The sequence below is a fragment of the Hymenobacter koreensis genome (genome assembly GCF_039541855.1).
Classification (GTDB): Bacteria; Bacteroidota; Bacteroidia; order Cytophagales; family Hymenobacteraceae; genus Solirubrum; species Solirubrum koreensis.
Genome location: NZ_BAABHA010000004.1, coordinates 401,738 through 515,257 on the forward strand (window position 1 = coordinate 401,738; position 113,520 = coordinate 515,257).

General features: G+C 58.9%; 107 protein-coding genes and 1 tRNA gene (2 of these 108 only partly in view). 46 read left to right on the plus strand and 62 right to left on the minus strand.

From position 1 onward, the window contains the following. The 6 genes from ABD903_RS10525 to ABD903_RS10550 form a co-directional block, all read left to right on the plus strand. Window positions 1–522, plus strand: partial view of a T9SS type A sorting domain-containing protein gene (locus ABD903_RS10525; RefSeq protein ID WP_345223978.1) — the end only. The gene continues 1,953 nt to the left of window position 1, outside the view; 522 of the gene's 2,475 nt are visible here — the last part of the coding sequence; the start codon falls outside the window, past its left edge; the stop codon is at window positions 520–522. 200 nt (window positions 523–722) lie between these two features. After that, window positions 723–1,400: a DUF4328 domain-containing protein gene (locus ABD903_RS10530; RefSeq protein WP_345223980.1), complete on the plus strand. Its 678-nt coding sequence runs from the start codon at window positions 723–725 to the stop codon at window positions 1,398–1,400. Between the two features lie 25 nt (window positions 1,401–1,425). Continuing rightward, entirely contained in the window at window positions 1,426–2,187 is a 762-nt protein-coding gene (locus ABD903_RS10535) for a hypothetical protein (protein ID WP_345223981.1), read from the plus strand. Between the two features lie 41 nt (window positions 2,188–2,228). Further along, a complete protein-coding gene (gene dctA / locus ABD903_RS10540) occupies window positions 2,229–3,533 on the plus strand; it encodes a C4-dicarboxylate transporter DctA (protein WP_345223983.1) in 1,305 nt (434 codons plus the stop codon). A gap of 124 nt (window positions 3,534–3,657) precedes the next feature. Beyond that, window positions 3,658–4,218 carry a hypothetical protein gene (locus ABD903_RS10545; RefSeq protein WP_345223985.1) on the plus strand — a complete coding sequence of 187 codons (561 nt, stop codon included), beginning with the start codon at window positions 3,658–3,660 and terminating at the stop codon, window positions 4,216–4,218. Between the two features lie 54 nt (window positions 4,219–4,272). Further along, the gene (locus ABD903_RS10550; RefSeq protein WP_345223987.1) at window positions 4,273–4,968 is read left to right on the plus strand and encodes a hypothetical protein; all 696 of its coding nucleotides are present in this window, start codon (window positions 4,273–4,275) and stop codon (window positions 4,966–4,968) included. A gap of 66 nt (window positions 4,969–5,034) precedes the next feature. On the opposite strand, the gene ABD903_RS10555 is transcribed toward ABD903_RS10550, so the two are convergent. Continuing rightward, window positions 5,035–5,502, minus strand: coding sequence for an energy transducer TonB (locus ABD903_RS10555; RefSeq protein WP_345223989.1), 468 nt, complete (start codon window positions 5,500–5,502; stop codon window positions 5,035–5,037). A 199-nt stretch (window positions 5,503–5,701) separates the two neighbouring features. Between ABD903_RS10555 and ABD903_RS10560 the strand changes: the two genes are divergently transcribed. The 7 genes from ABD903_RS10560 to ABD903_RS10590 all read left to right on the plus strand — a co-directional run bounded on the left by ABD903_RS10560 (window position 5,702) and on the right by ABD903_RS10590 (window position 10,678). Further along, window positions 5,702–6,001 carry a sll1863 family stress response protein gene (locus tag ABD903_RS10560; RefSeq protein WP_345223991.1) on the plus strand — a complete coding sequence of 100 codons (300 nt, stop codon included), beginning with the start codon at window positions 5,702–5,704 and terminating at the stop codon, window positions 5,999–6,001. Between the two features lie 9 nt (window positions 6,002–6,010). Next, complete coding sequence (locus ABD903_RS10565) at window positions 6,011–6,349, plus strand: outer membrane protein assembly factor BamE (RefSeq protein WP_345223993.1); 339 nt, start codon at window positions 6,011–6,013, stop codon at window positions 6,347–6,349. 191 nt (window positions 6,350–6,540) lie between these two features. Further along, window positions 6,541–7,479: an alpha/beta fold hydrolase gene (locus ABD903_RS10570; protein WP_345223995.1), complete on the plus strand. Its 939-nt coding sequence runs from the start codon at window positions 6,541–6,543 to the stop codon at window positions 7,477–7,479. 107 nt (window positions 7,480–7,586) lie between these two features. After that, window positions 7,587–8,171, plus strand: coding sequence for a DUF7010 family protein (locus tag ABD903_RS10575; RefSeq protein ID WP_345223997.1), 585 nt, complete (start codon window positions 7,587–7,589; stop codon window positions 8,169–8,171). A gap of 30 nt (window positions 8,172–8,201) precedes the next feature. Next, window positions 8,202–9,317: a sensor histidine kinase gene (locus tag ABD903_RS10580; protein ID WP_345223999.1), complete on the plus strand. Its 1,116-nt coding sequence runs from the start codon at window positions 8,202–8,204 to the stop codon at window positions 9,315–9,317. A 100-nt stretch (window positions 9,318–9,417) separates the two neighbouring features. Then, on the plus strand, window positions 9,418–10,149 hold the full coding sequence (locus ABD903_RS10585) for a LytR/AlgR family response regulator transcription factor (RefSeq protein WP_345224001.1): 732 nt from the start codon (window positions 9,418–9,420) through the stop codon (window positions 10,147–10,149). A 247-nt stretch (window positions 10,150–10,396) separates the two neighbouring features. Continuing rightward, complete coding sequence (locus tag ABD903_RS10590) at window positions 10,397–10,678, plus strand: hypothetical protein (protein WP_345224003.1); 282 nt, start codon at window positions 10,397–10,399, stop codon at window positions 10,676–10,678. Window positions 10,679–10,755: 77 nt separating this feature from the next. On the opposite strand, the gene paaN is transcribed toward ABD903_RS10590, so the two are convergent. Further along, window positions 10,756–12,432, minus strand: a complete 1,677-nt coding sequence (gene paaN / locus ABD903_RS10595) for a phenylacetic acid degradation protein PaaN (RefSeq protein ID WP_345224005.1) — start codon at window positions 12,430–12,432, stop codon at window positions 10,756–10,758. 125 nt (window positions 12,433–12,557) lie between these two features. Here paaN and ABD903_RS10600 point away from each other — a divergent pair, with 125 nt between their 5' ends. Next, window positions 12,558–15,368 (plus strand): S8/S53 family peptidase, encoded by a 2,811-nt coding sequence (locus ABD903_RS10600; RefSeq protein WP_345224007.1) that lies wholly within the window; start codon window positions 12,558–12,560, stop codon window positions 15,366–15,368. Between the two features lie 52 nt (window positions 15,369–15,420). Here ABD903_RS10600 and ABD903_RS10605 read toward each other — a convergent pair whose 3' ends face one another. Next, entirely contained in the window at window positions 15,421–16,719 is a 1,299-nt protein-coding gene (locus ABD903_RS10605) for a Y-family DNA polymerase (protein WP_345224009.1), read from the minus strand. 11 nt (window positions 16,720–16,730) lie between these two features. Further along, window positions 16,731–17,210: a LexA family protein gene (locus ABD903_RS10610; protein WP_345224011.1), complete on the minus strand. Its 480-nt coding sequence runs from the start codon at window positions 17,208–17,210 to the stop codon at window positions 16,731–16,733. 259 nt (window positions 17,211–17,469) lie between these two features. On the opposite strand from ABD903_RS10610, the gene ABD903_RS10615 reads away from it, so the two are divergent. Continuing rightward, window positions 17,470–17,697, plus strand: a complete 228-nt coding sequence (locus ABD903_RS10615; RefSeq protein ID WP_345224013.1) for a hypothetical protein — start codon at window positions 17,470–17,472, stop codon at window positions 17,695–17,697. Between the two features lie 78 nt (window positions 17,698–17,775). Here the strand turns inward: ABD903_RS10615 and ABD903_RS10620 are convergent, their stop codons facing one another. The 3 genes from ABD903_RS10620 to ABD903_RS10630 all read right to left on the minus strand — a co-directional run bounded on the left by ABD903_RS10620 (window position 17,776) and on the right by ABD903_RS10630 (window position 22,024). Beyond that, complete coding sequence (locus tag ABD903_RS10620) at window positions 17,776–18,315, minus strand: metal-dependent hydrolase (RefSeq protein ID WP_345224015.1); 540 nt, start codon at window positions 18,313–18,315, stop codon at window positions 17,776–17,778. A 71-nt stretch (window positions 18,316–18,386) separates the two neighbouring features. Then, the gene (locus tag ABD903_RS10625; RefSeq protein ID WP_345224017.1) at window positions 18,387–19,073 is read right to left on the minus strand and encodes a TIGR02117 family protein; all 687 of its coding nucleotides are present in this window, start codon (window positions 19,071–19,073) and stop codon (window positions 18,387–18,389) included. A 119-nt stretch (window positions 19,074–19,192) separates the two neighbouring features. Further along, window positions 19,193–22,024, minus strand: a complete 2,832-nt coding sequence (locus ABD903_RS10630; protein ID WP_345224018.1) for an MSEP-CTERM sorting domain-containing protein — start codon at window positions 22,022–22,024, stop codon at window positions 19,193–19,195. Between the two features lie 163 nt (window positions 22,025–22,187). On the opposite strand from ABD903_RS10630, the gene ABD903_RS10635 reads away from it, so the two are divergent. Further along, window positions 22,188–22,601: a hypothetical protein gene (locus tag ABD903_RS10635; protein WP_345224020.1), complete on the plus strand. Its 414-nt coding sequence runs from the start codon at window positions 22,188–22,190 to the stop codon at window positions 22,599–22,601. A gap of 87 nt (window positions 22,602–22,688) precedes the next feature. On the opposite strand, the gene ABD903_RS10640 is transcribed toward ABD903_RS10635, so the two are convergent. The 4 genes from ABD903_RS10640 to ABD903_RS10655 form a co-directional block, all read right to left on the minus strand. Next, window positions 22,689–22,928 carry a hypothetical protein gene (locus ABD903_RS10640; RefSeq protein ID WP_345224021.1) on the minus strand — a complete coding sequence of 80 codons (240 nt, stop codon included), beginning with the start codon at window positions 22,926–22,928 and terminating at the stop codon, window positions 22,689–22,691. 348 nt (window positions 22,929–23,276) lie between these two features. Then, window positions 23,277–24,257, minus strand: coding sequence for an ABC transporter ATP-binding protein (locus ABD903_RS10645; protein WP_345224022.1), 981 nt, complete (start codon window positions 24,255–24,257; stop codon window positions 23,277–23,279). A 37-nt stretch (window positions 24,258–24,294) separates the two neighbouring features. Then, entirely contained in the window at window positions 24,295–25,260 is a 966-nt protein-coding gene (locus ABD903_RS10650; RefSeq protein ID WP_345224024.1) for a toxin-antitoxin system YwqK family antitoxin, read from the minus strand. A gap of 68 nt (window positions 25,261–25,328) precedes the next feature. Next, window positions 25,329–26,636 (minus strand): amidohydrolase, encoded by a 1,308-nt coding sequence (locus ABD903_RS10655; RefSeq protein ID WP_345224025.1) that lies wholly within the window; start codon window positions 26,634–26,636, stop codon window positions 25,329–25,331. 96 nt (window positions 26,637–26,732) lie between these two features. On the opposite strand from ABD903_RS10655, the gene ABD903_RS10660 reads away from it, so the two are divergent. Then, window positions 26,733–27,107: a hypothetical protein gene (locus ABD903_RS10660; protein WP_345224026.1), complete on the plus strand. Its 375-nt coding sequence runs from the start codon at window positions 26,733–26,735 to the stop codon at window positions 27,105–27,107. 436 nt (window positions 27,108–27,543) lie between these two features. Here the strand turns inward: ABD903_RS10660 and ABD903_RS10665 are convergent, their stop codons facing one another. Next, window positions 27,544–29,838 carry an aconitate hydratase gene (locus ABD903_RS10665; protein WP_345224027.1) on the minus strand — a complete coding sequence of 765 codons (2,295 nt, stop codon included), beginning with the start codon at window positions 29,836–29,838 and terminating at the stop codon, window positions 27,544–27,546. Between the two features lie 214 nt (window positions 29,839–30,052). Here ABD903_RS10665 and ABD903_RS10670 point away from each other — a divergent pair, with 214 nt between their 5' ends. Then, a complete protein-coding gene (locus tag ABD903_RS10670; protein WP_345224029.1) occupies window positions 30,053–31,339 on the plus strand; it encodes a peroxiredoxin family protein in 1,287 nt (428 codons plus the stop codon). A gap of 240 nt (window positions 31,340–31,579) precedes the next feature. On the opposite strand, the gene ABD903_RS10675 is transcribed toward ABD903_RS10670, so the two are convergent. Further along, window positions 31,580–32,188, minus strand: a complete 609-nt coding sequence (locus tag ABD903_RS10675; RefSeq protein ID WP_345224031.1) for a GNAT family N-acetyltransferase — start codon at window positions 32,186–32,188, stop codon at window positions 31,580–31,582. A gap of 113 nt (window positions 32,189–32,301) precedes the next feature. On the opposite strand from ABD903_RS10675, the gene ABD903_RS10680 reads away from it, so the two are divergent. After that, window positions 32,302–33,426 carry an MBL fold metallo-hydrolase gene (locus ABD903_RS10680; protein ID WP_345224033.1) on the plus strand — a complete coding sequence of 375 codons (1,125 nt, stop codon included), beginning with the start codon at window positions 32,302–32,304 and terminating at the stop codon, window positions 33,424–33,426. 178 nt (window positions 33,427–33,604) lie between these two features. On the opposite strand, the gene ABD903_RS10685 is transcribed toward ABD903_RS10680, so the two are convergent. Both ABD903_RS10685 and ABD903_RS10690 read right to left on the minus strand, forming a co-directional pair. Beyond that, window positions 33,605–35,527 carry an ATP-binding protein gene (locus ABD903_RS10685; protein ID WP_345224035.1) on the minus strand — a complete coding sequence of 641 codons (1,923 nt, stop codon included), beginning with the start codon at window positions 35,525–35,527 and terminating at the stop codon, window positions 33,605–33,607. Between the two features lie 124 nt (window positions 35,528–35,651). After that, window positions 35,652–37,037 (minus strand): cytochrome P450, encoded by a 1,386-nt coding sequence (locus ABD903_RS10690; RefSeq protein ID WP_345224036.1) that lies wholly within the window; start codon window positions 37,035–37,037, stop codon window positions 35,652–35,654. 213 nt (window positions 37,038–37,250) lie between these two features. On the opposite strand from ABD903_RS10690, the gene ABD903_RS10695 reads away from it, so the two are divergent. Further along, complete coding sequence (locus tag ABD903_RS10695; RefSeq protein WP_345224038.1) at window positions 37,251–37,565, plus strand: hypothetical protein; 315 nt, start codon at window positions 37,251–37,253, stop codon at window positions 37,563–37,565. 126 nt (window positions 37,566–37,691) lie between these two features. Here the strand turns inward: ABD903_RS10695 and ABD903_RS10700 are convergent, their stop codons facing one another. Further along, on the minus strand, window positions 37,692–38,681 hold the full coding sequence (locus ABD903_RS10700) for a polyprenyl synthetase family protein (RefSeq protein ID WP_345224040.1): 990 nt from the start codon (window positions 38,679–38,681) through the stop codon (window positions 37,692–37,694). A 273-nt stretch (window positions 38,682–38,954) separates the two neighbouring features. On the opposite strand from ABD903_RS10700, the gene ABD903_RS10705 reads away from it, so the two are divergent. After that, on the plus strand, window positions 38,955–39,830 hold the full coding sequence (locus tag ABD903_RS10705; RefSeq protein ID WP_345224042.1) for an alpha/beta hydrolase family protein: 876 nt from the start codon (window positions 38,955–38,957) through the stop codon (window positions 39,828–39,830). A gap of 1 nt (window position 39,831) precedes the next feature. Further along, the gene (gene folK / locus ABD903_RS10710; RefSeq protein WP_345224044.1) at window positions 39,832–40,326 is read left to right on the plus strand and encodes a 2-amino-4-hydroxy-6-hydroxymethyldihydropteridine diphosphokinase; all 495 of its coding nucleotides are present in this window, start codon (window positions 39,832–39,834) and stop codon (window positions 40,324–40,326) included. A 71-nt stretch (window positions 40,327–40,397) separates the two neighbouring features. On the opposite strand, the gene fabD is transcribed toward folK, so the two are convergent. Together fabD and ABD903_RS10720 are read right to left on the minus strand one after the other, a co-directional pair. Continuing rightward, on the minus strand, window positions 40,398–41,282 hold the full coding sequence (gene fabD / locus ABD903_RS10715) for an ACP S-malonyltransferase (RefSeq protein ID WP_345224046.1): 885 nt from the start codon (window positions 41,280–41,282) through the stop codon (window positions 40,398–40,400). A gap of 262 nt (window positions 41,283–41,544) precedes the next feature. Further along, complete coding sequence (locus ABD903_RS10720; protein WP_345224048.1) at window positions 41,545–44,433, minus strand: T9SS type B sorting domain-containing protein; 2,889 nt, start codon at window positions 44,431–44,433, stop codon at window positions 41,545–41,547. 217 nt (window positions 44,434–44,650) lie between these two features. Here ABD903_RS10720 and ABD903_RS10725 point away from each other — a divergent pair, with 217 nt between their 5' ends. The 8 genes from ABD903_RS10725 to ABD903_RS10760 all read left to right on the plus strand — a co-directional run bounded on the left by ABD903_RS10725 (window position 44,651) and on the right by ABD903_RS10760 (window position 53,150). Continuing rightward, window positions 44,651–45,325: a succinate dehydrogenase cytochrome b subunit gene (locus ABD903_RS10725; protein WP_345224050.1), complete on the plus strand. Its 675-nt coding sequence runs from the start codon at window positions 44,651–44,653 to the stop codon at window positions 45,323–45,325. A 21-nt stretch (window positions 45,326–45,346) separates the two neighbouring features. After that, window positions 45,347–47,281: a fumarate reductase/succinate dehydrogenase flavoprotein subunit gene (locus ABD903_RS10730; RefSeq protein WP_345224052.1), complete on the plus strand. Its 1,935-nt coding sequence runs from the start codon at window positions 45,347–45,349 to the stop codon at window positions 47,279–47,281. 90 nt (window positions 47,282–47,371) lie between these two features. Continuing rightward, entirely contained in the window at window positions 47,372–48,127 is a 756-nt protein-coding gene (locus tag ABD903_RS10735) for a succinate dehydrogenase/fumarate reductase iron-sulfur subunit (protein ID WP_345224185.1), read from the plus strand. A 155-nt stretch (window positions 48,128–48,282) separates the two neighbouring features. Beyond that, a complete protein-coding gene (locus ABD903_RS10740) occupies window positions 48,283–48,810 on the plus strand; it encodes an NADPH-dependent FMN reductase (RefSeq protein WP_345224054.1) in 528 nt (175 codons plus the stop codon). 85 nt (window positions 48,811–48,895) lie between these two features. Continuing rightward, complete coding sequence (locus ABD903_RS10745) at window positions 48,896–49,675, plus strand: MbnP family protein (protein ID WP_345224055.1); 780 nt, start codon at window positions 48,896–48,898, stop codon at window positions 49,673–49,675. 14 nt (window positions 49,676–49,689) lie between these two features. Then, the gene (locus tag ABD903_RS10750) at window positions 49,690–50,745 is read left to right on the plus strand and encodes a cytochrome-c peroxidase (protein WP_345224057.1); all 1,056 of its coding nucleotides are present in this window, start codon (window positions 49,690–49,692) and stop codon (window positions 50,743–50,745) included. A gap of 126 nt (window positions 50,746–50,871) precedes the next feature. After that, window positions 50,872–51,993, plus strand: a complete 1,122-nt coding sequence (locus tag ABD903_RS10755) for a cytochrome-c peroxidase (RefSeq protein WP_345224059.1) — start codon at window positions 50,872–50,874, stop codon at window positions 51,991–51,993. Window positions 51,994–52,052: 59 nt separating this feature from the next. Beyond that, window positions 52,053–53,150, plus strand: a complete 1,098-nt coding sequence (locus tag ABD903_RS10760) for an acyltransferase family protein (RefSeq protein WP_345224061.1) — start codon at window positions 52,053–52,055, stop codon at window positions 53,148–53,150. Between the two features lie 136 nt (window positions 53,151–53,286). On the opposite strand, the gene ftsZ is transcribed toward ABD903_RS10760, so the two are convergent. The 14 genes from ftsZ to mraZ form a co-directional block, all read right to left on the minus strand. After that, on the minus strand, window positions 53,287–54,837 hold the full coding sequence (ftsZ, locus tag ABD903_RS10765; RefSeq protein ID WP_345224063.1) for a cell division protein FtsZ: 1,551 nt from the start codon (window positions 54,835–54,837) through the stop codon (window positions 53,287–53,289). A gap of 122 nt (window positions 54,838–54,959) precedes the next feature. Continuing rightward, a complete protein-coding gene (gene ftsA, locus ABD903_RS10770) occupies window positions 54,960–56,321 on the minus strand; it encodes a cell division protein FtsA (protein WP_345224065.1) in 1,362 nt (453 codons plus the stop codon). Window positions 56,322–56,415: 94 nt separating this feature from the next. Beyond that, the gene (locus tag ABD903_RS10775; protein WP_345224067.1) at window positions 56,416–57,126 is read right to left on the minus strand and encodes a cell division protein FtsQ/DivIB; all 711 of its coding nucleotides are present in this window, start codon (window positions 57,124–57,126) and stop codon (window positions 56,416–56,418) included. 37 nt (window positions 57,127–57,163) lie between these two features. Beyond that, window positions 57,164–58,624 (minus strand): UDP-N-acetylmuramate--L-alanine ligase, encoded by a 1,461-nt coding sequence (gene murC / locus ABD903_RS10780; protein WP_345224069.1) that lies wholly within the window; start codon window positions 58,622–58,624, stop codon window positions 57,164–57,166. Continuing rightward, on the minus strand, window positions 58,621–59,775 hold the full coding sequence (murG, locus tag ABD903_RS10785) for an undecaprenyldiphospho-muramoylpentapeptide beta-N-acetylglucosaminyltransferase (protein WP_345224071.1): 1,155 nt from the start codon (window positions 59,773–59,775) through the stop codon (window positions 58,621–58,623). Before murG ends, murC begins: the two co-directional genes overlap by 4 nt. Window positions 59,776–59,823: 48 nt before the next feature. After that, window positions 59,824–61,005: an FtsW/RodA/SpoVE family cell cycle protein gene (locus tag ABD903_RS10790; RefSeq protein ID WP_345224073.1), complete on the minus strand. Its 1,182-nt coding sequence runs from the start codon at window positions 61,003–61,005 to the stop codon at window positions 59,824–59,826. Window positions 61,006–61,032: 27 nt separating this feature from the next. Further along, the gene (locus ABD903_RS10795; protein ID WP_345224075.1) at window positions 61,033–61,350 is read right to left on the minus strand and encodes a hypothetical protein; all 318 of its coding nucleotides are present in this window, start codon (window positions 61,348–61,350) and stop codon (window positions 61,033–61,035) included. A gap of 27 nt (window positions 61,351–61,377) precedes the next feature. Beyond that, window positions 61,378–62,754: a UDP-N-acetylmuramoyl-L-alanine--D-glutamate ligase gene (gene murD / locus ABD903_RS10800; protein WP_345224077.1), complete on the minus strand. Its 1,377-nt coding sequence runs from the start codon at window positions 62,752–62,754 to the stop codon at window positions 61,378–61,380. A gap of 3 nt (window positions 62,755–62,757) precedes the next feature. After that, window positions 62,758–63,978 carry a phospho-N-acetylmuramoyl-pentapeptide-transferase gene (gene mraY / locus ABD903_RS10805; protein WP_345224078.1) on the minus strand — a complete coding sequence of 407 codons (1,221 nt, stop codon included), beginning with the start codon at window positions 63,976–63,978 and terminating at the stop codon, window positions 62,758–62,760. Between the two features lie 99 nt (window positions 63,979–64,077). After that, a complete protein-coding gene (locus ABD903_RS10810) occupies window positions 64,078–65,568 on the minus strand; it encodes a UDP-N-acetylmuramoyl-L-alanyl-D-glutamate--2,6-diaminopimelate ligase (protein ID WP_425555454.1) in 1,491 nt (496 codons plus the stop codon). Window positions 65,569–65,603: 35 nt separating this feature from the next. Beyond that, window positions 65,604–67,937: a penicillin-binding transpeptidase domain-containing protein gene (locus tag ABD903_RS10815; protein ID WP_345224080.1), complete on the minus strand. Its 2,334-nt coding sequence runs from the start codon at window positions 67,935–67,937 to the stop codon at window positions 65,604–65,606. A gap of 3 nt (window positions 67,938–67,940) precedes the next feature. Further along, window positions 67,941–68,690, minus strand: a complete 750-nt coding sequence (locus tag ABD903_RS10820; protein WP_345224082.1) for an FtsL-like putative cell division protein — start codon at window positions 68,688–68,690, stop codon at window positions 67,941–67,943. Next, window positions 68,680–69,636, minus strand: coding sequence for a 16S rRNA (cytosine(1402)-N(4))-methyltransferase RsmH (rsmH, locus tag ABD903_RS10825; RefSeq protein ID WP_345224084.1), 957 nt, complete (start codon window positions 69,634–69,636; stop codon window positions 68,680–68,682). The genes ABD903_RS10820 and rsmH overlap by 11 nt, the downstream gene beginning before the upstream one ends. A gap of 2 nt (window positions 69,637–69,638) precedes the next feature. Then, window positions 69,639–70,115, minus strand: a complete 477-nt coding sequence (mraZ, locus tag ABD903_RS10830) for a division/cell wall cluster transcriptional repressor MraZ (RefSeq protein ID WP_345224086.1) — start codon at window positions 70,113–70,115, stop codon at window positions 69,639–69,641. A gap of 297 nt (window positions 70,116–70,412) precedes the next feature. On the opposite strand from mraZ, the gene ABD903_RS10835 reads away from it, so the two are divergent. The 3 genes from ABD903_RS10835 (at window position 70,413) to ABD903_RS10845 (ending at window position 73,751) form a co-directional block, all read left to right on the plus strand. Further along, window positions 70,413–70,868, plus strand: a complete 456-nt coding sequence (locus ABD903_RS10835) for an HYC_CC_PP family protein (RefSeq protein WP_345224087.1) — start codon at window positions 70,413–70,415, stop codon at window positions 70,866–70,868. A gap of 112 nt (window positions 70,869–70,980) precedes the next feature. Then, a complete protein-coding gene (locus tag ABD903_RS10840; protein WP_345224089.1) occupies window positions 70,981–73,317 on the plus strand; it encodes a TonB-dependent receptor in 2,337 nt (778 codons plus the stop codon). Between the two features lie 56 nt (window positions 73,318–73,373). Beyond that, window positions 73,374–73,751, plus strand: coding sequence for a heavy-metal-associated domain-containing protein (locus tag ABD903_RS10845; protein WP_345224090.1), 378 nt, complete (start codon window positions 73,374–73,376; stop codon window positions 73,749–73,751). A 72-nt stretch (window positions 73,752–73,823) separates the two neighbouring features. Here the strand turns inward: ABD903_RS10845 and ABD903_RS10850 are convergent, their stop codons facing one another. Continuing rightward, the gene (locus tag ABD903_RS10850; protein WP_345224092.1) at window positions 73,824–74,381 is read right to left on the minus strand and encodes a hypothetical protein; all 558 of its coding nucleotides are present in this window, start codon (window positions 74,379–74,381) and stop codon (window positions 73,824–73,826) included. A gap of 265 nt (window positions 74,382–74,646) precedes the next feature. Between ABD903_RS10850 and ABD903_RS10855 the strand changes: the two genes are divergently transcribed. Continuing rightward, window positions 74,647–75,375 (plus strand): LytR/AlgR family response regulator transcription factor, encoded by a 729-nt coding sequence (locus ABD903_RS10855; protein WP_345224094.1) that lies wholly within the window; start codon window positions 74,647–74,649, stop codon window positions 75,373–75,375. Here ABD903_RS10855 and ABD903_RS10860 read toward each other — a convergent pair. The 13 genes from ABD903_RS10860 to ABD903_RS10920 form a co-directional block, all read right to left on the minus strand. Then, entirely contained in the window at window positions 75,356–77,467 is a 2,112-nt protein-coding gene (locus ABD903_RS10860) for a tetratricopeptide repeat-containing sensor histidine kinase (protein WP_345224096.1), read from the minus strand. The two genes, ABD903_RS10855 and ABD903_RS10860, sit on opposite strands and share 20 nt — an antisense overlap. Before the next feature lie 120 nt (window positions 77,468–77,587). Continuing rightward, a complete protein-coding gene (locus tag ABD903_RS10865; RefSeq protein WP_345224098.1) occupies window positions 77,588–78,325 on the minus strand; it encodes a fatty acid desaturase in 738 nt (245 codons plus the stop codon). Between the two features lie 46 nt (window positions 78,326–78,371). Further along, window positions 78,372–79,220, minus strand: coding sequence for a 4-hydroxy-3-methylbut-2-enyl diphosphate reductase (locus ABD903_RS10870; protein WP_345224101.1), 849 nt, complete (start codon window positions 79,218–79,220; stop codon window positions 78,372–78,374). Window positions 79,221–79,423: 203 nt separating this feature from the next. Next, window positions 79,424–79,909, minus strand: coding sequence for a hypothetical protein (locus ABD903_RS10875; protein WP_345224102.1), 486 nt, complete (start codon window positions 79,907–79,909; stop codon window positions 79,424–79,426). Between the two features lie 54 nt (window positions 79,910–79,963). Next, complete coding sequence (locus tag ABD903_RS10880; protein WP_345224104.1) at window positions 79,964–80,851, minus strand: phytoene/squalene synthase family protein; 888 nt, start codon at window positions 80,849–80,851, stop codon at window positions 79,964–79,966. Window positions 80,852–80,950: 99 nt separating this feature from the next. After that, entirely contained in the window at window positions 80,951–82,453 is a 1,503-nt protein-coding gene (locus ABD903_RS10885; RefSeq protein WP_345224106.1) for a phytoene desaturase family protein, read from the minus strand. A 178-nt stretch (window positions 82,454–82,631) separates the two neighbouring features. Continuing rightward, the gene (locus ABD903_RS10890; protein WP_345224107.1) at window positions 82,632–83,147 is read right to left on the minus strand and encodes an RNA polymerase sigma factor; all 516 of its coding nucleotides are present in this window, start codon (window positions 83,145–83,147) and stop codon (window positions 82,632–82,634) included. Window positions 83,148–83,399: 252 nt separating this feature from the next. After that, a complete protein-coding gene (locus tag ABD903_RS10895) occupies window positions 83,400–84,314 on the minus strand; it encodes a MerR family transcriptional regulator (protein WP_345224108.1) in 915 nt (304 codons plus the stop codon). A 29-nt stretch (window positions 84,315–84,343) separates the two neighbouring features. Beyond that, window positions 84,344–84,838 (minus strand): sterol desaturase family protein, encoded by a 495-nt coding sequence (locus ABD903_RS10900; RefSeq protein WP_345224110.1) that lies wholly within the window; start codon window positions 84,836–84,838, stop codon window positions 84,344–84,346. 56 nt (window positions 84,839–84,894) lie between these two features. Next, window positions 84,895–85,704, minus strand: coding sequence for an enoyl-CoA hydratase/isomerase family protein (locus ABD903_RS10905; protein ID WP_345224112.1), 810 nt, complete (start codon window positions 85,702–85,704; stop codon window positions 84,895–84,897). 234 nt (window positions 85,705–85,938) lie between these two features. Further along, on the minus strand, window positions 85,939–88,200 hold the full coding sequence (locus tag ABD903_RS10910; protein ID WP_345224114.1) for a ComEC/Rec2 family competence protein: 2,262 nt from the start codon (window positions 88,198–88,200) through the stop codon (window positions 85,939–85,941). A 109-nt stretch (window positions 88,201–88,309) separates the two neighbouring features. After that, window positions 88,310–88,762: a GNAT family N-acetyltransferase gene (locus ABD903_RS10915; protein ID WP_345224116.1), complete on the minus strand. Its 453-nt coding sequence runs from the start codon at window positions 88,760–88,762 to the stop codon at window positions 88,310–88,312. Window positions 88,763–88,845: 83 nt separating this feature from the next. After that, entirely contained in the window at window positions 88,846–89,919 is a 1,074-nt protein-coding gene (locus ABD903_RS10920) for a PhoH family protein (RefSeq protein WP_345224188.1), read from the minus strand. Window positions 89,920–90,065: 146 nt separating this feature from the next. On the opposite strand from ABD903_RS10920, the gene ABD903_RS10925 reads away from it, so the two are divergent. The 5 genes from ABD903_RS10925 to ABD903_RS10945 all read left to right on the plus strand — a co-directional run bounded on the left by ABD903_RS10925 (window position 90,066) and on the right by ABD903_RS10945 (window position 93,476). Next, on the plus strand, window positions 90,066–90,839 hold the full coding sequence (locus ABD903_RS10925) for an SAM hydrolase/SAM-dependent halogenase family protein (RefSeq protein WP_345224118.1): 774 nt from the start codon (window positions 90,066–90,068) through the stop codon (window positions 90,837–90,839). Window positions 90,840–90,930: 91 nt separating this feature from the next. Beyond that, window positions 90,931–91,257 (plus strand): putative quinol monooxygenase, encoded by a 327-nt coding sequence (locus tag ABD903_RS10930; RefSeq protein ID WP_345224120.1) that lies wholly within the window; start codon window positions 90,931–90,933, stop codon window positions 91,255–91,257. Window positions 91,258–91,378: 121 nt separating this feature from the next. Beyond that, window positions 91,379–91,915, plus strand: a complete 537-nt coding sequence (locus tag ABD903_RS10935; protein WP_345224121.1) for an iron-sulfur cluster co-chaperone HscB C-terminal domain-containing protein — start codon at window positions 91,379–91,381, stop codon at window positions 91,913–91,915. Between the two features lie 24 nt (window positions 91,916–91,939). Continuing rightward, window positions 91,940–92,021: transfer RNA gene (locus ABD903_RS10940), tRNA-Leu, on the plus strand. A 138-nt stretch (window positions 92,022–92,159) separates the two neighbouring features. Then, on the plus strand, window positions 92,160–93,476 hold the full coding sequence (locus ABD903_RS10945; RefSeq protein ID WP_345224123.1) for a tyrosine-type recombinase/integrase: 1,317 nt from the start codon (window positions 92,160–92,162) through the stop codon (window positions 93,474–93,476). A gap of 124 nt (window positions 93,477–93,600) precedes the next feature. Here ABD903_RS10945 and ABD903_RS10950 read toward each other — a convergent pair whose 3' ends face one another. Further along, on the minus strand, window positions 93,601–93,792 hold the full coding sequence (locus tag ABD903_RS10950) for a hypothetical protein (RefSeq protein WP_345224124.1): 192 nt from the start codon (window positions 93,790–93,792) through the stop codon (window positions 93,601–93,603). Window positions 93,793–93,935: 143 nt separating this feature from the next. On the opposite strand from ABD903_RS10950, the gene ABD903_RS10955 reads away from it, so the two are divergent. After that, a complete protein-coding gene (locus ABD903_RS10955) occupies window positions 93,936–94,682 on the plus strand; it encodes a hypothetical protein (protein ID WP_345224126.1) in 747 nt (248 codons plus the stop codon). 329 nt (window positions 94,683–95,011) lie between these two features. Here ABD903_RS10955 and ABD903_RS10960 read toward each other — a convergent pair whose 3' ends face one another. The 10 genes from ABD903_RS10960 to ABD903_RS11005 all read right to left on the minus strand — a co-directional run bounded on the left by ABD903_RS10960 (window position 95,012) and on the right by ABD903_RS11005 (window position 101,425). Next, window positions 95,012–96,157 carry a hypothetical protein gene (locus tag ABD903_RS10960; RefSeq protein WP_345224128.1) on the minus strand — a complete coding sequence of 382 codons (1,146 nt, stop codon included), beginning with the start codon at window positions 96,155–96,157 and terminating at the stop codon, window positions 95,012–95,014. Window positions 96,158–96,249: 92 nt separating this feature from the next. Continuing rightward, window positions 96,250–96,885: a transposase gene (locus tag ABD903_RS10965; protein WP_345224130.1), complete on the minus strand. Its 636-nt coding sequence runs from the start codon at window positions 96,883–96,885 to the stop codon at window positions 96,250–96,252. Between the two features lie 942 nt (window positions 96,886–97,827). After that, window positions 97,828–98,148: a YegP family protein gene (locus ABD903_RS10970; protein ID WP_345224132.1), complete on the minus strand. Its 321-nt coding sequence runs from the start codon at window positions 98,146–98,148 to the stop codon at window positions 97,828–97,830. Window positions 98,149–98,186: 38 nt separating this feature from the next. Then, window positions 98,187–98,879 (minus strand): PD-(D/E)XK nuclease-like domain-containing protein, encoded by a 693-nt coding sequence (locus ABD903_RS10975; protein ID WP_345224134.1) that lies wholly within the window; start codon window positions 98,877–98,879, stop codon window positions 98,187–98,189. 51 nt (window positions 98,880–98,930) lie between these two features. After that, window positions 98,931–99,176, minus strand: a complete 246-nt coding sequence (locus ABD903_RS10980; protein WP_345224136.1) for a hypothetical protein — start codon at window positions 99,174–99,176, stop codon at window positions 98,931–98,933. Between the two features lie 51 nt (window positions 99,177–99,227). Continuing rightward, window positions 99,228–99,932: a hypothetical protein gene (locus ABD903_RS10985; protein ID WP_345224138.1), complete on the minus strand. Its 705-nt coding sequence runs from the start codon at window positions 99,930–99,932 to the stop codon at window positions 99,228–99,230. A 67-nt stretch (window positions 99,933–99,999) separates the two neighbouring features. Then, window positions 100,000–100,314, minus strand: coding sequence for a DUF3846 domain-containing protein (locus ABD903_RS10990; protein ID WP_345224140.1), 315 nt, complete (start codon window positions 100,312–100,314; stop codon window positions 100,000–100,002). 52 nt (window positions 100,315–100,366) lie between these two features. Then, a complete protein-coding gene (locus ABD903_RS10995) occupies window positions 100,367–100,552 on the minus strand; it encodes a SymE family type I addiction module toxin (RefSeq protein ID WP_345224142.1) in 186 nt (61 codons plus the stop codon). Between the two features lie 11 nt (window positions 100,553–100,563). Then, window positions 100,564–101,067 carry a hypothetical protein gene (locus tag ABD903_RS11000; RefSeq protein WP_345224144.1) on the minus strand — a complete coding sequence of 168 codons (504 nt, stop codon included), beginning with the start codon at window positions 101,065–101,067 and terminating at the stop codon, window positions 100,564–100,566. Further along, entirely contained in the window at window positions 101,060–101,425 is a 366-nt protein-coding gene (locus ABD903_RS11005; RefSeq protein ID WP_345224146.1) for a hypothetical protein, read from the minus strand. The genes ABD903_RS11000 and ABD903_RS11005 overlap by 8 nt, the downstream gene beginning before the upstream one ends. A gap of 164 nt (window positions 101,426–101,589) precedes the next feature. Here ABD903_RS11005 and ABD903_RS11010 point away from each other — a divergent pair, with 164 nt between their 5' ends. The 6 genes from ABD903_RS11010 to ABD903_RS11035 all read left to right on the plus strand — a co-directional run bounded on the left by ABD903_RS11010 (window position 101,590) and on the right by ABD903_RS11035 (window position 105,759). Continuing rightward, window positions 101,590–101,946 (plus strand): SLOG family protein, encoded by a 357-nt coding sequence (locus tag ABD903_RS11010; RefSeq protein WP_345224148.1) that lies wholly within the window; start codon window positions 101,590–101,592, stop codon window positions 101,944–101,946. Window positions 101,947–102,768: 822 nt separating this feature from the next. Further along, a complete protein-coding gene (locus ABD903_RS11015) occupies window positions 102,769–103,050 on the plus strand; it encodes a hypothetical protein (RefSeq protein ID WP_345224150.1) in 282 nt (93 codons plus the stop codon). Beyond that, window positions 103,031–103,456: a M15 family metallopeptidase gene (locus ABD903_RS11020; protein ID WP_345224151.1), complete on the plus strand. Its 426-nt coding sequence runs from the start codon at window positions 103,031–103,033 to the stop codon at window positions 103,454–103,456. The genes ABD903_RS11015 and ABD903_RS11020 overlap by 20 nt, the downstream gene beginning before the upstream one ends. Window positions 103,457–103,605: 149 nt before the next feature. Continuing rightward, window positions 103,606–104,082 (plus strand): LexA family protein, encoded by a 477-nt coding sequence (locus tag ABD903_RS11025; protein WP_345224153.1) that lies wholly within the window; start codon window positions 103,606–103,608, stop codon window positions 104,080–104,082. After that, the gene (locus ABD903_RS11030; RefSeq protein ID WP_345224154.1) at window positions 104,066–105,361 is read left to right on the plus strand and encodes a Y-family DNA polymerase; all 1,296 of its coding nucleotides are present in this window, start codon (window positions 104,066–104,068) and stop codon (window positions 105,359–105,361) included. Before ABD903_RS11025 ends, ABD903_RS11030 begins: the two co-directional genes overlap by 17 nt. Window positions 105,362–105,450: 89 nt before the next feature. Continuing rightward, a complete protein-coding gene (locus ABD903_RS11035) occupies window positions 105,451–105,759 on the plus strand; it encodes a hypothetical protein (RefSeq protein ID WP_345224155.1) in 309 nt (102 codons plus the stop codon). Window positions 105,760–105,847: 88 nt separating this feature from the next. On the opposite strand, the gene ABD903_RS11040 is transcribed toward ABD903_RS11035, so the two are convergent. The 5 genes from ABD903_RS11040 to brxL form a co-directional block, all read right to left on the minus strand. Continuing rightward, window positions 105,848–106,195 (minus strand): hypothetical protein, encoded by a 348-nt coding sequence (locus ABD903_RS11040; protein WP_345224157.1) that lies wholly within the window; start codon window positions 106,193–106,195, stop codon window positions 105,848–105,850. Between the two features lie 223 nt (window positions 106,196–106,418). Next, window positions 106,419–110,195 carry a hypothetical protein gene (locus ABD903_RS11045; RefSeq protein WP_345224159.1) on the minus strand — a complete coding sequence of 1,259 codons (3,777 nt, stop codon included), beginning with the start codon at window positions 110,193–110,195 and terminating at the stop codon, window positions 106,419–106,421. Window positions 110,196–110,749: 554 nt separating this feature from the next. Beyond that, on the minus strand, window positions 110,750–112,033 hold the full coding sequence (locus ABD903_RS11050) for an SEC-C domain-containing protein (RefSeq protein ID WP_345224161.1): 1,284 nt from the start codon (window positions 112,031–112,033) through the stop codon (window positions 110,750–110,752). A gap of 11 nt (window positions 112,034–112,044) precedes the next feature. Next, window positions 112,045–113,199, minus strand: coding sequence for a cysteine desulfurase family protein (locus ABD903_RS11055; protein ID WP_345224162.1), 1,155 nt, complete (start codon window positions 113,197–113,199; stop codon window positions 112,045–112,047). Beyond that, window positions 113,196–113,520: the 3' portion of a BREX system Lon protease-like protein BrxL gene (gene brxL / locus ABD903_RS11060; protein ID WP_345224163.1), read on the minus strand. The gene runs 1,109 nt beyond the window's last position; the window shows 325 of its 1,434 coding nt (coding positions 1,110–1,434); its start codon lies beyond the right edge, outside the window; it ends in the stop codon at window positions 113,196–113,198. Before brxL ends, ABD903_RS11055 begins: the two co-directional genes overlap by 4 nt.

The window sequence follows — 113,520 nt, forward strand, 5'->3', positions numbered from 1 at the left end:
AACGAAAGCACCTTCAGCGTGACGGTGAACGGCCCGCAGCAAGGCTCTTACACCCTAACCCGGTTGGGGCATTCGCCCATTACGCTCGTGCGGGCGGCCGGGGCTACCGGACCTTTGGTCTTCACTGGCCTCGCCGCCGGATCGGGGTACAGCGTGTCGTTCACTAACCCGAGCGGCTGTACGTCGAACGCCAATGAGTGTGGCAGCGCGGGCAGGTCTGCCGCCGATGTGCAGTCGCAGCTGGTGCCGCAGCCGCAACGCAGCATTGAAACGGAGGCTTTTCCGAACCCAACCACCTCGGATGCCACCATCAACTTCTCGGTTCCCAAAACCGGGCGCGTAATGGTTCAGGTATACGATGCCATGGGGCGACCGGTCACTACGCTGTTCAACGGCGAGGTTCTGGCCGACGAGACCAAATCGGTGGTACTGAAAGGCGCGGCGTTAGGCAGCGGCACGTACTACTACCGGGTTACGGCCGATGGCAAAACCAAAACCAACCGCATCAGCCTGGTGAAGTAGCACTTGGGATGCTCCTTTGGGTAAAACGCCCGGCCACCTTGGTCGGGCGTTTTTTTGTTGAAGCGCTTAATTACCTTACTTCGAGTAGCGGCGGCGCTTCCGTCTGCGGTTTGATTTCCGGTTCTTCAAAAGCCCCGCTTAACCAGACGGGCTTCGTGGCTGGGGCGTAGCTTTACAGGTGCTTTATTGTACGCCCTGCTATGCGCACCCTACTTGATAACCGCCTCTACCACCGCTTTGCAACGAGTACGCAATGGCTGGTGGCAGCCGCCTCGGTTCTGCAATTGCTTGTTTCCGGTTACCAATATTACCTCGTTCAGCATATCGATCAGGTTACGCCCTCGGATGTAACCCTGCTGGACGAATGGCAGCCCGTACTCGGCTACGGGCGCCTGGGCGTTGTTTTGCTGGCCTTTACGGCCTTCATCACGTGGTTTTACCGCGGCTACGATAACCTGCACCGGGTCCGCGAAACTCCCCTTCCGTCACAGGCCTCGGGCTGGGCAATTGGTGGTTGGTTTGTGCCCATCATGAACTTCTGGTATCCGTACCGGCTCATGAAAGAACTGTGGCACCTCACGCAACGGCATGCGCTGGGAGTTCCGGTTTCGCCCGACTACGGACTGGTAAAAGGCTGGTGGACGTTGCGCCTGGCTTCCTTGATCGTGGCCCGGCTTGCTCAGAGTGCCACTGATGCCTCCCCCAGCAACCTCGACCAATTGCACGATGCCACCGTTGTGCTGATAGTGTCCGTGGGTTTGGACCTAGGCTATGCGCTGGTGACCCTCGTGCTGCTGCGCCAGCAAGGCCGGCACGAAACCCAACTAGCCGAGCGTTACGCAGTTAATGGACCCGTGAAAACCCCGGCCTCCGCTTAACATCCGGATTTAGGTAGTATTGCTCATGTACGTTAGCCGCCGACACTCGCGCAAATTGTTTTTCCCGGTTGGGCTGCTATGCCTGCCGTTGGTGCTGCTGCTGGGGTGCCTGACAATTGCATGGGACCCGGTTTGGGGGCCGGCGGGAAGGGTGCTGCAAATATCCATGCCTCTGCTTAACATAGATGAAAACCTCCTAAAAGCCCAAAGTGAACCGGATGAAAGTCACTATTCTCCAACGCAGCTTGAGAAATTTCGCTTGTGGCAAACAGTAGTGTTTACGGGCAATCCGTGGCAAGATTATTACAGTTACCGCACAGCCTCATACTATATCGACCAACTTAGTCAGGCGCCCGAAATGGACGCCGGCCTGCGGGTTTATTTTCAGCCCACGGCAAACTACCGAAGCCTCGTTCAAATGCTCAGCTGGGTTGTAGCCGCCGATGTAAAACGTTACTGGATTGACATACGGCACAGCCCTACTGCCTTTTATGCGGTTACCAGCAAGCCCAAACCGCCGCAACCATCTAATCGGTATACATTCATATGCGGCACCAATGATGCTATGCTGCGCATCTATGCGCCAGAGGAGGCTCACCCCAACGGTTTAATGGACCGGCTGCTTGGAGCACTTACCGACGACCAAACCTATTTTCCGCCGCTGTTCAAACTATTGGTATTGGGCATGGTTCTGGGGATTTTGTACAGCGGCTTCTACCAACTCATGGGTCTTGCTTTCTACCCGAAGCTAGCCCAGCACCTGCAGAGTAGCCCAAGGCACAGCTAGCCGCGTTTCCCTATTTTGCGAGCCTAATTTCCGGCCTCTGCATGAAAAAGCTCGCCCGCAACCTCACGTTTCAGGTTCTTACCGCCATTGCGCTGGGCGTGCTGGTGGGGGCGTTTTTTCCGGCGGTGGGCACGGCCCTAAAACCGGTGGGCGAGGTGTTCATTAGGCTCATCAAAATGCTCATCGCGCCCATCATTTTCCTGACGGTGGTGCTGGGCATCGGCTCCATCGGCAGCCTGAAAAAAGTAGGGCGCGTGGGCGGCAAGGCGCTGCTGTACTTCGAGCTCATTACCACGTTTGCCCTGCTCATTGGGGTGGCGGCGGCCAACCTGGTGAAGCCCGGCGTGGGCGTAGATACCAGCGCGGCCACGGCCAATGCGGCGGCCACCAGCAAGTACATCGAGCGGGCCGAAGGCATGGACTGGGTGGCGTTTTTTACCCACATCGTGCCCGAAAACCTGGTGGGCGCCTTTGCCGAGGGCGACGTGCTGCAGGTGCTGCTGGTGGCGGTGCTCTTTGGGCTGGCCCTAACCCGCATGCCCGATACCGTGGCCCGGCCGCTGCTAAGCACCTTCGAGCGGCTCAGCCACGTGCTGTTTGCGGTGCTGGGTATGGTTATGAAGCTGGCGCCGCTGGGCGCGTTCGGTGGCATGGCCTACACCATTGGCACCTACGGGCTCGATACGCTGGTGCCGCTGGCCAAGCTCATGGCCTCGGTGTACGCCACCATGGCGCTGTTCATTTTTGGCGTGCTGGGGCTGGTGGCGCGGTTGTACAAGTTTAGCTTGTGGGACCTGCTGGGCTACATTAAAGAAGAGCTACTGATTGTGCTCGGCACCTCATCGTCGGAGTCGGCGCTGCCGCGGCTCATCGACAAGCTGGAAACCTACGGCTGCTCCCGCTCGGTGGCGGGGCTGGTTATTCCCACGGGCTATTCCTTTAACCTCGACGGCACCACCATTTACCTATCGATGGCCTGTATTTTTCTGGCGCAGGCTTTTAACGTTCCCCTCTCGCTGGGTCAGCAGCTCACCATCATTGGCATTCTGATGATTACCAGCAAAGGCGCGGCCGGGGTTACGGGCTCGGGGTTTGTGGTGCTGGCCTCCACGCTGGCGGCCACCAAAACCATTCCCGTGGAGGGCATGGCGCTGCTGCTGGGCGTAGATCGGTTCATGTCGGAGGCGCGGGCCATTACCAACATCATCGGCAATGCCGTAGCGGCGGTGGTGGTTGCCAAAAGCGAAAACGAGTTCGACGAGCTGCGCAACAAGCTGGCGCTGAGCGGCGTGGTGCTGCCCGAAAGCGAGCTGGACGAAGAGCAAGCCGAGGACCTGCAAGCGTAATGCTACCCGGGTGCTAATCCGGTGATAAATGGCACTTTTGACAGCCAAAACACGTTTTCTGCGTACCTGTATCTGTTATAATTGACTGCTACCGCGGACTTCCCTCTTCACTTCTCCCGATTTCATGGCTGCACTGCCTCCCGACTTACGCAAAGCCCTCCTTCAGCTTCCCCAAAAGGAAAAAGACCAGCTGCTGGTGCGCCTCGTCTGCCAGGACAAGGTGCTGACCGAACAGCTGCAGTTTCGGCTGCTGGAAGGCGCCGAGGGCCTCGAAACCCGCCGCACGCAGCTGCGCGAGCGGCTCGACGACCCCATTCGCGGCTACCACCAAACCCCGAATGACTTGCTGGTGATTGTGCGGCAGCTGCAGAATATGATCAGCTACCACGCTAAAATTACCGCCGACACCTTTGGGGAAGTGGAGCTAACGGTGCACCTGCTCAACAACGTGTTTCTGGCTCAGCCCGAGGCCGTGGCGCGCCTCACCGGCACCACTCAGTTGCTGCTCAACCACCTCGTGCGCCGCACCGACACCGCCCTGCGCCAAGCCGAAAAGCTGGAAACCGATTACCACGTGGAGCTGGCCGATGCCATTAACGAGCTGCTCAACAACCTCTGGCGCACCGCCGCCGCACCCTTGGCCCGCGACCTGGGCCTGCCCAAGCAGTGGGGCGTGTTTCAGTAAACACTTTCTTACATTGCTTCCTAGCACATTTATTCAAGATAAAAAATCAGCAATATGGTTAATACTTTAAACTGCATAAAATCGATTATTTTATTGTTTGCCCTATTTTCTTGCAATGACAATCGAAATATCACAATAAACCAAGTCAATAAAAAAACCAACAACCAAGAAACCAATATCATCGACAAAGCCGACGTATACAAAGTAGACAACACTTGGTTTATACCCAAAAAATCTTTTGAATTCAACGATTCGGCCAGGATTCAAGGAGACACCTTAACCTTAATTACTTGCGCGAATTTTATATATTATCCCTTCGGCAATATCCAGGAAGAGTCTTTCTTAAAATCGCCTTTACTTAAAGAATTAACGGCGACACAGAAAGTAGCTCATGTTGATGAAAATCAATTTAAATACCACTTACTACAAAAAGACGAAAGCAAGCTTTTATTCCTTTTTAAGGAACAAAAACCTGACGAGTACTGGGGTTCTTACATTGAAAGAGGGATAATAAATAACAGCTCGATAATGTTAAGCAATGGAATAAGAACAGGAATTTCAATTAAAGAATTTTATTCCAAGTTTTTCAAGCAAGTCAACCAAGATCTTCACTCAAGAGTATCTATCATAATATTAGAGCCTTGTATTAGTGGCAACCCGAGACACGTATACAACTTCACCGACCAAAAGCTCAAACAAATCAAGTTTGAGTGCATTGATTCTGGCTGTGGGAAAATACTAGATTATTAAAACTTCAATCTTCTAAGCATAATATACATCCGTTTCCCATATTATGCCCTCACACCATTCACCCACTTATTCCAGCGCCCGAAACACGATGGGCAGCGTGTAAGACACCTTTACCGGCTGCCCGCCCACGAGGCCGGGCGTCCACCAAGGCATGATGCGCACGAGGCGCAGGGCCTCCTGGTCGAGGCCGGCCCCGAGGCCTTTCACCACTTGCGGATCGATGATGTGGCCGCGTTCGTCGACCACAAACCGGACGTAGACTTTACCCGAAAGGCTTTTGCTTAGGGCTTCCTGCGGGTATTGCAGCTTGTCGCGCAGAAACTTACCAAAGGCTTCGGTGCCGCCGGGAAAGGCTGGCATAACCTCGGCTACGTGGTACACGGCCGGCGCGGCAGGCACGCTGGCTTCGGCCGTTTGTGGCGCTGTATCTGAATGGTGGGTGGTAGCAACCAGGGAGCGGGCCTCCTGAGCCCAACAGACCGGACTACTACCTAGCAACAACGCGGCAACAATCAGCAAAACAAGGCGGTGCATGGCGGCTTACTTTGGGTAAGGGAAGCTGCGACAAAGCTAGCCGTGGGCCCTGCGGAGCGTGTAACGGCAGGGTTACGGTTGCGTTGTGCTTGCGTTGGTAACACAAGCTGCGCCATTGAAGCATCCTTTTTCGGCTGGTTTCAGTACAACAGGGAAGCCCGGTTTTACCGCGGCTACTCACCCGCTCCATTCTGCTTCCATGTCGTACACGCCAAATCCCGAAAACATGCGCGCCCCGGTTCACCTGAGCCCGAACGAGCTGCGCCAGGCTCTGGACGAGCTCGATGCCAAAATCAAGACCCTGAACGCCCGCGCCAACGCCACCACGGCCCAGTCGCCGCACCATTACCACGAGCACGCCGCGGCCCTGGAAGCCAAGCGCAGCAAGCTGGCCGCCCAGCTCGGCTCGGCCGATGCTACCGACACCCACGGCAGCGTGTGGACCGACCTCAAGCGCGGCATCGACGCCCTGCGCGACGACATCAGCAAACTCCTTTAGTTCAGTCCCATGCTAGCAAAACGACTCTTGGGTATCATGCTGCTGGGGCTGCTGGGCTGGGTTTTAAATGCCTGCACCGCGCAGGAAAGCTTCCAGAACGCCGAACAGTGTGCGAAAGTAGAAGTGGGCATGACGCAGGAACAAGTGCGCACCCTCATGGGCGCCCCCACCGGCGACGATACCGCTGCCGACGGCGGCCACATGTGGTCGTACCTGTTCGGCAGCGCCACCGATACCCAGCCCATCAAAATCATATTTAGCGCCGATGGCCGCGTGACCAGCAAGCAATGCGCCCCGCAGGCCCAGGGCGATGAACGCCCCGACGCGGATACCAGTCCGGCACAGTAGCCTTTGCCCCGCCAGTTTTTGAAGCGGCTCCTCTGCAGGAGCCGCTTTTTTTATGCCGTGGCGGCAAAAATTCACCCGGCTTTTTTACCGTTCGGCCCGCATCGTTACCGTTCGGCCAGGTTTGCCTTCCGCTCCCGTCTCCGGCGTGCCACTTTTGAATCATCAACCACGACCTAACTCACTTGATGACCATGCAACGCCCCGCTACCTTCCTACGCAATATTGCCGCCGCCCTGCTCCTGACCGCCACGGCCGCTACCGCGCCGGCCGCGGCCGCTACACCCGCAGCCGTTGTGGCCGATAATCCGGCGGCTCACCCCAATTTCACCGTGAAAGTAGTGGGCAAGGGCCAACCGGTGCTGCTGATTCCGGGCCTCACCTGCCCCGGCGCCGTGTGGGACGAAACCGTGGCCCGCTACCAAAAGCAGTACCAGTGCCACGTAGTAACCTTGGCTGGTTTTGGCGGCGCGACGGCCCCGGCCAGCACCAACCAGCTGCTCCAGAACGTGCGCGACCAACTGCTAGCCTACATCAAAACCCAGAAGCTGAACCGGCCTGCCGTTATTGGCCACAGCCTAGGCGGGTTTATGGGCCTTTGGATGAGCACCACCCAACCCGAAGCCGTGGGGCCGCTGGTGATTGTAGATTCGCTGCCGTTCCTGGCCGCCGTGCAAAACTCCAACCTCACCGCCGAAGCCGCCAGGCCCATGGCCGAGGGAATGCGCCAGCAAATGAGCCGGGGCAAAATGAGCATGGCCCAGCAGCGCCAAATGACGGCCGGCATGATGAATGATACGGCGCGCATCAGCCAGGCAGCCCGCTGGGGCCAGCTCTCCGACCCTGCCACCGTGGGCCAGGCCATGTACGACATGTACACCACCGATTTGCGCGCTGAGCTGGGCCGGATTCAGCAACCGGCGCTGGTCCTGGGCGCCTGGGCCGCTTACAAGCCCTACGGCTCGACCAAGGAAAGCACCCGCGCCATTTTCGCGCAGCAATACGCGAAACTGCCCCAGCACCAAATCGAAATGTCGGAGGCCGGCAAGCACTTTTTGATGTGGGACGATACCCAGTGGTTTTTCGCCCAAACCGATGCCTTCCTAAAGCAGCACGCGCTGGCCAAAAAATAGAAATACCTTGCCGGTCGGCTTTATTCGCAGCCTTTGCCGAGCCTTGCGGATGAAGCCGACCGGTTTTTTACCTCCCTTTCCACTACTTTTTTATCTACCTCATCGATATGGTAACGCAACAAGACTTCGACGCCCTCCGGTTGGAGCTGTCGGTAAAAGCCAAAAACGGCGTTGATTTCATTACGGCCGCCAGCCTGCTTTGGGCCAGCATTGCCGGGATATGGGCACTGCCCTACAGCGTGTCGCAAAAGGCGTTGTTCACCTTTATCGTGGGTGGGCTGATGCTGCCGCTGGCGCTGCTGCTTTCCAAGCTCTTTAAAACCACCTGGACGGTGAAAAGCAACCCGCTGCAGCCGTTGGGCCTGTGGCTGAACTTCGCACAGTTGTTCTATTTCCCGTTCCTGATTTTCGTGTACATCAAGGCGCCGCAGTACTTCATCATGAGTTACGGCATCATTACGGGCGCGCACTTCTTTCCCTACGCTTGGTTCTTTAACCAGAAAGCGTACGCCGTGTGGCCCGGCCTCATTGCGTTTGGCTGCATGTTCATCGGTCTGCGGGTTTCCCTCGACCATCTGTATTTGATTCCGGCTTTCGTGGCGGTTTCGCTGCTTACGCTGGCTGTGGTGCTGTTCTTTGCCCATCAGCGCAACAAGGCCAGCTATTCGCCGGTCGCCTTCGGCCTGAGCTAATTTCAGGCACACACTTCTCGGTTTTCGCTCATGACTGATTCTGCCCGGCGCGTGCGCCTATATTGGCGCCTGCAGCTACTCGGCTGGGGCTTGTATGGTGTATTTGGCGTCGCCGTCTACTCCATGTTCAGTCGCAGCTTCTCGCCCAGCATTGTACTCATTCAGGTGGTTGTGGCCGCTACCATGGTGGGCATTTCGCACGGGCTGCGTTACCTCATTCAGCGCTTCGACTGGGTACAATTGCCGCTGCTTTCGGTGCTGTGGCGCCTGCTCATCACCAACCTGCTGCTGGCGGTACTCAGCCAGGTTGTGGTGTGGGCCGTGGTGCTGCTGCTCATCATTCCGCTGCTGCAGCCCAACGGCAAGCCGCAGGGCTGGGGCGAGTTTTTTGGCTACGTGCTCAACGTCAACTTTGTGCTCTGGCTGTGGTCGGCGGTGTACTTTGGGCTGCAATACCTGCGCCGCTACCGCCAGGCCGAGGTAGACAAGTGGAAGCTGGCCGCCGCCGTGCGCGAAGCCGAGATGCAGACGCTCAAGGCGCAAATCAATCCGCACTTTCTGTTTAACGGCCTCAACAACATTCGCGCCCTCATTGGCGAAGACCCTGAGCGGGCCCGCACCATGCTCAGCCACCTCTCGGAGCTGCTGCGCTACGCCATTCAGCTAAACCGCACCGAGCAGGTGCCGCTGCACCGCGAGCTGGCCGTGGTGCGCGACTACCTGCAGCTGGAGTCCTTGCAGCTGGAGGAACGCCTGCAGTACACCGTGGACGTGCCCGACGACTGCCTGCCGGTGATGGTGCCGCCCATGCTGGTGCAGGTGCTGGTGGAAAACGCCATCAAGCACGGTTTGTCGTCCCGCCCCGACGGCGGTATTCTGCGGGTGCAGGCCCGGTGCGAAGCCGGCGCGCTGCTGCTGACTGTGGAAAACACCGGCCAGCTTGCCCAAGAGCCGCCCCGCTCCCGCCCCGACGGCACCGGAACCGGCCTGCGCAACGCCGCCGAGCGCCTGCGCCTGCTCTTTGGCGAGCGGGCCGAACTGCGGCTGGAGCAAACTGCTCCCGATCTGGTAACCGCCTGGGTACGGCTGCCGGTCGAGCAGGCCGCTACGGCGCAGCCCCAGCCCCCGGCGTATCTGCTGGGCTGATAGTTTTGCGGCCTGCTTCGGCGGCATTACCGGCCGAAACGACGTCTAGGCCCGGTCCCATCGGCTGTGCCCGGTTTAGGAAAACGTATTACCCCGACTTATGAAAACCCTTATCGTTGACGACTCGCGCCTGGCCCGCCAGGAGCTGCGCCACCTGCTCCAGCGCCACCCCGATGTGCAGGTAGTAGGCGAAGCCCGCCACGCCGACGAAGCCCAGCAGCTTCTGCCCAACCTGCAGCCCGATCTGCTGCTGCTGGATATTCACATGCCCGGCCGCTCGGGTTTTGAGCTGTTAGCCAGCCTCGACCACGCCCCGCACGTCATCTTCACCACCGCCTTCGACCAGTATGCCATTCAGGCCTTCGAGGTGAATGCGCTGGATTACCTGCTTAAGCCGGTGGACGTGCAGCGCCTGGCTGCCGCGCTGGCCAAGGCGCGTACCGCCCTTTTGGCCGATGCCGAGGCGCCTGAAGAAGCGGCCGCACCTCGGGAAGTGCTGCGCGAAACCGACCAGGTATTTGTAAAAGACGGCGAGCGGTGCTGGTTTGTGCGCCTGGCCGATGTAAAACTGCTGGAAGTGGCCGATAACTACACCCGCGTGCACTTCCACGACGTGCGCCCGCTCATTACCCGCAGCCTGCAGCACCTGGAGGCCCGCCTCGACCCCAAGGTGTTTTTCCGGGCGAACCGTCAGCAAATCATCAACCTAAAATGGGTGGAGAACGTGGAGCCGTGGTTTAGCAACAGCCTTAAAATCAGTCTTCGTGGGGGCCTGGAGGTGGAAGTGTCGCGGCAGCAATCCATCCGGTTTCGCGAGGCCTTGAGTTTGTAGCTGCCGGCTACTGCACCAGTATTACATTTCCGCAAAAGTCAATAAAATGGTGTGCGATTATCGTTTTTACTGTTTCGGCCGGTTGCTGCGCGTGCCTGGGCTTGCGGCATTCCGCCGGTGCTGTATCATTTTGGCGCTTAATGCAGTATAAAGGGACGGTTACCAAAATCAGCCGATTGCAGCCGGCACGGGCCCATCCCGTTGCTGCTTGTGCTTCGGTCGGCGCCCACCCTTGACTTCACTCGCCATGAAATCCATAGTATACTTCATTCCCCTCAGCCTTTTTCTCATCGGCAGTAGTGCCTGTTCCCGCAGCGGCGACGCCACCATGGCCAACCCGCGCAGCTACGGCTCGGTGAAGGTAAAACCCCAACAGCGCGCCAACGACAAGTCGCGCTTCAAGGAACAACGCGAAAAAAACAACGGCACCTTCGGCCTGGGTCTGGCCGATCAGTCGAACAACCCTTACAAGTTTCAGACGGTGAAAGCGCCCAAGAAATACAAATACAGCAAGCCCAAAGGCTACTAGCTAGCTATTAGGCCCTGAAACGCAAACGACCCGTCGGAACTTTCCGGCGGGTCGTTTTGCATTTGACTGGCGGTTGCTTAGCTGGTGGCCGGCTCACGGAAACCTACCCAGGTGAAGCGCTTGAGCACAAACTCGGGGTTGGTGAAGGAGGCGTTGCCGGCCGGGTTGCCGCCGGTCACGTGGAAATCGGAGAAAGCGGCGCTTTGGTTCACGTAAATGCCACCCGTCAGGTTAAAGCTCACGGGCGTTCCGGCGAGGCTCATCTGGTCCATGATTTCCTCTTTCAGCTCGGGGTTGGTGGTGTAGGCCGCGCAGCTGATGGCGCCATGCTTCCGCGCCAGCTCGGCCGCCAACCGGATGCTTTCGTGGGTGTCTTTGGTCTTGATGGCCAGCAGGATGGGGCCGAACAACTCCTGGCTGAAATGCTCCTTTTGGGTAGCGTCCAGCTCGTATAACGACGGCGAACAGGTGCGCGCGTTCTGGAACTGCGGGTTGTCTACCTGGCCGTGGGCCAAGGCGTTGCGGTGTCCGCGCTGGCTCATTTGGACCACCCGCTCCTGCGTGGCGGGGTTCTGAATAGCACCGAGCACGTGCGGTGCGGCCTTGGGGTTAGCGGCCAAACCCTGCACGGCGCTGGCCAGTTTCTGCACCACTTCCTCGTAGGGTACCAGGGTGTCGCCCACCTGCACGCCGGCTTCCGGAATAAAGAAATTTTGCGGGGCCGTGCACATCTGGCCCGAGTACAGGCTCACCGAAAACGCAAGGTTCTGCACCACCTTGTCAAGGTCGCCGCAGCTGTCGAGGATAACCGAGTTAACGCCGGTTTTCTCGGTGAATACCACCTTGCCCTGGCTTTGCAGGCTTTCGATGTAATTACCGAACTCCGTACCGCCGGTGTAGTCGATGAGCTTCACGGCCGGGTTTTCGGCCAGCTCTCTAGTAATCAGACGGTCATCGGCATCCACGCCCAGTTGGCAGATGGTAGCAGGCAAGCCGTGGGCCACCAGCACTTTCTGCACTTCGGCCACTACCAAGGCAATGGGCAGCACGGCTTTGGGGTGCGGCTTTACAATGACGGGGTTGCCGGTTACCAACGAGGCAAACATGCCGGGCACGGTGTTCCAAGTGGGAAACGTAGCGCAGCCAATTACCAGGGCCACGCCCTTGGGCACGGCGCGCCAGGTTTTGCGCAGGCTGATGGTGTATTTGCCTGTGGGCTTATCCCACTGGGCTTGCTCCGGTAAGCGCGTCTGCTCCTCGTAGCCGGCGGCCACGGCTTCCAAGGCCCGGTCGGCGGCGTGCGGGCCCGAGGCCTGGAACGACATCAGGAACGCCTGCCCCGTGGTGTGCATGGTGGCATGAGCAATTTCAAAAAAGCGCGCTTTCATGCCTTCCAGGGCCTCAATGAGGATGGCGGCGCGGTCGGCGGGCTTCAGCTTGCGCCACGGGCCGAATGCCTGCTGGGCGTTGCACACCAGCGTTTCGGGCGCGTAATACGGGTATGTAATGTGCAGCGGCTGCTGCTCGTAAGGCGACTCTTCCTGGCCCACCCAGGCTTCTGGCTCGCCTTGCTGCAACTCGGCGTAGGGCTGGCCGCGGCGGGCGTCGTAGGCAGCGCGGCCTTGCGCGTCGGCGTCGGGGCCGTACACATCGGGCAGTGGGTTTTCGGGGTAATGGGAAAAGTACGTGCGGTTGTGCAGCGCCCGAATGGCCTGCTCCAGGGTGGCTTGGTGCTTTTGCGTGGTGTTAATCATGCCCCGAAGTTGGAGGTTGAGGGGAATATTAGGAGGGGTTGGTCGAAAAGTCGGGGCTCAGCTGCGGCAGAGCGGCTAAATTTACGTAGTTAGAACACCTCGGCCTCGCTCCACCGTTCGCCTCCATGAAACACGCTCTATTCCTGTTACTTGCCGCCTTCAGCTGGCTTTCCATTTCTGATTCCGTTCAGGCGCAAAGCACCGGGCTTGGCGCGGCAACTCCCTCGCCTACCCTGCCCGGTGCCGTGGTGTTCAAACTCAGCCCCGGCCAGCCCTTAAGCAAGGTGGAAACGGCCTTGCAGCAGCTCAGCGCCTCCGGTCTGCGGCAGAAGTTTCCGCGCGCCGTACCACCTTCGCCCGAAAAGCCCGGCAGCGTGGAGCTGCGCACGATTTACCAGTTCAGCTACCCACCGGAAACGCCGCTGAGTAAAGTACGGCAGGCACTGCTGAGCACCGGTGCCGTGGAATACGTGGAGCCGCTCTACCAGCGCCAGCCGCTGTACCAGCCCAACGACCCGTTTGCCGATTCTACCCGCGCTGGCGGGCAGTACTACTTGAAGAACATTCGCGCTTACGGCGGCTGGGACATCAGCAAAGGCGACTCCTCGGTGGTCATTGGCATTACCGATACCGGCACCATGTTCACTCACCAGGATTTGCGGGGCCAGGAAAAGCGCAACTACGCCGACCCCATCAACGGCCTCGACGACGACCAGGACGGCTTCGTGGACAACTTCCGCGGCTGGGACACCGGCGACAACGACAACGACCCCACCACCGCCCGCGGCGGCGCCAACGGCCACGGCGTGCTGGTGGCCGGCTGCTCGTCGGCCCGGCCCGATAACGGCCGCGGCATTGCGGGTGTGGGCTTCAAGTGCCGCTACCTGCCCATTAAAATCTACGGCACACGGCCCGGCGGCGCGTTCGGCGGCTTCGAGGGTATTGTGTATGCCGCCGACCACGGCTGCAAGGTGATTAACGCTTCCTGGGGCGGCCCCGGCGGCAAGTCGAAGTTCGAGCAGGACGCCATCAGCTACGCCGCCATCAACCGCGACGCAGTGGTGGTGGTGGCCGCTGGCAATACCAACGCCGAGCTGGATTTTTACCCTTCGTCTTACGAGAACGTGGTATCGGTGGCGGCGCTGGAACCCAACGACACCAAGGGCCTCTCCAACACCTACAGCTACCACGTTGACCTCTCGGCCCCCGGCCAGCAGATCCTGACCACCGTTTACACCAACGACTCCACTTACACGCCGGTCGGTGGCTCGTCGTTTGCGGCGCCGCTAGTGGCCGGGGCGGCGGGCCTCGTGCGCAGCCAGTACCCGCAGCTAACGGGTGCCCAGGTAGCCGCGCTGCTGCGCCAAACTACCGACGACATCTACAGCATCGGTACCAATGCCACCTACTTGGGCCGCTTGGGAACCGGCCGCTTGAACGTGAAACGGGCGCTGGCGGCTGCCCTTACGGCCCGGGCCGTGCAAGTGCGCAGCCAGCTGAGCGTGGCCCGACTGATACCCGCCAGCTCGGCTCAGCTCACCCTTACGGTGCAAAACCTGCTGCAACCCGTGCAGGGCCTCACGCTCACGGTTACCTCGCTCAGCCCCGCACTCAGCATTACCAGCGGCAGCACCGCTACGCTGGGCAATTTGGCCACTAACGGCACGGCCACTGCTCCGTTACAACTGAGCGTAGCGGCCTCGGCGGCACCTAACAGCCGGGGCGTACTGCGCTGCCGCTTCACCGGCGCCGGCGGGTTTCAGGACGACCAATACATCGTGCTGGAACTGAACCCCGATTACGTGGTGCTGACGGCCAGCGACCTGCACCTTACTGTAACCAGCCGCGGCAACCTGGCCTACGAAGGCCAGGACGCCGACATTGGTGCCGGCATCACCTACCGTAATTCTACCATTTTACTCAGCGAAGGCGGCCTGATGGTAGCCACCGGCCCTGCCCGCGTAGCCGACCGCCTGCGCGGTACTCCCCGCAGCCGCTCCGACGAAGACTTTTTCCGCCTTCAGCCCCTTCGTTTCCTGCCCGCCGTGGGCACCGATCAACGGGCCCAGGGCACATTCCAGGATTCGCTGCCGAGCCTTACAAATGGCCGCAGCATTGGCGTGCGCGTGCGACAACGCGCCCTTGCATGGGCCACTCCCGCCGACCGTGACTACGCCGTGGTGGAATACACCCTGCGCAACCTCACCGCCGACACCCTGCGCCCCCTGCACGCCGGCCTGTTCATGGACTGGGACGTACCCGCCGAATCAGGCCGGAACGTAGCCGCCTGGGACTCCACCCGTGCTCTGGGCTACGTATTCGATGTATTGCGCCCTACTTTGTACACGGGCGTAAAATTGCTGGGGCCATCGGCCACCACGGCGGCCAGCTACTACGCCTTCGATAACAACGCCGCCGTTACCACGCCCGTAGCCCTGCGCGACGGATTTTCCACCGCTGAGAAATTTCTGACCCTGAGTTCCGGTACGCGGCAGCGCACGGCGGGTGGCACTGCCGGCGCCGATGTGTCGCACGTGGTGGGCGCGGTGCTGCGCAAGCTCGCCCCTAACGATTCGGTTACCGTAGCCTTTGCCGTACTGGCCGCCCCTTCACTCTCGCAGCTGCAAGCCGCCGCCGATGCCGCTCAGGTTCGTTACCTGCAGGTGCTGCCCACGCGGACCATGGCCAGTACTGCCGCGGCTTGGCAGGTATACCCGAACCCGGCCAGTACGATCGTACATGTGGCGCCGCCTAGCACTGGCGTGCGCCTTACCCAAGCTCGTTTGCTCGATACCACGGGCCGACTTGTAAAGCAGTGGTCCGGCAGCTCACCGCTTACCTCCCTCGACGTAAGCGGGCTTGCCCCTGGGCTTTACGTGCTGCAACTGGAAAGCGCCGCGGGCATTAGTGCCCATAAACTGTCCTTGCGCCCGTAATTTATTGCGTGCCCGTACTTGTCAAGCCCGCTTCACGGGCCTCTGGGTAAGGCTAAGCCCGAATGTTCCAGAGGTTATACCAATCGGTGGTGTAGCCCGGTGAACATAGTTGCCGCCGACCGGCCCATTGCTCATTGCTCAGGCCCGCAGCGGCGTAGCGTACGGCGTCTTTGCCGAAGCGCCCATTTAGTGCATCTAACCTGCTCATCAATTGCTGATTGCGCAAAAGCTGCTCGGGGGTTTGCGTAAAAAGACCCAGTTGCGCTTGTCCGGCTGGCTCCAGTCCGCTTAGCACCACGCCCGCCCGGTGGTAAGCGGTGCCGGGCCGCAACAACTGCCGCAAGCGGTGCAAAGCGGCTCGTGTTAGCGTGCCGGTGTCATCGGTGGCGGTGGGCAGTGTGGTTACGGCGGTGTAGGTTTTGGGCCCGGCCGTAGGCGCATGTCTGTCGGTGCCTACCAGCACGGTTAGTACGTGTGCCGCCAGGCCGTGGCGGCGCAGTTTTTCGGCGGCGCGGGCCACAAAAGAGGCCACGGCTTCGCTGAGTACAGTAGGTGCGCTTTGCGGGCGCCCAAACGAGCGGGTATGCGCCACACTGTGCCGCCGGCTCGGCCGGTCCGGCTCGTCTTCCAGCGCTTCGGGGTCGAAATCAAGGCAAGGACGGCCGTGCAATTCCTGCCACAGGCGTACGCCCACCACGCCGCCCAAATGGCGGCGCACCCAGCCTTCAGGCATAGCCGCTAAGTCGGCCGCCGTGGTTAGCCCCAGCTCCTGCAGTTTGTGCCCGTAGCGGCGCCCAATGCCCCACACATCGGCTACGGCGGTGGCTTGCAGGGCAGCTTGCTGCTGCTCGGAAGTGCCCAGGGTCAACACCCGCTCGTGTTGTTTCTTGGCCAAACGGTTGGCCATTTTAGCCAGCGTTTTGGTGGGCGCTACCCCCACACACGTTGGAATGCCCACGTGCTCGAGCACCGTTTTCCGAATGCGGGCTGCGTAAGCTGCCAGGTCGGGTTGGTGGTAACGAAAACCGGCCAGGTTCAGAAACGATTCGTCGATGGAGTATACGTCGACCTCGGGCGTGAACTCGCTTAGTACCCGAATTACCCGGCGGCTCAGGTCCCCGTAGAGCGGATAGTTGGAGGAAAACACCCGCACGTTATGCTCGCGCAGCCGGGGCCGGGCCAGGTGGTACGGCTCGCCCATTTGAAAACCGAGGGCCTTGGCTTCGTCGGAACGGGAAATCAGGCAGCCGTCGTTGTTGCTGAGCACCACCACGGGCACTCCTTCCAGCCGGGGCTGGAATACCCGCTCGCACGACACGTAAAAGTTGTTGCAGTCGACCAGCGCAATCATGGCTAAGGCCGTTAGGCGCGTTTGCGGCTGCGGGCAGCCAGCGTGGTACGCAGTTTCTTCGGCTGAAAATCGTGAATGACGTGCGTCACCACCCCGAACACCGTCAGGTTATTGCCTTCCACCAGCTCAATGGGGGCATAGCGCGGGTTATCAGCTTCCAGCCAAGTGCTTTTCCCTTTTTTTCGCAGCCGTTTCAGGGTATGCTCGCCGTCGAGTACGGCCACCACTATGCACCCGTCGGCGGGCGGCAGGGCGCGGTCGACGGCAATGATGTCTTCGGACCGAATGCCGGCTCCCACCATGGAGTCGCCGCTAACGCGGGCGAGAAACGTAGAGGCTGGGTGCGCGAACAGCAACTCGTACAGGTTTAGTGAGGCTTCCAAGTGGTCGTCGGCGGGTGAGGGAAACCCAGCCGGAATGGGGCAAGCAAACAAAGGCAGCGTGAAGCCGGCCCAATCGGTGGTAACGGAGAAAGGCGTAAGGCGCGTCATAGAGCAGGCCGGCCCCCACTTTTCCGTTGGCCGACGCCGCTATTTACTAACTATTTTAGCAATTTGTTTTCAAGTCGAATAGAAATAGTTCCGAACGCTATTACTTTTTTCTCTAACAAGACGAATTAATACACCTTTAATCCTATTATAAAACACTATTTCCCTTACTTTGCTGTGTATTTTTATACCTAACATTTTTAGTTATCAAGTTATATCCGTATTTTTGGATATGCGCAGAACAAAGCACACCAAACTTCCCGTGTCCCTCCCTGTCCAGCAGTACGCCCGTTGCATTGACGCCAGCCGCCGCCCCGTCGACCACATTGGCGACTGGCCCGAAAAAGGCTGTGTGTACCCCATCGAGTACAAGCGCAACGCCCGTACCGGTGAGCCGCAAGTGCACGTGCTGGGCTTTTATGCCGAGCGCCCGTACGGGGCGTTTGCCACCCGTCGTTTCGAGCCGGTGGTTGAGCTTTGGCTTAACTAAACCGCACCCGTTCCACTCTCCGGCCGCCCTCGAGCGGCCGTTTTCTTTTCCGGCAGTTGGGTTTAATTCGAGCGGTTGCTAGTTTGAACGGCTGCCTTGCCGGCGGCGCAGTCCGTTGCCTACCAGCAATAGCAGCACAGGCAACCACAGCCACACGAATTCACTGGCGAGTGTGGCAGCACCGCGCCACGAAAAAAAGCCGCCGCCAATGGGCGACACCCGCACCGGCCGCCAGGGGAAAAAATACCGTTCCCCGCTGAAGGGCGCGAACAGCGCCACGCCCAGACCGCCGTTGGTGAACATGTCCAGCACCGGGTGTGTAGCCGTGGCCAGGGCAAACCAAGCCGCCAACCGCCACCAGTTACGCCCTTGCTCCTGCGGCCAGCCAACCCAAGCCACTACCAAGCCGGTAAGCCCCGCAAATACGAAGGAGTGGGTGAAGCCGCGGTGGCCCCACATGCTCTCGTAAGCAATGCCGAGGCGAAAGGCAATGGCGTCGAAATCGGGCAGAATGGAGCACAACGCCGTGAGCCACCAGAAACGGGCCGGGCGGTGGCCACGTTGTAGTACACGGCCGAGGCCGGCGGCTACAAAAGCGTGCGAGAAAATGGTGGGCATAAACAGCGGCGGCAAAGAGGCGCAAGTAAGCCAAGCCGGCGCAGGTGGCAATACCAAAGCACGATCAGTTGCTAACGGTAGTGCCGAAAAATACCGAAGTCGAAGGGCGTCCAGAGAGCGGCACGTTGGCCAGCGGCTTTCAGGGCTGCGTTAGCCCAGGAGTTACAGGTATAGAACAAGTTGTAAGTGCCGTGCGCCTCGTAAAAGGCATCGTGCAGGCCGTAGCTATGCCCGTTGATGTGGCGCGCATGGCCGGCTGCGTCGCAGTCGAAGCTTTTCTTGATGAAGTGAATGAGGCGGGCGTGCTCGGCGCGGCTCAGGTGCAGGCGCACGCACTCCGGGCCTTCCTCGGGCTGGTGGTGAAAGGTGGTGTGCATGGCCGTGGTGCTCAGCCAAAACATGGCTTCCACGGCGGTACGGGCTTTCAACTCGGCCCAGGTGGGCGTGTTCAAGTAAAAGCCTTTGTCGCCCCACCCAAAGCCCACGTAGCGCATGGAACTGTCGGCGGCCTTGGTGTGGGCGTAGGAAATCAGCTGCAGCCAGTCCATTTGGTCGGTTTGCACGGGCAGCACAATGTCGGTATGCACGCCGTTCGACAGGATATACCCCTCAATGGCATCCGGCTCGGGCCCGCGCCGCCGGCCTACCGGAATACGGCCGAGCACCGCAGCGCTGGTAAAATACAGGGCCAGAGCGCCCAACAGGCCGCCACCCGCGTAGGCAGCGCCTTTCGCAACAGATTTGAGAGTTTTTGTCATGGAATTGCTTGCGGGCTCATCGGGCAAGCTTGGCTTCATACGGGAGTAAACGGGAATTAGCTGTTGGGCTTGATGTTGGTGGCCCCTACAACCCGACGGCTCCAAGGCGGCCGGATTTCCTATTTCCGTTTCCTGGCCGAGCGCTGCCGTAGACGCTGCAGCCCTAATAAGCCACCAGCAGCCAGTAGAAGCGTGGCGCCGCCGTCGATGGGCACGGTTGTGGGCGCGGATGTTTCGCCAGCATCCAGCGCCGCATCAGCGTCTAGCACTTCTTTTTGCTTGCGCCGAAGCGCCGCCTTCTGGGCGTCGTTTTCGAGCGAGAGGTAGGCCGTTAGCGGCGTCATGATACCCGAGCGGAAGCTGGTTTGAATAGCTGGTATCCGCGTGGCTTGGGCGGCAGCCGGATACATTGTCTGCTGCTGCCAGTAGCCTTGCAATAACAGTCCGGTTTGCCAACTCTGCTGGGCGTTGATGGTAGCCGGAAGTGTTACGGCCGATTTGGCCAGCACAACGTTGGGCTGCTCGTCATCGGGCAGAAAGGCAATGGGGCGGCTGGTGGTAGGCCAGGCCCGCACCTGCGGGGCGGCATCTGGCGCGGGGGCATCGGGCCAGGGTTCTTGCGCATGCTTCAGCAGTGACCGGGGCTGTAACAGGCCGTCGGCAGCCAGCACAAAATACGCGGAGCTTTCCGGATAGGCAGCACGGAAATCAGCAAAATCAGCGTCTAAAACGGCTAGCGCAGGTTGGTCGGTTACGAGCACCAGCACTGGGTAGGTCAGCGTTGGTTGCCGTTGCTCGGCGGTTAGTATTTGCCGTATGGCCCCGCCGGCATAAAATCCGCCGGAAAGCGACTGCGCGGTGAGTTCCTGCTGCCAGTCGGCATTAGCGGGAAGCGTGCGGGTGTATGCGTTTACAAGACTAAAGCGGGCCGCGGCGGGCAAGGGCTGTTTTGACAGCACAGACTGTACACGCCGTGCGTAACCGGCCTTGCGGTCCTGCTGGCCGGTGGATACATCGAGCAGAAAATGATAGTACGGCTGGCGCTGTACCAGCGGCAGGGCTTGTTTGGCGTGGCGGCTTATGTACACTACTTCCCGGCCCGTCGTAGCTACTTCGGCCACCACCGGATGCGCGTCGGCACTGCCGAGCTGTACCGATTGGCCGTCGATGACGAGGGCTACGGGCTCTTTGTGCACCAGGCAAATGCCCGTGCGCCGTACTTCCAGCGGCGCAAAAGGAAACACCCGCAAGGCCACCTCATTGCCCGAGAGGTAATGGAGCAAACCGGGGTCTTGGCGGCCCTCGTTCAGAATCTGGGCAAACACCCACGTAGCAGCTTTTTGCTCCGCCAGAATGCCGTGTTCGCGCCGCTTGCCAATGTCGAGGTAGTAATCCTTCACCCAGCATCCTGGGGGCAGCGCCAGCATGGTGGCGTACTCAGCGGTAGAGCCCGTGCCGTTCTTCATTTCAAGCTCCACCCAACTCACCCAGGCGGCCTGCCGAGCGTTGTAGGTACTGCGGCTGGCGAGCTGACTGAGGGAGGCGCGGGGCAATACTTCGGCTGTCTGCTGCCACCGGTTGGCAGGCGGCATTTTGGTGCCAGCAAACACGCGGTGCAGGCGGTCGAGCTTGTCGTTGGAGAGCGTGAGGTTATCGAGGACAATCCAGTTGAAGTAGGACGTCAGATAAGGTAATCGGCTCCCAAACATCGAGCCGTTGTCGGTTTTGTTTTCCTGCACGGCAGCCAGCGTGTTTAAGAGGGCTTTTTCGTCCAGGTTGTATTGCCGGCTGTAATCGGGAGCGTAGAGGTAGGCCAGCGCTGCGTGTAGGGTGCGGCGGTCGTGCAGGTAAGTACCTGTAATGGCCAAGGGCAGCACCAGGGCCCCAGCCGCCACCACCGCCACCAACACCCGTGGCTCAAACTGCCCGCGTAAGCGTTCGAAGTCATTGCTCAGCTCCCACAGGTGCACCAGCAGCAGCAAGAGCGGCGCAAGCAGCAAAAAGCCGAGGCCTATAAGCAACAACGCCAGCACCGAAAGCGGCAGAAACGGCAGAAACACCACGAAGAAGTACAGCGTGAACGGCAGCGTGGCGCCGTGGGCCGCCAGTAAAACCAGCTGTGCCCACTTGTTGCGGGGAGCCGGCAGGCATAGCAGCAAGGCGTTTGCCAGTGCCAACCCGTAAAACCACGGGCTGCCGAAATCCCCGAAAATCCCTTGCCCCCCTCCCATCGAGCCAAACAACAGCCCATTGTTAACTGCCAAGCCCACCAGCGGAAGTACGGCCGCAATCAACACTTTGAATACCAGTTGGTACTCTTCCCACAAACCCGCTTTTTGGCTTAGCAGAATGTATGCTCCACGCGACAAAGCCATTAGAAATGCCAGTGTACCCGCTACAATTACCAGGCTGCTGATTCCTTGCCAGAAGGCGCCACCAGGCAAATGCCCCCACGGTATCATAAACAGCAACACAAAACCCAGCAGTACGGCCGCAGCCACCCCAAAACTGGGCAAAGCACTTATGGGCCGGTCGTCGGGTACGGAATGCACGAGCAGCACCAAGGCCGCGTGCGCTACCGTGGGCATCAGAAACGTAACGGCGTAGAACGACAACTCGCTGGGTACCATCCAACGCGGGACGGGCGGCGGCGTTAGCTCATTCATGAAATAAGCTGCGTACACCATCAGAAACCCAATGTTGACGAGCAGTGCCAGCAAGCCGTACGCCACCGGTAGCGGGCGCCGCCGCCACAGTTGCCACCCTCCGTAGGCGGCGTGCAGTACACCAAGCCCCAGCAACGTCCCACCCAATTGCGCCCACATGGCCCCGTTGCGAGGCGGCAGCAATGAACGAATTACCGAATACTCACCACCAAGCAGCAGCAGTAGCACCACAAGTGGCAAGGTATTAAGTACAAATAACCACTTCGGATTAAGCAAGTTGCGCATGAGAAAACAGAATAGGCGCGATTAACGCTGTAAAGAGCACGGCACAAACATATTTAAAAGAACTTTGCAATTCAAAGCAAACATACAACACCGTGCTCTTATTTTTCTTTGCTGACGCCTAATCTGACACTGTACCTTTAGCGCACCTGCTGCTGCCATAACCATGCAACCTACTGCTACCGAGCCCACCTACGCCATTCCGGCCTCCTTCCGCCGCATGGAAAACCTGCACATCGTGTTCTGGCTGCTCAAGGACGTGAGCTGGTGCATGCTGTGGAAGCCATTGGGACTGAGCATGGTTGTTCCCACGCTGGCCATTGCCGTCATCATTTTTTGGCGCACCCGCCACCTGAAATCCGAGTTGGCCCACAACCTGGCCATACTGCTGTGGATTACGGCCAACTCGTACTGGATGATCAGCGAGTTTTTTCACTTCGATAACGTGCTGGTGTGGCGGGGCGTTACCGGCAAACACTTATCCTTGCTGCCGTTCACGGCGGGCCTGCTGGTGCTGGCCTACTACTACCTGGTGCAAAAGCCCCGGGAAGCGCAGCAGGAACAGGTAGCTACGCTGTAACGGACTTAGCCAAGTTCATAACCAAACAAAAAGAACCGTTTCTCCTTTCGGGAAACGGCCCTTTCAGCATTGTATCCTTTGCCGAGCTTAGGCTTCCTGATCTGTTTTCGGTTGCTCAGCGCCTTCCATACCGTTGGTTTGGTCACTGTCGCCGTAGCCGCCGCGCTGGCCGGCACCGTCGCCCATATGCCCTTGGGTGCTGGTTGGTTGAGTTGGCTCGGGGGTGGCAGCGGTATCGTTGGAAGCAGGCTGCTGGCCGGTACGGCTTTGGGCTTCGTCGGCTTCGTTGGGGGTGCTGTTGGTGGGCTGGTGCTGGTCGGGAGTCATGGCGTGGTGCGTTGAATGAGGTGCGGTACCAGCCGTGGAGCCGGTGCGCTTTAGGCTGTACGCCTATTGCCAGACCGGGTTCCTGAAAAACTCGTTCGGTGTGGCTCCTCAAACTAAAAATACCTACTTGTAGGTATTGCGCAGTGGCCGAACACGGTCGGTACTTTGCAGCGAGCTAACGCACAATAAGTGCTTGGCTATTCGGTCCTTGCATCGGCAGATACTTGGACTCCTCTATCCTGCAACTTCGTGCCTGCCGGTCAGCTGAACACGATTTTAACCGCCACGTAAACAAGAACCTCTGACCATGTACAACGGCCGCTTCCGCAAGGGAGTGGCCGTTGTGCTTTACCAGCACCACACATCCTCGGCACTAAGGGACAAAAACACCGTGTTGCCCGCTCCCACGCTCCTTTCGGTCGTTTTTACCACGATGATGGCCCGGGCTATTGCCACGGTCAGTTCGGTGTAGCTGCCGTAGAAGGTTGTAGCCCGTACGGTGCCCTTTATGCCCTTGCCGGCGTCCGTCAGCCGGAAGTTCTCCGGCCGCACCAGCAGCTTCCCCTTCTGGAGCGGCACTCCGGCCTTTTCGGCAAACAGCTTGGCAATGGCGCCTTTCAGCACGTTGTAATTGCCGAACAGTCCGGCCACGTACTCGCTCACCGGTTGCCGATAAATGTGGGTGGGCGCGCCCCGCTGCACGATTTCGCCGGCTTGCAGCACCAGAATTTCATCGGCCCAGGAAAGGGTATCCGGCGGGTCGTGTGACACGAGGATACAGGTAATGGCCAGTTGCTCGCTGATGGCCGCAATAACCGATTTCAGCGTCTTTTTGTGGGCTGAATCCAGATTGGAAAACGGCTCGTCGAGCAGCAGCAGCTTCGGCGACGACAGCAGCAGCCGGGCCAGGGCAATGCGCTGCCGCTCTCCGCCCGAAAGCTGGTTGGTTTTGCGCGTGAGCAGGTGGTCGATTTGGCAAAGGGCAAACAGGTCGTCGGCTTCGCCGTCGGCGAGCGTGTTGGCGTACTGCAGCGCCTGCTCTACCCGCAGAAACTTCGGCAGTTCGAACTGCTGCGAGAGGTACGCAATGCCCGCGTGGCCCGGCACCAGCTTCTCCTGCGGGCCTTCCACGCGCTGGCCCTCAAAGCGCACTTCACCAGAGCCAGGCTGCACCAGGCCGGCAATGATTTGCAGCAGCGTGCTTTTGCCCGCGCCGGTTTCGCCCGCAATGGCCAGTTTCTGGAACGGCTGCTGAGTGAAGCTGATGTTCTTCAGGCCGAAGTTGCCGGCTTCCTGAAAGGAGATGTTGGTAACCTGGAGTAAACTCATTTGCGGCAGCAAGGTACCTCTGTACACACAACGGTTGTCACTCCCCGAGAGGCTCCACCGTTGTCCTGACGCCCTCACTAAAACCTTGCGCGGTCCTCATGACCTCCCGTTGGGTGGTAATCCTAACTCTGTACTCGCCCGCTTGATTTTCCCCGTTAACAGCAGCGGGGAGCCACTGAGCCGGCACATTGCTCATGGCGCTCAACAGCACTTTTTCATAGCGGTTGGGCGAGGGGTTATCGGCTAGTAGTGGACCGGTTAGCTGCCCGTCGGCCGCCACTGCAAAGACAAACACCGACACATTTTTCTTGCTGATAAAAGCCGACCAAGCCTCGGGGCCCAGGCGGTGGTATATCTCAGCTTTTAATTGCTCCCTCCCTCCCGCATACAGAACGGGGTGGGTTGCGGCAGCGGCGCTGCTAATGGCCAGGGTGTCGTTCTTACGCCAGTAAAGCAGTTGGTTGGTGAAGTGATTTACCTTCTGCACCTCCTGCCCCTGCCTATCATAATAGGTCCAGATGCCAATTCGCTTGCCCAGTGCGCACTGTCCCTGGGCTTGGGGCACGGCCGTGTCATCGGTGATATTAACAGAGTAGCCCGTTTTCTGCACGGTGTCTTTCCCTATGGTAACCGCAGGTTTTGCCGTCCGGGGTGCAATAAGCTGGTAGTAGGTCCACCAGCCATCGGCCTGCCCGGCGCGGTACGTTCCTTTACTCACCAGTTTATTCCAGGGCGGCTGCTCAGAAAACACCTGCCACTCGCCTTCCTTCAGCCCGTTCTCGTAGTTGCCCGATTCCAGGACCCGCACCCCGCCAAGTCCGCTCCCGAAGTACCGCACGTACGCACCCTGCCGAACATCCTTACTACCCACCAGCACATTGTATTCCTCCACCATACCGGCTTTGCCCATCTTTTGCATGGGCGCCGTTTTCACCTGAGCCGTAGCAGGTGCCGCTGAAAACCAAGCAGTAGCAAACGCCAATAGCGTTATAATAAACTTCATGGGGTAGAACTGGATAAGCAAAGTGAAGCAATTTAAACAACTGCTCCGGCCCTAAAAACGGATGCTTTCTACTTCTTCATCGTCAGGTAATCGGCGGCCAGCGTGGCCAGCGTTTTCACGCCCAAAGTGAAGCCACTTTCATCCAGCCGAAACCCGGCGGTGTGGTGGTCGGCGGCGGTGGCGGGGTCCTGGCCCTTGGTCATGCCACCCAGGAATACGAACATGCCGGGCACCTTTTCCTGATACAGCGAGAAATCCTCGGCCCAGGTATTCACCTTGACTTGCTGCACGTTGGCCGCGCCGCCGGCCACGGCTTGGAGCGTGGGCACCATGCGCGCCGTGAGGGGGAGGTCGTTGAAGGTCACGGGCACGTAGGGTTCAATGCTGACTTCGGCTTTGGCCCCGGCGCTTTCGGCAATGCCGGTGGCCGTACGCCGGATGGCAGCCCAGATTTGCTCCTGCGCCTGCGGACTAAAGGCACGGATGGTGCCGCTCATTTCCACATCGGCGGGAATCACGTTGTAGCGCACACCCGCCTTCAAGGTGCCCACCGTCACCACGGCGGCGTCATCGGTGAGGTTCACCTGTCGGCTCACAATGGTTTGCAGGCCCATAATAATTTGGGCGGCCGTTACCACGGGGTCCACGCTGCTCCAGGGGCGGGCGCCGTGGGCGCCCTTGCCCAGTACCTTGATGGTGAAACGGTCGGAGCTGGCCATTTCGCCGCCGGGACGGTAGCTCAGGCGGCCTACTTCGGTTTGGGCGTTGATGTGCAGGCCGAAAACGGCATCTACCTTGGGGTTAGCAAGTACGCCCTCCTTTATCATCAGCTTGGCCCCGCCCTCCACGCCGGGCAACGATCCTTCTTCGGCGGGCTGAAAGATGAACTTCACTGTGCCGGGCAAGTCCTTTTTTACCTTGGTCAGTACCTCGGCCGCGCCCATGAGCATGGCCGTGTGGGCATCGTGGCCGCAGGCATGCATCACGCCCACGGGCTGCCCCAGGTAGGTGGTTTTCACGGTGGACGCGAAGGGCAAGCCGCTGGTTTCGGTTACGGGCAGGGCGTCCATGTCGGCGCGCAGGGCCACCACCGGGCCGGGTTTGCCGCCGCGCAAAATGCCCACTACGCCGGTGCGGCCCACGCCGGTTTGTACTTCCAGGCCCAGGCTTTTCAGGTGCGCCGCCACAATACCTGCCGTGCGCGTTTCCTCGTTGCCCAGCTCAGGGTGTTGGTGGAAGTCGCGCCGCCAAGCTATGACTTTGGCTTCCTCGGCTTGCGCCAGTTGCGCAATACGCGCATTTAGGGCGGCACTCTGCGCTAACGTGCTTGGCGTAGCCGTCAGAAGCAGGGCTGCAGCAATGAGTAATATCTTCATGCGAGAAAGAAGACTGGGGTAAGTAGGGCTGAGCGGATGTGCCATTATAAAATTAGCAAGTGCCTCAGCCCGGTAAGCAGTTGCCAGTTTCTAGAAATGCTGCTGCGTGAAGTTGATGTACTGCAAACCAAAGTTACCGGGCTCTTGATGGTAAAACGGGAAGCTTGCAGCAAGCGAATGGTGCAAAAAAGCGGTGTTGAATGGTTGATGAAAGAACATAATTCCTTTTACAAAAGGACCTCTCCTCAAGCAGGCGAACTGCAGCACGAAAGGAGACGGAACGATCTAATTCTTATACCTAGTCAAGAAAATTCCAAGCAACAGCACGAGGAAAGCCATTGGTATGGCCAAGCTGACCATATACCCCCTGATGCGGCTCTGGGCAGGTGTTTCGTGCTGCCAACTCTCTTTCAACGCGAAGTACTTTCGGTTGTATCGAAAGTGGTTAGCAACAAGCAATACTGCCGTTAGTAGAGCAGCTGTTGTAGCTATTTTCTTCGAATACATAATTAGTACCTGACGGTCCACCACGGTTCTAATCACTGGTAAAACAACGGTTGATACCAGCAGTGCTTGCAGTGCACTTAAAAGCGTCTTCGCCCTTACGGCAGCACTGCCATCTTTTCTAAAGAAGGTTTTGGCAACTCGGTAATAGAAGTAATCAAACCACTTCATCATCCGTTTCTCACCTTTTGGATATTCTCTAATCTCAACTTCAACAGCTGTCTTTGCTTGTATACTCGAGAGTCAACTCCAATGACATCGCAGAAGGATAAAAGCTGTACCGATAAACATGTATCTGTTCAGTGGTCGATATGCCTTCTGTGGTTCAAGAGAATGTTACATATAAAACCGGCCGCTTCCTTCACGGAAAGCGGCCGGTTTTATATGTAGCCGAAGCCGAAAATTACTTCTCCGACAGCACGCTGCCCGAAGCCTGCTGCTGACGAATCAGGTTCAGGGCCGAGCCGGCTTTGAACCACTCGATCTGGCCTTCGTTGTATGTGTGGTTCAACGTAATCAGGTCGGTGTCGCCGTCGGCGTGGTGCAGGCGGGCCTGCAGCGGCTTGCCGGGGGTGAAGTCCGTCAGGCCGAGGATGTCGATGGTGTCGCCTTCCTCAATCAGGTCGTAATCGGCCTTGTTGGCGAAGGTGAGACCCAGCATGCCTTGCTTCTTCAGGTTGGTTTCGTGAATACGGGCAAACGACTTCACGATGATGGCGCGTACGCCCAGGTGGCGCGGCTCCATGGCAGCGTGCTCCCGCGAAGAACCTTCGCCGTAGTTTTCGTCGCCGATAACCACCGTGCCGATGCCCATCGACTTGTAGTTACGAGCAACCTGCGGCACCGAGTTGTACGACTCGCCCTGCACCACGAAGTCACGCACGCGGTTAGCTTCGCCGTTGAAGGCGTTGATGGCCCCGATGAGCATGTTGTTCGAGATGTTGTCGAGGTGGCCGCGGTACTTCAACCAGGGGCCGGCCATCGAAATGTGGTCGGTGGTGCACTTGCCCTGGGCCTTAATGAGCAGGCGCAGACCCATCAGGTCGGTACCTTCCCACGGCTTGAAGGGCTCAAGCAGCTCCAGACGGTCGGAGTTCGGGTCCACAATTACCTGCACGGCCGAGCTATCGGCGGCAGGTGCCTGGTAACCGGCGTCTTCCACGGCGTAGCCCTGCGGAGGCATTTCCACACCGCGCGGCTCGTCGAGCATTACCTGCTCGCCGTTTTTGTTCGTGAGCGTGTCCTTCAGCGGGTTAAAAGTCAGGTCGCCGGCAATGGCGAAGGCCGTCACGATTTCGGGCGAGGCCACGAAGGCGTGCGTGTTCGGGTTGCCGTCGTTGCGCTTGGCGAAGTTGCGGTTGAAGCTCGTGATGATGGAGTTCTTGCGCTTGGGGTCGTCGGTGTGACGGGCCCACTGGCCGATGCACGGACCGCAGGCGTTGGCCAATACCACGCCGCCCATTTCGGCAAACGTATCCAGCAAACCGTCGCGCTGCACGGTGTAGCGCACCAGCTCCGAGCCGGGCGTTACCGTGAATTCGGCGTTAACGGTGAGGCCTTTCGTTACAGCCTGCGAGGCAATGGAAGCGGCGCGGGTGATGTCTTCGTACGATGAGTTCGTGCACGAGCCAATCAAACCTACTTCCAGTTTGGCGGGCCAGCCATGCTCGCGCACGGCGGCGGCGAACTGCGAAATCGGCCAGGCGGCGTCCGGCGTGAAGGGGCCGTTTACGTGCGGCTCCAGCTCGGAAAGGTTGATTTCGATGAGCTGGTCGTAGAAGTTGGCCGGGTTGGCGAATACTTCGTCGTCGGCGCGCAGGTGCTGGGCCACGCCCGAAGCCAGTTGGGCAATTTCCTCGCGGCCGGTGCCGCTCAGGTAGGTAGCCATGCTCTGGTCGAAGGCAAACACCGAGGTGGTAGCCCCGATTTCAGCGCCCATGTTGCAGATGGTGGCTTTGCCGGTGCACGACATGCTTTCGGCGCCTTCGCCGAAGTACTCCACGATAGCGCCGGTGCCGCCTTTCACGGTCAGGATACCAGCTACTTTCAGGATAACGTCTTTGGCCGACGTCCAGCCCGACATTTTGCCGGTCAGCTTCACGCCGATAACCTTCGGGAACTTCAGTTCCCAGGCCATGCCCGCCATTACGTCTACGGCATCGGCACCGCCTACGCCAATGGCCAGCATGCCCAAACCGCCCGCGTTGGGGGTGTGCGAGTCGGTGCCGATCATCATACCGCCGGGGAAGGCGTAGTTCTCGAGCACCACTTGGTGAATGATACCGGCGCCGGGCTTCCAGAAGCCGATGCCGTATTTATTGGAAACGGAAGCCAGGAAGTCGTAGACTTCGCGGTTCTCTTCGTTGGCAATGGCCAAATCCTCTTCGGCGCCTTCTTTGGCCTGAATGAGGTGGTCGCAGTGCACGGTGGAGGGCACGGCGGTTTTGTCGCGGCCGGCCTGCATGAACTGCAGCAACGCCATCTGCGCAGTGGCGTCCTGCATGGCCACGCGGTCCGGAGCGAAGTCAACGTAGGACACGCCGCGCTCAAAGCTTTGCTGGGGCGCGCCGTTGTAAAGGTGGGCGTAGAGGATTTTTTCGGTGAGCGTGAGCGGACGGCCTACCGCACGGCGGGCAGCCTCTACTCGTTCACCCAGACCGTTGTACACGGTCCTGATCATGTCCAGGTCGAACGCCATAGGATATCAGCGGGAAAGAAGTGACAAAAACAAGCCCCCAGAGGGGTTTCTGAAGACAGCGCGCAAATATAGTCCGCACCGCACGGCGGACAAACTTTATATTCGCCGCTTGGTTCTACGCGGGTTTCGGCACCATGTTGGGTTGCCGGGTGTACTCGAGGTACGTTACCCATGCTGCGGCATACGCCGCTGCCTTACTCTACTTAGTAAACACATGACTCTTCGTTTCGTTTCGGGCCGCCTGCTTACGGGCGTGGCTTTGCTGACTGCTACGCTAACCGGCTGCAATTCCGGTGGGGATAAAACCACGGCTTCGGGCACCGAGCAGAATGCTACGGGGGCTTCTGCTTTAACCGCCGGCACCTGGCGCGGCGTACTGCTGACCCAGGGCCAGGAAATACCGTTTTTGTTTGACGTGGCTACCGACGGCGGCAAACCTACCGTTACGCTGCGCAACGGTGAGGAACGCTTGAAACTGGACGAAATAACCACGGCCGGTGACTCCACTACCATTCGGTTGGGTGTGTTCGATGCCGCGCTGGTGGTGCGCGCCGATGGCGCCGACAAGCTCAAAGGCACGTGGGTGAAGTACGATGCCCCGGAGCCGTACCGGGTACCGTTCACAGCCACGAAAGGCGCGCAGAAAGTTTTCCCCGTTACGGGCCAGCCGCAGTCTGTCGACGGTACCTGGAACGTAACTTTCAAGGACGATGAAGGCGAAACCTACCCGGCCGTGGGCGTTTTCAAGCAAACCGGTTCCGATGTGGCGGGCACATTCCTGACTACCACCGGCGACTACCGCTACCTCGATGGCCAGGTTGAGGGCAACACGGTTAAAATGACCACCTTCGACGGCAGTCATGGTTTTCTGTTCACCGCCACTAAGCAGCCCGATGGCACGCTGAAAGGCGACTTTTACAGCGGCAAACGCGGCCACGAAACCTGGACCGCCAAGCCCGACCCGAACGCCAAACTCGCCAACGCTGATGCCATTGTGGGCATGAAACCCGGTCAGAAACGCCTCGATTTCAAGTTCCCGAACGTGTACGAGGGCGGCGCCATCTCCCCCACCGACCCCAAGTACCAAGGCAAAGTGGTGGTGCTGCAAATTTTGGGCTCGTGGTGCCCGAACTGTATGGACGAAACCAACTTCCTGGCGCCGTGGTACGAGCAAAACAAGCAGCGCGGCGTGGAAATCATTGGCCTGGGCTACGAGCGCAGCCCCGACTACAAAGTAGCCGCGCAGAAGCTGCTGAAAATGAAGGAACGCATGAACGTGGGCTACGACCTGGCCGTGGCCGGCATTTCCAACAAAGATTCGGTAGCCGCTTCCCTGCCGCAACTCGCCGCCTTCAAGGCCTTCCCCACCACCATTTTCCTCGACAAGAAGGGCAACGTGCGCAAGATTCACACGGGCTTTTCGGGTCCCGGCACGGGCAAATACTACGAGCAGGAAAAGGCCGATTTCAACAAAACCATCGACCAGCTGCTGGCGGAGTAGGAGCCTCACCCCCGGCCCCCTCTCCAAAGGGAGAGGGGGAGCCAGACATCAGCAACCTCAGCAACGACGGCGGGGCCGGCAAGCTTAGCTTGCCGGCCCCGCTGCGGTTCCGCGCCATTCGTGCCGTTGTGTTTCCGTTTTCAACATCAGCCACGATGGTGGTCTGGCAACTCCGGGCTGTGATACTGCTCCGGCCCGTGTTGCCGTGGCTTCTTATTCCTTTTAGAGAGCAGGCTTGCCTTAAATCGAAGCTGCCGCCTGGTGCTTCTCAGTGGAAGATGAAGCTGTGGGCTTGAGCCGCTCCAGCAGCAGAATGGGTTCGTCGTGATAGGTTGTACGTGCATACTCCTGAAACCCAAATTTCGCCGCCAGACGCAGGGAGGCCACGTTGTCAGGGTCGATGATGCAGGTAATACGCTCGGCGTTGGTGAAATGGGCATCGGCCCAGGCCAGTGCGGCTTGTAGGGCCTGGCTGGCGTAGCCGCGGCCGTGTACGCGCGGCGCAAACACCCAGCCGGCCTCAGGCACCCCGCTGATGGAAGGCGTAAGGTCGCGTTGTAAGTCGAAGAAACCCACACCGCCAATGTAACGGCCGGTGCTTTTCTCTTCAACCGCCCAGGTACCGTAACCAAGCAAAGCCCAGTGCCCCAAGTGGCCCAAGAGGCGCCGCCACACGCCTTCCTGGTTCTCGGGTTTGTTGCCCAAGAAGCGGTAAAAGGCCGGGTCGTTGTGCATGGAAGTGGCGTCGGTCAGGTCGCTGAGCAGGGGGGCGCGCAGAATCAAATCGGGCGTTTCAAGCACCGGTACAACCGCGGCCGGCGTAGTGAGGAGACTTATCGGGAGGTTCATGGCGGCAAAGTAGCAAAACGGGTCGAGTGGCGTTGGTTTAAGGTATTTGCCACTGTTCCCCGACTACCATTCCAACGGCGCCCGGCATTCGGTTGCCGCTACTGCCTTGCTTTATGCGCAAACCTCTTCGCACCCTTGCCCGGTTAACGGCCAGCCTAATTGCCCTGCTTCTGCTGGCTGGGGTGGCCTTCGCCAACCTCAGCCCGGAACTGGGCGGCAAACCCACCAAAGCGCAACGCGCGGCTTATGCCAAATCGGGCCATTACCAAGACGGTGAATTCCAGAACCTGGTGCCCACCGAAGTAATGACCGGCAGCAATATCCTGGCGGTAATGTGGAAGTTCTTGTTCGGCAAAGTACCCCACCGAGACCCCAACCAACCGCTGCCCATGCAGCCGCTTGATTCGCTCCGCATTACCCAAAAAACGGCTGATGCGCTGCGCGTAACGTGGTTTGGCCACTCCGCCAGCTTGGTGGAAATAGCCGGCCAAAACATTCTCTTCGACCCCATGCTGAGCGTGAACATGGGGCCGATTTCCTGGGTTACGCCCAAGCGCTACAACCCGCAACTGGCCATTACCGCCGAGCAGTTGCCGCCCATTACCGCCGTGCTCATTTCCCACGACCACTACGACCACCTCGACTATCAAACCATACTGCGGCTGAAGGACAAAACCGCGCATTTCTACGTGCCGCTGGGCGTGGGCGCGCACCTGCTGGCCTGGGGCGTCGCGCCCGAACGCATCAGGGAAATGGATTGGAACGACTCGGTACAACTGCCCGGCCTGACGATTATCAGCACGCCCGCCCGTCATTTTTCGGGCCGTGGCCTTACCAACCGCAACTCCACTTCCTGGAGCTCCTGGGTGGTTAAATCGGCTACGAAACGCGTGTTTTACAGTGGCGACGGAGGCTACGGGCCGCACTTCCGAACCATCGGTCAGCAGCACGGCCCATTCGACCTAGCTCTGATGGAATGCGGCCAGTACGACGCCGACTGGAACCAGATTCACATGATGCCCGAGCAAACCGTGCAGGCCGCCGCAGATGTGCGCGGCCGAGTGTTGTTGCCCGTGCATTGGGGCGCCTTCACCGAAGCCAACCATGCCTGGAACGAGCCCGTGAAGCGGGCCGTGGCCGAAGCTGAACGGCAGCAACTGCCCGTTACCACGCCCCAGCTTGGGCAAACCGTAACCATCGGCGGGGGCGCGTTACCGCAGGCGCATTGGTGGCTGTAAGCGGCCCGCCGGGTTTTAAATTTAGGCTCAGTTCCCCTCCTCAGCTGAGCAAGGGTGCCCGCAGGGCGGGGTGGTTGAAAAGCTATTAGCTGACAGCTATCAGCCATTAGCTCAAGAAGTCAACCACCCCTAACCCCTCCTCAGCTGAGGAGGGGAACTAGGTTTTAGCGGCGCTTTCTTACCGCACCAGCGCGGCGAGTTTGCCGTAGAGTTCGGCCTCATCGAAGGGTTTGGCCACGCAGTCGTTCATGCCGGCGGCGAGGTACTGCTCGGTGTCGCTCTGGAAAGCGTTGGCGGTTAGGGCTAGTATGGGCACCTCGGCGCGTTGTGCATCGGGCAAGGCCCGAATGGCTACCGTGGCCTCGAGGCCACTCATGCCGGGCATCTGGATGTCCATCAGCACGGCATCGTAGGCCTTGTCCGTGGCATAAGCCAGGCCACTGGCACCGTCTTCGGCTTCGTCCAGCTGGGCGCCCCACTCTTCCAGCAGCATGCGCGCCACCAAACGGTTAATGTCGTTGTCCTCGACCAGCAGCAGGCGTTTGCCGCGCAAGGCGCCGGTGTCGTAATCGGTTGTAACGGGCGCGGCGGCTACGGGTGTTTCTTTGGCGCGGGGCAGCGTGAGGCAGAAAGAGAAGGTGCTGCCTTTGCCCACCTCGCTCACCACATTGAGTTTGCCGCCCATCCGCTCCACCAGCGCCCGCGAAATGCTCAGCCCGAGGCCAGTACCGCCAAAGTGCCGGGAGGTATCGGCGTAGGCTTGGGTGAAGTTCTCAAAGATGCGTTCCAGCTTGTCGGGCGCAATGCCTACGCCGGTATCGGCGAAGCTGAACTCGATGGTGAGCGTGTCGGGCGTTTCTGCAACCTGGTAGCCACTGGCAGTAATTTGCCCGCCCGGCGGCGTAAACTTAATGGCGTTGGAGAGCAGGTTGAGAATGATCTGGCTGAGGCGTTGCAGGTCGCCGACGACCCGCGGGTTGGGGCAGGAATCCTGCAGGCGGTTGGCCACCACCGTAATGCCTTTTTCCTGGGCCTGCTGCAGAAGCGGCGACGCCGCCTGGAAAAGCATTTCGCAAATATCGAAGGCGTCCTGGGCCAGTTCCAGCTTGCCGGAAGTGATTTTAGCCATGTCCAGCACATCGTTGATAACGCCCAACAAGTGCTTGCCGGAATGCTGAATGATGCCCACCAGCTCCTGTTGCCGCATATTCAGCGGCGTTTTAGCCAGTTGGCCGGCCATGCCCAGCACGCCGTTCAGCGGCGTGCGAATTTCGTGGCTCATGTTCGCCAGGAAATTCTCGCGGGCCTTGGCCGCCGCGGTGGCGGCGTCGGTGGCGCGTTTCAGCTCCGTTACGTCGGTGCTAACGCCCAGCACGTGCGGCTCGCCGTTTTCCCAGCGCAGGAGCTGCTTAATGGTTTGCAGGCAGCGCTTCTCCCCGCTGGGCAAGGTGAGGTTCACTTCCACTACCCGTTGCTCGCCGCTGGCCAGTACTTCGGCATCCGAGGCAGCGTAACCGGCCTGTTCTTTGGCCTGTGTGGCCGCTACTTCGGGCGTAGATGCAGGTTCGGTCATCTGTTCCCACAAGGCACGCGCGGCGGCATTCTTAAATACGTAGCGCCCGTCCGCATCGCGCACGAACACGACCACGGGCGCCGTGTCGAGGACTCGCTCCATGAAGGATTGTTGCGCGGCTTGCTCCTGCTGGGCCAGCACCAGGGCCGTCTGCTCAGTCAGGTACATGTTCACGTACTGCTCCGGCTTAAACGGCACGATGTGGGCCGCGAAGTACCGGTTGCCCACCTGCAGCTGACGCTGTATTTCTTCGCCGGTGGCCAAGGATTCCATGGCCCAGCTAAATACTACTTCCCGACACATATCCTGCTCCACTGGCGCCAGTTGCGTAGCCAGCCGATCCGCCGCGGGGTTGGCAAACAGCCGCTGCTGGTTGGGCCCCAAACGGTAAATTGGGTTGGGGTTCTGCGCCGGAATACGCGCCAGCTTTTGCTGATCGACCAGGGCAGCGCGTAGCGCGGCTATTTCGGCGTGGGCTTCGGTCAGAGTACCGGGCAGCGGTGCCGAAATGGAGGTGTGGTTGGGCATAAAAGAAGATGCAACGCTACCCAGACAGGCAACCCGGGCGAGCCGTGCGGCGCTCAAAGTTCGTCGATTGCACGCAAAACCTCAACCCGCAAAAGGCGAATGGGTTTATCGCGCGGCGAAGCTCTCAGCGCAACCGGAACCGCAGCCGAATGTCGTTGCGGGGCCGCAGGGTAATGAGCGGGCGCAGACCGGGGTGCGCGTCGTCGGTTAATTCCACCTCGAAGCGGCGCAGGGTTTCCAGCAGCACCAGTTGCATTTCGGTAAGCGCAAACTGGTTGCCGATGCACAGGCGCGGCCCGCCGCCAAAGGGAAGGTAGGCATACGCCGGTTGCTCGCGCAGGCGCTCTTTCTCAAACCGTTCGGGCCGGAAAGCTTCGGGCTCGTCCCAGAGCTTGGGCGAGTGGTGTACGCCGTAGATGTAGCCCGAAATGAGCGTGCCTTTGGGCAAGGGCAGGCCGTTGTATTCGTCGTCTTCAAGGGCCACACGGTCCACAATCCAGGCTGGTGGGTACAGGCGCATGGTTTCCTGAATGACTTGCAAGGAGTACGGCAGGTTGGGCAAATCGGTAAACTGCGGGCTTCGGTCGCCCAGAACCGTCTGCATTTCGGTGCGCAGCTTGGCTACCTCGGCGGGGTGGCTGGCCAGCAAATACCACAACCACGACAGGGCATTGGCGGAGGTTTCGTGGCCGGCCACCAGCAGAATGGCAGCTTCGTCGAGCACTTGCTCCTCGGTCATGGGTTCTCCGGTGTCTTCGTAGCGGGCATCGAGCAGCATTTGCAGCAAGTCGTTGGGCGCCTCCTCGGTAGCCGGCGCGGCCTGGCGCTGCCGAATGTAGCGGCGCACGAGGTTGCGCATTTCGGCGGCTAACCCGTCGTGGTGGCGGTATTGCCCGCTCACGTTCAGCCAGGGTTTTAGATACGGCTGGCGCAGGGTACGCACGTAAAAGGCTTGGTTTAGCGTCAGCAGCTCGGCCATTCGCTCCAGCTCGGCTTCGCTCATGCTGGAACTGAACGTGGAGCGCGCCATGATGCGAAACGTCAGCACCGTCATCAGTTCGTGTATTTCCACTTCCGCAGCACCACCCTGCTCCTTCGCCTGGGCAGTTAGCGGCTGCAGGCATTCCTCAATAACGGTGCGCATGAGCTCGGTGAGGCCGGCTACGCGCTGCCTGTGGAAGCCCGGCTGAATAAGACGGCGCTGTTGCAGCCAGTAATTACCCTCCGACGTAAGCAGCCCGTTGCCGAGGTAGCGCGCCAGGCCGTGCGACATTTCCGACTTGGGGTAGTTGCGGTGGTTTTTCTGCAGAATGTGCTGAATCAGGCCGGGGTCGCGGGTGAGCAGCGTGGGCATTACCCCGCCCAGGTGCAGACCAATGGTGTCGCCGTATTCGTTCAGGTATTCATCGATGACCGGAACGGGGTTGCCAGCCATAGCCACTGAGTTTTTGAAGGACCGCAGCCGAGGCACACGGGCTAGTTTGAGGGGGGCAGCAGCGGGGGTAGACATGGCTCAGAGGGTAAGGCAAAGCAGCCGAATTACGTGGCCTGAAAGTACAGCACCACGCCGGGCCGCACAAGGTTTTTGTGCGGTTCCCAGCGCGTCGGAATACAGCCGGGGTTACCTTTTCGGGACGGGGTGCGTATGTGCTAGTACGGGCCGCCGCCGCGTGGCACGTCCATTTCCGACCCATTTCCTTCTCAACCAAACCGCCCCTTCCCTATGTGGATTCAGCAAAAACCGAACTCGCCCACGCCCATCAGTGAACTGCAAGGCCATACCGTGGGCCTCAAGTTTGAATGCAACGAGTGCCAGACCGAAGTATTCACCGACCTGATTGGTATTCCCCCCGCCGACCACCTGGCCAACTCTACCGAAGACGACGGGCAGTTCGAAACCGAAGAAATCAAGTGCCCGGGCTGCGACATGACCCACGAAATAACCATCAAGAGCACCTTTGATGGTGTGACCTTCGCGGTATCGGACGTGGCCCCAGATAAAGTTAGCTACCAAATTCCTCCGGCTGAGCAAGCCTAGCACTCCGCCCCACACCAAAGCAAACGCCCCGAACTCGTTGCAAAGAACGAGTTCGGGGCGTTTGCTTTGGTGTGGGGCGTGGCACGCTCTTGCGTGTTAGCCACAATATCTGCAGTCAACGGCGCCCTATTTCTCCCGCTCGATGGTATAATCGATAAGTTGCTGCAGCGACGTACGCGCCGGCGAAGCCGGGAAGGTGTGCAGAATTTCCAGGGCCTCGTCGCGGTACTGCTTCATGCGCTGAATGGCATAATCCAGCCCGCCCGACTGCTTCACGAACTCGATAACAGCCTGCACGCGGTCGGAGCGGCCGTCGTTGTTTTTCACGTTGTAAATAATGCGGCGCTTGGTCAGCCAGGAGGCCTTGCTCAGGGCGTGAATGAGCGGCAGCGTCATCTTTTTCTCCTTGATGTCGATGCCCACGGGCTTGCCAATTTCGTCGGTGCCGAAATCGAACAAGTCGTCCTTGATCTGGAACGCCATACCCACTTTCTCGCCGAACAGGCGGGCCCGCTCCACCGTGGCTTTGTCGGCCCCGGCCGAAGCGGCGCCCACGGCGGTGCAGGAGGCAATAAGGGAAGCCGTTTTCTGGCGAATAATGTCGAAGTACACGTCCTCGGTGATGTCGAGGCGGCGGGCTTTTTCAATTTGCAGCAGTTCCCCTTCGCTCAGCTCGCGCACGGCGTTGTTCACGATTTTGAGCAGGTCGAAATCGTCGTTTTCCAGCGCCAGCGCCATACCGCGCGACAACAAATAGTCGCCCACAAGTACCGCAATCTTGTTTTTCCAGAGCGCGTTAATGGAAAAAAAGCCGCGCCGGTAGTTGGATTCGTCCACCACGTCGTCGTGCACCAGCGTGGCTGTGTGCAGCAACTCAATGAGGGCCGCACCGCGGAAAGTGGCTTCGGAAAGCTGGGCGCCGGGGTCGGGCGCGGCGGTGTGGGCCGTCAGAAACACGAACATCGGGCGCAGCTGCTTGCCTTTGCGCTTGATGATGTAGCCCATGATTTTATCGAGCAGCAGCACCCGCGTTTGCATGGACTGCCGGAATTTCTGTTCGAATTCCTGCATTTCGGCCGCAATGGGGGCCTGTATGTCGTCCAGCGAAAACTTCATGCGGTGGGGAAGGGCGGCGCAATGATACGCACGCGGCGGCGGTTTTTGTTCGGAGCGGGTACGGCGGCCCGCGCATTCGGCTAGCTTTACGGCCGTCGGCACCGGCTTGAGAACGGTTGCCACGCGCAAAGCAAACGAGCATGAGCCGGCCCGTGTTTTACTCGGAACAGGCCTCTAAAGCAAACAGGCCAACAAATCGTTGGTTTCGCTGCCCTTTACGTATTTATTTCGACTGGCTCCGCCCCCGCTTTTTATTCCCGCCTCCCCTTGCCCATGCCCGCGAACAACTCCCCCACCCGCCTCGATTTTGTGCTGACGCCCGCGCACCATTCTCGCGCTTTTGGCGCCGATGCCCGGTTTGTGCCGGATGGCCAGCCCAAGCCAGTGGTGGTCTTCGTGCACGGCTTCAAGGGCTTCAAGGATTGGGGCCATTTCAACGTACTGGCCGATTACGTGGCCCAACATGGTTACGTGTTCGTGAAGCTTGACCTCTCGCACAACGGCGTGGTGCTGGGCGGCACCGGCGACCTGGAGGACCTCGACGCCTTCGGGCGAAACAACTTCAGCCTGGAGCTCGACGACATCGGCTGTCTGCTGGACGCCCTGCACCAACCCGGTGCCACACCCGTTCCAGCCAGCGAGATGGACCTGTCGCGCCTCTACCTGGTGGGCCACAGCCGCGGTGGCGGTTTGGTTATGCTAAAAGCTGCCGAAGACCCGCGCGTTCGGGCCGTAGCAGCTTGGGCACCCATCACCAACGTAAACCCCGGCTGGCCCGACGATATGATGCAGCACTGGCAGCAAACCGGCGTGTGGCACGTGGAAAACGCCCGTACCAAGCAGCAGCTGCCGCTGTACTACCAAATTGTGGAGGATTTCCACGCCAACCGCCTGCGCCTGGATATTCCGCACAACGTGCGCCGTAAGCTGCGCCAACCGCTGCTGGTAATACACGGCGAACAGGACGAAACCCTGCCCGTGCACAAAGTTCACAGCCTGAAAGAGCTGAAACCCGACACCGAACTGCACATTCTGCCGGCCGCGGGGCATATGTTCGGCGGCGCCCACCCTTGGCCCGAGCCGCACCTGCCCGAGCCCGCCCAAACCCTGGCCGACACCACCTTGGCCTTTTTTGACCGTATAGCCTAGCATGAACCACACTGCCTATTTGCTGCTGGGCTCCAACCTCGGCAACCGGGTTGCGGTACTGCACCGCGCCCTCGTAGCTCTGGCCGAACAGGCCGGCAAAATCGTATCGGTGTCGCCGGTGTACGAAACCGCTGCTTGGGGCCTCGAAGCCCAACCCGCGTTCCTGAACCAAGCCGTACATATCAGCACGGCCCTGGCCCCTGAGGCTTTGCTCGATATCTGCCAGCAGGTGGAGCAGGAAGCCGGCCGCGAGCGGGAAGAAATGTGGGGCCCGCGCACCCTCGATGTCGACATTCTACTCTACGACGATGTGGTGCTGGATTCGCCGCGCCTCGTGCTGCCTCACCCGCGCCTGCACAAGCGCCGCTTCGCCCTGGTACCCCTGGCCGACCTAGCTCCTTCCCTGGTGCATCCCGCGCTGGGCCAAACCGTGCAACAACTGCTGGCCGATTGCCCCGACACGCTGCCCGTAGAAGCTTGGATGGGGGACCTGTAGACCCACAAAATCCTGAAACAAAAAGGCCCACCGAATCACGGCGGGCCTTTTTGCTTGATAAACAGGCTGTACTACACGGCCGATGCAACGTCCACCTGGGACGCGATTTTCTTGACCAAACCTTGCAGCACCTTGCCGGGGCCGCACTCCACAAACTCGGTGGCGCCGTCGGCGGCCATGCGCTGCACGCTTTGGGTCCAGCGCACCGGCGCTGTGAGTTGGCGCACCAGGTTCTGGCGAATCTCGTCGGGGTTGGTGTGAGGCGCGGCGTCTACGTTCTGGTATACGGCGCAGCGGCCGGCGCTGAACGTGGTTTGCTCGATGGCGCGGGCCAGCGCTGCCTCCGCCGACTGCATCAGCGGCGAGTGGAAAGCACCGCCCACGGGTAGTGGCAAAGCGCGCTTGGCGCCGGCGGCTTTCATGGCTTCGCAGGCCTGCTCGATGCCCGCCGTAGAGCCGCTGATAACAAGTTGGCCGGGGCAGTTGTAGTTGGCGGCTACCACCACATTGCCCTGCTGGCTGATTTCCTGGCAAACGCGTTCCACCACGGCATCGTCGAGGCCGAGGATGGCGGCCATGGTGCCGGGCTGTTCCTGGCAGGCGGCCTGCATGGCCTGAGCGCGTTGGGCCACGAGGCGCAGGGCATCATCGAACTGCAGCACGCCGGCAGCTACCAGCGCCGAAAACTCACCGAGCGAGTGACCGGCCACCATGTCGGGGCGCAGGTCGGGCAGAGTACTAAATAGGGCTACCGAGTGCAGGAAAATGGCGGGCTGGGTTACGTCGGTACGGCGCAGGTCGTCCTCGGAGCCGCTGAACATGATATCGGTGAGGGAAAAACCGAGGATATCGTTGGCCTGCATCATAAGGCGCTTGGCCTCGGGGTGCTGCTCGTACAACTCGCGGCCCATGCCGGTAAACTGACTGCCCTGGCCGGGAAATACTACTGCTTTCATGGAGGAAGGGAAACGGTGAAGCCCATACTACGGCTGCCGAAGCTCGGCGGGCCGGAAACGGGCCGCAAAGTGCGCATTCAGGCGCTTATGCGCAAAAAGGTGGCTAGGCAGATAGTATATCTGCTCTAGCAATGCCCGCTACTCCCCGGATTGCTGCGACTTGGTTTTACATCCATATTCGGCCCAGAAGAAGCTCATACAAGCCTAAAAATAAAAAGGGCCATCGTTACCGACGGCCCTTTTCACATGGAAGGATTTGGGTTTAGCGGTTTACTTCCACCCACCCTTTGAACGTCTTCTTGGTTTTGTTGAGGTCGGCGAATTCTACATCCACCAGGTAGTAGTACATGCCGTCGGCTACGCGCGCACCCTTATCGATGCCCTCGTTGCCTTTTGCACCGCCGCCGTCCCATAGCAGGAGCGTAGTGGGGTTGGCCCGGCCTTCGTACACCTTCGCGCCCCAACGGTTGAACACCTGCACCTTGGCACTCAGCACCTGGCTAGCCACTTTGGGTGTGAAGTAGTCATTCACCCGGTCGTCGTTCGGGGTGAAGATGTTGGGTAACAGGAACAGCGGGCAATTATCGTTGCAGGCAGCATTGCTCAGCCCACTGCGCTGGCCCCCCGCATCCACGGCCTGCACGCGGTAGCACTGCGCTGAGGTTTCCAGGTTGCGGTCTTCGTAGGTGGTAATCGAGCCGCTCACCGAATCGATTGCCACAAACCTTCCTTCGGCGTTTTGGCGCAGAATGCGGTAGTAGGCCACGGTGGCGTTGCAGCCGTTGGGCTGGTTGCCGGGCTGCCAGCGCAAGGTGTTGGTGTAGCGGGTGGTACCCGGCAGCACCTTGCCTAGGTTAAAGAGATTGGCGTTCAGACTGTCACAGTTGGTGACCTGTACCCGCAGCACGGGTGTACACGGCACCGGCGTAACGCACAGCTGCTGGCTGAGGTTAATGAGGTTGGTGCGTCGGGGCAGCGCAAGCCGTCCATCGGTGCTTACGTAGTAGCAGTAAGTGCGCCCGGCAACCACGTCGGTATCGGTATACGTGCCGCCACTGGCGCTATCGGTAGGCGCGGTAGCCAAGACAGTGAAGGTACTTGAGCCTTGGGTCTGCCGGTAAATGGTTACGGGTCGCAGGGAGTTGTTCCACGGCACGTTGTACGTCCAGCGGAGAATAATGCGCGGCTGTGTGAGGGTGCGGGTGGTATCGAAAGTCCCGATTAACCGCACGCTGGTGGCCGGCGTGGCTATTTCCCGCGAGTAGGTACTACCCTGCGGCGTGGTAGCGTTAAAGAACACCAGGCGGTACAGGTAGCGGTTGGTCGCGGTGTTCAGGTTGCGGTCCACAAACACGGTATCGTTCAGGTTGGTGGTACTGTCTACGCGTGTAAACACAGTGGCAGCAGCCTGGGTAGCGCGGTACAGCGCATAGCCCGAAGGAGTATTGAACGTAGCTCCGGTAGGTGGCACAGGACGGGTCCAGCGCACCGTAATCTGGCCGGCAGTAGCCGAGGTGGCGTCGACGGTTACATTGCGCAACGCAGCCGGACGGCCATCGAAATTCACACAAGTTTCGGCCGAGGCGATGCTGGCGCCGCCCGCTGGCCGCGGAAACTCAGCGTAAATGCGGTAGCAGTAGGTTTTGCCGCGCTCCATGCCCTGCCCGTTGCGGGTATCCAAGTACGACTGCAGGTCCCCGCGCACGGTGGCAATGCGTACAAAGCCCGTGGAAGCCGGAATGCCCGTTTCGCAGGCACCAGGGCTCCAGTTGGAAGGACCCTCTTTGCGGTAGATGTGCAGCTGCACGTTGGGGTTCAGCTGGCAGGCATACTGGTTCCAGGTCAGAATTACGTTGTTACCGTTGCGCTGGGCCACCACGTTACGCGGCGGCGGGCCCACTACGGTAATGCGCCACGCCCGCTCGTCGATGAGCTGCACGAACGGGCCACTGGTACTCACCGAGTCTTCGGCTTTAAACAGCACCAGCTTGGGCTCCGAACCCACGTCGGCACAAGTGGTTCTCCAGCGGAACTCACCGCGGGCACTGCCGGGCCGGTTGCTGCTCCTGATTTTGCGGAACGTGGCGGGCGGCAGCATGCCCCCGAAGGCCTGCAACCGGATAAAGTTATCGTCGAGGTCGGTGGCGCTTACTTTGCCTACCACCAGGTCGCCGGCCACTACGCAGGTATCCTGCGGCACAAACACGGTAGGCCGCCGGTTAGTAGTGCCTTTTACTCTGATGAGCATGTCGCGCAATACATAGCCAACTTGCTTGCGGCTGCCGTCGGGGTTGCGGCGCCATTCTTCTACAATAAAAGCCGCGTTGTAGTCGCCTTCGCGGCCGGGGGAATTCCACACCAGTTGTCCGGTGCGCGCATCAATAGTGTAAGTAGCCGGAGCGTTTAGCGTGGGAGTGGGCGGTCCGCTGTAGGGCACCTGTACTCCGCCAAAGCGGGGGTTGTTAGGGTAAACATACCCGTCGGTAGGCCGGGGCAATGGTGTGTTAATGGGGGCCGTGGAATTAACAACAGAAACCGGGCCGCGTGCTTGCTGGGAAAATTCCAAACGAAACGCCAGTGAATCACCATCAGCATCGGAAGCGGCGGGGTTGTGCAGAAAGACCTGTCCAACGGCAGCCAAATCGACGGCGGGTGCGTTTAGCACCGCTGATCGGTTCAATCCCAATAATGGGTCAATGGTGATGCGGGTAGAGATAAAAAAAGTTTGCGAAGCCGGGTTGGTTATGTTCACCACACTCGAAAACCGATTCTCCCCCGCATGGCTCACATCGTAAGTTCCTGGGGCGTTGAAAGTGTGCTCGAATAGAAAGGTCCGTTGCAGAATAGAAACAAACCCTGGAAACAGCCTCTCACTCGTGCGTGTAACTTCAAGCCGGGTGCCGTCGCCGAAATAAATCGTTTCCGGGTTGTTTGCTGTAGTAGCTGGTATACCGGCTTCCATATACAGGATCATCTTGAAGAATACCCTGCGCGGATTCCGGGCGGCGGTGGTGTCCGATTTAGCCTGAATGTCGCCCGCTTGAATGTGCGTGGCCCAAGCCGAATCGGGAGCCAAAAGCAGGAAGCAGCCAACCACAAACCAGAGCCACAGCCCCGGCCCGGTTGGGCGGCGAAGTAAAGAAGACAGCATAAGCGTGTGCCGATTAAAAGCTGCGGAGAGAAATTCAGAAAGCAACCTAACAAAAACCCAATACTCCGGGTTGATAACGTGGTCTGCAGAGTGTAACGACAAGCAGACCGGGCTGGTTCAGCCATTTAAAGGCGTTTACGGGTTAATTGTTTCGTAGCGGGTCGGCCCGTACCTTTGACCAGTACAACCGACCTTTCTTTCACCCTTCCGTTCCCCTATGAGTTGGCTCAGTAACGCGCTTTCCTCTAGCATCGGCCGCAAAATCATCATGTCCATTACGGGCTTGTTTTTGTGTTCGTTTCTGGTGATTCACCTGATTGGCAACCTTCAGCTATTTAAGAACGACGGCGGCGTCGCTTTTAATATCTACTCCCACTTCATGGGTACAAATCCCGTCATCCGCACCGTAGAATGGGTGCTCGTGGCGGGTTTTGTGTTTCACATTTACGAATCCATCATGCTTACGCGCCGCAACAAAGCGGCTCGCGGCAGCCAGGGTTACGCCCAGAACCACAACGAGCAGAACAGCCCGTGGCAGTCGCGCAACATGGGCCTGCTGGGCACGGTTATCCTGGTGTTCCTACTAATTCACCTATACAATTTCTTTTACAAAGCGCGCTTCGGCACGCTGGACCCAGACATCAATAACAACGACGACCTTTACACATTGGTGGTTAGCTCGTTCCACCAGTTGTGGTACGTAGTGCTGTACGTGCTGGCCCAAGTGGCTTTGTGCTACCACCTGATCCACGGCTTCAAGAGTGCCTTCCAGACCTTGGGCCTGACCCACCGCAAGTACACGCCTTTCATCACGTACTTCGGTTACGCCTTCTCCATCCTCGTGTGTGCCGGTTTTGCCGCCATGCCGTTGTACTTCTACTTTACCAAGTAACCTCACCACTTCACACCTGCTATGAAGCTGGAAGCCAAAATTCCCGAAGGCCCTTTGGCCGAGAAATGGGAGAAGCACAAGTTCAACGTCAAGCTCGTGAACCCCGCTAACAAGCGGAAGTACGACGTAATTGTGGTAGGCACCGGCCTGGCCGGCGCTTCGGCCGCCGCGTCGCTGGCCGAGCTGGGCTACAACGTGAAGGCGTTTACCTACCACGACTCTCCCCGTCGTGCGCACTCCATTGCCGCGCAGGGTGGTATTAACGCCGCTAAAAACTACCAGAACGACGGCGACTCCGTGTTCCGCCTGTTCTACGATACCATTAAAGGCGGTGACTACCGCGCCCGCGAAGCCAACGTGTACCGTTTGGCCCAGGTGTCGGTAAACATCATCGACCAGTGCGTAGCCCAGGGCGTGCCCTTCGCCCGCGAGTACGGCGGGCTGCTGGCCAACCGTTCGTTCGGTGGCGCACAGGTGTCGCGTACCTTCTACGCCCGCGGCCAAACCGGACAGCAGCTGTTGCTGGGTGCCTACTCGGCCCTGTCGCGTCAGATTGCTTACGGCAAGGTGAAAATGTACACCCGTTCCGAGATGCTGGACGTGGTAATCATCGACGGCCAGGCCCGCGGCATTATCACGCGTAACCTCATTACGGGCGAGATTCAGCAGCACGCGGCCCACGCCGTGGTGCTGGCCACCGGCGGCTACGGCAACGTGTTCTACCTGAGCACCAACGCCATGTACTGCAACGTGACGGCCCCGTGGCGCGCCCACAAGAAAGGCGCCCTGTTTGCTAACCCCTGCTTTACCCAGATTCACCCCACCTGTATTCCGGTGTCGGGCGACTACCAGTCGAAGCTGACGCTGATGTCGGAGTCGCTGCGCAACGACGGCCGCGTGTGGGTACCCAAAACGGTGGAAATGGCCGAGCGCGTGCGCAAAGGCGAAATCAAGCCGCAGGATATTGCCGAGGACGACCGCGACTACTTCCTGGAGCGGAAGTACCCCGCCTTCGGTAACCTGGTTCCGCGCGACGTAGCCTCGCGCAACGCCAAGCAGATGTGCGACGAAGGTCGCGGCGTGGGTACCACCGGCTTGGCCGTGTACCTCGACTTTGCCGACGTTATCAAGCGCATCGGCGCCGACGCGGTGAGCCAGCGCTACGGCAACCTGTTTGCCATGTACGAGAAAATCACCGACGAAAACCCGTACGAGATGCCCATGCGCATCTACCCAGCGGTGCACTACACCATGGGCGGCTTGTGGGTTGACTACAACCTGCAAACCACCGTTCCGGGCCTGTACGCTACCGGCGAGTGTAACTTCTCCGACCATGGCGCCAACCGCCTCGGTGCCTCGGCCCTGATGCAGGGCCTGGCCGATGGCTACTTCGTGATTCCCTACACCATTGGTGATTACCTGGCCAACACGCCGCCCAAGCCCGTTACCACCGAGCACCCGGCCTTCGCCCAAGCCGAAGCCGAAGTACGCCAGCGCGTGCAGAAGCTGCTGAGCATTAATGGTACCCGCACGCCTACCGAATTCCACAAGGCCCTCGGCCTTATTATGTGGGAATACTGCGGCATGGCACGTAACGAAGAGGGTTTGAAGTTTGCCAAGCAAGCCATTCAGCAGCTGCGCAAGGAGTTCTGGAGCGACCTGAAGCTGACCGGCACCGACCAGGAGCTGAACCAGATGCTGGAAAGCGCCGGCCGCGTGGCCGACTTCATCGAACTAGGCGAACTGATGGTTGACGACGCCTTGAACCGCAACGAAAGCTGCGGCGGCCACTTCCGCGAGGAATACGCCACCGAAGAAGGCGAAGCCAAGCGCGACGACGACAACTACGCCTACGTGGCAGCTTGGGAATACCGCGGTGACAACGTACCCGAGGCCCTGCACAAGGAAGAGTTGACGTTCGAGAACGTGAAACTCACCCAGCGTAGCTACAAATAATCAAATCAGATACTGTGCCGTGCGGGCCTCGGTCCGCACGGCCTAAGTCATACAACACCCATGGCTGGAAGTAACCCCAACGCCAAACCGATGAACCTCACGCTGAAGGTGTGGCGGCAGAAAAACCGCAACGCACAAGGCAGCATCGTGGATTACCAGGTGCGCGACATTTCGCCCGAAATGTCGTTCCTGGAAATGCTCGACGTACTGAACGAAGATTTGCTACGTAAAGGCGACGACCCGGTAGCATTCGACCACGACTGCCGCGAAGGCATTTGTGGCTCGTGCAACCTGTTCATCAACGGCCGCGCCCACGGCCCCGAGTCGGGCACGACCACCTGCCAGCTGCACATGCGCAAGTTCTCCGACGGTGACACCATCACCATCGAGCCCTGGCGCGCCGCGGCTTTCCCGGTAAACCGCGACCTGAGCGTGGACCGCTCCGCCTTCGACCGCATTATTCAGGCCGGCGGCTACGTGAGCGTAAACACCGGTGGCGTACCCGACGCCAACGAAATTCCAATTCCGAAGAACATTGCTGACCGCGCCTTCGATGCGGCTACCTGCATTGCCTGTGGCGCCTGCGTGGCCGCCTGCAAAAACGCGTCGGCCATGCTGTTTGTATCGGCCAAGGTGAGCCAGTTGGCTTTGCTACCGCAAGGACAGGTGGAACGCAAAACCCGTGTGGAGAACATGGTGGCCCAAATGGACAAGGAAGGCTTTGGTGCCTGCACCAACATTGGTTCGTGCGCTGCCGAGTGTCCGGTGGGCATCTCGCTCGAAAACATTGCCATTCTGAACCGCGAATTCCTCTCGGCCAAGGTAACCTCGAATAACCTTGCCTAAGGTTTCCCGGTTGAGTCAACAAAAAAGCGAACCAGCTAGCTGGTTCGCTTTTTTGTTGACTCAACCTTTGGTTTACGCACCATCTCAGCCGTGAAGCAACACCACAGCTTTTCGCCAGAGGTTGCTGCTTTTCCCTTTGCTGCATACTTGCCCCGATGATAACCATTATAGCCGGCACCAACCGCCCCGATTCCCGCGCCCGGCGCATTGCCAATCTGTACGCCGCCTTGCTGAGCGAGTACGACGCGGCGCACCAAATTCTGGATTTGGTGGAATTGCCAGCCGATTTTCTTACCGAGGCGCTCTACGAAAACACGGGACGGCACGACGGCTTCAACCGCTTGGCCCGCCAGGCCTCCGATGCGGACAAGCTGGTGTTTGTGGTGCCAGAGTATAATTGTTCGTTTCCTGGGGCCCTAAAAGCATTTATCGATGGCCTGCCCTACCCCGGCGGCATTCGCGGGAAGAAAGCGGCCTTGGTTGGTCTTTCTTCGGGCGGGCAAGGTGGCCTACTGGCTCTAAGTCACTTGTCTGACGTGCTCATGTACCTGGGCACCGCTGTGCTGCCGCAACGCGTCCGACTGCCCTTCATCGACCAATACCTAAGCGAAGATGGCCAGCTGACGCATGCGCTCTACCCGCAGCTGCTGCGCGAGCAGGCGGAGCTGCTGCTGCGGTTCTAAAGCCTGGGCCAGGCTACGTTGCGCGCAATTACTCCTGCAAGATGTAATGTATATTTGGCTACCACCCACCTCGGAACCACCTGCCGTGCAACGTTTTCTGCCTTCGCCCCTTCTCGCAAACGCCTTCGTGCTATTGCTGACGGCTGCCTTGTTTTCAGCCTGTAAAAAAGACCCCACACCTGAAAAAGGCCAACTGGCGTTGGCCTTCGAAAACGTAGTGGGCAATCAGCAGTTAGTACTTGGTTCCCCCACTTACTACACCACTGCCGCCGGCGACCAATTCAAAGTCACGAAGTTCAACTACTTCATCAGCAACATCAAGCTAACCCGAAACGATGGTACCGAATGGGCGGAGCCTGAAAGCTACCATTTAGTTAAACAAGCCGAGCCCGACTCGAAAGCCTTTACGCTGCAGGGAATTCCGGCGGGCGACTACACCAAAATGACCTTCACCATTGGTGTGGATAGTGCCCGCAATACCTCGGGTGCGCAAACGGGGGCGCTGGACCAGCTCAACGACATGTACTGGAGCTGGAGTTCGGGCTATATTTTTCTGAAGCTGGAAGGGAATTCCCCCCAGGCCCCCAATACCGGCGCGCTTCAGTACCACGTGGGCGGGTTTCGCAAACCCAACAATACCATCAGAACCGTGTCTCCGGCGCTTCCGGCCGGGGTTACGCTGCAAATTCGGAGCGAAAAAACCCAGACGGTGCACCTTAAAGCCGATGTGCTAAAGATGTTTGCGGGACCCAATACCATTCGGTTTGCGCAGATGCCCAACACGGGGCACAGCTCCGACCCCCGCTCCATGCTGCTGGCCGATAACTACGCGGCCGCCATGTTCCGCATCGACCAGATACATTAAATTTCTCTTCCCTGATGCGGTACGTGGCGGTTTTCTGGATATGCACTGCGGCACTGCTTGCCGCGGCCTGCCAGCCCGACCGTGACGTGCAACCAGTGGGTGCGGAAATTCCCGGCCTTGCGGTGCCAGCCAACTTCCCCGCCCCGGTTTACAGCACCGGGCAAAACCCGCCAACAGCCGCGGCATTCGCGCTGGGCCGTCAGTTGTTTTACGACGCGCGGCTTTCGGGCAACGGATTGGTCTCTTGCGGTTCCTGCCACAGCCAGGCAGATGCCTTTGCCCAGGCTGGCGTCCGGTTCAGCGCGGGTGTAAACGGGCGCCTGGGGCCACGCAATGCCCCGGCCCTGCAAAACCTGCGTTGGGGCCGCAGCTTTCTGTGGGACGGCGGTGTGTCGAACCTCGAAGTGCTGCCGCTGGCGCCCATCACCAATCCGCTGGAGATGAACGAGACGCTGCCGGGCGTGCTGCGCAAGCTTAACGCTGACCCCAACTACCTCCGGCAATTTGCGGCGGTGTATGGCACGAACGGCCCCATTACCTCGCAGCAGTTTCTGCGGGCCCTAACGCAGTTTACGGCCTCACTCACCTCGGCCAACTCACGCTACGACCACTACGTGCGCCGCGAAACCGGCGGCACCATGGCCAGTGCAGAACTGCGCGGGCTTGCTCTTTTTCAAGGCCGTTGTGCCAGCTGCCACGCTTCGGATTTGTTCACCGACGAATCGTACCGCAACAACGGGTTAGACCGCCGTTTTCCCACTGATTCGGGCCGAATTCACATCACCGGCCGGCCGGCCGAGCGCGGCTTGTTTAAAGTCCCGAGTTTGCGCAACATCGCCCGAACGGCCCCTTACATGCACGACGGCCGCTTTCAGACCTTGGAGCAAGTGCTGGCGCATTACGACCACGGCGTGCAGGATTCTCCCACGCTGGACGCGCAGCTTCGTCAACCCAACGGCCGCTTGGGCATTCCCCTCACGGCGCAGGAACAAGCGGATATCCGGGCTTTTCTGCTGACGTTAACCGACCCCGGCTTTTTAACTGATAAACGCTTAGCCGCACCTCAGTAAAGACTGAGCTAGGCAGTTCGTCACCCCAACCGAAGCCGCCCTGAACTACCAATCGGTGGGCTTACGTTGTTACAGCTGAACTGCTTATCTTCAAGCTCGCTCCCACACCTCTACCTGTTTTTGTCTGTGTTTCACTTCCGTTGGTTTCGCCGAGGAAATCTTACCTGGCTAGTAGCCGGTGTATGCCTACTAACCGCCTGCAAGCCTGACAAAGACGTAGAAGCGGAAGGCCCGGTACCCCCCACAACGCCTTATGCGTTAGTGCGACCAAACCGCTTTTTTCCAGCTATTCCCGACACACCCGACAATCCGCTAACGGTAGAAGGTGTAGAGTTGGGCCGTCACTTGTTCTACGAGAAGCAGCTTTCGGGCAACGGCACGCAATCGTGCGGCTCTTGCCACCAGCAAAGCAAAGCCTTTACCGACGGTCGGGCCCGTGCCTTGGGGGCCGACGGCAGACAGCCGCACCCCCGCAATACCATGGGGCTGGCCAACATCATTTGGGACACCCACTTTACCTGGGACGGCGCCGATACCCGCTTGGAGCAACAAGCCCGTACGCCCATCGAGAATCCGCTGGAAATGCACCAGTCCCTTGCCGCGGGCGTGCGCAAGCTGCAGCAACTGGCCAAATACCCCCCGATGTTCCGCAAGGCCTTCGGCTCATCTACCATCACCGAGGACAATGTGCTGAAAGCCTTGGCGCAATTTGAGCGCACCATGGTGTCGGGCAACTCGCGTTACGACCAGTACCTGCTGAACCGCACCGGCATTCTTCCCGGCTCTGATGAAGAAAAGGGCATGATCCTGTTTAACACCCATGCGGTGCCGGGCGTGCGCGGGGCCGAGTGCTTTCATTGCCACGTAACCCCCACCCTAAGCAGCCCGCGTGGCCAGTTCTTCAATAACGGCCTCGATCTTACGTTTACCGATGCGGGCCGGGGCCGGGTTACGGGGCTGGCGTCGGACATGGGGAAATTTAAAGCGCCGAGCTTGCGCAATGTGGCTCTGACCGCTCCTTACATGCACGACGGCCGTTTCCAGACCCTAGAGCAAGTGCTAGACCACTACAGCGACAACCTGCAGCTGCAAAGCCCCAACCTGGATGTTTCGCTCGCGTCGAGCCCCAACCACCCCAGCGGCCGCATGCGGCTCACGCCCGACGAGAAGCGCCAGATTATTGCGTTCCTGCGCACCCTCACCGATTCCACCTTCGTCAACGACCCGCGTTTTGCGGCGCCAAACTAAGGTAGCGCTATCTTCGGCGCGTGTTTGCGGCTCCCTCCTCTGCCCTATCTGTTTGTGTTGTGCAGCCAACCGCTGCTTTTTACCAGCCTGCCCTTACCGGCCTGCGGGCCTTGGCGGCGTGGCTGGTTTTCAGTTATCATTTTAAGCCTTTTAGCGGCCCCCGTTTCGGTACGGTTATACCCGCACTGGCCAACGAAAACTATACTGGGCAAACCATTTTCTTCGTGCTGAGCGGCTTGCTCATTGGCATGCAATACGCCCCGGCAGTTGCGGCGCTGCCACGGCCGGGTTGGCCCAAAGGCTTTCTGCGCAAACGCTTTGCCCGCATTTACCCGCTCTATTTCCTGCTGACTACCGCGGCACTGCTGTTGCAAGCCACCCAAACCGGCGGTTTCAGCTGGACCGAATACCTGCTAAATATTTCGCTGCTACGAGGTTTTTCCGATAAGTACCTCCTCAGTGGGCTTTCCCAGGGATGGGCGCTAACGGTTGAGGCTTGCTTTTACTTGCTCATGCCGTGGTTAATTCTGCGACGCCCTGCGTTTGGGCCACGCTGGTGGTGGTTGCCGGTATTGCTGGGCTGTGGCGCTGTAGCAGTACTTGCCGCTCGCTTGCTACCTCTGGAGCCGGGTTTAATACTTGGGAACTTCGGATTTGTGTGGCAAGCCACCATTTTCGGCCGGTGCTTTGAGCTACTGCTGGGCTTGCAACTCGCTGCGTGGTACCGAAGCCGTGACAATGCTGTTTCCACTCAGAAACACTGGCCGGCGGCTACCCTAATGGGCGTTATAGGGCTGGTGGCTGTTTTGGCCTTGCTTGCAAGTGCGCGCCATGCGCAATTGGGCGGCTACGAGGCCTATCTCGGAACAGTGCTGCACAACGGCTTACGGCCTATTGGCGCAGCACTGTTGATATGGGGGCTTCTCACAGAAAAGTCGCTGCTGCAGAAGCTGCTGGGAACCCGCATACTTCAGCTTCTGGGCCGAACTGCTTACGTTTTCCTGCTCATCCACATGGGTCCGGTTCATCACTGGCTACGCTTACATGTAACTACGAACCTGTTGGTGTGCTTTCTGCTACTGCAGTTGCTAGCCATTGCCATCCATTTTGCCGTAGAAAAGCCTTTGGTAAGGCAAATGGGCTACGCGTACCGCTAAGTTCGAAAGCTGTGCTTTAGTAACGCTTGCCTTTCACTGATTCCCTAACATAGTAAGCGGTACTCAACCTAGAAAAAAGAAAAGACCCCATCTGCACATGCAGACGGGGTCTTTGCTTAATCGGCAGACGAGCTGCTTAGTCCACGTTATCGTGCAGGAAGCGGTTGTCGCCGAGCAGTTCGTTGTCATCTGAGAGGTTAAAGCGCGAGATGTTGCGCTCCGACGAAGGCTGCACGTTTTCCAGTTTCACCTGGCGGCGCAGGTAAGCCGGCACTTCCAGCTGCTCTTTCACCGCATCGTTCGACAAACCATTACTCAGGTCCATCAACCGACGGCGGCGCTCCTCAGCACGGGCATCCAGTGCCTGGCGCGACTGCGTAGGCGCGATGGGAGCCTGGTGCACTACCTGCGGCTCCGGTGCGGGCGACGGGGGGAATACAGTTGGCGGTACGAACGGCGAAGCCGACTGCTCCAGCTCGTACGTGACTTTGGGTGCTTCGGGCATCGGCGCCGGCGTTACCACCGGGCCAGCCACCACGGGCGGATACTCAACCGCAGCCACGGGAGCAGCTACCACCACCGGACCGGCCACTACCGGCTGCGGCGTAACTGGGCCCTGACGGTCTTTGTCGAACAGATTGATCTGCGGATCGGCCGTTACTACCGGTGCAGCTTCGGGTTCCTGGTCTTTCAGCACGAAGGGCTGCGTGATGCTGTGACCTTCGTGGGCGAAACCCGTGGCAATAACCGTTACCCGAATGCTCTGGCCCAGCGTGGGGTCGATGCCGTGACCGAAAATCACTTCGGCGTCCTGACCGGCTTTGTCCTGGATGTACTCCGTAATTTCCGTGAGTTCGTCCATTTCCAGCTCGGCTTGGTCACCCGACATGATGGAGAGCAGAATTTTCTGCGCGCCGTGAATATCGGTGTTGTTGAGCAACGGCGAAGCCAAGGACTCTTCGGCAGCGCGGCGGGCGCGGCTTTCGCCCTCGGTAATGGCCGAGCCCATAACGGCGGCACCCGAGTCCTTCATGACGGTTTTCACGTCTTCAAAGTCCACGTTCACATCGGCAGTCACGGTAATGATTTCGGCGATGGATTTGGCGGCGGTGCTCAGCACGTTGTCGGCCTTGGCGAAAGCCGAGCGGATGGGCAGGTTGCCGTACATCTCGCGCAGCTTGTCGTTGAGGATAACCAGCACCGTATCGCAGTTCTCGCTCAGGTCACGAATGCCCTGCTCGGCCTGCTGGCGCTTGCGGCGGCCCTCAAACATGAACGGCGCCGTTACAATACCCACGGTAAGAATACCGAGTTCCTTGGCCACTTTGGCAATAACCGGTGCTGCACCGGTGCCCGTACCACCGCCCATACCGGCTGTGATGAACACCATCTTAGTACCGTTGCTGAGCAGCTCGCGAATTTGCTCGCGGCTCTCGATAGCGGCCTGCTTGCCCCGTTCGGGGTTTGCTCCGGCCCCGAGGCCCTCGGTAAGGTCCACTCCTATCTGCAGCCGGTTAGGCACGGTGCTGCTTTGCAACGCCTGCTTGTCGGTGTTGCAAATGATGAACTCCACGTCCTTGATGCCTTGGGCGAACATGTGGTTCACGGCGTTGGAGCCGCCGCCGCCCACGCCAATCACCTTGATGATGGACTTGCCCTGGGGCGTAATATCGAATTTGAAATCCATGTGGTCGAGCTGTTAGCTGTTGGCTGTTAGCGGTTAGCTTCTTGTGCTGGCTTTTAACTATCGGCCGTTTGTTTCGCTAAGTTCCGAAACTAACAGCTAATAGCTAAAAGCTAACAGCTTGCCTAGTACTGTTTGTCGTCGAAATCGTCAATGAGCAGGCCCTTCGTACGCGTCAGGATGTCGCGGAAGAAGTTGCCGGCCGCCGAGGGCTTCTTGGGTTGCGCCGGCTGCTGTTGGGCCGGGCCAGAAGTGGTTTGCGTGGAACGAGCCGGAGCTTCGTTGGCACGTACCGAGGGTTGCTCGTCGTGATGCAGGCGCATGCCCCGCTCGTCGAGGGAGCGGTAGCCGGCCAGCACGAGGCCCACCGTGGTAGCGTACATGGGCGACTTAACCGCCTCGATGCGCGACTTACCCAAGTGCTCGTTCGGGTAACCAATGCGCGTGTCCATGCCCATGATGTACTCGGTGAGCTGCACCAGGTTCTGAAGCTGCGCGCCACCGCCCGTCAGCACAATCCCGGCGGCCAGGCTCTTGTCGTAGCCCGTGCGCTGAATCTCGGCGTACACCAGCTCCAGGATTTCCTCCATCCGGGCCTCAATGATGTAGGCCAGGTTTTTCAGGCTGATTTCCTTGGGAGCCCGGTCGCGCAGGCCCGGAATGCTCACGATTTCGTATTCCGAGGCCTCTTCGGCTATGGCTTTGCCGAACTTGGTCTTCAGTTGCTCGGCCTGGTTTTGCATCACCAGGCAGCCCTGCTTAATATCAGAAGTAATGATGTTACCACCGAAGGGCAGCACCGCCGCGTGACGAATGATGCCATCTTTGAAAATGGCCAGGTCGGTAGTACCGCCGCCAATATCAATCAGGGCTACACCGGCTTCCTTCTCTTCGTCGCTCAGCACCGACATGCTGGACGCTAGCGGCTCCAGAATCAGGTTGTCGATTTCCAGTCCGGCCTTGGTAACACACTTGTGGATGTTATTAATGGCCGTGCTTTGGGCGGTAATGATGTGGAAGTTGCCTTCCAAACGCACGCCCGACATGCCCACCGGGTCCATGATATTTTCCTCGTAATCCACCTTGTAATCCTGGGGCATTACGTGAATAATTTCGGAGCCGGGCGGAGTTACCAGCCGGTACATATCGTTGGTCAAGCGGCTCACGTCGTCGTGCGTGATTTCGCTATCGGCCGAGGCGCGGGTAATCGAGCCGTTGTGTTGCAACGACTTAATATGTTGACCGGCAATGCCCACATTGACAATGCCGATATTAATTCCGGACTGTTCTTCGGCCTGGCGAATGGCGCGTTTAATAGCGTCTACGGTCTTGTCGATATTGGAAACAATACCACGCACCACGCCTTCGGACACGGCTTTACCCATGCCCAGTATTTCGAGTTTGCCAAACTCATTTTTGCGGCCCACCAAGGCGCAGATTTTGGTGGTACCAATGTCGAGGCCGACTACAATCTTATCGTGCTGCATGGGAAGTTGAGGCTGGCGGGGGTAATGCGGTGTGTGCGTTGTGATGGAGTATGCAGGCCGAAAGGCCGGTAAATCAGGTGATTTAACGGCGCCGTTATTCGCAAATTATCTGGTTCTCGAATTCCACATTCACGCGGTGGTACGTGTCCCATCCGAGTGCTGGCGGAATTTGGCGGTAAAATACCATGAGTTTCGCAAATTTCTCCGAAATATTCTCAGGAAATCCAAATTCAACTCGCTGGTCTCCTACTTGCTGCGTGAAAATTAATTTCCCCTTGGGCGAAATAAATACTTCCGCTACCTGCGCATGCCAAAAAGGATGCTCGTCTATATAGCGCAGAAAATCCAAATACCGGCGGCCGGTTGAGTCCTGAAAAAATTCGGCTTCAAGGGGTTGCCCGTTCAGTTTGGTAATAGGCACCACGCGGGCCGAATACAATGCTGACAGTGGCAGAGCCTGCCCGTTGGCATCGAGGTATTCGTCCTGCCGCGAATCGGAATGAGCGAGGCGGGCAATGGGGCGGTTCTGGCGCACATCGGCGTGCAGGTTGCCGGCTAGGTCGCGGTACACCTGGGCGTCGCGTACGAAAGGGTGTGTTTCGAGTCGCCGCTCCAGCGTCCGCAGATCTAAGTTCTGCGGATTTGCGCCCACCAGGCGCTGGTTGCCGTTACGCGTGAGCAGGCTCGTCACTTGCTGTTCGCTGATGAAAAAGTTATTGAATTCGTTGCCGATGGTGACGATAACACGCCTAACTGGGCGCTGCGCCTGCCGCACCGCAGCAAACACCGACAAGCCAGAAAGCATCAGAATGCTTCCGACAATGAAAAGTACATTTTTTGCCTTACGCTTCAGCGCCATACCACTTCCGGTGCAAGATTTTTTTCAATTCCGGGACGAGTTGGTCGATGTCTCCGGCCCCTACGGTAGCCAGCACATCGAAGTTGTCGTCGGACGCTGCGGTTTCCAGCACGCGTTCTTTGCTGAGCAAAGCCGTGCGCGGGGCCGTTAGCTGATGCAGAATGAGTTCCGACGAAACGCCCTCAATGGGTAATTCGCGGGCCGGGTAGATATCCAGTAAAAAAACTTCGTCGGCCAAGCTTAGGCTTTCGGCAAAACCGGCCACGAAGTCGCGGGTGCGGGTGTAGAGGTGTGGCTGAAAAATAACGCGCAGCCGCTTGCCAGGGTACAGCGCCCGCACGGAACGCAGAAACGCATCGATTTCGCGCGGGTGATGAGCGTAGTCGTCGAGGTAGGCGTGGTCGGCGCCCTGGGTCACCACAAACTCGAAGCGCCGCTTCACGCCGCGGTAAGCCGCTACGGCATCGGCCAGCTTTTCAGTTGACAGGCCTACTGCCTGCGCGGCGGCGGCAGCGGCCAGCATATTCTCCACGTTGTGGAAACCCGGGACGGCCAACTCCAGCCCCGGCACAGTGCCTTGCGGCCCGTGCAGCGTGAAATGAAACTGATGACCTTGAGGCTTCAACTCCGAAGCGTGCAGTTCCGGGCCTTGCTCCGCTGTGAGACCATAATGCATTACGCGCACGCCGGGCTGCACCGCATCGGCCAGGGTTTGGTCGGCGGTATGGTTGAGCAGCAGCGTACCTCCAGGCTTGATCTGCCCAACGAACTGCCGGAACGATTCCACCAGCGCCGATTGCTCGCCATAAATATCCAGGTGGTCGGCGTCGGTGCTGGTCACGATGGCCACATCGGGGTGCAGGGTCAAGAAGCTGCGGTCGTACTCGTCGGCTTCCACCACTATGGGCACTTCGGCAGTTGTCAGGGGCGAGTTGGCCGTTGCCAGTTCTTCCTGCGTCGGAGGCAGGAGCATGTTGGAGCCCAGGTTCACTGAGATGCCGCCCAGAAATGCTCCGGCCGGTACACCGGCATGATGCAGCAGATGCGCCACCATGCTGCTGGTGGTGGTTTTGCCGTGGGTGCCGGCCACGGCCACAGTGCGGCGGCCGGCCGTAAGCAAGCCCAGCACTTGGCTGCGCTTCCGAATGTCGTAATTCTGCTCCTGCAGCCACGCCCATTCCTGGTGGTTTTTCGGAATGGCGGGCGTGAGAACTACCAGCGTCTTTTCCTTATTCTCGCGCACTTCGGGCGCAATGTGCTCCACCGCGTCGGCGTAATGCACCTGAATGCCTTCGGCTTCCAGCGCTTCGGTCAGGGGCGTGCGGGTTTTGTCGTAGCCCCATACCCGGTGGCCGTTGGCGCGAAACCAACGCGCCAGCGCCGACATACCAATGCCGCCAATGCCGAGGAAGTAGACGTAGGGAAACTGCGCTACCGGATTCATCGAACGGAGGCCGCTTGGCGGCGTTGAATAAGCACTTCGAGCTGGTCCACAATGTCGCGGGTAGCATCGGGGCGGGCCAGCGGGCGAATGTTCTGCTGAAGCTTTTGCTGCTGCTCTTTATCGGTCAGCAGGGCCAATGCCACGTCGTACAGCTTCTGCGCTGCTTCAGCGTCTGACACCTGTAGGGCTGCACCGCGCGTGGAAAGGGCCAGCGCGTTTTTGGTCTGATGGTCTTCGGCTACGTTGGGCGAGGGAACCAACACACAGGGCTTGCCCGTCAGGCACAACTCCGATACGGACAAGGCACCAGCACGGCTGATGACCACATCGGCGGCGGCGTAAGCCAGATCCATACGGCGAATGAACTCGTGGGCATACAGGTTGTCGGCCGCGAAGGGTGCGGCTTGTTCTTGGGCGGTTGGGTAATACAACTTACCGGTTTGCCAAAGCAACTGAACGCCGGCTTCTTTCAAGCGTGTTAAAGCTGCAGCCGTGGCTTGGTTGAGCGTGCGGGCACCAAGGCTACCGCCTACTACCAACAGCACAGGGCGTGTCGGGTCAAGATTAAAGAACTGAAGCGCTTCGGTCCGGTCGCCGTCAGCAATTTCGGCACGCACGGGGTTGCCGGTGATGGTGAGCTTATCGGCGGGAAAGAACTTCTCCATGCCTTCGTAAGCCACGCACACGCGGTCGACGCGGCGAGCCAGCAGCTTGTTTACGAGGCCAGCATACGAGTTTTGCTCCTGAATCAGCGCCGGAATAGCGCGCGAAGTAGCAGCCAGCAACACCGGGGCCGAGGCATAGCCACCCACGCCCACCACGGCATCGGGCCGGAAAGTTTCGAGCAGCTCGCCGGCTTTCCGTACCGAGCGGAACACCTTTAGCGGGAAGAGCAGGTTTTCGGGCGTGAGCCGGCGCTGCAGACCGGAAATATTCAGGCCCACAATGCGGTAGCCGGCTTCGGGCACGCGCGTCATTTCCATGCGGCCGTTGGCACCCACAAACAGGATGTCGGCATCGGGGCGGCGGCGACGTAGCTCGTTGGCAATGGCCACGGCCGGAAAAATATGCCCGCCCGTGCCCCCGCCGCTAATCACGACGCGGCAGCTGGCTTGGAGGTTTGGCTCGATATGGTGGGCCTGGTCGGGCATTGGTTCTAATCTACTGTTGGTATTCGTGCTGCGGTGAGCCGAATTGGATTAAGCGTAAGCGGCTTGTTTGGGAATGCGCGGCGCATCGTCGGGTTCACCGGCCATGGGGCGTATTTCTCGCTCTCCGCGACTCACGCTCAGGATAATCCCGATGCTGATGCCGGTGAAAATGAGTGAGGTACCGCCCATGCTCAGCATCGGCAGCGGCAAACCGGTAATGGGACCGAGACCTACGGCTACGCCCATGTTTACCATGGCTTGTAGCACTAAACTGAAGCTCAGGCCCGCCGAAAGCAGGCCGCCGAAGGCCCCGTAACTTCGCATTACGGTGAGCAGACCGCGGTACAGGAAGGCGAGGTAAAGGAAGAGCACTGCGACACCGCCGGCCATACCGTATTCCTCGATGATGATGGCGTAGATAAAGTCGGAATACGGGTGGGGCAGAATATTGCGCTCGGTGCTGTTGCCGGGGCCTTTGCCTACGGGGCCGCCGCTGGCAATGGCAATCATGGAGTGCTCCAACTGGAACGGCAGCGGCTTTGATTTGTCGGTAAACGATTCAATACGCTTCTGCACCGTGCCCCAGCGCTGGCCCAGCGTGAGGGCCACGCCGCCCAGCGTTACGCCAATGAGGATGGTGAGCAGGATGTACTTCATGGGCACCCGGCCAATGAACATCAGCAGCAAGCAGGTGAAGAACAGCAGCAGCGCCGTGGAAGCGTTCGACAGAATGATAATGCCGCAGATAACGCCCACCCACAGCAGCACGGGCAGCAGCGTGGTGCGAAAGTTTTCGATGTACTGCTGCCGGCGGCTCAGCATGGATGCCAAGTGCGAAATCAGCGCCAGCTTGGCCAAGTCAGAGGGCTGGAAGGTTTGGTTGATAACGGGAATCGTCAGCCAGCGCGAGGCGTCGTTCACCGTGGTGCCGCCCACGAAGTAGGTGAAAATCAGCAGCGGCACCGAAATCAGGAGGGCGTAGAGCGACAGGCGCGAGTAGTGCCGGTAGTCGATGCGGTGGGCCAGCCACGCGAAGAACAACCCTACCCCAATCAGGCCGGTGTGCTTGATGAGGAAGTACTCGGTGTTGCCGCCCATCTTCTTGTAAGCCAGCGTGCCCGTAGCCGAGTACACCACCGCAATGGAGATAAACGAAAACAGCAGCACGATGCCCCACAAGACGGGGTCCCCTTTCAGGTTCTTCTCCAGCCAGATTTTAACGGGTTCCATGGGTGTGTTTCGTTTAAACTGCTTCTGCTATTCTTCTTCCGACAAATTCCAAGTAAGCTTCAATTGCCCATCGGAGCTGTACTCAACCTGGTCGGCAGCCTGCTCCAACGCGTCCCAAACCTGGTTCCGGTATTGGAGGATGTCCTCCAGGTGCTCTGTCCACGCGGGGTGGTTAAGCACCAAGTTATCAGCTTCCGGCAGCGCACAGTCCAGCACCTTTCTTAGGGCAAAGACAGTCTGTAGCTGGCGTGCTCCTGCCTTCTTCAGCGCGGCCACAATAGCCCCCGGCTCCAGTCCGGAGTCAGCGAGTTGCTGGGCATATTCGACGAAGGCAGTCGTTGACATGATGAAATGGGCTGGTGGCTATTACAGTTATTTCAGCGTCAGACTCTCTACCGCTTGGGCAAATTGCCGGCCGCGGTCCTCGTAGTTCTTGAACAGGTCGAAGGAGGCGCAGGCGGGTGAGAGCAGCACCACATCGCCGGGCGCGGCTAGCTCCTGGGCGCGGCGCACGGCTTCCACCACCGATTGCGTTTCCTCTAGCTGCGGCACTTTGCTTTCGAAGGCGGTACGCAGTTTGGTGTTGTCTACGCCGAGGCAGATGAGGGCCTTTACTTTCTGCTCGGCCAGCGGCTGCAGCGTGGTGTAATCGTTGCCTTTGTCGGTGCCGCCGGCAATCCAGACGATGGGCGCCTTCACGCCATCCAGCGCAAACCAGGCGGCCTCCACGTTGGTAGCCTTGGAATCGTTGATAAAGCGCACGCCACCGATGTCGCCCACGGGCTGCAGGCGGTGGTCGGCGTTCCGGAAGGTGGGCAGCGCAGCTTCAATCTGCTCTACCGTTACGCCAGCCACGCGGGCGGCGAGAATGGCAGCGGCCAGGTTCTGGCGGTTGTGCTGACCGATAAGAGGCGAACGGCTGATGTCTACTTCCTCGGGCTCGTCCTGCACTTCCGGCACTTCCAGGCGCAGTACGCTTTCGGAGCGGTACAAGGCCGCGCACCGTACATGAGGCTGCGTTTGCAGGCTAAACGGTAGGTCGTTGGTATCCACGAACACCGATTGGTACTCGCGCTGAATTACCTCGTCGTCGGCGTTGTACACGAAGTAGCTACTGCTGTCCAGGTTTCGGGTGAGGCGCAGCTTGGACTGGGCGTACTTTTCCAGCGAGTAATCGTACCGGTCGAGGTGGTCGGGTGTGATGTTGAGCAACACCGCCACGGTTGGCGTGTAGTCGTGGGTGTCGTCGAGCTGAAAGGAGCTTAGCTCCAGCACGTACCAGTCATGCTCATCGGCAATTACCTGCTCGGCGAAGGAATAACCCACGTTACCGGCCAGGCCCACGTTAAAGCCAGCTTCCTTCAGCAAGTGGTAAGTGAGCAGCGTGGTGGTGGTTTTGCCGTTGGTGCCGGTAATGCCAATGCTTTGGGCCTTGGTGTAGCGGCTGGCCAGGTCGATTTCGGAAATAACTGAAATGCCCTTGGCGCGAATGGCCTGCATGATTTCGGCTTTTTCCGGAATACCAGGACTTTTCACTACCTCATCGGCACGCAGGATTTCCTCCATCGAGTGGGCACCTTCTTCGTACCGAATGCCAGCCTTTTCCAGCTTCTCCTTGTAAACCGGCTTCAGCACGCCGCCGTCGGACACGAGTACGTCGTACCCTTTAACCTTGGCAAGCAAGGCCGCCCCCACCCCACTCTCGCCGGCGCCCAGCACCACTAGTTTTTTGCCTTCCGTAGCGTTCATGGCTTAGCGCAGCTTAAGGGTTACGAGGGTAATAACGGCCAGCATGATGCCCACAATCCAGAACCGCGACACGATTTTGGACTCGTGGTAACCCAGTTTCTGGTAGTGGTGGTGCAGCGGCGACATGCGCAGCAAACGGCGGCCTTCGCCGTACTTGCGGCGGGTGTATTTGAAGTAGCTCACCTGCACGATTACCGACAGGTTCTCGATCAGAAACACTCCGCAGAGCACCGGAATCAGCAGCTCCTTGCGCACAATGAGGGCCAACACAGCAATAATACCGCCGATGGCCAACGAGCCAGTGTCGCCCATGAATACCTGCGCCGGGTACGAGTTGTACCACAAAAACCCGATGCAGGCTCCCACAAAAGCGGTACAGAAGATTACCAGCTCGCCCACATTCGGAATGAACATGATGTCGAGGTAGTCGGCCAGCACGGCGTTACCCGAAACGAAGGCAAAAATGGCCAGCGTAAGCCCAATGATGGCCGAAGTGCCGGCCGCCAGCCCGTCGAGGCCGTCGGTGATGTTCGCGCCGTTCGATACCGCCGTGATGATGAAAATCACGATGGGAATGTAGAAGAAGGCGTAGTACTCGTTGAAAAACGAGCCGGCGTTGGCAAACAGGTCGCCGTAGTTCAGCTCGTTGTTTTTGGCGAAGGGAATTGTGGTAATCATCAGCTTCACGTCCTGGTACACCTTGCTGGCGTCCACGGCCGAAAACTGGCCGTTGGGCAGCAGGTACTGGCGCACGGTAACGTCGTGGCTGAAAAACAGCACCCAGCCCACCGTGAGCCCCAAACCAATCTGGCCCAGCATCTTAAACCGCCCGGCCAAACCTTCCTTGTCCTTCTTTACGACTTTGATGTAGTCATCAATGAACCCGATCAGCCCCAACCACACCGTGGACAGGATCATCAGAATGATGTAGGTGTTGTCGAGCTTGGCGAAGAGCAGCGTGGGCACCAGAATGGCCAGCAGAATGATCAGGCCGCCCATGGTGGGAGTACCTTTCTTCTCCATTTGTCCCTGCAGGCCCAAGTCGCGGATGCCTTCCCCGATTTGCTTGCGCTGCAAAATGGCAATCAGCCGTTTACCAAACAGCTGCGCAATAATGAGCGACGTAACCACGGCCAAAGCGGCCCGAAACGAGGTGTATTGGAACACCCCGGTGCCGGGAACGTTGTAGTGGCGGTGCAAAAAATCAAAGAAGTAATACAGCATCAGTCAGGCAGCCGGTTCAGTGCGTTGTAAAAGGCAAAGTTTCGGCTTTTTGGGGTCAGGTCAAACGTTGTGTTTTCGGTGTTTTTTGTGTTTGTCGGCTTACAGACTCAGCAGTTCAAAAGCTTCTTTCAGCACTTCACGGTCGTCGAACGGGCTGCGCTGCCCCTGAACTTCCTGGTAGGTTTCGTGGCCTTTGCCAGCTACCAGCACAATGTCGCCGGGGCGAGCCAGGGCGCAGGCGGTCTTAATGGCTTCGCGGCGGTCGGGAATCATCAGGCTTTTGCCCGCATCGGTGGGGCGCACGCCGGCTTGCATCTGGCGCAGAATCTCATTGGGGTCTTCGAAGCGCGGATTGTCGGAGGTAAGCACGGCGCGGTCCGACAGGCGGGCGGCCAGTTCGGCCATCACGGGGCGCTTGGCGGCGTCGCGGTTGCCGCCGCAGCCCACTACGGTAATCACGTTCTGCTCGGGCCGGCGGATATCGGCAATGGTTTGCAGCACGTTTTCCAGCGCGTCGGGCGTGTGGGCGTAGTCCACAATGCCGGTCACGCGCTTGCGCGGCGACACAATGGGCTCGAAGCGGCCCGGCGCCGAGGTCAGTCCCGACAACACGGTGAGGGTTTCCTCCGCGTCTTCGCCCAGAAGCGTGGCGGCACCGTACACGGCCAGCAGATTGTAGGCATTGAACACGCCAATCAAGCGAAACTGCACTTCCCGGTCGTCTACTTCCAGCTGCAAACCCTCTACCCCGTTTTCCACCAAGCGGCCGCGCACCGTGGCCTGGCCGCGCATGGAGTAGTTGGCTTTGCGGGCCTTGGTGTTTTGCAGCATCACCGCGCCGCGCTTGTCATCGGCGTTGGTGAGGGCGAAGGCCGATTTCGGCAACATATCGAAGAAGCCCTTTTTGGCCTTCAGGTAGTTGTCGAAAGTGCCGTGGTAGTCGAGGTGGTCGTGGCTGAGGTTGGTGAAGATACCGCCCGCAAAGTGCAGGCCCGTGACGCGGTGCTGCGCCACGGCGTGCGAGCTGACCTCCATAAAGGCGTGGGTGCAGCGCTGCGTTACCATGCGCGCCAGCAGCTCGTTCAGCCGAATGGCATCGGGTGTGGTGTGGGTGGCCGGTATTACTTCGCTACCGATCTGGTTTTGCACCGTGGAAAGCAAGCCGCATTTGTAGCCGCGCTCGGTGAACAGCTTGTGCAGCAGCGTAGCCACGGTGGTTTTGCCGTTGGTACCGGTTACGCCTACCAGTTGCAGTTTCTTGGATGGGTGCCCATAAAAGGCGGCAGCCATGTGACCCATAGCCTCGGCGCTGTCTTGCACCAGCAAATAGGTCACCTGCGCGTTCAGCTCGAAAGGGGGTTCTTCGCACACCACTACGGCGGCGCCCTGTTCCACGGCTTTCGGAATGAATTGGTGCCCATCGGCCTGCACGCCACGCAAAGCGAAGAAAACCATACCCGGGGCTGCCTGCCGCGAATCAAGCGTCAGGCCGCTGATAGTAGCGTCGGCGGGGCCTTGCTGCTCGCGCACGGTTACGGCGGCCAGCAGGTCGGAAAGGCGGTGCGTAGGGGCGGATTGCTGCGGAGTCAAGGGCAAAAAGTCTGCGAGAAAGTCAAAGAAGGAAACTAGGCGCGGCGGCCCGATTTCGATTTCGGGGCCGGTTGCGCGGCGGCCGATTTCGGTTTAGCGGGCTTCTGGCCCGGGAACAGCGCCTGCTCCGGCCGCGCAATGGGTTGGCCCGAGGGCGACACCGGCTCGGGAATTACCGTGGGTTCGGGCGCTACGCTGGGTTTGGGCGGCGCGTAAGGCAATACCGGCACGGCGGCTTTGGCCACCACGGTAGGATCTTGCAGTTCCAGCATAACCACGGCGCCGCGTTGCACCGGCATGCCTACCGGCAACGACTGCCGCGAAACCCGTCCCATGCCAATGGTGCGCACGTGCAAACCGCGGTTTTCGAGCAGGAACAGTGCGTCGCGGCGGGTGAGGCCGGTTACATCGGGCATGCGGCCGCGGCGGTCGGCCACGGGTTTCCAGCGTACGGCACTGCCTTGCGTATCGGCGCGCACCCAGTCTTCGGCGCCGGCCGGGTGGTTGCTCACGCCGAGGCGGTTGCACACGAGCAGCAACTCATCCTGCAAGCCGGCGTGGGCCGAGGGCACCAGGGTTTTATTGGGCGTACGGGCCAGCAAGGGGCGCTGGCTGGCTTGGTCGCGGGCCATGGCTTTGTCGGCCACTTCGCGGAATACCGGGGCGGCTACGTCGGCGCCGTAAATGCGGCCGTTCTTGGGCGAGTCCACCACCACAATACAGCTGTACTTGGGCCGGTCGGCCGGGAAGTAGCCGCAGAAGCTGGTGGAGTAGGTTTTGGTGTAGCGGCCGTTCTTGAATTTCCAGGCCGTGCCGGTTTTACCCGCAATGGAGTAATCGGGCGTGCGAATACCGCGGGCCGTGCCGTGTTCCACCACGCCTTCCATCATGGCGCGCAGCTTGGCCACGGTGGCTTCGGAGCAGATTTGGGGGTTCAGCACTTTCGTCTCGAAACGCTCCAGTACCTTATCGGCCTGCTTGATTTCCTTCACAATCATGGGCTGCACCTTCACGCCGCCGTTGGCCACGGCGTTGTAAAAGGCCAGGGTTTGCAGCGGGGCAAGCTTCAGCTCGTAGCCGATGCTCATGGTGCTGAGCGAGGTGCGGCTCCAGGAACGGTCGTTGGGGTCTTTCACGTAGGGCTTGGCCTCACCCGACATCTGGAAGCCCAGCGGCTGATGCAAGCCAAACTTCTTGAGGTAGTCGGTGTACTTGCTGGGTTCAGCGGTGAAATGGTCGTTCACCAACTTGGCCACGCCAATGTTCGAGGACTTCTCAAACACCTGCTGCACCGAAATGCGGCCGTACGGGTGCGAATCGGTTTTCACGGCGCCGGCAATTTTCATGGAGCCCGAGCGGCCGGTATTCACCGTGTCGTTCAGGTCCAGATCGGGGTTGTCCTCAAACAAGGCCATCATGGAGGCCAGTTTAAAGGTCGAGCCCGGCTCGGTACGGCCCTGGTCGGCAATGGCGTAGTTGTAATCCTCACGGTACTCGCCGTCGGCCACTTTGCCCAGGTTGGCTACGGCCTTGATTTCGCCGGTTTTTACCTCCATCAAAATCACCGTGCCGTACTGCGCGTTGTTGTCGATGAGGCTGCGGAGCAAGGCATTTTCGGCTACGTCCTGCAGGTTAATGTCGAGCGTGGTCTTGATGTCGTAACCAGCCAGGGGCTTCACTTCGGAGCCGTCGTACACGGGCTTGAGGCCGCCGGGCAGGCGCTCGAACAGCGCCTCGCCGTCTTTACCGGCCAGTTGGCCATTAAATGTGTATTCCAGACCGGCGCCGTGCTGCTCCTCGTTCACGAAGCCAATGGTGCGTTGCGCCAGCCCGCCAAACGGCCGGAATCGTTTGTCCACTTTCTCGAAAATGACGCCGCCCTTGTTCTTGCCGGCCCGGAAAATGGGCCAGGTAGCCAGCAGCTTTTTCTCCTGGAAGTTGATTTGCCGCGAGTTTAGGCGCAGGTAGCGCACCTGCGGCTTGGCGTTGTAGGCGTTTTTGAGTTTGCGGCGGTAGTCCTGCACGCTTCGGTCGCCAAAAAAGCGCGACAACTCAATGGCCAACGAATCAACGTGGCTTTCGAACGTTTCCTTGCTCACCACCGAAGGGTCCCAGGCCACCCGGAAAAAGGGCAGCGAGGTAGCCATAATGCTTTCGTTATCGGAGAAAATGTTGCCCCGCGTGGCGCGCACCGGCTGGTACACAATGCGGCGCTCCTGCTCCAGGGCCCGCCACTTCTCCCCTTCCACGTACTGAATGCGCTGAATTTTCCAGACGATAGCGCACGAAAACAGGAGCACGCCCAAAAAGGCGAGCCGCACTCGGGTTACAATGGATTTTTTAACGCTGCCCTGCTTCATCGTGGCCATCGGCTAGTTGCTGCGCTTGGTGGAGGTGGCGGAAGAATTCTTGGCGCCCTTCTTGGCGGCGGGTTTTGCAGTGGAGGTGCTGGTTTTCTTAGCCGCTACGCCCGACTTGCTGCCGCTTTTGGCGGCCCGTGCGGCGTTGGCTTCCTTGCGCTCCTGCACTTTCGCCAGGGAATCGGTGCGCATGAAAACCGCGGTAGCCGAATCGGCGGAAGCTACGCGGGCCACGGCCAGCGAGTCGCTGGTTTGCAGCGGCATGCGCGCCAGTTCCTCCTCGTCCAGTTCGCCGGCCGGAATGGTAATGCGGAACGGCGGCGAGGAACTTTCCATCAGACCATAGGCGGCCACTTTGCGGGCTACCTCGCTCTGCTTGCTGGCCTCCATGTAGTCCGACTTCAAAGTGGTGTAGTCGGCGCGCAGGTCTTCGGTTTCGGTTTTCAGCTTCTGAATGCTGCGGTTCATGCGGGCCGCGTAGTGCGTGTTACCGATGTAGAGCAGAATCAAGAGCATCACGAACAGGATGTGCGGCAGAAAACGCACGGGCACGCCGTCGCGGAACAGCCCGTCCATGCGCATCACGCTTTCCATCAGCGAGAAAATGCTCCACGACGACTGCTTCCGCGGCTTACGGGGCTTTTCCGGCTCGGGCGCGGCCTGCGGTTCCGTAGCCTGCGGCTGCGGTTCGGGCGGGGCTACTTCGCGCGGCGTGTTTTGGCGTGCGGCCCCCGCGGGCGGACGTAGGGTGTTAACGGCCATCGGGTTTCGCGTCTAAAGTGTTGCGTTCGGCCACTCGCAGCTTTGCCGAACGAGCCCGGTTGTTGAGCTTCAGCTCTTCCTCGGAAGCCGTTACCGGCTTGCGCGTTACCGATTCAAAAGGCCGCTGCACGTTGCCAAACAGATCCTTCTCGGCCTCACCGAAGAACTTGCCCTGACCGATGTAGTTCTTCACCAGCCGGTCCTCCAGGGAATGGTACGACATAACCACCAGCCGTCCGCCCGGCCGCAGCACCTGCGCCGTTTGCGTGAGCAAGGCCTGTAGCACGCCCATTTCATCGTTCACTTCCAGCCGCAGTGCCTGAAAGACCTGCGCTAAATACTTGTTTTCCTTGCCGCGCGCCACGCAGCTCTGGATGGCCTTTTTCAGGTCGGCAATAGTCTCAATAGCCTGCGCATTGCGCGCCTGTACCAGCGTGCGGGCCAGGGTGCGGGCGTTGGTTACCTCGCCGTACATACCAAAAATGCGGTGCAGCTCGGCCTCCGAGTACTGTGCCACCACATCGGCAGCCGACTGGCCCTCCTCGGGGTTCATGCGCATGTCCAGCGGCCCGTCGAAGCGGGTGGAGAAACCGCGCTCAGGGGTATCGAATTGGTGCGAGGAAACGCCCAAATCGGCCAATAAGCCGTCTACGCCGCGTACGTTGCGGTTTTCAAGTTCGGCGTGCAACTGACTGAAGTTGGCGCGAATGAAGGTAAACCGGTCGCCGAAGGGCCCGCGGATGAGCTTTTGGGCTTGCTCCTCGGCATCAGCATCCTGATCGAAGGCGTAGAGGTGGCCCTTCGGGCCGAGCTGTTCCAGAATAGCTGCCGAGTGGCCACCGCCACCAAAGGTGACGTCCACGTAGCGGCCATCGGGGCGCAGTTGCAGCGCTTCCAGGCATTCGGCCAGCATTACGGGCCGGTGGTAGGAAGTATCGGGCGCCATGCTCATGCGGCCTGGGTCGCCCCAGCGGACGGTGTTTCGGTGGTCAAAAACTTCTGGGCCAGTTTAGAGAAGCTCTGCTGGTCTTTAATCAGGTATTCGTCGTAGCGCGTGGGGTCCCAGATTTCGCAGCGGTTGCCCAAGCCCACGATGATGGCCTCCTTCTCGATACCGGCGTAGCGGCGCATAGAACCCGGCAAGCCAAAGCGGCCGATGGAATCGAATTCGACTTCCGTCATGCCCCGGAAAAAGTTGCGCTGAAACTGCCGGTACTCTTCGTTGAATTCGTCCAGCGCCATCACCTTGTCGTGAATAACGGCCCAGGCAGCACGCGGGTACAGCACCAGGCAGGGCTCGAAGCCCCGGACCAAAATAAGCTGATTGCCGGAGCCTTCCGGCAAGTTACCTTTGACCTTAGCCGGCAGCACAAGTCGCCCCTTCGGGTCAAGCTTGCAGTCGTATTCGCCGGAGAGCAGGTGCATGGTCAAAAGGATCAGCCGAGGGAGGTAGGCACAGGGTCGGTAAGCAAAAGTACGCAACCTGCCTCAAAAGGTCACCACCTTTTACCATTTTCTACCACCTTTAAAAACGGCCTTCTGAATGAACTGAGGCCGATTTTTTAGCACTTTACTAGTCGGGTGGGAAAAAGGTGGTAGAACCAACTCAGGGTTTGACAAAATGGCAGCAGCAGAAATAGTCGCCTGCTACAACCATACCATGCACGGTTTCGAGCTTAATTCTGTACTCGCCCGTTGCCATTCCTGACATATCTTTGCCTCGTGAAAAAGCACTCGTTGGTTGTACGCCTGTTCAGCTTGTGGCTGGCCCTGCTGGTACTCACCGCATCGGTGGGCCTCACGGTGCAGCAGCATACCTGCAACCTCAGCGGCAAGACGCAACGGGCGGTAGTGCTTACGCCGCATCACGGTTGTGCGCAGCCTGCAACCAAAGCTGGCGCGTGCAAGCAAACCGCAGCCAAAGCAGCTGCCGCTGACGATGAGTGCTGCGAATTCAGTGCCGACCACAAAAAAGTAGACCCGCCGGCCAGCGGCCACTTTGCAAAGGTTGCTTTACCCACTCTGGTGGCCATCGTGCCCGCGCCGGCGGTGTGGTCGCCTGCCCCCGCGCCGGTGTTAGCGGCCTCAAACCAGCTTGTGCTGCATGCCGCCGACGCCTCGCCACCGCCCCGAGCGGGCCGGGCTTTGCTGGCGTTTGTGTGTACGCTCGTCGTCTAGGTTAAACTCTTTCCTGCGCAGCTTCCTGGGTTCTTCGTCCGGAAGCGTGCTGCATTGCGTGCGCCCAATTGGGCTACGCTTTCCTTCGAAAGAGCTTTAACTTACTGACCCCATGCAATCTTTTCATTCGGGCCGCGTAGCCGGCTGGCTGCCACTGCTAGCTTTTAGCGGCTTGTGGACCAGCCCCTTAACGGCCTGGTCCCAATCGGCTACGGCTCCCGTACGCGGCGAGATAACCGACGCCGCTAGCCGCGCACCACTGCCCGGCGCCGTGGTGCGCTGGCTGGGCACCAATGCCGCAGGCACTACCGATGCCAAGGGCATTTTTGCCCTCCCCCGCCCGGTCACAGCCACCGATGGCCGCCTGATTATCAACGCCCTTGGCTACCGGGCCGATACCGTAGCCGCCGCGGCCTACGTGCGCGTGGCTCTGCGTGGCACCTCTGAACTGCAGGAAGTGAAAGTGGAAGGCCGGGCCCTGAGCTATTCGGCCCTTACGCCCACCCACACGCAGGTTATCAGCAGCCAGGACCTCACCAAGTCGGCCTGCTGCAACCTGGCCGAAAGCTTCGAAACCAATGCTTCGGTGGAAGTTTCGACCTCCGATGCGGCTTCCGGCGCCAAGCAGATTCAGCTGCTGGGCCTCGATGGGGCTTACTCGCTGCTGACGGTGGACAACCTGCCGGCCCTGCGCGGTCTGAGCACGCCTTACCGCCTCAACTACCTGGCCGGCCCCTGGATCGAGGGCATCGACATCATTAAGGGCATGGGCTCGGTGGTGAACGGCTACGAGTCGATTTCGGGGCAGGTGAACGTGCGCCTGAAGGACCCGGACCAGACCGACCAGCTACTGCTGAACGCGTACGTGAACGACTTCGGCAAATACGACGTGAACGTGAATACCTCGGCGCGCTTCACGCCTAAGCTGAGCACGGCGCTACTGCTGCACGCCGACCACCTGGGCAACCGCATCGACCGTAACGGCGACGGTTTCCTGGATTTGCCGCTGGCTACGCAGTACAACTTGCTGAACAAGTGGAAGTACAAATCGGGCACGGCGTGGGTGAGCGAGCTGGCAGTGGGTGCCCTGCGCGAAACGCGCCAGGGCGGCCAGGTCGGTTTCCGTAGCGGCGAGGCTGGCAATCCTGGCTACGGCATCACGCAGGAAACGAACCGCTATACGGCGTACAGCAAAACCTCTTACACCTGGCCTACCAAGCCCTACCAAAGCCTGGGTTTGCTGCTGTCGGGCACCAGCCACCAGTTTAAATCGGCCTACGGCGGCAGCGAGTACGGCGTGCCGTTTGAAGTCATAAATCAGCACCATAACACGCTACGCCCCCAACGCCAGTACGACGGCAACCAGCAAACTGGCCTGGCCACGCTGCTGTTTCAAAGCGCCATTGGCAACACCTCGCACGTGTACCGCCTGGGTGCCAGCTACCAGTACGATGCCTACGAGGAGTTTTTGCGCACCGGCTACCGCGCCGAAACGCCCGAACAGCAACGCCAGCGCGAGCGGCGTGCCCGCACCGAAAGCGTGCCCGGCGCCTTTGCCGAATACACCTACCAGAACGCGCGCAACCTAACCCTGGTGGCCGGGGCCCGCGCCGATTACCACAACCTCTACGGCTGGTTTCTGACGCCGCGCCTGAACCTGAAGTACGACGCTACGGCCAATACCATTGCGCGCCTGGCCGCCGGCCGCGGTTACCGCGTAGCCAACCCCATTGCCGAAAACGCGGGTATGCTCGTGAGCAGCCGACAGTTCGCCCTCGACCCCAACCTGCAGCCCGAGCGGGCCTGGAACGTGGGCGGCAGCCTCACGCAGTATTTCCGGGTGGCGGGGCGGCAAGCCACCTTCGTGGCCGATTATTACCATACCGTGTTCCAGAACCAGGTGGTAGCCGATCCTTTCGCGTCGAGTAGTGCCCTGCTCTTTAGCAACCTGAACGGCCGCTCGTTTTCGCGCAGCTTCCAGGCCGAAGTGCAGGTAGAGCCGGTAAAAGGCCTGCAAGCCAAGGCGGCTTACAAATGGCTGGACGTGCGCACCTCCTACGAAACCGGATTGTTGCCCCGGCCGCTCGTACCCAAAAACCGCCTGTTTGGCAACATAAGCTACGCCACCGCTTTCGACAAGTGGCGTGCCGACCTCACGGTGCAGGGCTACGGCCGCCGCATTTTCACCCACGGCCAGGGGCATGAGTCGCACAGCGCGGGGCAGGTGCTTAGCTACAGCCCGCGCTTTGCCTTGCTCAATACCCAGCTTACCCGGGCGTTCAAGCGTTTGGACGTGTACGTAGGCGTAGAAAACCTCACCGATTACCGCCAGCGCAACCCCATTGAAGGGGCCGCTACACCGTTCGGCCCTAATTTTGATGCGGCCATGAACTGGGGCCCGGTCTACGGGCGTTTAACCTACGTGGGCGTACGTTTTCGCTTGGAATAGCGCGTTTATTGACCGCATTTCTCCTTACCTCAACTTTCTCTTTTTACCTTTTCCCAATGAAATTTCTCCGCATTCTGACCTTTGCTTTCGGTGCCTTGTTTTCGGCCCACGTAACCCAAGCCCAGGAAGCCGCTCCCAAAGCCAAAACCGCCGCCGAGCAGGTTCAAATCAAGACCTCAGCGGTGTGCGACATGTGCAAAACGCGCCTCGAAAAAGCCATGGCCTACGAAAAGGGTGTGCAGTCGGCGGTGCTTGATGTACCCACGCAGATGCTCACGGTGCAGTACCGCGCCGGCAAAACCACCCCCGACGCACTGCGGGCGGCCGTGGCAGCCACCGGCTACGATGCCGACCAGCAAACCGCCAACGCCAAGGCGTACGACCGGCTGCCGGAATGCTGCAAGAAAACCAACGCCATTCACGGCGCCGACTAGTTATTCCGCCTCCCCTTCTGCCATCATTCGGGCCGTTTCGCCACCGCGGAACGGCCCGTTTTGCGTATTACCCTACGCCAGCGCCCTCCGGCTCCCTTGCACTTCAAACTCCAGACTCATACTCAGCGACATGGCCTTAACCAAGCGTCGCCGGAGCGTACCCGATAGCTCAACGGTGAACCAATCGGTCAGAAGGTAATCGAGCAAATTGACGTTGCTGTTCACCTCCATGTTAACGAAGGAACGCCGGAGGTGCTGCCGCCCAAATGAGGCAACGGGCACCTTTACATCGGCGGCGGTAATGAAGCAGTGGCCTTCTTCTAACACCATCAGAGAAGGTTGGTGACGTCGGGCCGTGCAAGGAGCGTCTTCGAGCAATTGCAGCCGCGCGGCCTGAAGCTTAACCCCGGCAACATGGGCCTGATTGAGGCCGCGCAACAGCGGCAAGGACCCCGGCAAGGTTGTCTCGGCGAGGTATACCAAGTCCAAGGTCGGGTCGATGCGCAGCTCGACGGTTCGGGTACTGCTAACTTCGGGTGGGGGTGCCAGACACTTCTGGTACTGGGCAAGGGTTAGCGAGACGCCTAGCACGAGCGGCGGGCCAACCACAGTGGGGGAAGCTTGATACATAGCGGGCAGGTGTGTTAAGAGGGCAGAAACAAGAAGTTTGGCCGTGCTGGCAAACTTCTTGTAACGCGTTCAGGGCAGGAACACATTGGAAATAAGATAAGATATACTGTAAACGATATCAGTAATAAGTATAGCAACGCCGCCTCCGGGTAGACCGAAGCCCCGCTTTGGTAGGTCGACGTGCGGCGTTAATTACACCCGCCGATTACCACCCTAATCGATATTACATTTATATTCACCCCGCTTGTGTTGTAGGTACTCCCGTATGAAGATTACTTGTTTGCTTCTTGATGACGATCCGCTGGTGCTGGATTTGTTGCAGGCCTACGTGGCCATGACCGACATTCTGGACGTGAAGGCCGTTTTTACCGATCCGCTCGAAGCCCATAGCTACCTGCTCGAAAACGAGGTACAAGTACTGTTTTCCGATGTTACCATGCCCCACCTCTCGGGCCTGGACCTGGTGCGCTCCTTGCGCCAACCGCCGCTGGTGGTGCTCATGACGGCCCACCCCCAGTACGCTATGGAGGGTTTTAACCTCGATGTCATTGACTTCCTGCTGAAGCCCATTTCACTGGACCGTTTCCTGAAAGCAGTGAACAAGGTGGCGGGCCTACTACGGCCGGTAGTACCCGAATTCAACGAAAACACGGCCAGTGCTGGCTCGTTCTTCATCCGGACCGATGCGCAGTTTGTGCGCCTGATGTATCGCGAGGTGCTTTACATCGAAGCCCTGAAGGATTTCACCAAAATTAATACCACCGACGGCCGGACGCACCTGACGCTGGTTAACCTGAAGAACCTGGAGGAGCAGCTGCCGCCCGGCCTGTTTGTGCGCACCCACCGCTCCTACCTGGTTAACGCCACCCAAATTGAGTCGGTGAATAACCAGGAAGTGCGCGTGGGCGGCCACGCACTACCGCTGGGCCAAACGTACCGGGAGCAGGTTACCGAGCGCATCGTTAACCGCACGCTTATTCGGCGCCAACACTAGCCCGTTGCCCCGGTGTAGGCGCTGCGCCGGGTAGTTCCCTTTCCGTTGGGTTGGTGCGAACCACCTCGGTTTGCGGCAGGTCGAGTGCCTTTAGCGTGAACCGGAAGGTGCTGCCGCGTCCCGGCTCACTCGAAAACCAGATGTGGCCCCCGTTGCGCTGCACAAAGTCGAGGCACAGGCGCAGGCCCAGCCCTACCCCTTTCTCGCGGGCGGTGCCCAACGTTGAGTGCGGCTCGGCTTCACCGAAAATCTTGCCCTGATCGGCGGCAGCAATGCCCACGCCGGTGTCGCGGATACTTACTTCCCAGGCAGGCCCTTGCCGTATGGCCGATACCCACACCGTGCCGCCCGCCGGCGTGAATTTGATGGCGTTACTGAGCAGGTTGCGCACTATTAGGCGGGTCATGTTGAGGTCGGCGCGGGCGTAGCACGGTTCGCCCACGCAGTTAATCACCTCTATTTCCTTTCGCTCGGCGTCGCCCAACAGCAGCGCTACGCACTCTTCCACCACGGCGTGCAGGCGCACGGTTTCGGGGCGCACGGTGGTGCCTTTCATTTGCGTGGCGGCCCAATTCAGCAGGTTATCCAGCAGGTGCAGAGTGGTGTCGAGGGTGCGGGTGAGGCGTTCAGAGTGAGCCGCCAAACGCTCGGCAGGCAAAGAGCCTATGCGCAGCAAAGCCAGTAGCGAATACAAGGAGCTAAGCGGGCTGCGCAGGTCGTGCGAAATAACCGAGAACAAAGTGTCTTTGGTCCGATTCAGGCGGTCGAGCTCTTCTTTCTGCCGACTGATGGCCGCGTTCTTGCGCTGTAGTAGCCGGTTTACCCGGCGCTGCTCGGTTCGGCCCTTTACCAAAGCCACCACCACCAGAAACAATAGCAAGGAGCCAGCCGCCAGCACGTTTCGCGCCAGCCCCTGTCTACGCAGCTGGGCTTCCTGTATTTCGCGGTCCTTGGTGAGCAGCGCTATTTCCCGCTCCTTCTTTTCGGTTTCGTAGCGGGTGCGGAGTTCCTCCACCTGCGCGGCGCGCTGCTCAGCTGCTGAGCTGTCCTGCAAACCCACATAGCGGGTAAGGGCTTGTAGTGCCTGCGCATGCTGGCCTTGCTTGCCGTACAGCCCAGCCAGAGAGCGGTAGTCTTTACTTATCTCACTGATGCTTCCATTATGGCGCGCATACGGTAAAGCACGCCGTAAGCTTCGCGCCGCCGCCGCCGGGTTGCCCAGGGAATCGTAGGCGGCAGCTAAAGCTCGGTGGGCGGTAGCTTGCAAAGCGGGCGACGGATTGCGGCGCGGCACGAACTCCAGGGCTTGGGTGTAAAAGCCAAGGGCTACATCGTGGTTTCCCACGGCAGCATACACGTCGCCGGTACTTAGCAGAACGTGCCCAACGCCTATACTGTCGGCCAGTTGCTTTGCCTGTTGGGTGCCCAAACGCAGGTAATACAGCGCGCGGCTGAAGTGCTTTTGGGCGAAGTGCATGCGGCCAATGGCGTGCAAGGCTACCGCTGCCCGGCGCGGGTCGCCCACGCGCTGCCACTCGCCGTAGGCGCGCTCGTAGCTATACTGCGCCTGGGCCCAGGCCTGCTCGCTGGCGTACAAGTCGCCCAAATGCTCGTAGGCTTGGGCCTGCCCGCTTGCACTGCCTTGCTTTTTCTCGTGGCGCAACAAGCGCAGAAACGTTTGCCGGGCCTGTCCGGTGTCGCCCTGCGCATATTGCACCCGCCCGACCAGACGCAACGTGCGCAACTGTTCGGCTACTTGGTTGGTACGTTGATACAGCTGCTGAGCTTGGCGGCCGTGCTGTAAGGCCTGATCGTAGCGGCGCAACTCAAACAGGGCCTCGGCCACGCCGGTGTGGGCTCGGGCGGCCTGCGCGGGCGCAGCGCCACTCAAATACTGCAGTTGCTGTTGCGCCCTCTGCAATTTCTCAGCCGGATTAGCCGATGGCGCAACCGGTATGGTGCGGTACTGCCAGGACGTTGGCGGGGCACTATTCGTCTGCCCAACGGCACCTCCACAACCGGCCAGCCACAGCATGCCTCCCAAGCCAAACTGGCCAAAAGCACGGGCAGCACGGGTGCGCAGCGTTTTCATGGGTGTGGTAAGGCCGCGCAAGCAAGTCGGCGGCTCTGCTTGCGCTTGGTTTACCCCAAAATAAGAAGAATGACGGTGCCAAGCGCATTCGCGCTCAGCATTCCGCAGGGTTACGTTGCCTTAGGCAGAGGCTTTGGCCTGCCATAAGCGCCACCACGGCAGATACGGTTGGTCGTGATGCTCGTAATGATACCCGAAAAAATAGCAGCTCAAAAAAGCCCACACATGCTGCCGGCCCTGGCTGCGCGACTTGTGCAGGTTGGTTTCCTCGTGCTCCCCGCGGTGCGGTAGGTACGTGCCAAAATAAAACAGCTGAACGGTAGCCAATACGGATGGCAGCATCCAGAACGCAATAACATTGGCCGCCGGGAAGAAGATCTTGAGCACGTTAAACGTAACGGCCATCAGCAGTATTTGCCCAACGGTAATGTAGTTTCGGGCAAAGCGCAGCAGCCACAGCAGGAAACTGGGGTGTGCGCCGTCGTGGAAATCGGGGTCGTAGGGAGTGGCAACGTGGCGGTGGTGCGCGTGGTGACGGGGTAACAGGCGCGGGAACCAATTGTAGGCAAACAACCCGGCCGCCACGGTTCCGAGGAAGTTGTTCAAACGTTTGTTGGGACTAACTACGCCGTGCATGGCGTCGTGGGCCGTAATGAAAAGGCCGGTATACAGGTGGGTTTGCAGCAGCAGCAGCAAATAGGGCCACGGCGTACGCCAGTTGGGCTCGTAAAAAGCCAGTAACCACGTCAGCAAACCGGCCCAGCAGGCCATTATCAACAGCGCCATGGCTTCGCCCTTGTGGCCGAGCGGCCGGGGACGAACTTTGGCAACAGTGGTTAATGGTTGGGCTAGCGGCATACGGGAAGAATAATTGGGGGAGCAAACCGTTAAGTTAAACGGCTTTTTACAGGCTCATCAGCGCGTCGCGCACGTTTTCCATGAGCCACATGGGCGTACTGGTAGCGCCACAAATGCCCACCGACTGCCCTGGTAAAAACCACGCGGGGTCAATTTCCTCGACTTTGGAAATGAAGTGCGTTTGCGGATTGGTATCCTTGCAAACCTGGTACAGAACCTTTCCGTTCGAGCTTTTAGTGCCCGACACGAACACAATCTGGTCGTATTCGGCGGCAAAACGGCGCAGGTCCAAGTCGCGGTTTGATACCTGGCGGCAAATGGTGTCGTTGGCCGATACCTGGTAGCCGCGGCCTTCCAACTCGCCTTTGATGCGGTAAAAGCTATTGGTGCTCTTGGTGGTCTGGCTGTAGAGCGTGATGTTGGCCGGCAATTCGTGGCTCAGTAGCTCGTCCAGGTTTTCGAAAACCACGGCGTCGCCGCGGGTTTGGCCCAGCAGGCCTTGTACCTCGGCGTGGCCGTGCTTGCCGTAAATGAAAATGCGCTCCTTCTTATCGTAGCTGGTTTTGATGCGGTTCTGCAGCTTCAGCACTACCGGGCACGAGGCATCAATGAGGGTGAGGTTGTTTTCCAGCGCCATTTGGTACGTGCTGGGCGGTTCGCCGTGGGCACGAATAAGCACTTTTTCGCCGCGCAGTTCGCTCAGCGTTTGGTGGCATATGATGCGTAGCCCTTTCTTTTCGAGGCGTTCTACTTCTTCATCGTTGTGCACGATGTCGCCGAGGCAATACAGGTAACCCTGCTCGTCGAGGATGTCTTCAGCCATTTGAATGGCGTAAATGACCCCGAAGCAGAAACCGGAGTGTGGGTCGATGCGGACACTGAGGTTGAGCGGCATAAGTAGCAGGGTAACCGCGAAAGCACGCGGATTGTTACGACCGGCGTTTCTCAGGGGCAGAAGGTACGAAAATGGCTTGGCAAATAGATTTTTAACGCATTCGGCGTCGTTTCTTCACCGTTAATAGCTAGTGCGTTAACAGCGAAACGGCGCCGTTTCCGGAGCCGTTTCGGTCTGAGAGGAAAAAACACCTTAAGCGGCACCTACATGCGCTTGAGCTGCGCGGCTTCTTCGCCTGTAACGTGGCTATGGGCCAGAAGAAAGTCGCGCATTACGTCAAACGACTCGGCATCGAGCCCGGACCTGGGGTGCTTCATAGCCACTTGCACCAAAAAGGCGCGGTCCTCGTCTACGTGCTTGCTGGCGCCCAAAAAGCCCGGCAGGTTGCTCTCGATGGTGAAGCGCAGGAAGCGCACCTCGGGATGTTGCGGCGCCAGGGCCACGGCAGCATCGAACTGCTTGCTGGCGGCTTTCACGCGGTCCATCTTATCAAACAGCCCGCCCGTATGCTTGGCCATTATGGCCTCCGAAGCGGCCTTGTAAGCCAGTACCACGGCGTCGCGGTCGGTGTAGGCGCTCAGCAGCTGGTGAAAGCGGCGGCCGGCTTGTTCATCGGCGGCCGCTTGCTGGTACTGGCGGCGCAAAGCCGGTACAGCGTAGGGTGAATTAGAATCGGGAGCGGTAGACAAAGCGGCCAGGAAAGAGAGCAGGACGAGAAACAGCTTCAAAACGACAACGGGGGGTCAGATGGTACGTAATCGGTACCGGAAATACGAACCCACCAAGAGCAAAAGTTTCGTGTTATCCGGTACGCGTACGCGTCCTTCCAATATTCGTGCCGCCGGCAGCTGCCGAATTTTGTCAAAAAGCTTCAAATAATAAACGTAGGCCAGGTACACGCCCAGCTTAGCCGTGCGTGGCAGCTGTTGAATGCCTTCGTATCCCGCCTCAAAATCGGCCCGGATGTCCTCTTCGATTTCCCGCTTGGTCTGGTCGTTAAACGCCGTGTAACACACGCCGGGGAAGTACACGCGGCCGCGCTCTTCGTAGTCGGAGCGCAGGTCGCGCAGAAAATTGATTTTCTGAAAAGCGGCCCCCAAGCGCCGTGCCGGCTCGCGCAGCTGGTCGAACTGCCGCTCGTCGCCTTCGCAAAACACGCGCAGGCACATCAGTCCCACCACTTCGGCCGAGCCGTAGATGTACTCGTTGTACAGCGCCAGGTCGTACTCGATATCCTCGAGGTCCATGGCCATGCTGTGCAAAAAGGCCTCGATAAACTCCCGATCGATACCGTAGCGGTGCACAGCCAGTTGAAAAGCGTGCAGCACGGGGTTCATGCTGAACTGATCGTCGAGGGCGCGGTAGGTTTCGTCGCGGAACTCGCGCAGCAGGGCGGCCCGGTCGCGGTCGTGAAAGGTGTCTACAATCTCATCGGCCCAGCGCACAAAGCCGTACACGGCGTAAATGGCGGGGTGAAAACGCTCGTCAAGCGTCCGAATGCCGAGCGTAAAGGACGTGCTATAGCGCTGCGTAATGAGTTTGCTGCACGCCAGGCTCGACTGGTTGAACAGGGCCACGTGGTCCACGACCGAGGGCGGCTGAGACGAGACAACGGGTGAAAGTGTGGCCATGGGTGTGGTGTGGTGAGGGTGGTACAGGCTATCAGAAAAGCAACATGCTGGCTTTCTTGTTTACCTCCGCCATCTATTTGCAAGATAACAGTCTGGCTCTTAAGCCGGGATGGGGTATTCCTTTTCAACTTCCACGGCCACCACCTGTCCTGAAATAAGCGAAGGCGGCACGCCCGGCCCCGGCACCGTAAGCTGACCCGTGAAGTAAAGGTTGCGCACTTTGGGGCTTTTGATGGTGGGCTTAAGGTTGGCCGTTTGACGCAGCGTGTTGGCTAAGCCGTACGCGTTGCCTTTAAATGCGTGGTAATCGGAAACGAAATCGGCGTGGGCATAGCTGCGGCAATACACCACGGCGTCGCGCACCGATTGGCCGGTGTGGCGCTCCAGCCGCTCCATAATCATGTGGAAGTAGCGCTGCCGGGTGGCTTCGTCGTCGCCGCCGAGGCCGGGGGCCGTGGGAATGAGCAGGAACAGGTTTTCCTGGCCTTCGGGCGCCACGGTGGGGTCGGTTTGGCTGGGCACCGAGGCGTAGAACAGCGGCTTGGTGGGCCACTGCGGCGACTCGTAAATTTCCTTGGCGTGTCGGCCAAAGTCTTCGTCGAAGAACAGGTTATGGTGGCGCACGTTCTGCAGGCGCTTGTTCAGGCCCACGTAAAACAGCAGCGACGAGGGCGCCATGGTGCGCGAATCCCAATAGGCAGGCGTGTAGTGCCGGTGTTCGGGGGCAAGCAGCACCTGCTCCACGTGGTTGTAATCGGCGCCGGCCACCACTATATCGGCCGCCAGAAAGCCCTCGGCGGTAACCACGCCGGTGGCCCGCCCCTGCTCTACCTTTATCTGCTGCACCTCCTGGTTGTAGCGGAATTCTACGCCTTGCTCCTCGGCCACTTTCACCATGCCCTGCACAATTTTGTGCATCCCACCGCGTGGGTACCAAGTGCCCAGCGCGAGGTCGGCGTAGTTCATCATCGAGTACAGCGCCGGCGTATTCTGGGGCGTAGCCCCCAAAAACAGCACCGGAAACTCCATCAGCTCAATGAGTTTGGGTTGCTTGAAAAACTTGCGCACGTGGGTGTGCATGCTTTGCAGCAAATCCAGTCGCAGGGCATCCACTACCAGCGTGGGGTCGGCGAATTCCAGGAGTGAACGGCCCGGCTTGCGCACGAACTTGCTCATGCCCACCTTGTATTTGTAAGCCGCCTGGCGTAGAAACTCGTCGAGGCGCACCGCGGATCCGGGCTCCAGCTGCTCGAACATCTGGCGCAGCTCGCCCATGGTGGCCGGCACGTCCAGAAAATCCTGTTCGCCGAACACCACGCGGTACGAGGGGTCGAGGCGCACGAGGTCGTAGAAGTCGGCGGGCGTGTGACCGTAGCGGGCAAAGTATTCTTCGAATACATCGGGCATCCAGTACCAGCTCGGGCCCATATCGAAGGTGAAGCCCTGGGCCTGAAACACGCGGGCGCGGCCGCCGGGGCCGTCGTGCTTTTCTAGCACGGTTACGCGGTAGCCGCGCTGGGCCAGGGCCGTAGCGGCCGAAATACCAGCAAAGCCGGCACCAATAACGAGAACTTGCGGGGCGGAGGAAGTGGCAGTGGACAAGCGAAGAATCAAGTAAGGTAGCGGCAAGCTACAACGAGGCGTCGGGCTTTGTTTAGACGCAGCGCTACCGCGCTATGCGCAAGCACGTGCCGCCTAAAACAAAAAGGCCGCAAGCCACGCCACCGAAATGGTGCAGCTTGCGGCCCGTGTACGCATCCGGAGCATATACTCCTTCCCCCTATGCGCCGGGTGCGTATACTTTTAGCGCATCTTTCAAGTCCTTGCGGGCAATGTGGATGCGGTTTTTAACGGTGCCAATGGGAATCTGCAGCTTCTCCGCAATTTCCTGGTACTTGTAGCCGATGTAGTACATCATGAAGGGCGTGCGGTACTCGTGGCCGAGGTGCGCAATGGCTTCGTTGATGTCGGTTACCACAAAATCCGACTGGGCGCCGTTGTGGGTAATGTAGTTCTCGTCGGTGTTGAAGTACTGGAAGTACTCAGTGGTGTCGATGTTCGAGTTGCGCTTCGTTATCTTATTGTAGTTGTTGATAAACGTGTTGCGCATGATGGTGTAGAGCCACGCCTTCAGGTTGGTCCCCGCCTTGAACTTGTCTTTGTTCAGCAGGGCCTTGAGCAGGGTTTCTTGCACCAGGTCTTTGGCATCGTCGGCGTCGCGCGTCAGATTCATCGCTACCGGCCGAAGCGAGTAGGAAATCTTTTGTACTTGGTCTGTGAATTCCAAGGAAGTCATATGCTTGTTTAGCTTTTCGTGACCAGAAGTTAAACAAACATACGAAACCCCTCCTTAAGCATACGCACTCAAGTCGACTTTTTTTGGCCGATTCGGCCAACCCGCCAAAACGGCCGGTGAACTTCAAATAAGCGCCGATGAAAGAGGAGGCATGTTATGTACCGTTACCACAGTGTAACGCAACCGCACATTAAAAACGCTTTAACATATTGACAACAAAGGCATTGGCCTTTGTATTTAACTATTTGAATATTATTTATTAACCGCCACCGGCGCTGCAATACGCAGTTGCTCAACGAGCTGGATAAAGTCGGTCATGCGCTGCAAACGCACGAAACGGGGGGGCAGCTGTAAGTCGGGCTGGTGCACCAAAGGACCGTAGAGCACAACGTCGACGCCGGGGCAGCTGCGGGACAGTTCGTTCACGAACGGCTGCAGCCGGTCGCGCTCCGGCACGGTGGTCAGCACCGTGGCAATGTGCTGCGGCTGGTAGGCCTGGCAAATGCTCTCTAGTTCTTCCACCGGCAGGTTTTGGCCCAGGTACAAAACCCTGTGGCCGCGCACCCGCAGCAGGTAGTTCATAAACATGAGCGCCAACTCGTGCATTTCCTCGCTGGGCAAAAACAACACCCAGCGCGGAGCCGGTGCATCGTCATCGGGAATGCCAAGTGCGTCGGCGGAGGCCAGTAGCTTCTGCCGCAACAAGTGTGAAGCCATGTGCTCCTGCGCAGGGTTCATGCTACCCGTTTGCCACAGCACCCCAATGCGCTGCAGAAAGGGATATACAATGCTGAGCATAGTGGCTTCAAATCCCAGTTCCTGCGTGGCTTGGGTAAGCGTGGCGTTCAGGCGGCGCTCGTCCATGTCGAGGGTGGCCGTGAGCAGCGCCGTGATTTGCGGGTTAAACAGGTGCGGGTCTTCGGTGCAGGCTGCTACGGCCGCGCACAGCTCTTCTTCAGATAGGCTCGCAACGTAAGAAATGCGCTGTCCACGCTCGCACAGAGTGGCCACGTTCAGCAGGCGGCGCAAATCAGAGTCGCAGTACGTTCGGATATTGGTAGCCGTGCGTACGGGGCGCAACACGCCGTAGCGCTGCTCCCACATGCGAATGGTATGGGCCTTAATGCCGGAAAGGCTTTCTAAATCTTTAATGGAGAACTGGCCCACAATGCTGGCTTACTGGTACTGAAAAGAAACTATTGCGCCGCCGAAGCCGAACGCGCCGGTGGGTTTGCCGCTCGGCGGCGGGCCAGCGTGAAATACTTCGGCGACACCCATAGCAAGCCAAACTCCTGGCTGCCGTCGCGGCCAGTGGTCTTGTGATGAATTTTATGGGCCATGTTCAGGGCGCGCAGGTACGCGCTCTGGGTGCGCCGCCAAAACGGCAAGCGTCGGTGAATGAGCACGTCGTGCACAAAGAAGTAGAGGGTGCCGTACACGGCTACGCCCATCCCTACCCAGTAGCGCCAGTCCTTCTCAGGGCCGCCGTACACCATAAGGAGCATGGAAAGGCCGCCATAGAAAAGGAAGAAGAAGTCGTTACGCTCGAAGTGGTGCGGATGGCGCACGTGGTGCGAGCGGTGCAAAAACCACAGCGGCCCGTGCAGCACGTACTTGTGCATGAACCACGCAACGAACTCCATGCCCAGAAAGGTAGCGGCCGTAAGGGCCACGCCAGCGAAGAGGTTCATGGGTTGCTAACCAATAGTCGGGCGCCGTTGTTTAAAACGCCCGGCTGCCGTATGGCTTAGTTCCACGTAATTTTCTCTTTGCTGAGGAAGGCCTCAATACCGCGGCGGCAATCTTCGGAACCCCGGGCTTCGGCATTTAACCGGGCCGCGTAGCGCAGGCTTTCTTCGAGGGGCAGTTCGGGAATGCGCCCAATCATTTCCTTGGTCACTTCCATGCTCTGCCCTGAATTCTCAATGCACAGGCGACGGGCAAAGCGGTACACGTGCTCAGCAAGTTGATCGGCGGGCACCACCTCATTAATAAGGTTAAAAGCCACTGCCCGCTCGGCCGACATGATGTCGCCGGTCAGCAATAATTGCTTGGTGCGCGCTTCGCCAATCTTGCGCAGCAGAAACACACTTACAATAGCTGGCAGGAAGCCGATTTTCACCTCGGTGTAGCCGAACTTGGCCTCCGGCACCGCAAAGGAAAAGTCGCAAAGAGTGGCGAGGCCGCAGCCGCCGGCCAGGGCATGGCCTTGCACCTGCGCAATAACCACCTTCTTGAGGGTGTAAATCTGGTGAAACAGCTGCATCAGGTGCGTCGAGTCGGCTAGGTTATCGGTGTAGCCAAAGTTCTGCAGCTCCTGAATGTAGGCGAGGTCGGCGCCGGCGCAAAAGGCCGGGCCTTCGGCGCGCAGTACCACAACCTTACAGGCCGGGTCGTTTTCGGCGTATTCAAATGCCAATTTCAGTTCCGAAACCAGCTCGGAGCTGAGGGCATTGCGTTTTTCGGGTCGGTTGAGCGTGATGTAGCCGATGGCTTCGTGCGCTTCGTAACGAATGTACTGTAGCGCTTCCAGCTCCTGGGTAGCCATATCTTCCATGAGTTGTTGCGTGGGCGGTGTGTGGGCGGGCCACTCGGGGCGCAGTGTTCTTTGGGAAGAAACGGGGCTGAAACAACCCGGTGCGCGCCAGCGGCCCGAATACGGGCTCAGGGTAAACCTAACAAAAATGATGCGACAAAGTGCACGGCCAGCGTGCGGCGTCGGGATGTGGACTAGTTACGAAATACTAGGCGTTTTGGTCGCACCCGAAAGCCATTCTGCCTGAATCGGCCTCTATTTCGGGCTATTTTTCTCGGGACTGATGCCTTGTACCCACGCTCCCTGCATGGTTACATCGTGCACACGCAGGCCGGCGGCGCGCAATTGCGGGGTCATTTTTTCGACGTACCACGTGCGGCACGACGAGTCGAACACGACCAAGGCCTGCGGGCCGAAAGTAGCCAACAGTTGATCGGGCCACACCCGGGCATTGCGCCGCAACACTATTACTTCTACGGGCACGGGCTGTTGGCCCTTCCATAGTTTGCCGCTCACCCACGCGGCGCGGTGGCCGTGCCAGGTTAGCAGCACCGGACCGTTAATACCCACTTGTTGCACCGCCACTTCGGTTGCCGGCCAGCCGGCGCTGTAACGCACGCGGCGGTTGTCGCGCTCAATCAGGCCGGGCAGCACGCGGTAGGTACGCTCGGTTTCGTTGAGCGGCAGCGAATCGGGCGTAATGACGAGGGCCGACGCGCCGTCGTGCAAGCCCAGGGCCGAGCGGCGTGGAATGCTGTAGATAACCAGGCGTTTGTCGGTAGCGACTTCGCGGGCTTCGGCCACGCGGCTCAGGGAAAATAGGAACACCACGCCCACCGCAGCCCCCAGCCAAACTAGGCGGCGCCAGGCAAAAAACGCTAGCAGCATGGCAATCAGCAGGTAGAGTAGCCAGGCTTGGCCCGGCGTGAGGTGAATGCCCTGTACCAACGCACCGGGGAGGGAACGGCCAACGAGAATGATGTACTCGTTGAAACACCAGATTAGCTTCTCGAACACCCAGCCAATGCCCTCGGGCAGCCACAGCAGCCACGATGCCCCCAACTGCGCGGCCAGCCATTCTACGGGTAGCGCCACCGCCTGCAGGAACAGGCCCACGTACAGTGCCACCGACGAGATGGGCACTGCTACCAAATTCGAGAGCAGGAAGTTGAGCGGAAATTGATGAAAATAGAATAACCCTAAGGGGAACGTGGCCACCTGCGCCGCCAACGACAGCGCCACCGCCTGCCACACTCCCTCGAGTCCCCACGCCGACCAGGTTAAAGCCTTCTGACGCCAGCGCGGGTGCCAGGGCCGGCGCTTTTTAGCAGCCCATTCTTGAAAATCGAGCCAAGCCGAAATGCGTGGCTGCAGGTACACGATGCTGAGGACGGCCAGGAATGAGAGCTGAAAGCCCACGTCTACAATCAGATACGGGTCGTAGAGCAGCAGGCAGAAAGCGGCCACGGCCAGCGTATTATACATGTTGCTTTGCCGCCCGGCGGCCTTGGCCACGGCCACAAAGCTGAACATGACCGCCGCCCGCAGCACCGACGCCGATAAGCCCGTGAGGAAGGCGTAGCTCCAGATTACCAGCAGCCCCACCGCTACCGACCAGTACCGAAACCCGCGGCGGTGCCCGAAGAACCGCGACAGAATGAGTTGCAACACGGCATACAACAAACCTACCTGCAAGCCGGAAACGGCCATAATGTGCGTGGTGCCGGTATTGGCATAGGCCAACTTGGTATCGGCATCCACCTCATCTTTCATGCCCAGAACCAGAGCATCGGCAATGGCAAATTCGCGTTTGGCCTTTACGTAGCGCCGAAACACGCCCTCTAGCCGGCGGGCGGCCTGCATACTCCAATGCCGAAGCCAGTTGGGCGGCGCAAAGGCCACCACGCGGTATTGATCGGGGTGAATAAACTGCTGGTGGTAAATCTGATGGTAACTCAGGTAGCGGCGGTAATCGAACTCGCCGGGGTTGAGCGGCGCCTTGGCCGGCGCCGGCGCGCCGCGCACAAGCCACACTTCACCGTACCGCGGTTGCTCAGCCCCGGCCTCGTAGCGCGGCACCGATACCCGAATGCCGCCGCGTGCCGCGCGCCACTGCCCTCCCACGCGCACCGCCGACACGCGTAGCGTGGTGGCAAAGGTGTTCGGGCGCACCACGGGGTAATCGTCGACCACTGCGCGGTAGAACTCTACTTCGCCCTGGTGATACAAATGGTCGGCTTCCCGCCTTTCGGTGGCGTGTTGAGCCGCAGTAGTGCCGGCAAGCGTTACCACTGCCAAGGCCAAAATGCCCACGGCGTCGTTAAGCGCGGGGTTATTTTGCCGCACGGCCCACAGATGAGCAGCCAGGTAAATACCTACTCCACCGGCCAGCCACGGCAGCAGTTCGGGCAGTTCGGCTCCCCAGTAAAACCAGATGATAATACCGCCCAGCAAGGCCATAATCAGCCGCACGGCAGGGTGCGTGGCCCACGGAATGGTAGTAGGGCGGATACTCATGCTAGCTTAAAATCGAAAAGAACATTCCCTAAATCGTAATTCCTGCCACGGCAGGAGCTTACGATTTAGGGAATTTTAGCTGGGCTGACAAACTACGGTTCAGCGGCTATTACTCTGCTAGCTCGACCGGCCGTTGCCACCGCATTTTGAAGTGTTCGATGCCGGCTTCGGTAAACTGCTCCCCTTCCTTCATAAAACCGTGTCGTTCGTAAAACGGCACCGCCCGCAGTTGGGCGTTCAAGTACACATCTGCGTGCGGATGCGCCGCCTGCACGTCGTGTAGCACGGCTTGGAGCAAAGCCGCCCCTACTTGCTGGTTGCGGTAAGCTTCCAGCACGGCGAAGCGTTCCAGCTTCACGCCCTTATCGGTAACGCGCCAGCGGGCGGCCCCGCAGGGCGTACCATCGGTGGCACGGGCGAGGTAATGCGTGGCGCCTTGCTGGTCAAACGCGTCGTTTTCCAGTTCCCGGGGCACGTTCTGGCCTTCCACAAAAACCTTCTCCCGAATGGCGAAGGCAAGGGGTAATTCGTCGGGGTTGGTGATACGATGAGCAGTAGTCACGGCGGGAGGGGCTTAAATACAAACGCAAAACGGTGCGGCAGCAAAGCTACCGCACCGTTACAAAATCTGCGAAACAAGTCGTTCTAGATCTGCTCGTTGTTTACGGGCAAGTCTTCGGTCGGCAGCTCGTCGCCGGCCGGACGGGGCTGGCCGGGCTGGTAGTAGCGTGCGGGCCGCACGGGGCGTTCGGCCTGGGCGCGCTTTTGGTCCACGTCATACTTGTCGTAGGCGTACACAATTTCCTTAACCAAGCGGTGGCGCACCACGTCTTCGGCAGTCATTTCCACGAAGCCAATGCCCTTTACGTCGCGCAGAATATCCAGCGCTTCGCCCAGACCCGATTTCTGCTTGGTGGGCAGGTCAACCTGGCTTTGGTCGCCGTTCACCATCACCTTGGCGTTAGGGCCCATCCGGGTCAGGAACATCTTCAGCTGCGAAGGGGTGGTGTTCTGGGCTTCATCGAGGAGCACGAAGGCATGGTTGAGCGTACGGCCACGCATGTAGGCCAGCGGCGCAATTTCGATGGTCTTGTTCTCGAGGTAGAACTTGAACTTCTCGGGCGGCAGCATGTCCTCCAGCGCGTCGTAAATCGGGCGCAGGTAGGGGTCGACCTTCTCCTTCATGTCGCCGGGCAAAAAGCCAAGGCTTTCACCGGCTTCCACCACGGGGCGCGAAATGATGATTTTCTTGACCTCCTTGTTTTTGAGGGCGCGCACGGCCAGAGCTACCGAAATGTAGGTTTTACCCGTACCGGCCGGCCCAAGGGCAAACACGAGGTCGTTTTTCAGCACGGCATCCACCAACCGTTGCTGGTTGGCAGTACGAGCTTTAATGATGCCGCCCTTCGCGCCAAACAGAATGACATCGGGCGCGGCGGCCATGCGGGCGTCCTCCAGGTCTTCATCGGACGACCCGATAAACTGCGACACGGTTTTGTCGGTCACCTGCCCAAACTGGTGGTAATGCTCGATGAGCGAGGACAGGATATCGTTGATGCGCTGGATAACCGGGGTCTGGCCCTGAATTTTTATTTCGTTGCCGCGCGAAATGATTTTGCTGCCCGGGAAGGCAGCCGCCAACTGGCGAATATTCTGATTATCGGGGCCCAGGAAGTCGATGAGCGAGACGTTCTCGAGCGTGATGACTTTTTCGACCAAGCTAGTGGGGAGAAAAAAGCGCAAAAAGCGCAGTGGAGAGAGAAAAGCGGCCCACCGGGAAAGCGGTCAGTCCGGGCCGAATGCCTACTTTTGCCGCCTCCGCAAGGGCTTCAAACAATAGTACGCATTCTTCACCAAAACGGTCAATGGGCCTGATTACGTTCCTGTCGGACTTTGGCTACCGCGACCATTACGTGGCGGCTGTGAAGGCGCGCCTGCTGCAGTTGGCCCCCGCGACGCCCATCGTTGACATTACACACGCCATCGAGCCCTACAACGTGCCCCACGCCGTGCACGTGCTCTGCGCCGTGTTTGCCGATTTTCCGGAAGGCACCACGCACCTGATTGGCGTGGACGACCACGGCGGCGCCAAACGAGGCTGGGTAGCAGCCACTTGGCGCGGCCACCATTTCGTGGCCGCCGACAACGGCATCCTAACCCTCCTCACCGACGGCCGCCCCGACGACCTCGTGCGCTTGCCCACGCCCGCCGTGTGGCCCGCCTCCCCCACCCGCGACGTACTGGCGCCCGCTGCCGCGCACCTTGCTCAAGGCGACCCGCTCACGGACCTCGGCCCGCTCAGCACCGAGCTGTATCAGCTGTTAAACCGCCAGTTGCGCCTGCAGGACCACCGCATTACCGGCCACGTGGTGCACGTAGACCATTACGGCAATCTGGTTACCAACATCTCACGCACCGCCATTGAAGCCGTCGGCCATGGGCGCACGTTCACGGTGCACTTCGCCCGCGAAGTCGTGCGCGGCCTGGCTACCCATTTTCAAGCCGCCGACCCCGGCGACGCCGTGGGCGTGTACAACAGCCAGGGCATGTTGTGCATTGGCGTAAACCAAGGCCACGCTTCCGAACTGCTCGGCCTGCACTTCGACTCGCAGGTAGACGTGCGCTTCTCACAGGAGTAAAGCATAATGAATGCGGTCAGGGGCATGCTCCTCTACGGGGAATCCATTGGCCGTTTCTTTTCAACTTCCGCTACTTTACCATTCTTTTTGGATGATCATTCGCATCGTACGCATGACGTTCCGCCCCGAGGACGTGCCGGCCTTTCTGCGGGTGTTTGCCGCCTCCGAAGACCAGATTAGGCAGCAGCCGGGGTGCCGCCACATGGAGCTATGGCAAGATGCTGCCCTACCCCACGTTTTCTGTACCCACAGCCACTGGGATTCTGCTGCCCACCTCGACGCCTACCGCCGCTCCGCACTATTTGGCGAAGTGTGGCCAGCTACTAAAAAGTTATTTGCCGAACCGCCCCTGGCATTTTCGGTTAATGCGGTAACAGCCGATTCGGCACTGCTTCCACCTCCGGGGTCGGTATTATAGCGGCTGCGTGGACCAATGGGGTTACCTTCTCTTGGCGCCCCATCAGCCTGCGGGCCGTACAGTACGGCGGCCGCCAAGCCTTGCCGCGCCTTTTTCACCCTTACGCTCCGCCCCGCCCGCCATGTCTGCCGACTATTTTGCCTTCTACGATTTGCCCGAGAGCTTTTTGCCCGATGAAAAAGCCCTCAAGGCCAAATACTACTCCCTCAGCCGTCAGTACCACCCCGATTTTCACGCCACTGCTGAGCCCGAGGAACAGGAGCGCATGCTCGACCTCTCAACGCAAAACACCAACGCCTACCGCACCCTTTCCAACTTTGACCTACGCCTGCAGTACATTTTGCAGCGCCACGGGCTACTGGAAGAAGGCAAACAGGACCTTCCCAACGACTTTTTAATGGAAGTAATGGAGCTCAACGAGCAGCTCATGGAGCTGGAGTTTGAAACTGATCCGGCCATAGCTTCCACGGTGCAATCTGAGGTCGAGCGCCTTGAGAATGAGCTGGAAGCGGAAGCCCGACCGGTGCTTACCAGCTACGTCGATTTGCCGGAAGAACAACGGCCCGCCGCCTTGTTGCAAGTGCGCACATATTATCTCAAGCGCCGTTACCTCTTGCGCATCCGCGAAAGTCTCTCTAAGTTTGCAACCCGATCCTGAACAACCTACCGGGTTGTTTGTCTTGCCCAGATGGCGGAATCGGTAGACGCGTTGGTCTCAAACACCAATACCGCAAGGTGTGCCGGTTCGACCCCGGCTCTGGGTACTAGGAATTACTGCCGGAAGGCCCTAAAAGCTGCTGATTTGTTCGCAAATGCAGTTTTTAGGGCCTTTTTGCGTCCGTCCCTTTTTGTATTTACTGCCATTTGCGGCCGCATTTGTGACACCAAATCTGCCACCAAAAATGACAGTCAAATTCGTCCTGCGGGAAGACAAGAAAGACCAGAACGGCCAAGTGCCGGTGTTCGTCGTCGCTACGTTTGAGGGGCTGCGGCTGCGCTGCTTCACCCGCGAAAAGTGCTTGCCCAAAGAATGGAATGCCGATAAGCAGCGGTTTCGAAAAGGCAAAGAAGGCTTTGAGGAAGCCAACGATGTACTTGTAGCCATTGCCGAGCGCCTGCAGAAGCGCTACCGCGACCTGCGCACTGCCGGCACCCCTCCTACCCTGGCGCTGCTGCGCGAGGTAGTAAATCCGGCCGCAATCAAGCCCGAGCAGAGCATGGCCGAGGCTATGACGGCCTACATCGAGGTACTGCGCGGGCGGGGCTACGCCTTCAACACGCTGCGGCATTACGGCACGGCCCGCAACCACTTGGCCGCTTTCCTGTCCTCCGGTCGGCGCAAGAAAATTAGCGTGGCCGAGTACGACGGCGCCACCCACGATGAGTTTGTAAAGTACCTGCGCACCACGTGCGGGCTGGGCGCCAACGGCATCTACACGGTGCTGAAGGATGTGAAAACGTTCCTTCGGCATGCCCAGGACGAGCGAAAGCAAAACCTGGGGCTGGAGCTCAAGCGCGTGGAAGTGCGCTACGCCGACCAGGCCAAAACGTATCTGACCGGGGCAGACTTAACTGCCCTCGCGGCGGTGAAGCTACCGAAGACCCTGGAGCCGGCGCGGGACGTGTTCTTGTTCTGCTGCTACACCGGTCTGCGTTACTCCGACGTGGCTTCTCTGCACGGCGGGAACCTGCACTGCCTAGGCGCCAATGGTGATGGGGACCGGGTGCTGCGGCTGGTGCAAACCAAAACGCGGGCCACGGTGAGCATCTACTTGAGCCGATTGGCCGCTGAAATCCTGGACCGCTACGCCAAGCCGGAACGCGCGGGCGAAGGTGCTAAACTGCTGCCGGTGTTGGCCAATCAGCCGATGAACCGCTACCTGAAGAAGATTACCCAGCTGGCGGGCCTGACGCGGCTGGTGGAAGTAGTGAGTACAGTTGGCGGCCGGGTGGTGAAAGAGGCGGTGCCGCTGCACGAGTTGGTGACCATGCACACGGCTCGCCATACGTTTGCGGTGCAAAGCTTGCTGCGCGGCATGCCGGTAGCCGTGCTGCAGCGGGTGATGGGTCACGCCAAGATTCAGAACACCATGAAGTACGCCCAGGTGGTGGAAGAGCTGCAGCACCAGGCCATGCGGGCGGCCTGGGACGTGCCGGCAACTCCGCCCAGCGAGGCCGCACCGGAAGGAGCTGTCTGCTCGGTGATGACCGCGGCTTAAATAAACTTTCGTTGAATCGAGAAAGTCCAGCCGGGGAGCCGCCCGAGTTGGGCTTTCTCGTTTGTGGCGGGTAGGCTCCGAGTATGCTTCGAGTACGGGCGGAGGTGCTTGCTTGCCGTGCGGTTCAGCTATTCAGTGCCCGCGACACTTCTTCCTCATCCAAGCCGGTGAGGCGGCAAAAATCCTGTACCGTAACCAAGGCCCCAGCCGGTTTGCCGGCGGCCTCGCGGGCGCGGCGCACGAGCCGCTTGGCAGCGTCGTAGCTACGGCCGGTTAGGGCAACCACGTCTTTCGGGTATAGGCAAATACGCTGCATGGATGTAAGTGAGGGCAGACGGGGTTTAGATGGGCAAAGTAGGTATTTCAGCAAAAATAGTTGCTGAATTTCGGTTCACCATTCTGCACTACGGGGGTCGTAGTGGCCAGACTGCGTAACCATACCCAACTTTATTTTCACTCATGGCACAACAAACTGGCATTCTCGGCCTAAGGGGTACAGTAGGTGGGCTGGTGTTTCGCAAAGACGGCAGCGTCTCGCAGAAGCCGGCCAGCAACAAGGCCGCCTTCGACAACTCCGCGAGCATGGCCCGCACCCGGGAAAACGCCGCCGAATTTGGCTTGGCCGCCAAGTACAGCAAAGTGCTCCGCGACTCGTTGCGCGTGGCCATTGCGGCGGCTAGCGACAGTCGCGTGGCCTCCCGGCTAACGCAGGTCATGCGAGAGGTCATCGGGCTCGACTCGACCAACGACCGCGGCCAGCGCGTCTTTGACGCGACCAACTCGGCGCCGCTACTCGGCTTCAACTTCAACGCTGGCGCGGGCATCGGACAGACGATGTACTTTCCCTACTCTGTGACGGACAACGGGGCTGACGTGACGCTGGACATTCCGAGCCTGAATCCGGTATCGGACATCTCGGCACCGCAGGGGGCTACGCACTACGAAATCGTGTTTGCGGCCTCGACGCTGGACATGGCTACGCTGTCGTACGTCAACGCCAACGTGCGGGCGCCGCTGGGCGTGCAGCCGCTCAACAGTGCGGCCCAGCAAGGGCTGCAGGTGGTGGCATCCTTCCCGGCTACGCCAGCAGCTACAGACCTGGTGGTGGGCGTGGTCGGCATTAACTTCTACCAAGAAGTGAACGGGAAAATGTACCCGCTGAACAACAACAGCACCAACCCATTGGCTATCGAGTACGTGGCATAGTGCTGAATAACTAGATTGAGCCGAGCTACATTTTATTGTTAGCTCGGCTTTTTTTGCGTTGGTGGAAACATCTGACATTCGGTGTACTACGCTACGAACAAGCTTCTATGTTGAACATCAACACCAAACTGCGGATTATCTATTATTTATATTAACTAGCATAAGTAATTGCAAAAAAACAACTGCAGTATCTAATCCTGCAAGCAATATGTGAAATTTCATAACACGAACTGAATACATTTCTGATAACTAAAATACAAATGAAATATTTGCGAATAATAAGACGCAAAAACTTAATTTAAGTATTATTTAATAACACAGCGTGAGTGCTAATCTATACTGTAGTCTTCGATCATACCTTGCGACCAAAAGAAACATCGGCGCGCAATTTCCTCCCGAGCCTCATCCAATATCTTCGCAAGATTTTTATCTTGATAACATGGAATAGACGAGCAAATGCTTCTGATTTTATCATCACCTATTCTAATCTTAAACATTTCATTAGAACTAGAGTACCAAAAATCCCTATTAGGATTTGAATAAATATAAAACTTATCCAAACCAAGAGCAGCAAAGTGTTTGTTATCAATATTCATCAACAAAGTATTCAACCAAAAATACTCCCTAAGAAAAGTATGAGGTTTATAGTATTGCAAGTACATAGCATCGTTGCCATTTGATTTATGAATATCAATATTTTTATTACTATAGAACTTATCAGCTGAAACAAACACTGGTTTTTTGTACTGCTGAACTTTGTATTTGTGCTTAACGCTATTTGTCACGATAATTTTATTATTTGGATCGAACTCAGAACCAGAATAGTCAAGCAGGAGAAGCAAACCACAATACTCTTTCGACATACTTAGTTCAATAAACATTACTTCTCTAGAGTGAGAAACAATTAATCCTTCATCAAAATAAGTAGAACAACCTCTAGACCAATAACCGTAATCAACCACACCTAAACCATTCTTAGTAGAATTTATCCATTCACCAATTTGAGGGAAATCGTTATTCCTTATCAAGAAGCAAAATACCTCAACATTATGTTCAGGATGATTTGATCTATTGTTCACACCAGACGCAATACGTTCCCTTAGTGACTTTGATTCGCCAAGCACTGGCAGCTCCTTATAGTAAGGAAGGCATAATAAAGGAATATTATCTCCTTCATTATTAACTTGATACAATTCCAATTCTCTAAACCACGAAGCAATATCCTGATTTATAACGGTGGAATTCTTAACAGATATCATTTTAAGCGCATCAGAGCTAATGTCATAATTCATAACATTATTTAAATATATTAACACTTGCCTACTCATACAGAAATAAGGCACCTTAGAACAGCAAAAATCCATATAAGTTGGATGAAGACCAGATACAAATACCAAGTTTTCGCCTTTATATTTACCAAAATTGAATACTGATTCAGGCCCATAATAACATCGCTTTATTGGCTTTTTTGTCATCACAATCAAAAATAGTGTGTTTGTTTTGTCTGTTAAAATATTATTACAAACCTATATACTTATGGTGTGATTGTGGTTGAAACGCGCGACTCTTATAACTCGGACAGATTGGTTTCGGCGCTGTAATCTACCAACTTCGCAGCAGCCAACGGGCCGTCGCCCAGGCGCACCAGCCGGTTGCTTTTCAGGCGCGTAAGCCAGCGCCAGGCCAAAACCGGCACGTGCTTCAGATTCGCCAACGAGGCGTACCAGCTGTCGAACAAGACGCAACCCGGGGCCAAGCCGCGCCGGTAGGCCGCGTCGAGCAAGGCCCGGAAGTGGTCGTTTTTGGTGAGCTGGTCCTGCCCCTTGTCGTAGAGGCAGTAGTCGATCGGCACCAGCCGCTGCCCGTTCGACCAAAGCAGCGTCAACAGGTTGATGCCTTGCACGACGGCGTGGTGCTTACCCGACCAGTGGCGCGTGACCAGACCCATGTGCCGGGCGTAGGGCTTGTTCAGGGTCGTGTCATCCAGCACCAACACGCCCGCGGCCGGCTCGATCAGCGCCCACACCTCCTGCCAGAGCGCGCTCGCGTCTGGCTCCAGGAGGTGCAGCAGACGCGTGAACGAATCATGCGTCACCAAGCCACCCACGAGGTGGACGCGGGCGGCTTCCGTGCCGCTCACCGCGCCCGCACTGGCGACTAAGAACTGGATGTAATCTTCGGCTACTACCTTCGGTACGTTCATACCCTAAATTAAAGCCTCCACCGCCAACTACGTAACTCCTATTTGGTTTGAAAAGGGCATAGAACTCGACAACGGGGACGTTGACATTAGCCGAGACTTTGCCGAGAAATATTTCGTCAAGTACCGACAGAACTTTCAAAAGCTACAGCAACAGCCGCACTACGACGAGGTTCTGACCCTCTTGCGCACCTACCTAAAGCTGTGCTTACCGGCATACAAGAAAACCGAGCAAGCATTTTGGGCGCTTAGTTGCATGCCCTTAACGGGCAAGAACACCTGGCCGCGCTACTGCTGCTTGAATGTTAACGGTATGGAGGTATTGGTGGCAGGCGTGGAAAAGCAGACGAAGCAACTTTTCTCGTTCGTAGTAATTGCTAAAGGCTTATTTACCGGAAGCGACAAACGCCGCATCTAGCAGACGTACGGCTGTTTTACCGCTACCTCCAACTACCGGACAGCTGGCGCGGACCAGTGCCAATTACATTTTAACAGTATTTCTTCGTTGACTCAGGCGGTGGCTCAAGAGCCGCTGTTGAGGCAAAGCATTCGCGAAATGAACCTGCGGCTTATGCGGCGTGGCGGCACAATCTTCTCACCTTATCACTGCTTTGAGCTAGTCAAGGAAGTTTGCTCGGTGTAGTGTAAAAGCGCCTTTCCCTTACGCTCACATCTCGTTGGTCTCTGGCGCATGTCTGCCACACAGCTAATTGTGCAGCAACCTGCTGCACAATTGAGGTAGGTTTGTATAGGGCGCTGCTTCCTGCACGATGAGCATTAGCGGTATCTTGTTTCGGGCCCCAATTGTGCAACAAGCTGTTGCACAATTGGGGCCCATGACTTAGCCCCACAAACAAAACTGCAACCTACTCTTGGTGGGTATTGCACCAAAAAAGCCCCATTAGTCATTTGCTAACGGGGCTTTGACTTACAGCAGAAACGCCGCTAACTCAAGTCTTCGGTGCGGGCGGTGGGTGCTTCCCGCAGCACCACTTGGATGCCGTGGTCGCGCGATTGAGCGGTGGTATACTTCTCGCTACGGCCGATAATTTCGCCGTTAGCGGCTATGTGGTTGAAGCCATATTGACCGGCATTGAAAAAGGACTCAAAGCGGGTGGGCTGGCAATTATTCTGCACGGACTGGATACCGTTCTGGCAGCTGGCTTTGGAGGTGTAGCCTTCGCTAGACTGCACAATTTCGCCGTTATCGGCGCGCAGGCGGTACCAGTATTGGCCGCTGCTCTGAAAGATTTGGAAGGTTGCCATATAGGGGAAAGGCACTAGGTGAAATGATTAGCAGCAAGTTAAGCGACCTGCGCCAGCGGAGCTGGAACGGTGAGGGGAAGCGTCAAGCCAGCGGCTTGCCGAGCGTGGTGGCGTAAGAGGGCCGCGTACTTCTTGCGGCCCTGCTCCAGGAAGCCGGGGGCGGCCGTGGCATCGAATAGCCAGACAGCGTGCGTGGCCTTCTTCTGTACGCCAATGATGAGGAAGCGGGTGGCTTGCAGCGCGTCGAGGTACAGGGCGGCTTGGCGGTCGTAGTCGTACTGCTCGATGCTGGCCAGGAACTGCGCGTAGTCGCGGCAGCTGGTGGTCTTGAAGTCTATCAAGGTGAGCTGGCGGCCGGCGCGGCTGCGCACGAGCAGGTCGGGGCGGAGTTTGACCTCTACCCCGCTGGCGGTGTGAATGGCCGTGTGGGTCAGCTCGGCGGTGCCGCGGTGTAGTAGGTCGCGGCAGTAGCGTTGGCGGCGCACGGCGGTGGCCAGGTTGGTGAGCAAGCGGAGCTGGGCGGGCGGTAGCTCAGTGGGCGGCGTATACCGGTCGGGCTCCAAGACGGCTTCGTGGAAGGCAGCGCCGAAGGTGAGGGCCTGCGGGTTGGGGCGACGAAGCTGGCCCAGTAGCTCGGCTTTGAGCTTGGACAGGTCGGTGTTGCTGACGTGCGGCAGGGCGCGGTGCTGGGCCTGGGTCAGGTCGGGGTGCGCGGTGAGGGCGTGAAACATGGCTTTTGAGGAGCTAGGAGTTAGAAGCTAGGAGCTGGAATCTTGGGAGGCTTAGCGGATGATGGCTAGGCGGTGCGGGTCGGTGGCGCGGTGCAGCCAGACGTGGGAGCTGCCGCAGCCGACCAGGTAGACGGGCTCGGGAAACAGCCCGCGCACGGTTGGGGCCAGGTCGCGCACGTCGGTGGGGGCGTCGGTGGCGTCGAGCAGTTGGGCCAGCTCGGTGAGCTGGGCGGCCTCGGCTTCGTCGTGGGCGGGCTGCTCGATGAGCAGTCGGGGGAAGTGGTCGGGGTACAGCATAATCCGGTGGCCCCCTCCCCTATAGTTGGGTCGGGGGCCGGTGTGGGTGGATTAAGCGGCCTGGGCCGGAAGCTCGGCGGCCGGTTCGGGTTGGGCGGGCTGCTCGGGCTCGGGGCGGGTGTAGCCGTGGGCCATGCGCGTGTCAGCGGCACCGGTGTAGGTTTCGGCGCGCCAGATGGGAAAGTCGCGAGCGAAGTCGCGGCGGGCCTGCACCTCGGCCGGGTCGGCGGGTTCGTAGCTGAACTCGGCGATGTAGTAAGTGGCCTTCTTGCCGTCCTTGGTCGTCTCCTTCTTGCTGGCCTGCACCTTTACGACTACATCAGCTAGGGTTAAGTCGTCGTAGAACAGCGGCTCGATGAGGCGGTACAGGTTTTCGACCGAGTAGCCGTGAAAGAGCACGGCGCAGACAGCACCCTTCTCGTCGGCAAAGAACAGCTCGGCCCAGAGCTTGCGGCCCATGTTCAGAATGTCGTCCTGGAAGATGCGCCAGGCCAGCGGAATGAAGCTCAGCGTGGAACCCAGCGGCACGGTGCCGCTGATGTTGAATTGGCCGGCCTTGGCATCGAAACGCACTTGGCGCGGGTGGCCGGGCAGGTACTTGAAGCGCGGCACCTGCTGCACTTCGCCGGTGGCCTCGTCTACCTTCTCGATGAGGTAGGCCGGCGCAGTGGTGGCGGAGTCGGTAATGGTTAGCTCGGCGGCCGGAGCGGCAAGGGTAGCAGTTGCGGCGGTCGTGGTGGCGGGTTGTTTTGCCATGATGAGGTAAAGAGTGGTTGAAAAATGGGGACCGGTTATCGGCCCGGCCCCCGTTGGCCGTGTTGGGTTAGCGGAATTGCTTGTCGTGGCAGAGCAGGGCGCGGCCTACGATGCAATCGTGGCCGCGGGCGGCGGGCTGGTGCTGGTACCAGAGATAAGTGGCCAGCAGGTTCAGGTAAGCCGGGTTGCGGAACTTGCCTTCGTCGTCGATGATGAGAATGAGCTCGTCGGAGAGGCGCACCACGTCGACGTTTTGGCAATCGAGCAGCTGATAGAGCTCGGCCAGCTTGAAGCTGCGGCCGTTGGCTGGGTTGACGGGTTGCGGCTCGGCGCTGTGCGGGTCGAGCAGATGGGGCTGGTATTTGGTAGCGGTTGCGGGCATGATGGCGGGCGGTAAGTGGCCCGCGCCGCGGGGGCGCGGGCCGGTGACTGGATTAGTTGGCGGGGGTGATGACGAGGCGACCTGCTTCGACCTGGATGAGGGCCGTGGTGCCGGGCGCAAAGCCGGCGGCTTGCAGCCAGTCGCCTTGCAAGCGCAGCGACGAGGTGACGGCTGGGCGCGGGTGCAGGCGCTTGTGGTGCGGAGCTACCTTCAGGCGGCGGAGTGCAGACGTGGACATGGCGCGGCGGCTTACTTCACCTCCCACGGATGCGGTGCCTCGTCCCAGGCCGGCACGGGTAATTGAGCGTAGCGGTCGGCCGTGCGTAGGCGCGGCGGGGCTATCTCGTTCAGCGCGTCGGCAGCAGCCTGGGCCTGCTCTTCGGTAGCGTAGCAACCGGGGCCGGCTACCTGCTGGTAGCAGTGCGGCTGGCCGGTGGGCAGCTCGCAGACGAGACCCCACGAGCAGGGGCCGGCGGCGAAGCGCAGCGCCGGGTGCCACGGCTCGCGCGGTGCCCAGAGCGGGGTGCCGGCGCTAGTGTAGTGGACCAGGTGCGCGGCGGCCAGCTCCGGCAGCAGCTCGGCCACTTGCTCGCGGCCCAGCCCGGCGCGCAAGGCCAGAAACGAGAGGCCCACGGCGCGGCCGTGGTGGGCGCGGCAGACGCCCAGCAGCCGGCGGGCGGCGAGGGTGAGCGGCGGGGCCTCGGCCACTCCCGATACGGGAGCGGCCGAAACGGTGGAGGCAGCGCTACGCATGGTGCAGCCGGGCGCAACGGTGGCGACGGGCCCGGCAGGCGAAGCCGGGGCGAATGGCCTGCGCCCCGCACAGGGCGACGACGGTGCGGCCGATGGTGCGCTGGGCGTGGCGGCGGCAGACCGGAACCCCGGCCGCGGCAGCGGCAGCTACGGCGGCGGCTACGGCCTGAAAGGGGCACCCGTGGCCTGCGGCCCCGTAAAAGCCCTGCTCCGCACCAGGCTGCCAGCCAGGCAAGAAGTAGCAAACTTGATAAGTAAAGTGGCCAGGAGTGCCGGCTATACCGATGTGGCAGGCCTTCAAAACGGGGCCGGCCCAGGCGGCAACGGCCAGCGTGTGAAACTGTAAATGGGTGAGCATGGCTGTAAGTGTTAGCCGTAGGATGCCCGCGCCGTAGGCCTCCGGTGGGCGGTAGCCAGGCCCCCCCCGACTACAACACTAATATACAACTTTAATTTACATTATCAAACTATAGTTACACATATTTGCTTGCTATACAACTTTTGTTTACTTATCTTAGTTGCATGGTAAAGTACAATAACATAACAGTAGCCGTGGTAGGCACTCGGAGCGTAAGAAGCTGTGCCGCCCTAGCGCGACGCCTGACTGAACTGCAGCCGGCGCTGGTGATTAGCGGCGGCGCTGCCGGCGCTGACGCCCTAGCCGCTGGCTGGGCCCGGGCCAATGGGGTGCCGCTGCTGGAACTGCGGCCCGACTACGCCGCCCACGGCAACGGAGCGCCGCACGTGCGCAATGCCGAGATAGTGCGCCGGGCCGACCTGGTACTGGCGGTGTGGGACGGCAGCAGCAAAGGCACGCTAAGCGCCCTGAAGGCAGCGCGGCGGCTGGGCCGGTCCTACGAGCTGCTGCCGCTGGACTAAGCGCCAGGCGCCCGCTGCAGGCCCTGGACGGGCGGGCGCCCGACACCAGACCTTAGAAGCCTTGGCCTGGGGGTTTGGGGGGCGGCCTTGAGCACCCCCAATTTGGCCGGCCCGAAGGGCGCCTTATGAGGGTGTAGCGGCTTTTGGGCTGCGGAACCCGAGGCAATGCAGAGCAGCGCGGAGCATGGTACGGGGGGTAGCGGGGGGACTCCCCCGGTGGACGCGGCCGAAGGCACCTCATCGTGTGGTGGGGAGAGGCGCGGGCTGACGCGCTGGGGAGGTGGTGCGGTGGGTGGGCGGCAGCTGGCGCCGGGGCGGCTGTGGAGGAGCCGGCACGTGGCTAGCGTGGGTGGGATTGGCGGCTGATAAGCTGGCGGCGTGACGGCGGCGCGGGGGCGGAGCGTTTGGGCGGTAGGGAGAGGCCGGGGCCTGGAATGGAGCTGCTGGAGGCTTGTGTGAGGGCGGCGGAGTGGAAGGGCTGGGCCGGGGCGTGGGTTTTGGGGGGCCGGACGGGCGGCCTGCGGTGCGGTGGATTTGTGGGTGAGGTAACGCAGGTGGCCCGGGAGGCGGCGCGGGGCTCGGCTAAGGGATGGGAAGGGCGCGACCAACGGAAGCGGTGCGAAGCACGGGAGCGAAGCGGCCCCCTGGACAGCCCGACCCCGGCCCGCAGCAAAGCGGAGGGCCGGGGGTAGCCCCTAATCGTCGTTCATTGAATAATACATTATGACCACTATTTACTTAAGCACCGTATATAAAACTAAATTATAATAATCAGTACTTTCGCAGCCGTAGTACATTCATCTACATTTTTCTACAAACATCATGTTCAGTAGCACGAAAGCGGGGCACATGGCCCACATCATGTTGACCTCGGTAGTGGGTCAGGTAGCAGGTAACGAACTGGTGCCGCCGGACCCGAGTACCATTGAGCAGTACGGGAACCTGATTATTCAGGCGCTGGTGGCTATCGTCACGATTTGGGCGACGGTGCGCAAGGCTTTGCAGCGGCCCGAGGCGGTGGTGAAGGTATCGGCGGAGGCGTTGCCGATGGTAAAGAGCGAAATGGCCGGGCAGGCAGCGCAAGATGGCAGTGGAACTTACTGATGCGCAGGCAAATCGGCAGAAGCTGCGCCTGGCGTCGGTGCGGTTGGATTTGCGAATAGCTTATGCGAAGGCGTTGCTGGCGTGGGTTGGCAACCCGGAGTTGCGGCGGTTGGGGCGGCCGATTGTGACGGTGGGTTACCGGAGTGCGGCGGAGCAGGCGGAACTGTACGCGCAGGGTCGGACCAAGCCGGGGTTTATCGTGACTTATAAGCGCGCCGGGGAGTCGAAGCACAACCAGCGGCCGGCGGAGGCACTGGATGTCGCTTTTATGCTAAGCAATGGACAGGTGAGTTGGTCGGCGGAATTGTTGCGGCGGTTCGCTCAGCTGATGAAGGCAGCTAATGCGAATGTTAGGTGGGGCGGTGACTGGGTTAAGTTCAAAGACAGGCCGCATTTTGAGTTGTAAATCAGCACTTTGCTACTGGTTTTAAGCTCTGCATTGACGCATAATATTGTTCTAATTGAATTAGTTGTTCGACTAATTTTTTTAGCAATAAGCAAACGAAGTTGGTTAGTCGCCCCGTATACTTGCGGAGACTAACCAATTTTAGTTTTATGGTAGACCATGTTGTTTTGCTTGGGGAGGCCGGCTCGGTGCTGGCGGGGCAGCTGTTGCCGTTGGTCGATTTCCGGCTGCCGTGCGGGTTTCCGTCGCCCGCGGATGACTACCAGACCGAGCTGGTAGACCTGAATCGGCTGATGCTGCGGCACCCGGATGCGTCGTTTCTGGCGCGGGCCGTGGGGGAAAGCATGACGGGAGCAGGTATTCACGACGGGGACGTGTTGGCGGTGGACCGCAGCATGCCGGCGCAGGACGGGGACATTGTGGTGGCTTGCGTGGAGGGCGAGTACACGGTGAAGCGGTTGGAGAAGCGGCCGGATTCGGTAGTGTTGGTGCCGGCTAACCCGGCCTACAAGTCCATTGTGGTGCGGAACGCCGACGACCTGCGGATTTGGGGCGTGGTGGTGATGGTGCTGCACCCGTTGGTGGGCGAAGGCAGAAGGGGGGTGAGCTATGTTCGGCCTCGTTGATTGCAACAACTTCTACGCTTCGTGTGAGCGGGTTTTTCGGCCGGAGCTGGAGGAGCGGCCGGTGGTGGTGCTTAGCAACAACGACGGGTGCGTCATTGCCCGGTCGCAGGAAGCCAAGGCGCTGGGGCTGAAGATGGGCGACCCGTATTTCAAGGTGCGGGAGCTGATTCAGCAGTACGGCGTGGTGGTGTGCTCGTCGAACTACGAGCTGTACGGCGACATGAGCCGGCGCGTGATGTGGTACCTGCAGCAGGTGTCGCCGGCGGTGGAAGTGTACTCGATTGACGAGGCGTTTCTGGACCTGGCGGGCATGACGCAGCACTTTGACCTGGGGCGCTGGGCCGGCGAGGTGCGCGGGGCCGTGCGGCAGCGCACAGGCATTCCTACTTGTGTGGGGGTGGCGCCTACCAAGACCTTGGCGAAGCTGGCCAACAAGCTCGCGAAGACTGAATTTGTGGGCGGCCGCGGTGGCGGGGTGCTGGTGCTCAGCGACGAGGCCGAGCGGCGCGAGGCCTTGGCGCGGGTGGCGGTGGAAGACGTGTGGGGCGTGGGGCACCGGTCGGCGGCCAAGCTGCACGCGGTGGGTGTCCGTACGGCGGCCGAGTTGGCGGGCGTGGGTGACGCTTGGGCGCGCAAGAACCTGGGCGGCGTGGTGGGGGCGCGGTTGCTGCACGAGCTGCGGGGCTTCTCTTGCGCGGGCATCGTGGTCGAGGACGAGGCGCGCAAGTCGTTAGCTTGTACCCGCTCGTTTGGGCAGCCGTTGACGGAGCTGGTCGACGTAGCGGGTGCCGTGGCCAGCCACGCTACGCGGGCCGGTGAGAAGCTGCGGCGGGAAGGCATGGCAGCGCGGCTGCTGACGGTGTTCGTGGAGACGAGCCGGTTTGCGCACTTACCTCCCCCCTACTCGTTTTCAACGCAGCTGACTTTGCCGGTAGCCACGGACGACACGCTGACCTTGGCGCAGGTGGCGCGCAAGGGCCTGCAACGGATATGGCGACCGGGAAAGCGCTACGTCAAGGCCGGGGTGGTGCTGGATGGGTTGGAGCGGGCTGGTACCGGGCCGCAGGCTATGCTGTTTGGCGACGTGGGCGTGACGCCGCAGCGGGCTGGGCTGATGCGGGCTTTGGATGCGCTGAATGGGCGTTTCTGGGCTGGTACGGTGAAGGTGGCGGCGTCGGTAGCTGGGCCGGGGAAAACGCAGGCTTGGGCTATGCGGCGGGACGTGAAAAGTCCGGCGTTTACGACTGATTGGGGGGAGCTATGGGCCGTGCGGTGCTAGTGCCCCTCCCTCTTCGGAGCTTGATTGAATAAGTCGAAGTACAACTAATAAAATAGCGGCTGGGCTTTGCCGGGCTGCGGGAGTATTAAATGATGGACGGGCTGACTTTTGTGGTGGCGGCGCACGTAGCGGAGCGTCGGGAAGGAATCGGGCGCGAAATCGTGCTGGTGCGGCCGGGGCTTGCGCCGGCGTGGCGGGCGGAATTGCCGATGCTCTTGGACCAGCGGCCGGCTACGGCGGCGCTGGTGGAGTACGTGGTGAAGCTGTACTACCGGCAGATGCCGGTGGAGGCGGAGCTTACGGGGTGGTCGGCGCTGACGGGGGCTGTGCGGCTGGCGTTGGCGCGTGCTAACAAGGAAGATGATGGAGAATGGGTGTATGGCGAAATCGTGGCTTAGCCAAAGATGGATAACTTCTTATAAGACAAAGCGGAGCAGCTTTCGATACACGGCTAGGCGTACCCAAACCTGCTCCGCCTGTTACCCACTACAAAATTATCTGGCGGTAGGGGTAAACATTTATATGCCTGAGGTTGGTCGGCTCCCAATTGAGGCTTTGTACACGCATTGGCTCAACTGGATCGTCAGGACGAAAAAGAAACACAATACTATCAATGCGTTCGTTTTCTAATGCATGTCTGTAACCTACAATTCTTCCACTTGCATAAGCCCGCTCCTGCTGTTTGAGGTGGAAATATATTTTTCCGCCTATTAAGCGCTCTGCTACCTGCGGCTCTATGTGTTTCCAGAAGCCACTTTCTAATACCCCAGGTTCGTCAGCGTTGGGCTGCACCAGCCACTGTTTCTCAATCAGATGAATTCGTGGTACTTCCATGTCAGCAAAAGAGGTTAGAGGGTGAAAGTTGAGGTAAAGCGACGTTTGGATTAGCCAACGCAGCTGTTACCCGGCTATGGAACAACGGAGAGTTCCAATAGCTGCAACCCCGTGTTCTTGGCTTCACTGCGGGGCTTCAGTTTAGCAGGAATTATCATCGCTCATCAGCTTATTCAACCAAGATCATACCCTCAGACAGCATGCATTAACTGTACAAGGCGGATCATTCTAAATCCTGGTGGAGAGCCGCTTCTTCGTCTTCTCGCCGGGCGTCACGGACGTAGTCTTCGGCCATGTGGCGTAGGGTGGCGGCTGTGAGGGGCCAATCAACGGCTAGTTGGGTAGCAGCGGCATGGTAGCTCGCCGCAATTTCTCGCTCCTGGTCGCCGCCTGTGTAAGCAGCGCGCCAAGTGAAGCCTCTGCTATTTCGCTTACCCATGAGAAGGCCCCGTTCAATGTTCTCGTTACCTGTTTCCAGCACGGACCGGACAATTTCGTGGGGCCATATCCCATCGGTTCCAACAGGAGCATAGCTTAGCATCTGGCCAATTGCTTCTTCGCCAATGATAGCACGGTCGGCAGCAGCGCAGGCAGCCTGGGCTTTAGCCACCCAGTCCAGCAGATAAGCTGCGTCAGCCGTTCCATCGGAGTCTAAGCCAGGAATAGTGTTCCAGCTGCGTAACAACAAATAAGCATTGGCCCCCATTTCTCCTTCGGCCGTGGGCGGGTTAGAGCGGTCCTTAGAAAAGGTGTACATGCTTAGCAGCTCGACAAAAAACTCCGGGCGACGGGTCAGTTCTTGGTAGAGCAGCTTGGCCTGGGGTTGGTCGCCAGTATGAGTCCGCAAGAATGCAAACTCCAATCGGGCAACTCGGGAGTGGTCGGCGTCGGGAGCGTCGGCTAATCGAGCCACCATATCGGGCCATTCATCGGGGGATATATGCAATGCTGGCTCGCTTTCAGAACCGGACGTCAGCACCTGCTCGAGGGCGGTGGTGAGTTGGTCGGTCGGTACGGCGGCTTGGGGGTGAAGATGTAAGGTATGCACCGCTGCTTTAGGGCGCCCGTGTTGTAAAAAAGCGGCGAAAGCCTGAGGGCAGTCGTCGGTTTTTATACCGTAGGGCGTGGCCAAAAGCCAGTAGTGTCGCTCGGTTTCGGGACCTAACTCGGCTGCTAACGCCCAGGTAGTCGGGTTGTCCGGTAATGTTTCGAGCCAGGCAGCCTGCTGGGCTGGAGACCAAGTTGCGCTTTGGCGACGCACTTCAGCAGTAGCCCAGTCCCACGGATCTTGGTGCGTGAGGCGGTACTCGATGGCCAGGCCACGGGCGAAATGAAACTCGCGGGCATTGGCACTCCCCAAAAACTGCAACAATAATTCATCTTTCTGCTGGCCGGTGAGGTCGGTACGAACACCCAAGCGGGCACCCAGAAACTGCGGTGCTTCAACCTGGTGCATCAATTGCGCCACCTCAGCTAGACTCGTTGTCGTGAGCAGCGTATTGATGGCCGCGTCACGGGCTGCGTTGATTTTCACCTCGTACTCGTCTGTGCTACGCTTGTAACGCTCGCCCGACAGTAGTGCTGGCCAAGAAGCAAACAGCCAGCCGTAACGCTTGGCGGGCGTTTGCGGCAGCAGCATGTTATAGGCTTTTTCGAGTTGCTTTAGCTCGTCAGCTGTGAAATCAGCTTCGCGACGCTTTCCGGAGCGTTGCCAGCTGATAAGTTTACGTAGCCGGGTACTTAGTTCGAGGCGCTCTTCCTCGCTGAGCGAAACTGAGGCCAGCTGCTGTAGCTGCTGGATGGCTTGACTGCACAGGGGGCGGTGCAGATGATGCAATTGCGAAATCAGGTCGGCCCAACGAGCGGGGTCGGTGCCGACTAGCTGCAGTACTCGGCGGGATACTTGCTCCAGCCCAGCGAAGAGCACAGCGTAACTGATGCCGGCAGGACGTTTGGCTGGGGCCCACTCGCGCCAAGCGGGGGTGTGCGTACCAAAGCTGGTGGTGTGGCTGACCGGCAGCAACTGCAACGACAAGGCCCAGCCGACATCAGGCGTGGCGCGGATGACGCCGTCGAGGGCAACCATCTGTTGAGCCTGGTCGGCGGTGGTGTGTGGCAGCCAAGGCAAAAATATTTCGCGCAGACTGTTTTTGGGGCGGTTGGATGTGACGCCACCCGGGTCAAGTTGGGTGAGGCGAGCCAGCAGCCGGGTTGCCTGGGCCAGATATAGAGGCGACCAAGCCAGCAGCTCCAAGGCCCACAGCAGCCCTGTGTGTTCGGAGGAACTGTAAAGCAGGCCTTTCTTTTCCTCGAACAGCTCTAGAATGGGTGGTGGAGTGCCACGCAGGCCAGCAGCTATACCCGTCAGTAGCTCATCGGGGGCGGCCTCGGCCAGCCGGGGCAGGTAGCGGGCTAGCGAAGACCATACATGGCTCTGCTGGTTGGCAATGCTCAGCAATTCACGCACCACGTGACGCACCATGTCAACCAGATCGGCGGAGGTGTTTTCTTCGGCGCTGAGGAAAGCCAATGTATCGGCCACTTCATGGCGGAGCTGCGCGGAATTAGGAGCCGAAAAGCCGTACAGGTTGGCCCACAACTGCTGATCGGCGGGCAACTGGTAACGGGGCAGTGGGGTACCCAGAATGTGCAGAGCAGCGGCGGTAAAGCGGGCAAGCAGGTCGGGGGTATGGAAGCGAGCCAACAGCGTCCATACATCGGCTTTGTCGACGACATACCAAGTAGTGCCGACGAGGCGAACAGGCGGTCCAGGAGCGTGGGCCAACTCCACAAGCTGGGCGCGCACCTGCTCGTAGGGTTGGTTGGCCAGGCCTGCTAGTACCTCTTTGTCGGCGGCGGCTTGCTGCTCGTTTTCGTTCCAGGCGCCGGTGAAAGCGGCAGCCAGCAGTACCGGCGCATTGGCAGCAGTGGCCCAGACAGGCGCTGTGGTATGGAGTGACTGGACAAACCGGTGGCGCCGGAAGGCAGCCATGCTGCGACGGGCCACGCCGGCCAGCAGTTCGGCCCGTGCATCGGGCAAGCCTACCACCTGCAGCGCAGCGGCAGCCGCTTGACGATTGAGGCGGACGGGCTGGTGCGCGCCGCGCAGAGTATCGGTACGGTCGAGGGGCCGGAACACGTGATGGCCTTGTCGAACGGCGCTGGCTACGGCTTCGTCGTCGCGGAAAAGCGGTGCCAGCAGTAGCGGTTGACGAGCGGCCGTCAGCTCGCGCCAGGCTTCGGGTGACTCGACTACCACGGTACGCGCTAGTACAGCGGTGCGCTCGGCTTCGGGCAAGGCCAGTATAGCAGCTGCTAATAGGGCTATGGCTTCTTTCTGCGTATCGGCCAGCAATGGAAAGGTAGGCGCTGGGTTGAGCAGCCAGGAATGGAGCGCGTCGCGGGTTTCGCCGCGGCCGGCCAGCAGCAGAGCTGCTGGAATAGGCGGATTAGTAACGGCAGCCCAATCGAGCCAGAAACTTTCTATGTCTTGTATACCGGCAGGGCGCTTGTGCAGCAGCCTGGAAAGCCATATATGCGTGGCGGGGGCGTCGGTAAGCCAGGTGATGAGGTCGTCGGCATCGTAGGCTCGCACGTCGCGCCACTGCTGTTCGGCGCCGCGGGCGGTGCTCCACTTCTTGCGCTGCCCCCAGCGACGGGGCGTGCAGAAAATGAAGGTTGAATCGGTGGGTACCAGGCCGAGCGGGTCACGCGTGCGGGTGGTATAATCACCATCAGCTTTGCCTTTCTGCGCTTTGTCGGTGCCCAATTCCCAGCCGACGGGGCCTGCTGGCACGAATGGGGTAGGCTGATCGGCGGCGGTGAGGCCGTCCCAGCCTTCAAGCTGCACACCCTCGGCTGAGGGGAAACTGAGGCTGGTGAGCGTGGGCGAGGTGGCGCGAATAAGGCGACGCATCAACTCGGGAAAGGTAGCTTTGCCCTCGAGCAGACTAGCCCATTGGTCGAGGTCGGAAGCGGTGGCAAGAAGAGTATATATCATGCATGAATTGCTTTGTCAGGCGGTAAGGCAACTCTATGTCTCTATATATGCACCTGCGTGGCTGCCTCTTGCCGGGGAGTCTAGCACTTGGTAAGCAACAGCAGAGCAGCACCTTGCCAAACACTTGATATTCTTTCAAAAACAACCGTGTTATCGACAGTAGAACAACTCGCAGGTACCCAGTCTTGGCAAATAGCTCATTTGAAAGTTAGCTCTAAATTGCTCGGCTAACTTTACTATACACAGATTCACAAGTGCTAGGCAGAAGGCTTGTCCTTGAGCCTAGCTTGCTTCGCGCAGATTCAGCAGTGATGCGCATAGACCGTGTAGATTCTCACTAGCATGAGCTAACGCAGCGCAACTTCACCGGGCGGCAGGCACCAAAACATCAATCCACTTAAAAAATACATGCATCGTACACAAAAACACTGTGAGATTTTGCGTTCAAGCAAAATATACTTTAGGCTTGGCTAGTCGTTACCTCCCACAATCATCAAATTCTTTATTGGCACAAATTGTTATACCTGAAGAACACAATGTAATACCTAGATATTTTACTTATTTTTCTTCTCATTTTGCTTCCTTAAAATTTCATTGAATTTATCCTCCGGCAAGCAACAATCTGTAATCCTCTTTCCGCTACCGCAGTAACAAGGATCATTCTTGCTTAAATAAGATTTTCTTACTACAAATTCCGCGTTATCTGACAAAACCGAGTCAATACTATTATTTTCAACGGCTTGAATAAATTCATCTGCCTTTCTTTTCATCATTTCTTGCTCCGAATCAGATATTTTTCGCTCCCAATTACTGGTTTGTGGGTATCCAAAAAACTCTTTCCAAAGTTGAAAAACCAATGATTCGTTAATAATAGGTGGTTCATTTTTAAATTGACTAACTGATTTTGGATCAAGATTCGCCAGGAAATCAACAATTAGCTTGAGTCCCTGCTTCAACTCAGTACCTACAATGAATTTTTGATCATCTCTTAACAATAAAGGGGCTAAATTTTTATGCACCTTATCATTAGATGTAAAAATATTACCAAAAGGTTGATAATACAAATATTCAAGATCAACTCTATTAGTTGCTCTGGTGCCAATTAACCCAGTTGATAATCCAAAAAGAAATAACGTATCAACCCGTAAGCAATGGAAAGCATAAGGAGCAAACTGGCTTATCAATGGCTTCCCTGCCCATCCCCATTTGGACAAAATTTCAAAACCTATTGCAGGATTGATGTCGTAGTTTTGTATCAATGCAAGTAGAATAGCCTGTTGTTTATCAGGGCTAGCTAAATGATTATTAACTATCATATTTAGCTCATCAAAATCCTTTATTTTATCAGGAACGCACCCTTTCAAACTTTGTTTCAACCTTATTAAAACTTGCTCATCTGTAGTTACAGTCCTCCACAAGCTCGACAATTCACGGTCCGCTTCCGTAAATTGCCCTTCTTTCCACTTATAAATCGATTTTTCTTCTTCTGTTTCTTTTACCAAAAACCCCTTCTGCCCACTTGATGAGGCTATAAATTTTTGTATTCCGACGTTGGGCCTACCATCCATAGCAACTGAATTGCCTAATAAATTATTTTTCACCAAAAGTTTATAATGCACATTAACAACCGTTTCTACTGGAAATAATTTACTTGCAAAGTCCTTTACTCTATCTCCTGAAGGGCTTTTACCTTCAGCAAATTCTTTTTTTAGATCTCCTATAATTTCCATTACTAATACAGGAGTTACAATGTGCTTAAAATAACAACTGAGCCGATATAACTCATTGAAGCTAAGAGACTGAAAAGTAGATTTATCTATTACGATAGAAATGCTCATGACTTTACAAGCTATTGTATAGCGGAAAGGATTAACAAATTTTGTACTTGACTTCTCAGTAGAGAAGCAGTGAGCTGCAACTCGTCTTTTGTAGTGAAACGCCCTGCGCCCACCCTAATTGTAGCTCGGCCGTCTTCGCGGGAAAGGCCTAGGGCAAGCAGGGTAGCGGAGGGCTCGATAGTGCCAGAGTCGCAGGCGGAGCCAGTACTTAGAGCTAGTGTAGGGAGGCGCGCAAGTAAAGCGTCGGCTTCGATGCCGGGGAAGGTAAGGCTGGTGTTATGAGGTAGCCTTTGAGCGGGGTTGCCATTGCGGTAAACGTTGGGAACGGCATTAAGCACGGCGGCTTCGAACTCGTCGCGGAGGGTAGCCAAGCGCTCGGATTCGGTGGGTAGCAGATCTTGGCAACGTGCACAGGCGGCTCCGAGGCCGACAATACCAGGCACGTTAAGGGTGCCAGAGCGCCAGCTGCGCTCCTGGCCGCCGCCGTAGGTAAGCGGTTCGATCTGGGTGCGGCGGGGCTGACGCACGATGAGGGCACCGATACCTTGGGGACCATAGAGCTTGTGGCCGCTGATGGACAGCATATCGACTCCCCAGGAAAGCATATCTACTGGGATTTTACCGACTGCTTGCGCTGCATCGGTGTGCAGGCGGGCACCGGCGGCGTGGGTCAGCTCAGCCAATTTGGCAATGGGCTGGATAGTGCCTACTTCGCCGTTGGCGGCGTGGACGGAAACCAATAGCGTTTGGTCGTTTATGGCTTCCGCGGCGGCGCCTAGGTCAACCGTGCCTTGGGAGTCCACTGGCAGCACTACTATCTCGTATCCTTCACGGGCTAGCTGTTTAGCAGGGTTGATAACAGCTTTGTGCTCGATGGCCGAAATGACAATACGCCGGCGCGGGTTGGTGGCGCGGGCTGCACGGGCGTATCCCAGCAGTGCCAGGTTGTTCGCCTCCGTGGCGCCGCTGGTGAAAATCACCTCGCCGGGTTGTGCTCCTACCAAATCAGCTACCTGCTCGCGGGCTAGCTGCACGGCGTCGGCAGAGCGGGTGCCGGCGAAGTGCGGTGATGAGGGGTTGCCAAACTGCCCTTGGAAGAAGGGCAGCATGGCTTCCAGCACTACAGGGTCGCAGGGGGTGGTAGCATGATGATCAAGGTAGATCATACGGTTGGGTTAACAGCCTCAGACAGCACAGGCACGATTGTGCGGTCAAATTTCTTGTACTCACCGCCCTGGTCATAAAGCAGCTTCCACACTCCTTGACGCAGCCGAATGGCAGGAGCTAGGCAATGAGTATAGAACTCTGCTTGCGTAGGCTCAGTGTGCGGAAACAATAGCTTCATATAGCCGCTGGCTAATGTCGAAATTGCTTCCTTGTTACGATGGTAAGCACGTTCGCCTAGATCAACATTGCGTGCACAATAAGTGTCTGAGGCGCTGTGATAATCGCGCAAGGCAATAAGTATATCGCCAAAATAGTCAGCT

Bases quoted from the DNA above. Each gene is read 5' to 3' on its own strand.
- murC (WP_345224069.1), bottom strand. From the start codon at position 58,624: ATGAATCCGGTAGCGCAGTTTCCCTACGTCTACTTCCTCGGCATTGGC.
- ABD903_RS10560 (WP_345223991.1), top strand. From the start codon at position 5,702: ATGTCGTACACGCCAAATCCCGAAAACATGCGCGCCCCGGTTCACCTG.
- ABD903_RS10550 (WP_345223987.1), top strand. From the start codon at position 4,273: ATGGTTAATACTTTAAACTGCATAAAATCGATTATTTTATTGTTTGCC.
- ABD903_RS10925 (WP_345224118.1), top strand. From the start codon at position 90,066: ATGGGCCTGATTACGTTCCTGTCGGACTTTGGCTACCGCGACCATTAC.
- fabD (WP_345224046.1), bottom strand. From the start codon at position 41,282: ATGAAAGCAGTAGTATTTCCCGGCCAGGGCAGTCAGTTTACCGGCATG.
- ABD903_RS10935 (WP_345224121.1), top strand. From the start codon at position 91,379: ATGTCTGCCGACTATTTTGCCTTCTACGATTTGCCCGAGAGCTTTTTG.
- murG (WP_345224071.1), bottom strand. From the start codon at position 59,775: ATGCCCGACCAGGCCCACCATATCGAGCCAAACCTCCAAGCCAGCTGC.
- ABD903_RS10735 (WP_345224185.1), top strand. From the start codon at position 47,372: ATGAACCTCACGCTGAAGGTGTGGCGGCAGAAAAACCGCAACGCACAA.
- ABD903_RS11005 (WP_345224146.1), bottom strand. From the start codon at position 101,425: ATGCTCACCCATTTACAGTTTCACACGCTGGCCGTTGCCGCCTGGGCC.
- ABD903_RS10975 (WP_345224134.1), bottom strand. From the start codon at position 98,879: ATGTTTCACGCCCTCACCGCGCACCCCGACCTGACCCAGGCCCAGCAC.
- ABD903_RS10970 (WP_345224132.1), bottom strand. From the start codon at position 98,148: ATGGCAACCTTCCAAATCTTTCAGAGCAGCGGCCAATACTGGTACCGC.
- ABD903_RS10585 (WP_345224001.1), top strand. From the start codon at position 9,418: ATGAAAACCCTTATCGTTGACGACTCGCGCCTGGCCCGCCAGGAGCTG.
- ABD903_RS10950 (WP_345224124.1), bottom strand. From the start codon at position 93,792: ATGCAGCGTATTTGCCTATACCCGAAAGACGTGGTTGCCCTAACCGGC.
- ABD903_RS10635 (WP_345224020.1), top strand. From the start codon at position 22,188: ATGCAACCTACTGCTACCGAGCCCACCTACGCCATTCCGGCCTCCTTC.
- ABD903_RS10775 (WP_345224067.1), bottom strand. From the start codon at position 57,126: ATGCTTTCTGGCTTGTCGGTGTTTGCTGCGGTGCGGCAGGCGCAGCGC.
- ftsZ (WP_345224063.1), bottom strand. From the start codon at position 54,837: ATGGATTTCAAATTCGATATTACGCCCCAGGGCAAGTCCATCATCAAG.
- ABD903_RS11000 (WP_345224144.1), bottom strand. From the start codon at position 101,067: ATGCGTAGCGCTGCCTCCACCGTTTCGGCCGCTCCCGTATCGGGAGTG.
- ABD903_RS10580 (WP_345223999.1), top strand. From the start codon at position 8,202: ATGACTGATTCTGCCCGGCGCGTGCGCCTATATTGGCGCCTGCAGCTA.
- ABD903_RS10605 (WP_345224009.1), bottom strand. From the start codon at position 16,719: ATGATTGCGCTGGTCGACTGCAACAACTTTTACGTGTCGTGCGAGCGG.
- ABD903_RS10865 (WP_345224098.1), bottom strand. From the start codon at position 78,325: ATGCCGCTAGCCCAACCATTAACCACTGTTGCCAAAGTTCGTCCCCGG.
- mraY (WP_345224078.1), bottom strand. From the start codon at position 63,978: ATGCTGTATTACTTCTTTGATTTTTTGCACCGCCACTACAACGTTCCC.
- mraZ (WP_345224086.1), bottom strand. From the start codon at position 70,115: ATGCACCTGCTCTCCGGCGAATACGACTGCAAGCTTGACCCGAAGGGG.
- ABD903_RS10730 (WP_345224052.1), top strand. From the start codon at position 45,347: ATGAAGCTGGAAGCCAAAATTCCCGAAGGCCCTTTGGCCGAGAAATGG.
- ABD903_RS10855 (WP_345224094.1), top strand. From the start codon at position 74,647: ATGAAGATTACTTGTTTGCTTCTTGATGACGATCCGCTGGTGCTGGAT.
- ABD903_RS10945 (WP_345224123.1), top strand. From the start codon at position 92,160: ATGACAGTCAAATTCGTCCTGCGGGAAGACAAGAAAGACCAGAACGGC.
- ABD903_RS10640 (WP_345224021.1), bottom strand. From the start codon at position 22,928: ATGACTCCCGACCAGCACCAGCCCACCAACAGCACCCCCAACGAAGCC.
- ABD903_RS10930 (WP_345224120.1), top strand. From the start codon at position 90,931: ATGATCATTCGCATCGTACGCATGACGTTCCGCCCCGAGGACGTGCCG.
- dctA (WP_345223983.1), top strand. From the start codon at position 2,229: ATGAAAAAGCTCGCCCGCAACCTCACGTTTCAGGTTCTTACCGCCATT.
- ABD903_RS11045 (WP_345224159.1), bottom strand. From the start codon at position 110,195: ATGATATATACTCTTCTTGCCACCGCTTCCGACCTCGACCAATGGGCT.
- ABD903_RS10695 (WP_345224038.1), top strand. From the start codon at position 37,251: ATGTGGATTCAGCAAAAACCGAACTCGCCCACGCCCATCAGTGAACTG.
- ABD903_RS10675 (WP_345224031.1), bottom strand. From the start codon at position 32,188: ATGAACCTCCCGATAAGTCTCCTCACTACGCCGGCCGCGGTTGTACCG.
- ABD903_RS10880 (WP_345224104.1), bottom strand. From the start codon at position 80,851: ATGGCCACACTTTCACCCGTTGTCTCGTCTCAGCCGCCCTCGGTCGTG.
- ABD903_RS11015 (WP_345224150.1), top strand. From the start codon at position 102,769: ATGTTCAGTAGCACGAAAGCGGGGCACATGGCCCACATCATGTTGACC.
- ABD903_RS10670 (WP_345224029.1), top strand. From the start codon at position 30,053: ATGACTCTTCGTTTCGTTTCGGGCCGCCTGCTTACGGGCGTGGCTTTG.
- ABD903_RS10965 (WP_345224130.1), bottom strand. From the start codon at position 96,885: ATGAACGTACCGAAGGTAGTAGCCGAAGATTACATCCAGTTCTTAGTC.
- ABD903_RS10720 (WP_345224048.1), bottom strand. From the start codon at position 44,433: ATGCTGTCTTCTTTACTTCGCCGCCCAACCGGGCCGGGGCTGTGGCTC.
- ABD903_RS10530 (WP_345223980.1), top strand. From the start codon at position 723: ATGCGCACCCTACTTGATAACCGCCTCTACCACCGCTTTGCAACGAGT.
- ABD903_RS10600 (WP_345224007.1), top strand. From the start codon at position 12,558: ATGAAACACGCTCTATTCCTGTTACTTGCCGCCTTCAGCTGGCTTTCC.
- rsmH (WP_345224084.1), bottom strand. From the start codon at position 69,636: ATGGCGCCCGATACTTCCTACCACCGGCCCGTAATGCTGGCCGAATGC.
- ABD903_RS10750 (WP_345224057.1), top strand. From the start codon at position 49,690: ATGCGGTACGTGGCGGTTTTCTGGATATGCACTGCGGCACTGCTTGCC.
- ABD903_RS10575 (WP_345223997.1), top strand. From the start codon at position 7,587: ATGGTAACGCAACAAGACTTCGACGCCCTCCGGTTGGAGCTGTCGGTA.
- ABD903_RS10725 (WP_345224050.1), top strand. From the start codon at position 44,651: ATGAGTTGGCTCAGTAACGCGCTTTCCTCTAGCATCGGCCGCAAAATC.
- paaN (WP_345224005.1), bottom strand. From the start codon at position 12,432: ATGATTAACACCACGCAAAAGCACCAAGCCACCCTGGAGCAGGCCATT.
- ABD903_RS10790 (WP_345224073.1), bottom strand. From the start codon at position 61,005: ATGGAACCCGTTAAAATCTGGCTGGAGAAGAACCTGAAAGGGGACCCC.
- ABD903_RS10680 (WP_345224033.1), top strand. From the start codon at position 32,302: ATGCGCAAACCTCTTCGCACCCTTGCCCGGTTAACGGCCAGCCTAATT.
- ABD903_RS10700 (WP_345224040.1), bottom strand. From the start codon at position 38,681: ATGAAGTTTTCGCTGGACGACATACAGGCCCCCATTGCGGCCGAAATG.
- ABD903_RS10870 (WP_345224101.1), bottom strand. From the start codon at position 79,220: ATGCCGCTCAACCTCAGTGTCCGCATCGACCCACACTCCGGTTTCTGC.
- ABD903_RS11030 (WP_345224154.1), top strand. From the start codon at position 104,066: ATGTTCGGCCTCGTTGATTGCAACAACTTCTACGCTTCGTGTGAGCGG.
- ABD903_RS10685 (WP_345224035.1), bottom strand. From the start codon at position 35,527: ATGCCCAACCACACCTCCATTTCGGCACCGCTGCCCGGTACTCTGACC.
- ABD903_RS10860 (WP_345224096.1), bottom strand. From the start codon at position 77,467: ATGAAAACGCTGCGCACCCGTGCTGCCCGTGCTTTTGGCCAGTTTGGC.
- folK (WP_345224044.1), top strand. From the start codon at position 39,832: ATGAACCACACTGCCTATTTGCTGCTGGGCTCCAACCTCGGCAACCGG.
- ABD903_RS10815 (WP_345224080.1), bottom strand. From the start codon at position 67,937: ATGGCCACGATGAAGCAGGGCAGCGTTAAAAAATCCATTGTAACCCGA.
- ABD903_RS10625 (WP_345224017.1), bottom strand. From the start codon at position 19,073: ATGACAAAAACTCTCAAATCTGTTGCGAAAGGCGCTGCCTACGCGGGT.
- ABD903_RS10845 (WP_345224090.1), top strand. From the start codon at position 73,374: ATGAAATTTCTCCGCATTCTGACCTTTGCTTTCGGTGCCTTGTTTTCG.
- ABD903_RS11020 (WP_345224151.1), top strand. From the start codon at position 103,031: ATGGCAGTGGAACTTACTGATGCGCAGGCAAATCGGCAGAAGCTGCGC.
- ABD903_RS10665 (WP_345224027.1), bottom strand. From the start codon at position 29,838: ATGGCGTTCGACCTGGACATGATCAGGACCGTGTACAACGGTCTGGGT.
- ABD903_RS11050 (WP_345224161.1), bottom strand. From the start codon at position 112,033: ATGAGCATTTCTATCGTAATAGATAAATCTACTTTTCAGTCTCTTAGC.
- ABD903_RS11055 (WP_345224162.1), bottom strand. From the start codon at position 113,199: ATGATCTACCTTGATCATCATGCTACCACCCCCTGCGACCCTGTAGTG.
- murD (WP_345224077.1), bottom strand. From the start codon at position 62,754: ATGAACGCTACGGAAGGCAAAAAACTAGTGGTGCTGGGCGCCGGCGAG.
- ABD903_RS10630 (WP_345224018.1), bottom strand. From the start codon at position 22,024: ATGCGCAACTTGCTTAATCCGAAGTGGTTATTTGTACTTAATACCTTG.
- ABD903_RS10820 (WP_345224082.1), bottom strand. From the start codon at position 68,690: ATGGCCGTTAACACCCTACGTCCGCCCGCGGGGGCCGCACGCCAAAAC.
- ABD903_RS10620 (WP_345224015.1), bottom strand. From the start codon at position 18,315: ATGCCCACCATTTTCTCGCACGCTTTTGTAGCCGCCGGCCTCGGCCGT.
- ABD903_RS10900 (WP_345224110.1), bottom strand. From the start codon at position 84,838: ATGAACCTCTTCGCTGGCGTGGCCCTTACGGCCGCTACCTTTCTGGGC.
- ftsA (WP_345224065.1), bottom strand. From the start codon at position 56,321: ATGCAGCACGATAAGATTGTAGTCGGCCTCGACATTGGTACCACCAAA.
- ABD903_RS10590 (WP_345224003.1), top strand. From the start codon at position 10,397: ATGAAATCCATAGTATACTTCATTCCCCTCAGCCTTTTTCTCATCGGC.
- ABD903_RS10645 (WP_345224022.1), bottom strand. From the start codon at position 24,257: ATGAGTTTACTCCAGGTTACCAACATCTCCTTTCAGGAAGCCGGCAAC.
- ABD903_RS10850 (WP_345224092.1), bottom strand. From the start codon at position 74,381: ATGTATCAAGCTTCCCCCACTGTGGTTGGCCCGCCGCTCGTGCTAGGC.
- ABD903_RS10660 (WP_345224026.1), top strand. From the start codon at position 26,733: ATGCTGCTGCGTGAAGTTGATGTACTGCAAACCAAAGTTACCGGGCTC.
- ABD903_RS10955 (WP_345224126.1), top strand. From the start codon at position 93,936: ATGGCACAACAAACTGGCATTCTCGGCCTAAGGGGTACAGTAGGTGGG.
- ABD903_RS10535 (WP_345223981.1), top strand. From the start codon at position 1,426: ATGTACGTTAGCCGCCGACACTCGCGCAAATTGTTTTTCCCGGTTGGG.
- ABD903_RS10740 (WP_345224054.1), top strand. From the start codon at position 48,283: ATGATAACCATTATAGCCGGCACCAACCGCCCCGATTCCCGCGCCCGG.
- ABD903_RS10990 (WP_345224140.1), bottom strand. From the start codon at position 100,314: ATGCCCGCAACCGCTACCAAATACCAGCCCCATCTGCTCGACCCGCAC.
- ABD903_RS11035 (WP_345224155.1), top strand. From the start codon at position 105,451: ATGATGGACGGGCTGACTTTTGTGGTGGCGGCGCACGTAGCGGAGCGT.
- ABD903_RS10545 (WP_345223985.1), top strand. From the start codon at position 3,658: ATGGCTGCACTGCCTCCCGACTTACGCAAAGCCCTCCTTCAGCTTCCC.
- ABD903_RS10570 (WP_345223995.1), top strand. From the start codon at position 6,541: ATGCAACGCCCCGCTACCTTCCTACGCAATATTGCCGCCGCCCTGCTC.
- ABD903_RS10655 (WP_345224025.1), bottom strand. From the start codon at position 26,636: ATGAAGATATTACTCATTGCTGCAGCCCTGCTTCTGACGGCTACGCCA.
- ABD903_RS10690 (WP_345224036.1), bottom strand. From the start codon at position 37,037: ATGTCTACCCCCGCTGCTGCCCCCCTCAAACTAGCCCGTGTGCCTCGG.
- ABD903_RS10890 (WP_345224107.1), bottom strand. From the start codon at position 83,147: ATGACTTCCTTGGAATTCACAGACCAAGTACAAAAGATTTCCTACTCG.
- ABD903_RS11010 (WP_345224148.1), top strand. From the start codon at position 101,590: ATGGTAAAGTACAATAACATAACAGTAGCCGTGGTAGGCACTCGGAGC.
- ABD903_RS10840 (WP_345224089.1), top strand. From the start codon at position 70,981: ATGCAATCTTTTCATTCGGGCCGCGTAGCCGGCTGGCTGCCACTGCTA.
- ABD903_RS10795 (WP_345224075.1), bottom strand. From the start codon at position 61,350: ATGTCAACGACTGCCTTCGTCGAATATGCCCAGCAACTCGCTGACTCC.
- ABD903_RS10565 (WP_345223993.1), top strand. From the start codon at position 6,011: ATGCTAGCAAAACGACTCTTGGGTATCATGCTGCTGGGGCTGCTGGGC.
- ABD903_RS10985 (WP_345224138.1), bottom strand. From the start codon at position 99,932: ATGGCAAAACAACCCGCCACCACGACCGCCGCAACTGCTACCCTTGCC.
- ABD903_RS10705 (WP_345224042.1), top strand. From the start codon at position 38,955: ATGCCCGCGAACAACTCCCCCACCCGCCTCGATTTTGTGCTGACGCCC.
- ABD903_RS10995 (WP_345224142.1), bottom strand. From the start codon at position 100,552: ATGTCCACGTCTGCACTCCGCCGCCTGAAGGTAGCTCCGCACCACAAG.
- ABD903_RS10610 (WP_345224011.1), bottom strand. From the start codon at position 17,210: ATGACGCGCCTTACGCCTTTCTCCGTTACCACCGATTGGGCCGGCTTC.
- ABD903_RS11025 (WP_345224153.1), top strand. From the start codon at position 103,606: ATGGTAGACCATGTTGTTTTGCTTGGGGAGGCCGGCTCGGTGCTGGCG.
- ABD903_RS10980 (WP_345224136.1), bottom strand. From the start codon at position 99,176: ATGCTGTACCCCGACCACTTCCCCCGACTGCTCATCGAGCAGCCCGCC.
- ABD903_RS10905 (WP_345224112.1), bottom strand. From the start codon at position 85,704: ATGGAAGATATGGCTACCCAGGAGCTGGAAGCGCTACAGTACATTCGT.
- ABD903_RS10555 (WP_345223989.1), bottom strand. From the start codon at position 5,502: ATGCACCGCCTTGTTTTGCTGATTGTTGCCGCGTTGTTGCTAGGTAGT.
- ABD903_RS10910 (WP_345224114.1), bottom strand. From the start codon at position 88,200: ATGAGTATCCGCCCTACTACCATTCCGTGGGCCACGCACCCTGCCGTG.
- ABD903_RS10650 (WP_345224024.1), bottom strand. From the start codon at position 25,260: ATGAAGTTTATTATAACGCTATTGGCGTTTGCTACTGCTTGGTTTTCA.
- ABD903_RS10960 (WP_345224128.1), bottom strand. From the start codon at position 96,157: ATGACAAAAAAGCCAATAAAGCGATGTTATTATGGGCCTGAATCAGTA.
- ABD903_RS11040 (WP_345224157.1), bottom strand. From the start codon at position 106,195: ATGGAAGTACCACGAATTCATCTGATTGAGAAACAGTGGCTGGTGCAG.